The organism is Streptomyces sp. NPDC090499 (assembly GCF_044769305.1).
Lineage (GTDB): Bacteria > Actinomycetota > Actinomycetes > Streptomycetales > Streptomycetaceae > Streptomyces.
The window spans coordinates 203,024-316,661 of record NZ_JBIVXP010000007.1 but is presented as its reverse complement, the minus strand read 5'-3'; the positions used below and the strand labels follow the sequence as shown (position 1 = coordinate 316,661).

The window sequence follows — 113,638 nt, the reverse complement described above, 5'->3', positions numbered from 1 at the left end:
GGCAGCTGCTCGACTGGGCCGACCGGGTCGGGGCCCGGGTGCACCCGGTGCATCCGACCCGGCCTTCGGTGTTCGGCATCGCCTGCGTGCCCTCCGTCGCCGACCTGCCCGAGCAGGTCGACCTCGCCGTGCTGCTGGTCGCCGACCCGCTGCCGGTGATCGAGGAACTGGCCGAGGCGAAGGTGAGGTTCGCCGTCGCCTTCGCCTCCGGGTTCGCGGAGACCGGCGAGGAGGGGGCCGCGGCCCAGACCCGCCTCGCGGCGGCCGTACGGCGCTCCGGACTCCGGCTGCTCGGCCCGAACACCAACCTGAACGCCTTCGAGCGGTTCCGCGACGACCTGGACGGCCCGGCGATCGCGCTGATCACCCAGTCGGGACACCAGGGCCGCCCGGTCTTCGCCGCCCAGGAACTCGGCGTCCGGCTCTCGCACTGGGCGCCGACCGGCAACGAGGCCGACCTGGAGACCGCCGACTTCATCTCCTACTTCGCCGAGCGCCCCGAGGTCGGCGCCATCGCCTGCTACGTGGAGGGCCTCAAGGACGGCCGCGCCTTTCTGCTGGCCGCCGACCGCGCGGCCCGCCGCGGGGTGCCGGTGGTCGCCGTGAAGGTCGGCCGCACCGAGGCCGGTGCCCGCACCGCCGCCTCCCACACCGGCAAGCTGACCGGCGCGGACGACGTGGTGGACGCGGCGCTGCGCCAGTACGGCGTGATCCGCGTCGACGGCCTCGACGAACTCCAGGACACCGCCGCCCTGCTGGCCCGGGCGCGGGCGCCGCGCGCCGACGGGGTGGTCGTCTACTCGATCTCGGGCGGTACCGGCGCGCACGTCGCCGACCTGGCCGCCGGTCTGGGACTGAAGCTGCCGGTGCTGTCGGCGGACCGGCAGGCCGAGCTGCACCAGTGGATACCGGAGTACCTGAGCGTGGCCAACCCGGTCGACAACGGCGGGCACCCGGTGGGCGACTGGCGCGGCCGGAAGATCATCGACGCGATCCTCGCCGACCCGGAGGTCGGGGTGCTGGTCTGCCCGATCACCGGCCCCTTCCCGCCGCTCAGCGACAAGCTCGTCCAGGACCTGGTGGACGCGGCCGAGGCGACCGACAAGCTGGTGTGCGTGGTGTGGGGCTCGCCGGTCGGCACCGAGGCCGCCTACCGCGAGGTCCTGCTCGGCTCCTCCCGGGTGGCCACCTTCCGCACGGTCGGCAACTGCCTCACCGCCGTCCGCGCCTACCTCGACCACCACCGCTTCGTGAGCGAGTACCGCTCCCCCTTCGACGAGGCCCCGCGCACCTCCTCCCCCTCCTACCGCAAGGCGCTCGCGCTGATGCGGCCCGGACAGCAGCTGAGCGAGCACGCGGCGAAGCAGCTGCTGCGCGCGTACGGCATCCGGGTGCCGCGCGAGCAGCTGGTGACCAGCGCGGCGGCGGCGGTGCGCGCGGCCGGGCTGGTCGGCTACCCGGTGGTGATGAAGGCGTCCGGCGGCCGGCTCGCCCACAAGACGGAGCTGGGCCTGGTGAAGATCGGCCTGACCTCGGCCAGCCAGGTCCGGGACGCGTACCGCGACCTGACGGGCATCGCCCGCTACGAGGGGGTCGCCCTGGACGGCGTACTGGTCTGCCAGATGGTGGAGCGGGGCGTCGAGATGGTCGTCGGGGTCACCCACGACGACCTGTTCGGGCCGACGGTGACCGTGGGGCTCGGCGGGGTCCTGGTGGAGGTCCTGCACGACGCGGCCGTGCGCGTACCGCCGTTCGGCGAGGAGCAGGCCCGGGACATGCTCGCGGAGCTGCGCGGACGGACCCTGCTGGACGGGGTCCGGGGCCGGCCGCCGGCCGACCTCGAAGCCCTCGTCGAGGTGGTCCTGCGGGTCCAGCGGATGGCCCTGGAGCTCGGCGGCCAGCTCGCCGAGCTCGACATCAACCCGCTGATGGTGCTGGAGCAGGGCCAGGGCGCGGTGGCGCTGGACGCGCTGGCGGTGTGCCGCTGATGGACACCGTCCGGTACGTGACCGCGGAGCGGGTCGCCCACCTCACCCTCGACCGCCCCGACGCGCTCAACGCCCTCACCCCCGACCAGCGCGACCACGTCATCCAGCTGCTCGGCGAGGCGTCCGCGGACCCGGGGATCGGTGCGGTGGTCGTCACCGGCACCGGCCGCGGCTTCTGCGCGGGCGCCGACCTCCGCGGCGGCAGCGGCGCTACGGCCGAACGCGTGCCGGGGGACGTGGCCCGCACCATCCGGCTCGGCGCCCAGCAGCTGGTCGCCGCCGTCCTCGACTGCGAGAAGCCGGTGATCGCGGCGGTCAACGGCACCGCCGCCGGTCTCGGCGCCCACCTCGCGCTCGCCTGCGACCTGGTGCTGGCCGCCGAATCGGCCCGTTTCATCGAGGTGTTCGTGCGGCGCGGCCTGGTCCCCGACGGCGGCGGCGCCTACCTGCTCCCCCGCCTGATCGGCCCGCACCGCGCGAAGGAGCTGATGTTCTTCGGCGACGCCCTCTCCGCGCCGGACGCCGAACGCCTGGGCCTGGTCAACCGGGTCGTCCCGGACGCCGACCTGGCCAAGACGGCCCGCGACTGGGCCACCCGCCTGGCCGCCGGCCCCACCCGCGCCCTGGCCCTCACCAAGCAGCTGGTCAACGCGTCCCTGGACACCGACCGGGCGGCCGCCTTCGCCGCCGAGGCAGCCGCCCAGGAGATCAACATGACGACGCGGGACGCCCAGGACGGGGTGCGGGCCTTCGTGGAGCGCAGGCCCCCGGAGTTCCGGGGCCGGTGAAGCCGGCCGGCGGCGGCCGGTCAGCCGGTCGTCGTGCGCCTGAGGATCCGCAGGGTGCCCGCGTCGGGGTCGCCGAAGACCACGAACAGCTGGGGCGCGTCCGCGCTGCCGCCGATCGACCACTGGGTGTCGTCGCCGCAGTCACCGTCCAGTTCGAGCAGCACGCCGTCGCGCCACGACTTCCTGGGCGCCCAGGTGCCGGGCCCCTCGCACACGGCGTACACGGACGAGCCGTCGGCGGAGGGCGCCGGTTCGGCGGGCAGTGCGACGGCCTCGGCGCTGCCGTCGGCGCGCAGCCGCAGCTCGGCACCGTGGCCGTCCCGCCAGACACCGGTCAGCTGGGCGGCGGTCAGCGCGACCGCCGCGGTCAGATCGCCGGGCGACCGGACCGGCGGTCGGTCGCCGTGCCGTTCAAGCGCTGTTGTCCACCCCATGGGCGCAGCGTACGAAGCGGTCGTACGGGGTCCCGCACCACCCTTCCCATCTGACGTTCCGTCAGCTTCAATGAACGGGTGATGGGACACGCAGGGGCGGCCGCGGCTGCCGTCCGTTATCTGAGGTCGGTCCCCGCGGCGGGGCCCGTGGAGGCGCTGCCGCGCCCGGAGTTGCGGTGCGTGCGCGCGGACGAGCGGGCGCCGGTCGACCAGGCGGAGTTCCGGCGCGTGCTCGGCACCTTCGCGACCGGCGTGACCGTGATCACCGCACCGGCCGCCGAGGGCGAGTCCTCCCCGGCCGGCTTCGCCTGCCAGTCGTTCTCCTCCCTCTCCCTCGACCCGCCCCTGGTCTGCTTCATGGTCGGCCGCACGTCGGCCACCTGGCCGCGGATCGCCCGCGCCGGCGTCTTCTGCGTCAACGTCCTCGGCGCGGGCCAGGGCGAGCTGTGCCGCGCCTTCGCGGTGAGCGGCGCGGACAAGTTCGCCGGCGTCACCCACGACGCGGCCCCGGTCTCCGGCTCCCCCCGGCTGACCGGCGCCGCCGCCTGGATCGACTGCACGGTGCATGCCGTGCACACGGGCGGCGACCACCTGATCGTGGTGGGCCGGGTGACCGCGCTGGGCACGGACACCGGCCCCGACCGCCCCCCGCTCCTGTTCCACCGGGGACGATTCCTGTAACCGCCCGGCCGAGGTCGCGACGGGTCGCACCTGTCGAGTTCCCTCCCGGGGTTCGCCATCGGCAGCTCCCCGAAGGGGCGACTTGTCAGGGATACGCCCCTTAGGAGTACGTTCCTTACCGAGCTTCGCGGCGCAGGTGGCCGGTCCGCGCTTCGAGGCGATGCGCCGTGAGTACGCCCTCGGGCCCGGCCGGACCCTGCTGAGTGCCGCCTCGAACGCCTCGCACGCGCACGGGACCTGTCGGCCGGGCGCGGCATGGACACCGCGCGGTGCGCGCCGGCCTGCTTCAGCGCGGCGGGCTTCAGCGAAGCCCTGCGCGCCGAGGCGGTCCGGAGCGGCGTGCTGCTGATCGGCCTGGACGAGCTGTACGGCCGGTCCGTGCCGGGCGGGTCACCGCTCTAGGCGGAGAGCGGGCCGCCTGCGATCCCCGGCTCCCCCACCATGGTCACCGGCCGCCGCCGGATCACCAGGGCCATCAGGGCCGCCGCCGCGCACAGTGTGCCGGAGGCGTACCAGACCATGTCGTAGGTGCCGAAGACGTCGCGGGCGACGCCGCCCAGCCAGGCGACGAGGGCCGCGCCGATCTGGTGGGAGGCGAGGACCCAGCCGAAGACGATGGCGCTGTCGTCGCCGTACCGCTCCCGGCACAGGGCCAGGGTGGGCGGGACGGTGGCGACCCAGTCGAGGCCGTAGAAGACGATGAAGAAGATCATCGAGGGGTGGACCGCCGGGCCCAGCAGCATCGGCAGGAAGAGCAGGGAGACGCCGCGCAGGGCGTAGTAGACGGCGAGCAGGCGGCGCGGTTCGAAGCGGTCGGTGAACCAGCCGGAGGCGATGGTGCCGACGACGTCGAAGACGCCGATGACCGCGAGCAGCGAGGCCGCCGTGGTGACCGGCAGGCCGTGGTCGTGGGCGGCGGGCACGAAGTGGGTCTGGATCAGGCCGTTGGTGGACGCCCCGCAGATCGCGAAGGTCCCGGCGAGCAGCCAGAAGGGTCCGGTGCGGACGGCGGAGGCCAGCACGCCGAGGGCCCTGCGGGCCGCCCCGGTGACCGGCGCCGGCTTCGGCACGAACTCGGTGGCGCCGTACGGCTTCTGCCCCACGTCGGCCGGGTGGTCGCGCAGCAGCAGCCAGACGAAGGGGACGACCGCGAGGGCGGCGAGGGCGACGGTGACGGCGGCCGGGCGCCAGTCGTACGTCTCGACCATCCAGGACAGCAGCGGCAGGAAGATCAGCTGGCCCGAGGCGGAGGCGGCGGTGAGGATGCCGCTGACCAGGCCGCGCCGGGTGGTGAACCAGCGGTTGGTGACCGTGGCCGCGAAGGCGAGCGCCATCGAGCCGGAGCCGAGGCCGACCAGCAGGCCCCAGCAGAGCATCAGCTGCCAGGCCGCCGTCATCCACACGGTCAGACCCGAGCCGACCGCGATGACGGTCAGGGCGACGGCCACCACCCGCCGTATGCCGAAACGGTCCATCAGCGCGGCGGCGAACGGCGCGGTGAGCCCGTACAGCGCGAGGTTGACGGAGACCGCCGCGCCGATCGTGCCGCGCGACCAGCCGAACTCCGTGTGCAGGGGGTCGATGAGCAGGCCGGGCAGGGAGCGGAAGGCGGCCGCACCGATGATCGTGACGAAGGTGACGGCGGCGACGAACCAGGCACGGTGGATGCGCGGTGAACGGGTCGGCTTCGAGCCCTCCGAGTCCTCGGCAGGGGCGGCTGCGGCTGCGCTTGTCTGGGTCACGCCACAAATATCCGGCCGGCCGGTTCACCCCATCGAGTGGCCCGGAGGACAGCATTCGCTAGGATCGGGCCATGAGCAGCGACCCCGGCTTCCGCCCGCACCGTGTCGTCGTCCTCGCCCTGGACGGCCTGCTCCCCTTCGAGCTGGGCATCCCGCACCGCATCTTCGGCCGCCCCAAGGACACCCGAGGGCGCCACCTCTACGAGGTCGTGACCTGCTCGGTCCGGCCGCCCGGTCCGGTCGACACCGACGCCGACTTCTCGATCCACGTGCCCAACGGCCCCGAGACGCTGGCCACCGCCGACACGGTGATCATCCCGGCCTCGTACGAGCTGGGCCCGGTCTTCGAACAGGGCGTCCTCACCCCCGAACTGGCCGCCGCCCTCGCCCACATCCGCCCCGGCACCCGGCTCGCCTCCATCTGCACCGGCGTCTACGTGCTGGCCGCCGCCGGCTACCTCGACGGCCGCCCGGCGACCACGCACTGGGCCGAGGCGGACCACCTCCAGCGGCTCTTCCCGCAGCTCGACGTCGACGCGGACGTCCTCTTCATCGACGACGGCGACATCCTCACCTCCGCCGGGGTGGCCGCCGGCATCGACCTGTGCCTGCACATGGTCCGCCGCGACCACGGCACGGCCGTCGCCAACGAGGTGGCCCGCCGCACCGTCGTCCCCCCGCACCGGGACGGCGGCCAGGCCCAGTACATCCACCGCCCGCTCCCCGACCCCCAGGTCGCCACCACCACCGCGGCCCGCGCCTGGGCGCTGGGCCGCCTCCACGAGCCCATCCAGCTGCGCGACATGGCCGAGCAGGAGGCCATGTCGGTACGGACCTTCACCCGCCGCTTCCGCGAGGAGACCGGCGTCAGCCCCGGCCAGTGGCTCACCCAGCAGCGCGTCGAACGCGCCCGCCACCTCCTGGAGTCCACCGGCCTCTCCGTCGACCAGGTGGCCCGCGACGCCGGCTTCGGCACCGCCCAGTCGATGCGCCAGCACCTACAGACGGCCCTCGGTGTCACCCCGACCGCCTACCGCCGTACCTTCCGCACCGGAACGGGCGACAGCGACAGCGACAGCCCCGGCGTCATCGGCGCCCCGGGCTGACCTCCGGGCCCGCCACACCTCGCCCCACCAGCCGACCGCACTGAGCACCAGGGTCACGCCGATCCCGGCCAGGACGGCCGTGGACGGCGCGACCACCCGCAGCAGCGCCCCGGCGAGGGAGCCGGTCACCGCGTAACCGGCGCTCGCGGCCGCGTACATGACCGCGTACCCGGCGGCCAGGGCACTCGGCGGGAGCACCTCGCGCAGCGACAGGTTGCGGGTGAGCATCGCGGCCGACTGGAGCATGCCCGCGGCGACGAGCGCGGCCGCGATCCCCGCGGTGCGCGGTATCAGCGCCGCGAGCGTCACGCAGAGCGCCGTGCCGGCCATCAGCAGCACGCTGCGGGTACGCAGCCGCCCCGGCCAGGCGCGCAGGCCGTACAGGAACGCGCCGAACCCGCCGCCGACCGCCATTGCGGTCAGCAGCGGACCCGACCAGCCGACGTCGATCCCGCGCTGTTCGAGCAGGGCGGGCAGCACGAGTTCGGACAGGCCGAGCAGGGTCAGGCTGGCCGCGCCCGTGACGTACACCGGCCAGGCGCCGGCCAGGACGCGCACGAGGGGTGCGGCCGTCCGCCCGGCCGAGCCCCAGGCCGCCGGCAGGAGCCACAGGCCGGCCACCGACGCGGCCATGAGGGCGGCCGCGAGCCGGAGCGGGACGGCGGGGGCGACGCCGAGGGCCAGACCGGCCACCGCGGCCGGGGAGACGGCCCACACGGCGGCCGTCAGCATCGACTCCACGGACAGCGCCTGCGCCGCCGCCCGCTCCGGGACCAGCGCGGTGAGGAGCGTGCGCAGCCCCCCGGTGGCGGCGGCCGGCGCGGCACCGGCGACCCATGCGAAGGCGGCGAGGACGGCCGGGGGCGCGTCCGGGAGCCCACCGAGCCCCGCGAACCCGGCGGCCCCGACCGCGAGTCCGACGGCCAGCTGGGCCCGCGCCCGCTCCGGCCGCAGCCGCATCCCCAGCACCGGCGCGCCCACGATCTCGCCGAGCACGTAGGCCGCGGCGAGCAGCGCGCCCAGCGAGTAGCCGCCGGGCCGCTCGCGCGCCAGGAACACCAGGGCCAACGGCGCCATGGCGACCGGCATCCGGGCGCCCACGGCGGTCCCGGCCCAGACCAGGACCTGCTTGGACGCGACGTCACGGTAGGTCATGGGACGACGGTAGGGGGCGGGGCCGACAACGCCGAGAGGTTTTCCCGGGGCTGTGGAAAACTCCGTGCGGGCTCCCTAGAACGTGAGCACCCCCCGTGCCACGCGCCCCGCCTCCGCGTCGGCGCGGGCCTTCTCGAAGTCCTCCACCGGGTACGTCTCGGTCACCAACTCGTCGAGCAGCAGGCTGCCCTGGCGGTACAGGCCGGCGTAGAGGGCGATGTCGTGCTGCGGGCGTGAGGAGCCGTACCGGCAGCCCAGGATGGACTTGTCGAGGAACATGGAGGCGACCGCGAAGGACGCCTCGGCGGTGGGGGCGGGCATGCCGAGGAGGACGGCCTGGCCGTGCCGGTCGAGGAGGTCGACGGCCTGCCGGACCAGCTCGACCCGGCCGACGCACTCGAAAGCGTGGTCCACTCCCGTCGGCAGCAGGTCCTTCACGCCGTCCGTCGAGGTCAGGAAGTCGGTCGCGCCGAACTGCCGGGCCGCCTCTTCCTTGGCCGGGTTGGCGTCCACGGCCACGATCCGCAGCGCACCGGCGATCCGCGCGCCCTGGATGACGTTCAGGCCGATCCCGCCGGTGCCGATGACCAGGACGGTGTCGCCGCGGTCGACACGGGCGCGGTTCAGGACGGCGCCCACCCCGGTCAGCACCCCGCATCCGATGAGGGCGGCCGACGTCAGGGGGATGTCCTTCGGGATCCGTACCGCCTGCACGGCCTTGACGACCGTCCGTTCCGCGAAGGCCGAGTTGCACGCGAACTGGTACACGGCCCGCCCACCGCGCAGGAACGGCTGCTGCGGGCGCCCTATGGCCTTGCGGCACATGGTGGGCCGCCCCCGGTCGCAGTCGGCGCAGGCACCGCAGTTGGCGAGCGTGGACAGGGCGACATGGTCCCCCGGCGCCACATGGGTGACGCCCACACCGACCGCCTCCACCACTCCCGCGCCCTCATGCCCGAGCACCACGGGAACGGGGAAGGGTATGGTCCCGTCCACCACGGACAGATCGCTGTGGCACAGCCCGGCCGCGGACACCGCGACCAGCACCTCACCCGCCCCCGGCTCCCGCACGTCCAGATCGTCGACGACCTGCACCTGTTTCCCGTCGAACACGACTCCGCGCATCACGACTCGACCCCCTTCGGTTCCCTCGGCAGACCGAGCACCCGCTCGGCGATGATCGTGCGCTGGACCTGGTCCGAGCCGCCGTAGATGGTGTCGGCCCGGGAGAAGAGGAACAGGTGCTGGGCGGCGTCCAGTTCGTACGGCGCGGCGGCGGACCAGCCGGCCGGGCCGACGCTCGCGGCCGCGCCCCGCACCAGCACGGCGAGTTCACCGAGCCGCTGGTGCCAGCCGGCCCACAGCAGCTTGGCCACACTGGGCGCGCCGGGTTCGGCGGCCGAGTTCCCGAGCGTCCGCAGGGCGTTCCACCGCATCACCCGCAACTCGGCCCACAGCCGCACCAGCCGCTCCCGTACGACGGGATCGTCGACGGCCCCGCTCCGCACGGCGTCCCGCACCACCCGCCCCAGCTCCTGCGCGAACCCGATCTGCTGGGCGAGCGTGGACACCCCGCGCTCGAACCCGAGCAGGCTCATCGCGACGCGCCATCCGTTGCCCTCACCGCCGACGACGTGCTCCACGCGCGCGTGCGCACCGTCGAAGAAGACCTCGTTGAAGTCGCTGGTGCCGGTCAGCTGCCGGATCGGGCGGACCTCGATGCGGCCCGGCTGGTCCATGGGCACGAGCAGGAAGCTGAGCCCGTGATGGCGCCGCGAGCCCGCCTCGGTGCGCGCCAGCACGAAGCACCAGTCGGCCTCGTGGGCGAGCGAGGTCCAGATCTTCTGCCCGCTGATGCGGTACCCGCCCGCCTCCCGCACCGCCGCCGTCCGCACCCCGGCCAGATCGGATCCCGCGCCGGGTTCGCTGTACCCCTGGCACCAGAGCTCCGCACCGGCGGCGACGGCCGGCAGGAACCGCGCCTTCTGCTCCGCACTGCCGTGCGCGATGAGCGTCGGAGCGAGCAGGTTCTCCCCGATGTGCCCGGACCGCGGCGGCGCGGCCGACCGCGCGTACTCCTCGGCCCAGGCGACCTGCTGCGTGAGCGTCGCGGTCCGGTTCCCGTACCCGCCCTCCGCCCACCCGATCCCGATCCACCCGTCGGCCCCCAGGGTGCGCTCCCAACCGCGCCGGTCCACGCCGACTCCGGCATGCGCACCGAGCCAGTCCCGGACCTCACTGCGAAACACCTCATCCTCCGGCGCTACGCCGAAATCCACGGTGACCTCCAGAGATGCGTGGGGGGGAGTTGGGGCCGTACGAAACCCGCCGGCCACCACCGCCGTGGCTGATCGCCGTCGCGGCGGAAAGAAGAGAGGGCCGACAAGGTGCCCAAACCAGCACCCCAACGGCCGGAAACCGCAAACACCAACGCAAACAGCCGCCCCAAGCGCGCAAACAACCACGGCACCGCCGCACCCGAGCACCCATCGCAACCCGCCGAGGGGCGCGGGGAACTGCGCGAACAACCACGGCGATGCCGCAGTCGCCCGCCCACCGCACTCCCCCAAGGGCCGCAAGGGACCGCACGAACAACCACAGCGACGCCACACCCACACACCCACCGCACCCCCCAAAGCGGCGCGAGGAACCACGCAAACCACCACAGCACCGCCGCACCCGCCCACCCACCGCAACCCCCCAAAGGGGCGCGAGGAACCACGCAAACCACCACAGCGACGCCACACCCACCCACCCACCGCACCCCCCAAAGCGGCGCGAGGAACCACGCAAACCACCACAGCACCGCCGCACCCGCCCACCCACCGCAACCCCCCAAAGGGGCGCGAGGAACCACGCAAACCACCACAGCGACGCCAACCCACCCACCCACCGCACCCCCCAAAGCGGCGCGAGGAACCGCGCAAACCACCACAGCGACGCCGCACCCACCCACCCACCGCAACCCCCCAAAGGGGCGCGAGGAACTGCGCAAACCACCACGGCGACGCCGCAGTCGCCCGCTCGCCGCAACCCCCAACGGCGGGTGGGCGTCCGGCCCTCACCCGTCCGCGATCGCCGGACCACACACGGCCCACCCCCCTTACGCGTTCGGCCGGCTTCCCGTTCGCGCGGCCGACTCCATCGCCGCCAGCCGCGCCAGCATCGGCATCGGATCAGTCCCCACGCTCCCCGGCAGCGCCTCGGCGATCCGTTCCGGTGTCCAGGAGCCCCCGTCGGCGTACGCGGCGCGCAGCTCCCTCGGCTGGGCCCAGACCGCGATCTTCGGGCCGGCCACGGTGTAGACCTGCCCGGTGATCCCCGCGTCCCGCGCCGCGTCCGACAGCAGGTAGACCACGAACGCGGCCACGTCCTCCGGTTCGCCGATCTCGGTCAGTTCCGTCGGGACGCCCGCCGACATCCGGGTCCGGGCCACCGGCGCCACCGCGTTCGCGGTCACCCCGTACTTGTGGAGGCCGAGCGCCGCGCTCCGGACCAGGGAGATGATCCCGCCCTTGGCCGCGCTGTAGTTGGCCTGCGAGACCGAGCCCTGGTGGTTGCCGCTGGTGAAGCCGATCAGCGTGCCGGCCCGCTGGGCGCGCATCACCGCCGACGCCGCCCGGAACACCGTGAACGTGCCCTTGAGATGGGTGGCGACCACCGGGTCCCACTCCTCCTCGGCCATGTTGAACAGCATCCGCTCGCGCAGGATCCCCGCCACGCACACGACCCCGTCGAGTCGGCCGTACGACGACAGCGCCGTGTCCACGACCCGCTGCCCGCCGGCCATCGTGGAGATGTCGTCGGCCACGGCGACCGCGTCCCCGCCCGCCGCCTCGATCTCCTTGACGACGGCCTCGGCGACCTCGCTGGTGGGCGAGGCTCCGTCGACCGAGACGCCGTAGTCGTTGACGACGACCTTCGCCCCCTCGGCCGCCGCGGCCAGCGCGACCGCCCGTCCGATACCGCGGCCCGCGCCGGTCACGGCGACGACCTTGCCTGCCAAGAAGTTCCCCACGCCCGGCCCCTTCCCGCGTTTTCTGACGGACCGTTAGATTTTATGACCCGTCAGATGTGCGGACACAAGGCCTGGGGAGGACCCAGATGTCACTGCCGGCGCTTCATCCCGCGTTCCACGACATCGCCAAGCGCGTCAACAACTGGGGGCGCTGGGGCACCGACGACGAGATCGGCACGCTGAACCTGATCACGGACGAAGTGGTGCGGGAAGCCGCGGCGACCGTCCGCAGCGGGCGGCGCGTGCCGCTCGCCCTTCCCCTGCGGGAGGACGGGGTGCAGACCGGGATGATCCCCGGGCGGGTCAACCCGCTGCACGCCATGGTGCAGATCAACCAGGAGCTCTTCGGTCCCGGGACGGTCGCGTGCAGCGACGACGCCGTGACCATGGGCCTGCAGGCCGGCACCCACTGGGACGCGCTCACCCATGTCTCGCACTCGGGGAAGCTCTACAACGGCCGCCCGGCGGGCACAGTGACCGCGCACGGGGGTGCCGAGTTCTCCGGGATCGACAAGGCGCGGCACATCGTCTCGCGCGGGGTGCTGCTGGACGTGGCACGCGCGCGTGGCGTGGACCGGCTGGCGGGCGGGCACGCGGTCACCCCGGAGGACCTGGACGCGGCCGAGGAGCTCGCGGGGACGCGCGTCCGGGGCGGTGACATCGTCCTCGTGCGGACCGGGCAGGTGCAGGTCTACCTCGCCGGGGACAGGCACGGGTACGGCTACCCGTCGCCGGGCCTCTCGGTGCACACCCCGGAGTGGTTCCACGCGCGCGACGTGGCCGCCGTCGCGAACGACACCCTCACGTTCGAGATCTTCCCGCCCGAGATCGAGGACCTGTGGCTGCCCGTGCACGCCCTGGACCTGGTCGAGATGGGGATGCTGCAGGGGCAGAACTGGAACCTCGAAGAGTTGTCCACAGCCTGTGGAGAAACCGGCCGGTACGCGTTCCTGCTGTCGGCGATGCCCGAGCCGTTCGTCGGGGCGACGGGTACTCCGGTCGCCCCCGTGGCCGTCCTGTGAACGGCACCCCGCGGGAAGCCGGTGTCACGCCCGAGGGGGCGTGACACCGGCCCTCCCCCATTCCCCCCACACCCGGACGACTGCGCGCACCGGCCCGCCCCGAGCCCGGTCCCGCGCGCCGCCGTCCGGCTCGACCCACACTCGACGAGGGCGTCCGTCAGCCGGACCCTCGCCGTCCCCTCGCGGCGAATCGCAGACCTCAAGCGTGAGCAAATGGTCACAAGGCGTCAACACCCGTGCGGAGTTATGCGACTTATGCCCCGGTTCACCATGGGCGCGCACGGATGCAAACCCCGGCGCATGACCGCACACCGGGATCACACCGCCTCGAAGGCCAGCCCTTCGTACGAGGCCAGCCCGCCCCCGTACGCCACCGCGGCGCCCTGCCTGGTCTCCGAACAGCGGTCGAGTTCGCACCAGATGCGCTTGCCGGCACCTTCGGGGCTCCAGCCCCAGCGGTCGGCGAGCCCGTCGACGAGGGCGAGGCCACGGCCACCGGTCGCGTCGCCGTCGGCGCACCGCGGCACCGGCGCGCGGTCGCTGGCGTCGGCGACCTCCAGCCGTACGGTGGCCGACGCGTCCGCGCCGACGCGGTCCGCGCCCGGCAGCGAGAGCCGCAGCACGGCCGGACAGCCGGTGTGCACCACGGCGTTGGTGACCAGCTCCGAGACGAGCAGGATCAGCGTCTCGGCCAGCGGCTCGTCCGCCGCTATACCGGACCCGGCGAGGCGCGAGCGAGCCCACCTTCTCGCCCGCCCCACCTCCGTGGGGTCGGGCCGGATCTCCAGCTGCACTTGAAGCACCTGCACCGCTCACACCATCCGAACCGGCGGACACATGAACCCGCGCCGAACCCGGGCCACGACGGGGGTCGCGACCGCGAGGACGGCGAGGGCCACGATCGTAGCCATTTTCTGCATGGCCAGAACAACAGCCAGAGCAAGGGTCACGGAACGTGATTCCCTTACGCGACAGCATGGTTGACGTACAGTCACCCCAACAAGCGCTTCGGGCATATTCCAGCGCGAAGGAGTACGCCTGCGGCATACTGTGCGACGCTCGCGGCGGGGAGTCGAACAAGCGGGGGCGCAAGCCCTTACCGCCCTGCGAGCGGCGGTACGCACCCCGAGCGGCGGGGCCGCCTCGACGGCACCGCCGGCATGGCTCGTCCTCGGAACCACTCGCATCCCACAGAAGGTACCCGAGCGGACAGCCGACTCCAGGCCGTGACGAGTCACGCGTTGGACACAACCCGGTATCAACGCTCAGTGATTCCGGTATGCCACAATCCGCGACATCCCGGCCGCCCGAACCCATGATTCCGCAGGCCAGAGGCGTTTCGAACGCTCAGCCGAGCAGCTCCGCGGCAAGCATTTCCTCACTCTCCGCATTCACTCCACCACGCTGCGCCCGCACCCATGTCCGTTTCAGATGCAGATGCACCTCGGACTCCCACGTGAAGCCCATCCCGCCGTGCACCTGGAGGCAGTCCCGGGCACCGCGCCCCGCGGCCTCGTCGGCGAGCAGCCGGGCCGCCGCGATGTCCACGGGGTCGGCGGTGACGGCGGCGGCGTAGACGGCGGCCCGCGCGGTCTCGGCGCGCACCAGCATCTCCGCGCACAGGTGCTTGACCGCCTGGAACGCCCCGACGGGCCGGCCGAACTGCACACGCGTGCGGGCGTGTTGCACGGCCAGCTCGCACGCGCGCGTGGCCGTGCCGAGCTGCTCGGCGGCGGTGAGCAGCACGGCGACCGGGTCGGGCGGCCCGGAGACCGGTGCCAGAACCCGGTGCAGGGGTGTCAACGGGTCCACCGAGCGCACCGGCACGGCCCCCGACGCGTCCCCGGTCACCGCGTCCGCCTCGGCCAGCCACTCCACCAGGCCGCCGTCCACGCGGGCCACCACGGTCTCCCCGGTGGCCGCGCCGGGCACGTCGGCCGCCGCCAGGTGGGTGGCCACCAGCGGGCCGGGCAGCAGCGCCCGCCCCGCCTCCTCGAACACCAACACGGCTTCCGGCAGCCCGAGTCCGACCCCGCCGTCGGCCTCCGGCAGCCGCAGCGCGAAGAACCCGGCGGCCCCCAGCTCCCGCCACAGACCCCGGTCGAGACCTCCCGGCCCGTCGGCGGCCGCCCGCAGTGCCGCGCCGTCGAACCGGCGCCCGAGCAGCTCCCGCATGCCCTCCCGCACCGCCTCCTGGTCACGGGTCAGTCGAAAGCGCACGTCCGCTCACCGCCCCTTCGGCAGCCCGAGGATCCGCTCGGCCACGATGTTCCGCTGGATCTGCGAGGTCCCGGCCGCGATGGTGTACGAGAGCGAGGAGAGCCGGTCGAGGACCCACGGCCGGTCCAGGTCGAGCGCGTCGGGCCCGAGCACGGCGGCCGCCGCGTCGTACAGCTCCTGGCGCGCGTGCGAGTAGCGCAGCTTGAAGACGGAGCCTCCGACGCCCGGCACGCCCCTGCCCTCCGCCTCGCTGACGTTCCACTGGGTGAGCCGCCACAGCGCCCGGAACTCGGCGTGCAGGCGGCCGAGGCGGCGGCGCAGCTCGGGGTCGTCCCAGGTGCCGTTGGCGTGCGCCGCGCGCGCGAGGTCGCCGAGCACCCGGCGGCAGGCGACGACCTCGCCGACGAAGGCGGTGCCGCGCTCGAAGGAGAGGGTCACCATGGTGACGCGCCAGCCGTCGTTCTCGGCGCCGACCCGGTTGGCCGCCGGTACCCGCACCTCGTCGAGGAACACCTCGGCGAACTCGTGGGACCCGGCGAGCGTGCGCAGCGGCCGTACGGTGATGCCCCGCGCGGCCATGGGCATGGCCAGCCAGGTGATGCCCCGGTGCCTGGGCGCCGCCGGGTCCGTGCGCACCAGCAGCTCGCACCAGTCGGCGACCTCCGCGTGCGAGGTCCAGATCTTGGAGCCGCTCACCACGTAGTCGTCGCCGTCCCGCCACGCGCGCGTGCGCAGCGCGGCCAGGTCGGAGCCGGCGTCCGGTTCGCTGAAGCCCTGGCACCACACCTCGTCGCCGCGCAGGATCGGCGCCAGCCAGCGGGCCCGCTGCGCCTCGGTGCCCTCGGCGGCGATGGTGGGACCCGCGTGCAGCAGGCCGACGAAGTTGGCGCCCACATAGGGCGCGCCGGCCTTCTCGGTCTCCTCCAGGAAGATCAGCCGCGTGGTGGGGGACGCGTCCCAGTGGACGTCGGCGTACCCGGCGTCGTACAGCGTGCGCTGCCAGCCGAGGTCGTAGGCGCGGCGGCCCGGCCAGTCCGCCGGGCCCGGCTTCGGCGGGAGACCGGGCAGCACCTTGGCGAGCCACTCCCGCAGCCGGGCCCGGAAGTCCTCCTCCTCGGGCGTGTAGGACAGGTCCACCGGCAGACACCCCCACGGAACTGATGGCTCGTCAGATCTCGCAGGCTAGCCCCGCACCCCTGGACCGGCAAGGCACCAGGACCTACGATCTGACGCCTCGTCAGTTCCGTGGTCCGCTGGGCAGGGGGACGCCATGAACACCACCGCACACGAGCTGAGTACCTCCCGCACCCTCTGGGACCTGGTCGCCCGCCGTGCCGAACTCACCCCCGGCCGGCCGGTGTTCCTCCAGGGCGACCGCGTCCTCTCCTTCGGCGGCCTGCGCGCGCGTGCCGAACGCGTCGCGGCCGGGCTGTACGGCATGGGCATGCGCCCCGGCACGGTCGTCGCCTGGCAGCTGCCGACCCGGATCGAGACGGCCGTGCTGTCCTTCGCGCTGGCCAGGCTCGGCGCCGTGCAGTCCCCCGTCATCCCCTTCTACCGGGACCGCGAGGTCGGCTTCGCGCTGCGCGAGTCCAGGGCCGAGTTCTTCGCGGTGCCGGGCGTGTGGCGCGGCTTCGACCACACGGAGCTGGCGCGGCGGCTCGGCGCCAAGGGGATCTTCGAGGCGTACGACGAGCTGCCCGACGGCGATCCGGCCGTGCTGCCCGCCCCGCCCGCCGAGGGCACCTCGGTGCGGTGGATCTACTGGACCTCGGGAACCACCTCGGACCCCAAGGGCGTGCTGCACACGGACCGTTCGCTCATCGCGGGCGGTTCGTGCCTCGCCCACGCGCTGCGGCTCACGGCGGACGACGTGGGCTCGATGGCGTTCCCGTACGCGCACATCGCCGGCCCCGACTACACGGTGATGCTGCTGCTGTACGGCTTCCCCGCTGTGATGTTCGAGCAGTTCGCGCTGCCGGACGCGCTGCCCGAGTACCGCAGGCACGGGGTGACGGTGGCCGGCGGGTCGACGGCGTTCTACTCGATGTTCCTGGCCGAGCAGCGCAAGCAGCCCGGGGTGCCGGTGATCCCCTCGCTGCGGCTGCTGGCCGGCGGCGGGGCGCCCAAGCCGCCGGAGGTGTACCACGCGGTGGTGCGCGAGATGGGGGTGCAGCTGACGCACGGGTACGGCATGACCGAGGTGCCGATGATCACGATGGGGGCGCCGGACGACACCGCGGAGAACCTGGCGACGACCGAGGGCAGGCCGCCGGAGGGCATGGAGATCCGGATCGCGGAGGGCGGCGAGGTGCGGCTGCGCGGGGAGGCGGTGTGCCAGGGGTACCTGGACCCGGCGCAGTCGGCCGCGGCCTTCGACGAGGAGGGCTTCCTGCGCACCGGCGACCTGGGCCGGGTGACCGGGACCGGCCATCTCGTCCTCACCGGGCGGCTCAAGGACGTGATCATCCGCAAGGGCGAGAACATCTCCGCGAAGGAGATCGAGGACCTGCTCGCCGCGCACCCGGCGGTGGCCGACGCGGCGGTGGTCGGACTGCCGGACGCGGAGCGCGGGGAGCTGGTCTGCGCCGTGGTCGAACAGCGGCCGGGGACGGTCGCGCTGACGCTCCCGGCGGTGGTGTCGTACCTGCGGGCGGAAGGGCTGTCGGTGCACAAGCTGCCGGAGCGGCTGGAGGTGGTGGACGCCCTTCCGCGCAACGAGACGCTGCGCAAGGTGCTCAAGTACAGGCTGCGCGAGCGCTTCTCCGAGACTCCGGACCCGGCCCCCGCTCCGGCTCCGGCCCCGGCCCCGGCCCCCGCTCCGGCTCCGGCTCCGGCCCCGGCCCCGGCTCCGGGGAGCCCTACTCCGGGATCGTGAAGTAGCGGGCGAACGCCGGGACGATCTCGGCCTCCGCCACGTTCCCGTCGCCGTCGGTGTCGAGGCCCGACGCGATCGCCTGCGCGAGTTCGGGAGCGACCCCGAGGACGCGCAGCACGCGCGCGGTGTCGGCGACGGTCGCCGTGCCGGTGCCCGCGGTGTCCGCGAGGGCGAGGGCGGCGTGCAGGAAGGGGCGGGCGATCTCGCCGAACCGCTCCGGGTTGTCGTGCAGCCGCTTGACCGCGCCGCTCACGAACTCCTGGCGGGTGATGCGCTGGTCGCCGTCCCGGTCCGCCATGCCGGCCATGCCCTGCCAGAAGGCCTCCGCGCCCGCGTACAGGGCCTGGCCCTTGTCGGAGCGGGCGGGGGCGTCGAACTCGGCGAGCAGTGCCTTGGCCGCCGAGTTGAAGTCCTCGCGGTCGATCCAGCCGTTGCCGTCCTGGTCGAAGGTTGCGAACCGGGCGGCGATCCGTCGCTCGTACTCGGTGCTGACCATGTGTGTTCGGGCCGCCTTACGTGACGTGGGGGTTCATCTCGCATGGGAGCGTACGACGCGGCGGCGGCCGGAGAGCGGGAAAACGACGGTTGTGCCAAGACCGGGGGAATTCCGCGACAACAACGTGGCACGGTCGTAATCGTCGGCTATGGGCGTGCGACAGGCGGCTAGGCCGACAGCGGGTCCTCCTCGTCGGTGGTCGCGCTGTCGATGTCGGCGTAGACGTCGAAGAGCCGTCGTACACCGAGGGCGCCGAGGACCCGGTTGACGTGAGAACCGTCACTCGCGCCCTGGGCGGGCAGTATCAGCCGCAGCCGGCCCCGGCAGGAGCGGATCAGACGGCGGGCGGCGATGAGGACGCCGACCCCGCTGGAGTCGCAGAAGAAGACGTCGGACAGGTCGAGGACCAGACTGTGGTGCCCGTCGGCGACCACGTCGTGCACCCGCTGGCGCAGCGCCGGCGAGGTCACCAGGTCCAGTTCGCCCGACACCTCGAGCACGGCCCACTCGCCCTGTTCGTCGCCGGTCACCTTGAAAGCCACGGCTCAGCCCTCCGCTCGCCGGATCTCCGGAACCGCCCGGAAACGGAGCGCGTTCCTACGCTTCTTCTCGCGCGGCTGCCCAGCGGCCGTTCCCCGAAACCCCCGATGACAAACGAGCACCGATCGCGGAAGGTCTTGTTTCGGTCATGGTCAGTCCTGTTCGATCAGGAACGGAAGGTTTGACCGGAGACGAGGGTGAGAGCCGAGAAGTACCGGGAGCGGACCGGAAGCGGACCGGGGGCGTCCGGGAGTGCCCACTACCACCCGCGGCCCGTCAGGGGGCGTGCATTGCCATAAAGGGGCGTGCGTCCTCCGACGTGCCGACTACATTCGAGGTGACGGTGCAGACACGCTGGACACGGACACGGGGAGGGGGCCGCATGGCGAAGAAGGACGCACCGCCCCGCTGGGACCGCAAGATGCAGCAGCGGCTCGCCCGCGGCGAGGCGGCCGCCCTCGGTGAGCTGTACGACCGCTTCGCCTCGCTCGTGCACGGTCTCGCGCACCGCGTCCTCGGGGACGAACGGGCCGCCGACGGCATAACCCGCGAGGTCTTCGCCCAGGTCTGGGAGCACCCCGACGCCTACGACCCCCGGCAGGGGCCGTTGCGCTCCTGGCTCGCCGCACTGGCCCACCGGCTCGCCGTGCAGCGCCTGCGGGCCACCGAGACCGCCGCGCTCGCCCCCGGCGACAGCGGCTCCCCGGAGGCCGCCGAGGAGCTGGAGCACAAGGTGCGGCGGGCGTCCGTCGCGGCCCGCGCGGACTACATCGTGCACTCCATGCCGGCCCCGTTGCGCGCCGCCCTGGAGCTCGCCTACTTCCAGCGCCGCGACTACCGGCAGACCGCGGTGGACCTCGGCGTCACCGAGGACGAGGCCCGCCGCCGGCTGCGCCTGGGCCTGCAACTGCTGTCCACCGCGCACGATGCCGGGACGCCACCGGGATACGGAGGTGGGCGGTGACCGGCGCCGAGTTCTCCGGGGCGCACGACGGCAGCGGCTCCGGGGACGGTGACGTGCCGCGGGACGGCGACGGCACCTTCGGCCGGCAGCCGCGCATACCGCTGCCCCGGGCCTCCGTCGAGGACGGCGGGCAGCCGCTGCCCGAGCCGGCCGGCCCGCCGCCCGTACCGCTGGAGCTGTCGCACGACGTCCTGAAGTCGCTGCTCGGGGCGTGGGCGCTGGCCGCGTGCTCGGCGGCGGAGTCCCTCACCGTCGAGGCCCACCTCGGGGACTGCGGGGCCTGCGCGGACGAGGCGCGGCGGCTGCGCGAGGCGGTCGGCCTGCTGCACCAGCCGGAGAGCCTGGACCTCGACCCGGGCCTGCGCACCCGGGTCCTGGAGGCCTGCCTGGACCGCCGCCCGGCCAGGATCCCGGTCCCCGCCTGGGCGGCGCCCTACGACGCGGAGACCGCCCGCCTGGACGCCCTGCTCCAGGACATCGGCGACGCGGAGTGGCACGCGCCGGTGCGGCTGCGCTGGTTCGACGGCGAGGCGGCGGCGACCCGGCGTACGACGGTCGCCGGAGTGATCGCGCACCTGCTGACCGTCGACGGGCTGGTGGCGACCGCGCTGGGCCTTGAGGACCCGCTCGGAGAGGCCCGCGTACAGGGCCCGGCCGCCCGCACCGAGGCGTTCTGGCAGGCCTCGCACTTCCCGCCGACGCGTGGGGTGCGGGTGCCCTGGCGGGAGCAGAGCCACCGGCTCGTGCAGACCGTCTCCTTCACCGGCGGCGGCGCCGGGCGCCTCGGGGTGTCGTACAGCGACTTCGAACTGCCCCTGCACGACGCGATGCTGGACCGCGCCTTCGAGTGCTGGGTGCACGCGGAGGACATCGCGGACGCGGTGGACTACCCCTACGCGCCGCCGGCCCCCAGGCACCTGTACCGGATGATCGACCTCGCGGCCCGGATGCTGCCCGCTGCGCTGGCCGAGCGCCGGCGAGCGGGGCTGGCGTCGCCCGGCCAGACTCCCCACCTGGTCCCTGCGGGACGGCCCGGCCGCAGCCTGCGGCTGGAGATCGAGGGCAACGGCGGCGGCCAGTGGCTGATCCCGCTGGACTCGCCGGGGGCGGTGGGCTCGGCGGAGTTCGAGGTGGCCCACGTGGCGCTGGACGACGTGGAGTTCTGCCGGCTGGCCGCGGGGCATGTTCCGCCGGAGGAGGCGGCCGCGGGGCAACTGGGCGACCGGGCCGCGATCAGGGACGTACTGTTCGCCGCCGCGAGCCTGAGCCGGATGTAGGAGCGTGCGCCCGAGGGGCGGGGTGGTCCTGTCGTACGGCGGCTGCGGGTGGTTCGTGGCTGGTCGCGCAGTTCCCCGCGCCCCTGAAGGGGCGCACCGCAGCACCCATTTCTTTCAGGGGCGCGGGGAACTGCGCGAACGGCCCCCACGCGCCCGCAGCCGCCGTCGCACGGGAACCGGCCCGCCCCTCGCGCGCACTGCCGTCAGGCGAAGACGACCGTCCGTCGGCCGTTGAGGAGGATGCGGCGCTCCGCATGCCACTTCACCGCCCGCGCCAGCGCCTGGCACTCCACGTCGCGGCCGATCGCGACCAGTTGGTCGGGGGTGACGTCGTGGCCGACCCGCTCGACCTCCTGCTCGATGATCGGGCCCTCGTCCAGGTCCGCCGTGACGTAGTGCGCCGTCGCACCGATCAGCTTCACGCCCCGCGCGTGCGCCTGGTGGTACGGCTTCGCACCCTTGAAGCTCGGCAGGAACGAATGGTGGATGTTGATGATCCGGCCGCTCAGCTGCTTGCACAGGTCGTCCGAGAGGACCTGCATGTAGCGGGCCAGGACGACCAGCTCGACGTCCTGCTCGCGGACGAGGGCGAGCAGTTGGGCCTCGGCGTCGGCCTTCGTCTCCTTCGTCACCGGGATGTGGTGGAAGGGGACGTGGTACGACTCCACCAGCTCCGCGAAGTCGGTGTGGTTGGAGACCACGGCCGCGATGTCCACCGGGAGCGCGCCGATGCGGGCGCGGAAGAGCAGGTCGTTCAGGCAGTGGCCGAACTTGCTGACCATGAGGACGATGCGCATCCGCTCGTCGGCCCGGTTGATCTGCCAGTCCATGTGGAAGGAGTCACCGATCGCCGCGAAGCTCGCCCGCAGCTTGTCGACCGTCACCGGCGCGTCCGCCGAGAAGTGCACCCGCATGAAGAACAGACCCGTGTCGTGGTCCCCGAACTGCTGGCTGTCCTCGATGTTGCAGCCGGTCATGAACAGGTAGCTCGACACGGCGTGCACGATGCCCTTTTTGTCCGGGCACGAGAGCGTGAGGACGTACTGGTCGGCCGGGGCGGCCTGGACTCGGGTGGACTGATCGGTCATGCACCACAGAATCTCATGCCCCGCCCGCCCCGGCGGTTCCTGTCCGCGACGCGGACCGGCGGCTCAGGCGGCCCGCGTCATGATCCGCAGCACGTCGAGACTGCGCGGCGGGATGTCCGGGTCGTCGCCGTCGCTCGCCGCCAGGCGTATGTGCGCGTCCCGGGCGGCGCGGACCGCCTCCGGCCACCCCTGGTGGTCGAGGTACGCGGAGACCGGCGCGTCCGGCCCCACCTGGTGCATGATGCGCAGCACCCGCAGCACGGCGGTGTCGACGAGCGCCGCCTCCTGCGAGTCGCGGAATATCGTCCCGACGTACTTCTCCGCCGACCAGTTGTCCAGCCAGGTGTCCTCGACCAGCCGGTAGACCGCGTCGGTCACGTCGCCGTACCCCTCCTGCCCGGCCAGCCAGACGTTCCGCTGGAAGTCCGGGTCGGAGAGCATGTGCAGCGCGGAGCGCACATTGCTGCGCCAGCGCCACCATGGCATGTCGTTGAGTGGCATGCCGCCCATGGTGGAGGAGCGACGGCCGCGACGGGAAGAGTTCTCCGAACCTTGCACGGTCGTCGATCGTACGTTCCTCGTCACACACCCTTAACCGGCCCCCCGTAATTCACCTGCACGTCGCCCCTCGTTGACCATGGGTCACTTCCAGGTTAGCGATGTGGCGGAATCGTGCGTGTCCATGACCGGCAGGCGCCCCACCCCCAGCACCACCCCCAGCAGCATCCTTCCCGCGACCCACCGGCGCGTCAGAGCAACCGCTCTGTCCGCCGTGGCCATGACGGCCTGTGCCACGCTCGCGGCCGGCTGCGGTGTCATCCCAGGACTGTCCACCTCGACGGACGACGCGATCAAGGTGATGACCTGGGCGCCGCAGGGAACCAGCGCCACCAACAAACCCGGCATGCCCGCCATGGCCGCCGCCTACGTCAAGTGGATCAACTCCGAGGGCGGCATCCACGGCCACAAGCTCAAGCTCCTCACCTGCAACGACCACAACACCAGCGTGGGCGCCGCCAACTGCGCGCAGCGCGCCGCCGACGAGAACGTCGTCGCCGTGGTCGGCTCCTACAGCCAGTTCGGCGACTCCTACTTCGCCCCGCTGGAGGGCGCGGCCATCCCCTACATAGGCGGCTACGGGGCGTCGAACGAGGAGTTCACCAGTCCCGTCTCCTACCCGGTCAACGGCGGCTCGCTCACCCTGCTCGCCGGACTCGGGGAGGCGCTGGCCGACTCCTGCGGCCCGGTCACCCTGGTCCGCCCGGACTCCATCGCCGGCGACCAGCTGCCCCAGCTGCTCGACTCGGGCCTGCACGCGGGCGGCCACGCCAAGGCGATCGACCAGCTCGCGGCCGAGGACCTCACCGAGTACGACCAGCAGTCGCAGAAGGCACTGGAGAGCGCCACCTCGGGCGAGGGGAAGACGGGCTGCGTGGTGCCCGAGCTCGGCGACCGCACCGCCACCTTCATGGACAACTTCCAGCGGGCCCGCCAGGACTACCCGAAGGTGAAGACGGCCGCCGAGGTCGGCAGCGTCGACCAGACGGTGATCAACTCCACCGGCGGCGCGGCCGGCCCGTACGAGGGGTCGTACATCACCGGCTGGTACCCGGTCGCCTCGGACCAGCGCTGGGACGAGATGAAGAAGGTCATCAGCAAGGAGGCCTTCGGCGACAACCGGATCGACCCGGCCGACGCCGGGGTGCAGACCACCTGGATCGCCTACAAGGTCCTCACCGCCACGCTGGAGAAGATCGGCGACGGCGAGGTCAGCACCGACAGTGTGCGGCACACCCTCAACGACGGCCTGAAGGTCTCCACCGGCGGCCTCACCCCGTCCCTGTCCTGGCCCTACCAGGGCAAGCTGGCCGCGGCCGGCTTCGCCCGGCTGGTCAACGCCGACGTGAACGTCCAGACCGTCAGGAGCGGCCTGCTGCAGTCGGCGAACAAGCAGGCCCTGGACATGACCAAGATCCTGGAGAACGCCGACCTCAGCTGACCGGCGCGCGCGCCCGCAGGCGCCGGCCGGCCGGCTGACGTCACAGCGTCACAGCTGGGTCGGCTGCCGCTGGGTCAGTCCGTACTTGCTCGCGATCGTGTTCCACAGCGCGGCCGCCTTCACCTTCTGGCTGCTGGCGGTGCCGCTCTCCCGGTTGCCGGCGGCGGTCTGGCCGGTGGTGCGGGCCTGGTCCTTGCGGCAGCCGTGCTTGCCCTTGGCCTGGTCGGCCCAGGCCGCGTAGTGGTTGTCGGCGTTCGCGGAGGCCTGCCAGGCCCGGGTGAGCGCGGTGGTCAGCTCGGCGTTGCCCGGCAGCTTGTCGACGGACAGCTTCGACAGGCGGGTGACCAGGGCGGCGCGCTGCTGGGCGGCGTTGCGCAGGTCGGAGGCGGAGCCGTCGAGGTTCTTGCACTGCTTGACCTGGGCGACCGCGTTGATCACCGAGGCCCGGCTGCTGCCGCTGTCGGCGAGCAGCTTGTCCAGGGCGACGGCCTGCGCCTTCGCGGGGTCGGTCGCGCCCGACGAGGAGCCGTCGGAGGCCGGGGCGGACGCGGCCACCGTCTTGCTGGCGTCGTCCGAGTCCCCGCCGCCCCCGCTGAACATGGCCCCGGCGCCGATGCCGAGCACGGCGATGCCGATCCCGACCGCCGCGATCAGCGGCACCTTCGATCTGCCGCGGCCGCCCCGGCCGCCACCGTCGTCGTCGCGGTCGTACGACGCCGGGGGCGGGGTGTACGCGGGCGGCTGCTGGTAGCCGCCCTGGGGCTGCTGCTGGAAGCGCGGCAGCTGGGCCGTGGACGCGGCCGGGTGCTCGCCGCCGGGCGCGCTGCGGAAGAGGTTGTCGAACTCGGCGGGCGGCTGGCGGTCGCCGCCGCCCTGCGCGCCGGCGGCCGGGTACGGCGCGATGTACTGCGTGGCCTCGGCGTCGGAGTGCGCGGCGGCGGGCCGACCGCCGAGGTAGGCGGTCTGCTCGTGGGACATCTCGGGCGGCAGCGCCCCTGGACCCACCGGCGGTATGAGCTGGGTGGCCCCCTCGGGACCCGCGGGCACCGGCGGTATGAACTGCGTGGCGCCCTCGTCCACCGGCGCGGCGGGCACCGGCGGTATGAACTGGGTCGCGCCCTCGTCGGCGGGCGGCAGCGCACCGCCGTAGCCGCCGTGGCCCCCCTGCGGGACGGCGGGCGGCAGCGCGGCGCCGGAAGCGCCGTAGGGGTCCTGGCCGGCGGCCGGGGGCAGCGGGGCGCCGTACGGCTGCTGGGGCTGGGAGGCGCCGTAGCCGTACGACTGCTCGTAGCCGCCGCCGTACGACGGGGTGGGCGCACCCTCCGGCGGGAGCGCACCGGTGCCGGGGGCCTGGGCCCGCACCGCCTGGTCGGTGTGGGCCTGGGCAGCGTGCGACTGGGCGCTCCAGGCGGCCGGGAGCTGCTCCGGGGCGGCCCACTCCTGGCCGGCCGCCTGCGGCCAGCCCTGGCCGGTCTGCTGGGGCTGCGGGTTCTGGTGGCCGGGACCCCACGGCTGACCCCAGGACTGGCCCTCGGGCGGCGCGGCGGCCGGGGCGGGCGGCTGCGCGGCAGGGACCGGGGTGCCCGTCATACCCGGCAGCAGCGGCTCGCCACCGTCGGAGGGCAGCACGATGCCTTCGCGCGCGGGCTCGCCCTGTCCACTCTGCGTCACCGGGACTCCTACTAATGGGGGACCTTGTGAATCGGGCTCACGCTACCGGGTCCCCTCAGCAAGGTGCCACGCAGCCAAGGGCGCGATCTTGATCCCTGTGACAGCAGTAACGGATCCGCCCCGCGGTGCGCTGTATATACCGCTTCCTGCACGGCAAGGTGTGGTTTCCCACACGTTCACGCGGCCGCGGGGCAGGAATTCATGCGGCCGCCTGCAGGTCCAGACGTGCTCCGAACTCCCTGACCACGGGTTCGTCCCGGAACGGCTCCAGCCGCTGCTGGAAGTCCTCCAGGTACTCGGCGCCCCGGTTGGAGCGGACCGTCTCCAGCAGCTCTACCGCCTTCGTCCCGGTGGCGCAGGCCTGTTCGATCTCGCGCTGCTGCACCTGCGCTGTGGCGAGGAGCACATAGCCGATCGCCCGGCGCCGCGCCCGGGTCTCCGGGTGCCCGTCCAGCGACTGCTGCGCACACCTGGCGGCCGCCTCGGCCTGGCCCAGGTCGCGGTGGCAGTGCGCCAACTCGTCGGCCAGATAGGCCTCGTCGAAGTGCCTGATCCACGCCGGGTCGTCGCCGGACGCCGGGTCGGCCGCCTCCATCGCCGACACCGCCCGCCCGGACGCCAGCTGCGCCGACCGCACATCGCCCAGCAGGGCGTGGCCGCGGGCCTCGGCCGCGAAGAACATCGCCTCCGCGCGCGGGGTCACGCGACCCCGCGCCCCCTCCTGCGCCGCCCGCGCCAACTGGGCGATCTCGCGCGGGTTTCCGAGCTGCGCGGCGAGGTGGCTCATGGAGGAGGCGAGCACGTAGCCGCCGTAGCCGCGGTCGCCCGCCGCCTGGGCGAGGCGCAGCGACTGGATGTAGTACCGCTGGGCGAGCCCGGGTTGGCCGGTGTCGACGGCCATGTACCCGGCCAGCTCGGTGAGCCGGGCGACCGCCGCGAACAACTCCCGCCCCACGGACTCCCGGTAGGAGCCGGCCAGCAGCCCGGAGACGACACTGTTGAGGTAGTGCACGACGACCGGGCGCACATGCCCGCTGCCGAACTGGTGGTCGAGGTCGGTGAGCGCCTGCGTCATCGCCTTCACAGCTGCGACGTCCGACTGCCCGACCCGCGGCCCCGCCTGCCGCGCCACCTGCGCGTCCGGCGCCGAGATCAGCCAGTCCCGGCTGGGCTCCACCAGCGCGGACGCGGCGACCGACGAACCGGACAGGAAGTCCCGGCGGCCCACGTCACTGCGCCACAGCTCGCAGACCTGCTCGATGGCTCCCAGCACGGTCGGCGAGAACTGCAGGCCGACGCCCGAGGCGAGGTTCTTGCCGTTGGCCATGCCGATCTCGTCGATCGTGACCGTGCGGCCCAGCTTGCGCCCCAGCGCCTCGGCGATGATCGCGGGCGCCCGGCCCCGCGGCTGCTGGCCGCGCAGCCAGCGCGCCACGGACGTCTTGTCGTACCGCAGGTCGAGACCGTGCTCGGCGCCGCACATGTTGACCCGGCGGGCCAGCCCGGCGTTCGAGCACCCCGCCTCCTGGATGAGCGCCTGCAACCGTTCGTTCGGCTGCCGCGCGACAAGCGGCCTTGCGGCCATGGCGTACCCCCTGCGAACTCCCTGTAGGGAAAAGATCCGGCCTTTGCGATCACTGCCCAGCGGACATACCGAAAATGCGGGACATGCGAGGATTGCCGGGTAACAGCAGCGGAATCACGGGTACGGCCGCCGCCAACCCCCCACATGTGACTACCCGCTCACGCCCCGGTTCCTCCTGCGCGCCCCCACACATGCATCCATGCGCCCCAGTTGCGGAAAAGATGCTCCTCCCCCGCGCGCGTTACGCCCGTAACTCCAGGTGGGTGCGGGAGTTGTGTTGAGCGTGGAAGAGACGATCGCCGGCGCCGAAGCCGCTCAGATTCCGAAGCAGCGCGGGGAATCGCTGCTGGAGACCGCCGTACGCTACGCCGAGGAGCGCCACTGGGACGTCTTTCCCGGCACCTGGCTGGAAGCGGTCGAGGGGGTGCAACGCTGCTCCTGCGGGGAGGTCGCGTGCGGCGCGCCCGGCGCGCACGCAGCGCGCCCGGACTGGGCGACGCAGGCGACCGGTAGTGCGACGGTGGCGCGCCGGATGTGGCAGAAGCAGCCGACGGCGTCGATCCTGCTGCCGACGGGACGTACCTTCGACGCGCTGTCCGTCCCGGAGACGGCGGGGTTTCTCGCGCTGGCGCGCATGGAGCGGATGGAGCTGACGCTGGGTCCGGTGACGCTGACGCCCGACCGCCGGATGCAGTTCTTCGTTCTTCCCGGGGCGTCGGTGAAGGTGCCGGACCTGGTCCGGAAGATCGGCTGGTCACCGGCGTCGCTGGACCTCACGGCGCTCGGGGAGGGGGCCTACGTCCCTGCTCCGCCGACGCGGTACGGGTCGCGGGGGGCCGTGCAGTGGGCCTGCCGGCCGACGGCCGCGAACCGGTGGCTGCCGGATGCGGAGGAGCTGATCTCGCCGTTGGCGTATGCGTGCGGGAGGGATCGGTAGGGCGCCTGCCGGGCTGCCGGGTGCCTGTTTCGTCGGCGACTGCGGGTGCGTCGTGGCTGATCGCGCAGTTCCTCCCCCAGCCTTCGGCCGGAGGGACCCCCAGCCGCTCCTCTCAAGCCGCGGGCAGTCGTACCTCCCCAGTGCCCCCAGAGCGGCACGGGTGGGCGCTGGGGGTCCCCCGGCCGAAGGCTCGGGGAGGCACCCTGCCGGCGCCGGTGAGCGTCCTCCCCCCAACGTCGGCTCCCACCCACCGTAGGGTTCATCCATGACCGATGCCGTACGTGTTCGTGGGCTCTGGAAACGGTTTGGGCAGCAGGTGGCCGTCGGCGGGATCGACCTGTCGCTGCCCGCCGGGAAGTTCGTCGGGCTGGTCGGGCCCAACGGTGCCGGCAAGACCACCACTCTCTCCATGGTGACCGGGCTGCTCCGCCCGGACCAGGGCTCCGTCGAGGTCGTCGGCCACGACGTGTGGCGGGACCCGGTGGCCGTGAAGGCCCGTATCGGCGTCCTCCCCGAAGGCCTCCGTCTCTTCGAGCGGCTCTCCGGCCGCGAACTGCTCGGCTACTCCGGCCGGCTGCGCGGCCTCCCCGGCGCCGAGGTCGACAAGCGGGCCACCCAGCTCCTCGACGTCCTCGACCTGGCCGGCGCCCAGCACAAACTCGTCGTCGACTACTCGACCGGCATGCGCAAGAAGATCGGGCTCGCCGCCGCTCTCCTCCACAACCCCGAAGTCCTCTTCCTGGACGAGCCGTTCGAGGGCGTCGACCCGGTGTCCGCGCAGACCATCCGGGGCGTCCTGGAGCGGTACACCGGCTCCGGCGCGACCGTCGTCTTCTCCTCCCACGTGATGGAGCTCGTCGAGTCGCTGTGCGACTGGGTCGCGGTGCTGGCGGCCGGGCGGATCCGCGCGACGGGGACGCTGGAGGAGGTACGCGGGGCGCATCCCAACCTCCAGGCCGCGTTCCTCGAACTCGTCGGGGCGAGCGGGCGGGACACGGCCTCCGACCTGGACTGGCTGGGCGGCGGGGCGGCCCGATGACGGACGTGACCGCCACCGTCGTACGGCTGAAGCTGTCGCTGCTGCGCAACGGGCTGCGGCAGTCCGGCGGCCGGCGGGCCGCGTTCGTCGCGTCGGCGGTCGTCGCGCTGCTGTTCGCGGCCCTGCAGCTGCTGGGCCTGGTCCTGCTGCGCGGGCACGCGCACGCTGACGCGGTGGCCGTCCTGGGGGCCGCCGTACTGGCCCTGGGGTGGGCGTTCATGCCGCTGTTCTTCCCGGGCGGCGACGAGACCCTGGACCCGACCCGGCTGGTGATGCTCCCGCTGCGGCCCAGGGCCCTGGTGCGGGCCCTGCTGGCCGCCTCACTGGTCGGCATCGGCCCGCTGTTCAGCCTGTTGCTGCTGGTGGGGTGCGCGGTGGCGGTGGCGCACGGTGCGGCCGGCTACGGCGTCGCGGTCGTCGCCGTGGTCCTCGCGCTGCTGGTCTGCGTGGCCCTCGCACGCGCCGTGGCCACCGCGAACGTCCGGCTGCTCAGCAGCCGCAAGGGACGCGACCTGGCCGTCCTGAGCGGCCTGGTCATCGCCGTCGGGGCACAGCTCGTCAACTTCGGCGCCCAGAGCCTAGGTTCGGCCGGACTCGGCAGGCTCGCGCCGGTGGCCGACGTGGTGCGGTGGCTGCCGCCCGCGTCGGCGATCGGCGCGGTGCATTCGGCGAGCGAGGGGTCGTACGGCACGGCGGTCCTCCAGCTCGGCCTGTCCCTCGCCGCGCTGGCGCTGCTCGTCGGCGCCTGGGCGCGGACGCTGGACCGGCTGATGACCTCGCCGGACGGTTCCACGCTGCAGGCGCCCGACGCGGCCGCCCGGAGCCGTTCACCGGAAGGGGGCGGTCTGGGGCGGCTGCTGCCCGGCGGACGCACCGGTACGGTCATGGCGCGCAGCCTGCGCTACGTCTGGCGCGACCCCAAGACCAAGGCCGCCTGGGTGACCTCGCTGGCCATCGGCCTGATCGTGCCCGTCTTCAACGCCCTGCAGGGCACCGGGTCGATCTACTTCGCGTGCTTCGCCGCCGGGATGCTCGGCATCCAGATGTACAACCAGTTCGGGCAGGACACCTCCGCCTTCTGGATGGTGGCGACGACGATCTCGTCCGCGCGGGACGCCTACGCGGAACTGCGCGGCCGGGCGCTGGCCCTGCTGGTGATCACCCTGCCGTACGCCACCCTGGTGACCGTCCTGACCACGGCCATGCTGGGCGACTGGCCCCGGCTGCCCGAGGTGCTCGGCCTCTCCTTCGCCCTGCTCGGCGCGATGCTGGCGACCGGCGCCTGGACCTCCGCCCGCTTCCCGTACTCCATCCCCCAGGAGGGCCACAAGAACGTCGCCCCCGGCCAGGCCGGCCTCGCCTGGATCGCGATCTTCGGCGGCATGGTCGCGGCGGCCCTGCTCTGCTCCCCCGTCATCGCCCTCACCATCGCGCTGAACGTGAGCGCGGGGGGCGACGAGTGGACCTGGCTGCTGCTGCCGGTGGGGGCCGGTTACGGCGCGGCGATCACCTGGGCGGGGCTGCGCGCGGCGGCCCCGCGCACTTCGGCCCACCTACCGGAAATCCTGACGGCCGTCAGCAGGGGTTAGCCGGGGCACCCCGTCAGGGGGCGGGGGGGGCAGCACCCCGTCAGGGGGCGGGGGGGCAGCACCCCGTCAGGGGGCCGGGAGGCAGCACCCCGTCAGAGGGCCGGGAGGCAGCACCCCGTCAGAGGGCCGGGAGGCAGCACCCCGTCAGAGGGCCGGGAGGCAGCACCCCGTCAGGGCGCGAGGGCAGCCCCCCGTCAGGGGCGCTGGGGGTCCCCCCGGCCGAAGGCTGGGGGAGGAACTGCGCGACCAACCACAACGGACCCGCAGCCGCCTGCATCGCGCGGCACCTGCCCCGTGGGCGCTCTTCACTCCCCCACCCGGTCAAGAAACGGCTCCACAGCCGCCCTCCAGGCCTCAGGCCGGTCATACGGCAACAAGTGACCGGCGTCCGCCACCTCGGCGTACTCCCCCCGGGGGAGCACCCGCACCATCTCCTGCGCCTCCGCGCGCCCCAGCTCCCCGTCCACCCCGCGCACGACCAGCGCGGGGCACGGCACCTGGGCCAGCTCCTCCCAGTGCGCGTCGTACACCCAGGTCTCCCGGGACCTCAGCATCCGCTCGGGGTCGAAGACCGGCCGCCAGCCGTCGGCGCACTCGTGCATCACCTCGGCGTAGAACTCGCCGCGCGCGGGGTTCGGGCGCTCCACCCAGGGATCGTCCTCGCCGAACCACTTGCGTACGTCGGCGAGCGTCGCGAAGGGAACGGGCCAGGCCCTGAACCAGTCGGCCCACTCGCGCTGGGAGGCCGCGCCGAGCGCGGAGGCCCGCATGTCGCAGATGATCAGGCCCCGCACCAGTTCGGGGCGCTTCGCGGCGAGCTGCCAGGCGGTCAGCGCGCCCATGGCGTGGCCGATGAGCACGGCCGGGGCGAGTCCCAGCTGCTCCACGGCGGCCGCCGCGTCCTCGACGTACGCCTCGCGGGTGTAGGCGGCCTGCGGGGGCTTGTCGCTCTGGCCGTGGCCGCGCTGGTCGAGGGCGACGGCACGGTGCCGCCCGGAGAGCCAGCGGGCGGTGGACGCCCAGTGCGAGGCGCGGCCCATCAGGCCGTGCAGTAACAGCACGCCGGGAGACGAGTGGTTCGGATCCTCCGTCTTGGGCGGGTCCGCGAACTCCCAGGCGGCGAGGTGTACGCCGCCGGCTCCTGTCACGTCGATGCGCCGTGCCATGGGCCTGGCACCCCCCTAGCTCCGCGTGCCTAGTGTCGCCTCGTATCGCTTCGTGGTGCTCCGGTACCGCTGCAGACTATCGAACCCCTATTCGAAAATCGGGTTCCTGCGGGCAACACCCCTCATTCGAGTGACCCCTCCCCAGGCATGATCGGCGGCACCGGGGGGATTTGTTCTGCGGGGGGCGGGCCGCTCGGGGAAAACGGTCCGCGGGGATGACCCTGGGAGCTCGGGGCTCCGGGTCAGCACTGGGGAGGACAGGCCCCGGCACCGAAGGGTGCCGGGGCCAATCCCATGTCTACGGCACATCCTCCCCGCCCCCTCAGGTCATATGCCTCTCGCGACAGCCTTGCACGCGAAACGTTCCGGCGCTGCGATTCGGCGCACTGAATCTCGGATTCGACGCGTTCGACACACCAGGAGGAGAGGCCCGACGTCAAACGTCAACTTCCTCACATCCAGAGGAAGTTGAACGACGCGCCGCGACGCTTCGGGTGCTCAGCGCTTGGCGACGAACACGTGGGAGGCGACGTCCGCCTCCAGCTCGGCCGCCTCGCCGCCGCTGCCCACCAGCACCCCGCCGGCCGCCTCCGTCACACTCACCACCGAACCGGGCTGCACACCCGCCCGCCGCAGCGTGTACATCAGCTGCGCGTCGGTCTGGATGGGCTCGCCGATCCGGCGCACGACCACCGTCTTGCCGTCCACGCCCGGGTCCAGGTCGGCCAGCGAGACCATGCTCTCGTCCAGGAACGGATCCGCACCGTCCTTCTCGCCCAGCTCCTCCAGGCCCGGGATCGGGTTGCCGTACGGCGACTCGGTCGGGTGCCGCAGCAGCTCCAGGACGCGCCGCTCCACGGCCTCGCTCATCACGTGCTCCCAGCGACACGCCTCGGCGTGCACCTGCTCCCACTCCAGACCGATCACGTCGACCAGCAGGCACTCGGCGAGCCGGTGCTTGCGCATCACACGCGTCGCCAGCCTGCGTCCCTCGTCGGTCAGCTCCAGGTGCCGGTCGGTGGCGACGGACACCAGACCGTCCCGCTCCATCCGTGCCACCGTCTGGCTCACCGTCGGCCCGCTCTGGTCGAGCCGCTCCGCGATGCGGGCGCGCATGGGGACCACGCCTTCCTCTTCGAGCTCGAGGATGGTGCGGAGATACATCTCCGTGGTGTCGATCAGTCCGGACATTCGTGCCCCTCGATTACCTCTGCCGGAAGCCCCGGCGGCGTGCGCTGGCCCTGCCACCAATTCTGCCGGATCCCACTGACAAGCGGGGGACACCGGAAAAACGGGGGTACGGGCCATCCTGCACCCGCGGGCCTGCGGGGCGCCGCAGCCGCCGTGGCTTCGCAGCGGCACCCCGTCGGCGCCGGTGAGCGAAGCCCCCGCCCCCGGCCCCAGCGCCCTTCGGCAGAGGCCGTATTGACACCACCATGGTCCAGACCTGAGGGTGATCCGCGACACAGACGCTGACGCCGCGAAGGGGCACCGCATGAGCGACGGCACACCCGCCGACCTGTTCTTCGACGCCGCCATCGGCCTCCTGCAACGGGTCCGCGACGAGGAGGCCGAGACCATCGCGGCCGCCGGCACCCTCCTCGCCGACACCGTCGCCGCAGGCGGCCGCCTCTTCGCCTTCGGCGCCGGGCACTCCTCCCTCGCCGCCCAGGACGTCGTCTACCGCGCCGGCGGCCTCGCCCTGATGAACCTCCTCGCCGCCCCCGGCCTCGTCGGCGTCGACGTCATGCCCGCCACCCTCGGCTCCCGCCTCGAACGCGTCGACGGACTCGCCACCGCCGTCCTCGACACCTCGCCCCTGCGCGCCGGCGACGCCCTCGTGATCATCTCCCTCTCCGGCCGCAACGCCCTGCCCGTCGAGATGGCCGTCAGCGCCCGCGAACGCGGCGCCAAGGTCATCGGCGTGACATCGGTCGCGTACGCCACCGAGACCACCTCCCGGCACGTCTCCGGCACCTACCTCAAGGACCACTGCGACGTCGTCCTCGACTCGAAGATCGCCGTCGGCGACGCCGAGCTCACCCTGGACACCATCCCGGCGCCCTTCGCGCCCGCCTCCACCGTCGTCACCAGCGCCCTGCTCCAGGCGGTCCTGGCCACCACCGCCGCCACGCTCGCCGACCGCGGCACCGAACCCCCGCTGCTGCGCTCCGGCAACGTCGACGGCGGCCACGAGTGGAACGCCCGCGTCTTCGCGCAGTACCACGACCGGATCTTCTACCAGCACTGAAGTCCGCGAACGGCAGCCGCTGCGCCCGGCGCCTCGGTACGGTGACTTCGCATGACCGGCACCGAGATCGAGATCACCGCGGACCTGGTCCGCGGCCTGCTGCAGGAGCAGCATCCGGACCTTGCGGGGCTGGCCGTCCGGGAGGTGGCGGGCGGCTGGGGCAACCAGATGTGGCGGCTCGGGGACGAGTTGGCCGTGCGCATGCAGCGCATGGACCCCACCCCGGAACTCCAGCTCAAGGAGCGGCGGTGGCTGCCCGTGCTGGCCCCGCGGCTGCCGCTCCCGGTGCGGTTCGGCGAACCGTCCGAGCGCTTCCCCAAGCACTGGACGGTGATGACATGGGTTCCCGGCGAGCCGCTGGACCACGGCTCGATCAGCCGCGGCACCCACGCGGCCGACACACTGGCGGGTTTCCTCCGGGCGCTCCACGTGGAGGCGCCCGCCGAGGCGCCGGCCGCCACGGACTTCGGTGCCCACCCCAGGGACTGCACGGACGGCTTCGAGAACTTCTTCCGGGCCGTCGGCCCCGACGACATCGCCGCCGACGTCCGGACCGTCTGGGACGACGCCGTCGCGGCCCCCGCGTGGCAGGGCCCGCCGGTGTGGGTGCACGGCGACCTCCATCCCGCGAACGTCGTCGTCACGGACGGAACGCTCTCGGGCATCGTCGACTTCGGCGCCGTGTTCGCCGGCGATCCGGCGTGGGACCTCGCCGCCGCCTGGGTGCTGCTGCCCGCGGGCACGGCCGCACGGTTCTTCGACACGTACGGGCGGGCGGACGAGGCGGCGGTCCGGCGGGCCCGCGGGCTGGCCGCGATGAAGAGCCTCTTCCTGATGCTCATGGGCCGGAACGGAGACCGGGGCCTGCCCGGCGGCAAACCGCACTGGGGACCGGTGGGCCGGGCGGCACTCGACCGCGTCCTGAAGGGCGTCTGACGACCGCCTCAGCCCGCGGGACGGTCCTTCGCGAGGTGGGCGAGATCCAGCGCGGTGGCGATGCGTACGGCCACGTCCTCGGCGTACGTCGCGTCCGCGCGCTCGAAGCGGTTGCGGCCCGCCCCGCGCAGGAACGTCACGACACCCAGCGTCCGCCCCCGGCTGCGCAGCACCGCGCACAACGCGTGCACCGCGTCCCCGGGCCACTGCCGGTCCAGCGCCCAGGCCCGCGCCCGGTCCAGCGGCACCGAACCCGCGTCCGCCCGCACACTCCCCGCCCGCGCCACGCACTGCAACGCCGGATGCCCCTCCTCGTAGCGCACCGGCAGCCCTGCCGCGCCCGTCAGCATGCTCGGCCCCGGCGTCCCCGACGGCGTGGCCGCGATCCGCACCAGCCGCACCGGCCCCACCTCCCCGTCGGCCCGGGAACCGCCCACCACCCGGTCGATCACCGCATGGTCGGCGAACCCGGCCAGCGCGAAGTCCAGATGGACGGTGGCCGCCTCCGCCGGGTCCTCGCACTCCGCGGCCGCACGGGCCGCACGGTGCAGCTGGTTGGCCCGGAAGCGCAGCATCGCCGCTTCCTGCTCGGCCTGCTTGGCCTCCGTGACATCCATGAACAGCCAGCCGACCCCGAGCGGCACCGGCTCCTCCGCGAGCGGTGACGCCAGCCGCAGGAACCCCGACCGCCAGCAGCGCCGCTGCTCGCCCTCCGCCGTCCGCACGCTCACCCACATGTCGGCCGGCGCGGGCGGCGCCCCCTCGGCCAGCACATGCGTCAGCGCGCCCTCCAGATCCTCCACACCGAGCGCCAGCAGCTCCCCCAGCGGCCGCCCCAGCGCCGACGTACGCCCGATACCGAGCGCCCGCGCGGCATACGCGTTGACGACGGCCGGCCGCAGATCCGCGTCCACGACCACCACACCCCAGGCCGCGTCCTCGAACAGCGCCTCGCTCAGCGCGATCGACCGCTCCAGGTCGATCTGCGCGTGCACCTCGCTGAACGCGCAGTACACCCCGGCGGGCTTGCCGTCCGGACCCCGCACGGCCGCCGACTGCGTCCGTACGAGCACCCGCCCGCCGTCCTTCGTGAGCAGCGCGAACTCGTGCACCTGGCGCCCCGGAGCATGCATGGCGGACAGCAGCCGCCCCTCGACCTCGTCCGCGTCCGCCTCACGCACCGCCCACCCGGCGAACCCCTGCCGACCCACCGCCTCGGCCGCCGTCCACCCCAGGATCCGCTCGGCCTCGCGGTTCCAGTGGGTGACGAAACCGTCCGCGTCGAAGGCACACAGTGCCGCGTCCATGCCGTCGAGCAGCGCCGCGAGCAGGTCGGAACCGCCCGAGTCCTCCGGAACATCCCGCTCCGGCTCCGGCTCGGGCTCGTCGGGCCCCAGCTCGTCCGTGGCCCCACTACGCCGGGAAGCACTCACCTGGACCCCCATCAGGCTCACTCGCTGCCCTTCATTCAACTCGAACGTGACGCAGCCCACACTGTGTTCCCGCAAGATTGAGGGAATCGTTGCAACCCGCCGCCCGCCACCGCCTCACAACACGAGCCGCAGATCCACCCACTCGTCGCTCTCCCCGTCGAGCACATACCGCTCGACCTCGGCGAATCCGCACCGCGCGGCGAACCGCAGCCCGTCCTCGTTGACGCCCAGCACACATGTCTCGACGACCTCGGCCCCCTGCCCGCGCACGTACGTGAGCACATGCTCGTACAGCGCCGCCCCGAACCCCCGCCGCCGGAACTCCGGCAGCACCCGGGCGATCACCGTCCCCACCCCACCGACGACAGGCCGCACGGTCGAGCACCCCACGAGCACGTCCCCGTCGTAGGCGTTCTCCAGCCGATACCCCCGTCCCAGCCGCTCCCGCGCCTCCTCCACCGACATCGCCGCAGGCGGCACCACCACGTTGTGCACGTGCCGCCACTCCTCCAGCGCCTCGCCGTCCCCGTCCACGAGCCCGATCCGGAACCCACTCACGCGGCACGTCACCTCCGAATAAATCCCTTGAGCACCTTCGGTCAGCTTCGTAGGGTGTGACGTACACGAGAAGGGAGGTGGTTCGGCAGATGTATGAGAACCGGACGCGTGAGGTGGCTGCGGGCTAGCGGCCCGTCACCACAGCGAGTGCGGTGCCGGACCAGCGTGTGACAGACACGTGCAGTCGGCCCAATCCCAAGCAGTCACCCGACCCGCGAGCTCGCCGGTACGTCCGGCCGGCTTCTCCGCCACGGCGGAGGGACCCGAGCTCGCGGGTCGTCTGCGTTTCCGGGCGGCGTGGGGACCTCGGGGGTCAGGGGCTGAGGCGTTCCACGTGCCAGGTGCCGGCGGGGTCGGCGACGTAGCGGAGGCGGTCGTGGAGGCGGTTCTGGCGGCCCTGCCAGAACTCGACGGTCTGGGGAGCGATGCGGAAGCCGCCCCAGTGCGGGGGGACCGGGACCTGTTCGCCCTCGGGGTAGCGGGCGCTGAGCTCCGCGTAGGAGGCGTCGAGTTCGGCGCGGGAGTAGATGACCGTGGACTGGGTGCTGGCCCAGGCGCCGAGCTGTGAGCCGTGCGGGCGGGTGCGGAAGTAGGCGGCGGTCTCGTCGCGGCCGGTGCGGCGGGCGGTGCCGGTGACGACGACCTGGCGGGCGATGGCGTGCCAGGGGAAGACCAGCGAGACGTACGGGTTCGCGGCGAGGTCCTGGGCCTTGCGGGAGTCGTAGTTGGTGTAGAAGACGAAGCCGCGGGTGTCGTACTGCTTCATCAGGACCGTGCGGGAGCTGGGACGGCCCTCGGCGTCGGCGGTGGCGACGACCATCGCGTTGGGTTCGTAGATCATCCCGTCGGCGGCGGCCCGCGCGGCCTGTTCGAACCAGCGGGTGAACTGGTCCATGGGGTGGGCGGCCAGGTCGTGCTCTTCGAATCCCTCGGCCCGGTAGTGCTTGCGCATCGCGGCGGGGTCGAGGACGGGTTCGTCGGAGGCAGCGGCGTCGCGATCGGTCACGCGGTCATCCTGCCGTATGCACATATGGGTCCGGGGCACATGTGACGCATACCTATGGTGGCACTGAGTGCCGCTGGGGTCCCCAACTCTGGCACTCGGAGTTATGGTGCAGTTGCCTCCGCCTACACCCATGAGGAGCCGCCCCATGTCCGACTTCGTGCCTGGGCTCGAAGGAGTCGTCGCGTTCGAGACGGAGATCGCCGAACCGGACAAGGAGGGAGGCGCCCTGCGGTACCGGGGCGTCGACATCGAGGATCTGGTCGGGCACGTCTCGTTCGGGAACGTGTGGGGGCTGCTGGTGGACGGGGCCTTCAACCCGGGGCTGCCGCCGGCCGAACCGTTCCCGATCCCCGTCCATTCGGGTGACATCCGGGTGGACGTGCAGTCGGCGCTCGCGATGCTGGCACCGGTGTGGGGGCTGAAGCCGCTCCTGGACATCGACGCCGAACAGGCCCGGGAGGACCTGGCGCGGGCCGCGGTCATGGCGCTGTCGTACGTCGCCCAGTCGGCGCGCGGGCAGGGGCTGGCGATGGTGCCGCAGCGGGAGATCGACAAGGCGCACTCGGTGGTCGAGCGGTTCATGATCCGGTGGCGTGGCGAACCGGACCCGAAGCACGTGGCGGCCGTGGACGCCTACTGGACCTCGGCCGCCGAGCACGGGATGAACGCGTCCACGTTCACGGCGCGCGTGATCGCCTCGACCGGTGCCGATGTCGCCGCGGCGCTGTCGGGTGCGGTGGGGGCCATGTCGGGTCCGCTGCACGGGGGTGCGCCGTCGCGGGTGCTCGGGATGATCGAGGAGATCGAGCGGACCGGGGACGCGGTGGGGTACGTCAAGCGGGCGCTGGACCGGGGTGAGCGGCTGATGGGGTTCGGGCACCGGGTGTACCGGGCGGAGGATCCGCGGGCGCGGGTGCTGCGGCGGACGGCGCGGGAGCTGGGGGCGCCGCGGTTCGAGATCGCGGAGGCGTTGGAGAAGGCGGCGCTGGAGGAACTCCACAACCGGCGGCCGGATCGTGTGCTCGCCACCAACGTGGAGTTCTGGGCCGCGATCATGCTGGACTTCGCCCAGGTGCCGGCGCACATGTTCACGTCGATGTTCACGTGTGCGCGGACCGCCGGGTGGTCGGCGCACATTCTTGAGCAGAAGCGGACGGGGCGGTTGGTGCGGCCGTCGGCGGAGTACGTGGGGCCGGGGGTGCGGAAGCCGCAGGACATCGCGGGGTTTGCGGATATCGCCCACTAGAGGGGGTGCGGCGGTGTGTGGGCGGCTGCGGGTTGTGGGTGGTTGCTCGCGCAGTTCCTCCCCCAGCCTTCGGCCGGGGGTACCCCCGGCGCCCCTGAAAGGGCGCTTCAGCCCAGGGTCTCGTCCAGCAGTGCCGCCCACTGGGCCACCACCCGTTCCCGCCGTGCCCTGTCGTCCGTCAGGAGGTTGGCCAGGCCCAGGCCCCGGGCCATGTCCAGGAGCCCTTGGACCGTCTCGCGGGTGCCGGGGCGGGATTCGTCGGCGCCGAGCAGATCCACGGCGATGCGGTGGGTCTCGCGGCCGACGCGGGCCTCCAGTTCCGTCACCCGGGGGCGGAGCTGGTCCTCGTTGGAGGCGGCGACCCAGAGGTGGAGGGCGGCGCGGAAGAGGGGGCCGGTGAAGAGGTCGACGACGGCGGTGACGGCTGCGCGGCGGTCGCCGGTGATGCCTTCGGGGAACAGGGCGCGCAGGGCCGTGGAGCGTTCCTCGGCGACGTATTCGACGGCGGCCGTGAAGAGGTCCTCGCGGGTCGGGAAGTGGTGCTGGGCGGCGCCCCGGGAGACGCCGGCCCGTTCGGCGACGACGGCGACCGTGGAGCCCGTCCAGCCGTGTTCGGCGAGGCAGGACACGGCGGCTTCCAGGAGCCGCTGCCGGGTGGCCCGGCTGCGGTCCTGTTTCGGCGCGCGTTCCGGCGTACTGACCCCCGTGCTCACACCCGTACCCGCACCTGTGCTCACACCCGTGTTCACACTCGTGTTCACACCACCCACGCCGCGTCCCGTCGTTCGAGGAAGGCCGTCATCCCCTCGCGGGCCTGGTCGGAGGAGAACAGCCGGGCCGAGAGCGCGGTGAGGGTGGCCGCGTCCCGGTCGAATGTCTCCAGCACCCTAGCCGTGAGCAGCTGTTTCGTCTCGGCCAGGGCTTGGGGGGAGGAGCGGCGGAGACCGTCGAGGATGGGTTCGAGGGCGGTGTCGACGTCGTCGCCGGTGGTGGTGAGGAGGCCCAGGCGGACGGCCTCGGCCGGGGCGAAGCGTTCGCCGGTGAGGTAGTAGCGGGCGAGGGCGCGGGGGTCGGTGCGCGGGAGGAGCGGCAGGGAGATCACCGCGGGGGCGACGCCGATGCGTACCTCGGTGAAGGCGAAGGTGGAGTCGGTGGTGGCGGCGGCGATGTCGCAGGCGGCGAGGAGGCCGAGGCCGCCGGCGCGGACGTGGCCGGTGACGCGGGCGACGACGGGTCTGGGCAGTTCGACGATCTGCCGCAGGAGGCCGACGAGGGCGTCGGGGTCGGGCGGGTCGCGCAGGTCGGCGCCGGCGCTGAAGGTCGTACCGGTGTGGGTGAGGACGACGGCGCGTACGTCGGGGTCCTTGGCGCAGTCGGTGAGGGCCTCGGCGAGTCCGGCGACGAGGGCGGCGGACAGGGCGTTGCGGGTGGCGGTGGCGTCGAGGCTGAGGGTGGTGACGGCACGGGCGTGGGTGCGCCCGATCAGCGTTCCGGCGGACGTCATGGGCGCTCCTCGGGTTCCGCGGTCTTCGCGAGGGCGCGCAGTTCGCGGCGGAGTATCTTCCCGGAGGCCGCGCGGGGCACTCCGGCGATGAAGGTGACCTTGCGGACGCGCTTGTAGGGCGCGACGTGTTCGGCGACGTACAGCATGGTCTCGTTCTCGGTGAGGTCGACGGCGGTGGGCTGGCGGACGACGAAGGCGTGCGGGATCTCGTTTCCGTCCTCGTTGTAGGCGCCGACGACGGCGGCGTCGGCGATGCCCGGGTGGGTGAGCAGGAGGGCCTCCAGTTCGGCGGGGGCCACCTGGAAGCCCTTGTACTTGATGAGTTCCTTGACCCGGTCGACGACGAACAGCCAGCCGTCGGCGTCGACGTGGCCGACGTCCCCGGTGTGCAGCCAGCCGTCGGTGTCGATCATGTCGGCGGTGGCGTCGGGGCGCCCGAGGTAGCCCTTCATGACCTGGGGGCCGCGGATGAGGATCTCGCCGGGTTCGCCGGTGGTGACGTCCTTGTGCGGGTCGTCGAGGGAGACGATCCGCATCTCGGTGCCGGCGATGAGCTTGCCGACGGTGCCGGGCGGTGCCTGGTCCAGGGCGTCGAGCGGGGTGACGTGGGTGCCGGGCGAGAGTTCCGTCATGCCGTAGGCCTGGGCGACCGGCGGCAGGCCGAGGCGCTGCGAGCAGGCGGCGGCGAGGCGGGCGTCCAGGGGGGCGGCGGCGCTCATGACGTACTTCAGGGACGAGAGGTCGTAGTCGGCGACCTTGGGGTGCTTGGCGAGGGCGAGGACGATCGGCGGAGCGACGTACAGGCCGGTGATGCGGTGGTTCTGGATGGCCGCGAGGAAGGTGTCCAGGTCGAAGCGGGGCAGGACGACGACGGTGGCGCCCTTGCGCAGCGGCGCGTTCATGAGGGCGGTGAGGCCGTAGATGTGGAAGAGCGGGAGGACGGCGAGGATGCGGTCGCCGGGGCCGGCCGGGACGGCGGGTTCGAGCTGGGCGAGGTTGGTGGCGATCTGCCGGTGGGTGAGCATGACGCCCTTGGGGACGCCGGTGGTGCCGGAGGAGTACGGCAGGGCGGCGACGTCCTCGACGGGGTCGATGTCGACCTCGGGCTCGGGGGCCTCACTGGCCGTCATGTCGAGCAGGGAGCGGTGTCCGGGGGCGCTGTCGCAGACGAATATCTCCGCTATGCCGCCCGCGAGTTCGGCGGCCCGGCGGGCGGCTGCCAGGAGCGGTGAGACGGTGACGATCCAGCGGGCCGCGGAGTCCCTGAGCTGTTTGGCGAACTCCTCGGGCGTGGCGAGCGGGTGCACGGTGGTGACGGCGGCACCCGCGCGCGTGGCCGCGTAGAACGCGGTGGGGAAAGCGACCGTGTTGGGGCTGTGCAGGGCGAGCACGTCGCCCTTGCGGACGCCGGCGTCGGCGAACGCGGCCGCGATCCGCCGGTGGAACCGGTCCAGCTGTGCGTACGTGAGGGTGGTGCCGTCGGTGCCGTCGATCAGGGCGGGCGCGTCGCCGAACTCGGCGGCCCGGCCCAGCACGGCCTCGTGGATGGGGAGTTCTACGGGCGCAACGTCTGCGTACTCACTGCGGAACACGGTTCCTCCAAGGCGGCCTTGGGCCTCGGTACGGCCTCGGTTCGGCCTGAGGGCGGCCTCAGTACGACTTGGGCAGGCCGAGGGTCTGGTGGGAGACGTAGTTGAGAATCATCTCCCTGCTCACCGGAGCAATACGAGCCACGCGCGCGGCCGTTATCAACGAGGCGAGGCCGAATTCCCGGGTGAGTCCGTTGCCGCCGAGGGTGTGCACGGCCTGGTCGACAGCCCTCACGCACGCCTCGCCCGCCGCGTACTTCGCCATGTTGGCGGCTTCACCTGCGCCGATGTCGTCGCCCGCGTCGTACAGGTGGGCTGCCTTCTGCATCATCAGGCGGGCGAGTTCGAGGTCGATGTGCGCCTGGGCGAGGGGGTGCGCGATGGCCTGGTGGGCGCCGATGGGGGCCTTCCAGACGGTGCGGTCGCGCGCGTACTCGATCGCCTTGGAGAGCGCGTAGCGGCCCATGCCGATCGCGAACGCGGCCGTCATGATCCGCTCGGGGTTGAGCCCGGCGAACAGCTGCAGCAGGCCCGCGTCCTCGTCGCCGACGAGCGCGTCGGCGGGCAGCCGTACGTCGTCGAGAGTGAGCTCGAACTGCTTCTCGGCGGCGTTGAGTTCCATGTCGATGGGCTGCCTGTGGAAGCCCTCGGCGTCCGTCGGGACGATGAACAGGCAGGGCTTGAGGCGGCCGGTGCGGGCGTCCTCGGTGCGGCCCACGATGAGGACGGCGTCGGCCATGTCGACGCCGGAGATGAAGACCTTGCGGCCGGTGAGCAGCCAGTCGCCGCCGGCCGGGTCGCGGCGGGCGGTGGTGGTGATGCGGTGCGAGTTGGAGCCGGCGTCGGGTTCGGTGATGCCGAAGGCCATCAGGCGGGAGCCGTCGGAGAGGCCGGGGAGCCAGGTCCGCTTCTGTTCCTCGGTGCCGAAGCGGGCGATCACGGTGCCGCAGATCGCGGGTGAGACGACGAGCATGAGGAGGGGGGAGCCTGCCGCGCCCAGCTCTTCGAGGACGATGGAGAGTTCGGCGATGCCGCTGCCTCCGCCGCCGTACTCCTCCGGGAGGTTGACGCCGAGGTAGCCGAGCTTGCCCGCCTCCTGCCAGAGCTCGGTGGGGTGGCGGCCCTCGGCGATGGTGCGGGTGATGTAGTCGCGGCCGTACTTGGCGCCGAGGGTGGCCACCGCTGCGCGGAGTGCCTTGTGTTCGTCGGTTTCGATCTGGGGGCTCATGGTGGCTCCTTCGGGTGCGGGTTGTATGTGGTTGCTCGCGCAGTTCCCCGCGCCCCTAAGTTGCTTGCACTACTGCCAGGAGAGAGCCGGGCTCCACCTGTTGGCCGACCACGACCCGCAGCTCGCTCAGCGTGCCCGTGACCGGTGCTGTGATCTGGTGCTGCATCTTCATCGCCTCCAGCCAGAGGAGGGGCTGGCCTGCCTCCACCGCTGCCCCTGCCTCCAGCCCCTCCGCCATCCGTACGACCGTCCCCGGCATCGGTGCCAGCAGCGAACCCGGTGCCAACTGAGCCTTGGCATCGGGGAAGCGGGGCAGGGCGGTGAGGGTCGTGTTGTTGACGTGGACCTGGTCGCCGTATCCGGCGACCTCGAACCTGCGGTGTACGCCGTCGATGTCGAGTACGACCAGTCGCGCGCCGGCGTGCACGACCCGTACGCCGTCCGCCGTGAGGCCCTCGCGGGTGTGCCGGTAGCGGGCCTCGTGCTCCTCACCTGCCATCAGGTAGCGCTTGGTCTGGGGCTGGGAGGCAAGGTTGCGCCAGCCGCCGAACCGGGAGCGGCCGTGGGCGTCGGCCAGGGCCGCGGCGAGGGGGGCGTGCGGGTCGGGGGCGGGCGCCGTCAGTTCGGCGAGGTGGCGGTCGTAGAAGCCGGTGTCCATGCGGGCCGTCGTGAACTCCTCGTGGCGCAGGGAGCGGACGAGGAGGTCACGGTTGGTGGCCGGGCCGTGCAGGGTGGCCTGTTCGAGGGCGTGGGCCAGTTTGCGGAGGGCCTCGGCGCGGGTGGGGGCGTGGGCGACGGCTTTCGCGAGCATGGCGTCGTAGTGGACGCCGATCTCGTCGCCGTCGGTGTAGCCGGTGTCCAGGCGGACGCTGTCCGGTACGGCGAGGCGGTGCAGGGTGCCGGTCTGCGGGGCCCAGTCGCGGGCGGGGTCCTCGGCGTAGAGGCGGGCCTCGATCGCGTGACCGCGCGCGGGTGGCGGGTCGAGGGTGAGGGTGTGCCCCTCGGCGACGCGGATCTGTTCGGCGACGAGGTCGAGGCCGAAGACGGCTTCGGTGACGGGGTGTTCGACCTGGAGGCGGGTGTTCATCTCCAGGAAGTGCGCCTTGCCGTCGGCGACGAGGAACTCGACGGTGCCCGCGCCGACGTAGGCGACGGAGCGCGCGGCGCGCACGGCCAGCGCGTGCAGCTCCTTCACCAGCCCCTCGGGGAGGCCGGGTGCCGGTGCTTCCTCGATCACCTTCTGGTGCCTGCGCTGGAGCGAGCAGTCGCGGGTGCCGAGCGGCCAGACCGTGCCGTGCGTGTCGGCGAGGATCTGCACCTCGACGTGGCGGCCGCGTTCGATGTAGGGCTCGACGAAGACCTCGCCGTCGCCGAAGGCGCTGGTGGCCTCGGCGCGTGCGCCCTCCAGCGCGGCGGCCAGTTCGTCGAGGCGGCGCACGACGCGCATGCCGCGCCCGCCGCCGCCCGCGGCCGCCTTGACCAGCACCGGCAGGTCGGACTCGGTCACCTCGCCGAGCGGGGCGATGCCCATGAGCTCCTTGGCGCGGGTCTTGGACGCCATCGCCTCGATGGCCGCCGGGGGCGGCCCGATCCAGACCAGGCCGGCATCGAGGACGGCGCGCGCGAAGTCGGCGTTCTCGGAGAGGAAGCCGTACCCGGGGTGCACGGCGTCCGCGCCCGCGCTCACGGCGGCCTTCACCACCAGGTCGCCGCGCAGGTAGGTGTCGGCGGGGGTGGCGCCCGGCAGCCGTACGGCGGTGTCGGCCACGCGCGCGTGGAGCGCGTTCTCGTCGGCGTCGGAGTGCACGGCGACGGTCCTGATGCCGAGGTCGGCGCAGGTGCGGAAGATCCGGCAGGCGATCTCGCCGCGGTTGGCGACGAGCAGGGTCGAGATCACGTGGTCCCTCACATCCGGAAGACGCCGAAGCCGCCGCGTGCGCCTTCGTAGGGGGCGGTGTGGATGGCGGACAGGCACAGGCCGAGGACGGTGCGGGTGTCGCGCGGGTCGATGACGCCGTCGTCGTACAGCCGCCCGGACAGGAACGTGGGCAGCGACTCGGACTCGATCTGCTGCTCGACCATGGCGCGCAGGGCCGCGTCGCCGTCCTCGTCGTACGGCTGGCCCTTCGCGGCGGCCGACTGGCGGGCGACGATCGAGAGCACGCCGGCGAGCTGCTGCGGGCCCATGACGGCCGACTTGGCGCTGGGCCAGGCGAACAGGAAGCGGGGGTCGTAGGCGCGGCCGCACATGCCGTAGTGCCCGGCGCCGTAGGAGGCGCCCATGAGGACGGAGAGATGCGGGACGCGGCTGTTGCTGACCGCGTTGATCATCATCGCGCCGTGCTTGATGATGCCGCCCTGCTCGTACTCCTTGCCGACCATGTAGCCGGTGGTGTTGTGCAGGAAGAGGAGGGGGATGTCGCGCTGGTTGGCGAGCTGGATGAACTGGGCGGCCTTCTGGGACTCCTGGCTGAACAGCACGCCCTGGGCGTTGGCCAGGATGCCGACCGGGTAGCCGTGCAGGCTCGCCCAGCCGGTCGCGAGACTCGTCCCGTACAGCGGCTTGAACTCGTCGAAGTCGGAGGCGTCGACCAGGCGGGCGATCACCTCGCGCGGGTCGAACGGGATCTTCAGGTCGCCGGGGACGATGCCGAGCAGTTCGTCGGCCGCGTACTTGGGCGGTTCGGCGGGGCCGGGGTCGGGGTACGCCTTGCGGTGGTTGAGGCGGGCCACCACGCGCCGGGCCTGCCGGAGCGCGTCCGGTTCGTCGACGGCGAAGTAGTCGGCGAGACCCGACACGCGCGCGTGCATCTCGGCGCCGCCCAGCGACTCGTCGTCGCTCTCCTCGCCGGTGGCCATCTTCACCAGGGGCGGTCCGCCGAGGAAGACCTTCGCGCGCTCCTTGACCATGATCACGTGGTCGGACATGCCGGGGATGTAGGCGCCGCCGGCGGTGGAGTTGCCGAAGACGACGGCGACGGTCGGGATGCCGGCGGCCGAGAGCCGGGTGAGGTCGCGGAAGATGGCGCCGCCCGGGATGAAGATCTCCTTCTGCGAGGGCAGGTCGGCGCCGCCGGACTCGACCAGGCTGATGCAGGGCAGCCGGTTGGCGAGGGCGATGTCGTTGGCGCGCAGCGCCTTCTTCAGCGACCAGGGGTTGCTGGCGCCACCGCGCACCGTCGGGTCGTTGGCGGTGATCAGGCACTCCACGCCCTCGACGATCCCGATCCCGGTGACCAGCGAGGCGCCGACGGCGTAGTCGCTGCCCCAGGCGGCCAGCGGGGACAGCTCCAGGAAGGGGGTGTCGGGGTCGAGGAGGAGTTCGATGCGCTCGCGGGCGAGGAGCTTGCCGCGCCCCCGGTGCCGCTCGACGTACTTCGGGCCGCCGCCCGCGAGGGCCTTGGCGTGTTCGGCCTCCAGGTCGGTGAGCTTGGCGAGCATCGCGTCGCGGTTCGCTCGGTAGTCGGGGCTCGCGACGTCCAGTGTGGAGGAAAGGATCGTCACCACCTACCTCCGAGAATGTCCCGGTTCTCAGGCCTGGCTGGAAGGGGACTCCTGTGGAGCAGAGCGAGCATGGGCATATCGCCCTCCTGTGTTACGACACGGAACGTGGGCCTGTCCGGCTCTTCAGAGCGCAGAGGGTCCGCGCGACATCCTCGACAAAACCCGAAAAAGTCAACACCCGCACAAGAGTTCACCAGTTGGAGTGATTGCCGCGGATTGGCAATACGGGCGCGCGTGTCTCGCACGTACGGTCTAACCACTGAGTCCGAGTGAGCAGGGCGGGCAGCGACTGCGCGTACGGGGGTGACGTCATGACGGTGGGAGAGGCAAGCGACACAAGGCCTGTTCGGTTTGTGTACCGACTGCGGGTGTCGACCACTGCCCATGCGGCCCTGCTGGCGGAGTGGGGCCGATGCCGGTGGATCTGGAACGAGTGCGTGACCCGCTCGAAGAAGGCCCACGCGGCGGGGGAAGAGTGCGGTCCAGCGCGGCTGGACCGGATGCTGACTGAGGCTCGTGCCATCACACCTTGGCTGGCTGAGGGAGCGTCGGTTCCTCAACAGCAGCTGATCCGAGACTTCGGCAAGTCCCGTGCAAAGGCGCTGAAGGACATCAAGGACCGGCTGCCAGTGCGACTGCGTGCCAGGATGCCTGGCTACAAGAAAAAGCACGAGGCCGATCCAAGCCTGAATTACACCCGGCGAGGCTTCCGACTCAAAAACGGTCAATTGCATCTGGCCGGTAGAACCGTACTCACAGTGGTGTGGTCGCGCGAGCTTCCTACCGAGCCCTCGTCGGTGCGCGTGTACCGGGATTGCCTCGGTGACTGGTACGCGTCGTTTGTTGTCCCCGCCCGGGTTGAGCCGCTGCCTGAGACCGGGCGGACCCTCGGTGTGGACTGGGGCGTGAAAGAGATCGCAACCACTACCTCGGACGCTCACGACCTGCCCCATCCCGGGCACGGCAGGAAGGCGAAGGCAAAGCTGTCCCGGTACGACCGGATGATGGCGCGTCGCAAACCCGCCAGAGGGCAGACCGCGTCGAAGGGCTACCGCAAAGCGAAGAGATGGCGGGCGAAGGCATGTCAGAAGATCGCTCGGCAGCGGCAGGACTCGGCCCGTAAATGGGCAAAGAAGGTCGTGCGAGACCACGACGCGATCGCAGTGGAGGATTTCCGGCCGAAGTTCCTCGCCAAGACGAACATGGCACGTAAGGCAGCGGACGCCGCGATCGGTGCCACAAAGAAAGCCCTGACCGAGATGGGCCGCAAGCACGGACGGGACATCCGCCTCGTTCACCCTGCGCACACCACCATGGACTGCGCATCGTGCGGAGCGAGAACCAAGCACGCACTTCCCCTCGCGGAACGCACCTACACCTGCACCGCGTGCGGAGTGGTGTCCCCCAGGGACAAGAACTCTGCCCGCGTGATGCTGGTCCGGGCTGGTCTGACCCCCGCTGGCGTCGAGGGCATAAGACCTCTTGGAGCACTGCTCCAAGAGGCCGCCTGAGCCAGAAATTCTCTTGCGATTCGCAAGGGGAGCAGTCAAAGCAGGGCCTCCGGGATGTCCAGGTGGCGGGAGCGGAGCCATTCGCCGAGCGCCTTGGCCTGGGGGTCGAAACGGTGTTGGGCGGCCACGCCCTCGCCGAGAATGCCCTCGACGGTGAAGTTGAGGGCGCGGAGGTTCCGGAGGACGTGCCGGGTGACCGTCAACCCGGCGGTCTCCGGGAGGAGACGGCGGAAGGTGTCGACGGTCAGGGTGTGCGCGAGCCAGCGCCACGCCTCCTCCGAGCGCACCCAGACGCCGACGTTGGCGTTCCCGCCCTTGTCCCCGCTGCGGGCCCCGGCGACGAGCCCGAGCGGCGCCCGCCGGGTGGCACCGCCGGCCGGGTACGGCTCAGGCAGAGCTGGTTCGGGCAGGTCCTGGAGTACGAGGGTGTCCTGGACCGGCGGCACGGGGATCCGTCGTCCGTCATGGAGGACGGCCACATGGGGCACCTCACCATGTGGGACGTACACATCCTCGAAGACCCCATAGGGCGTGCCCTTTCCCGGTGGGGCGAGCACGTGGAAGCCGGGGTAGCTGGCGAGGGCGAGTTCCACGGCGGCGCCGGTCAGCGCCCGGCCCACGGTCTCCTGGTCCCGGTCCCGTACGACGAGCCGGAGCAGCGCGCTGGCCGTCTCCTCGGTGTCCGCGTCGGGCCGGTCGGTGCGGACCAGCTCCCAGCCGACGCCGGACGGCGGGGACTTGGCGAGCGCGTCGGCCATCTGCTCGCGCACCAGCGCGGCCTTCGCCTCGATGTCGAGCCCGGTGAGCACGAAGACGACCTCGTTGCGGAAGCCGCCCAGCCGGTTGCGGCCGACCTTGAGGGTCGGGGGCGGGGCCTCGCCCCGGACGCCCTCGATCCGCACCCGGTCCGGGCCGTCCTGGCTCAGTCGGACGCTGTCCAGGCGGGCGGTGACGTCGGGGCCCGCGTAGCGGGCACCGCCGGTCTCGTAGAGGAGCTGGGCGGTCACCGTGCCGACGTCGACGAAGCCGCCGGTGCCGGGGTGCTTGGTGATGACGCAGCTGCCGTCCTCGTGGAGTTCGGCGAGCGGGAAACCGGGGCGGCACAGATCCCGGCCGGCCCCGGCGCCGTTTCCCGCGTCGGCGAAGAAGGCGTAGTTGCCGCCGGTGGCCTGGGTGCCGCACTCCAGGACGTGCCCGGCGACGACGGCGCCGGCGAGCCGGTCGAAATCCTCTGGCCGCCAGCCGAAGTGGGCGGCGGCGGGCCCGGTGACCAGGGCCGCGTCGGTGACCCGGCCGGTGACCACGATGTCGGCGCCGGCCCGCAGGCACTCGGCGATCCCGAAGCCGCCGAGGTAGGCGTGGGCGGCGAGGCTGCCGGGGTGGGCGACCGTGAGGTCGTCGCCCTCCACATGTGCGACGCGCACAGGTATGCCGAGCCGGTCGGCCAGCCGCCGTACGGCGTCGGCGAGTCCGGCCGGGTTGAGGCCGCCGGCGTTGGTGACGATCCGTACACCCTGCTCCTGTGCCAGGCCCAGGCAGTCCTCCAGCTGGCGCAGGAAGGTGCGGGCGTATCCGGCGCCGGGATCCTTGAGCCGGTCGCGGCCCAGGATGAGCATGGTCAGCTCGGCGAGGTAGTCGCCGGTGAGGACGTCGAGTTCGCCGCCGGTGAGCATCTCGCGCAGCGCGTCGAAGCGGTCGCCGTAGAAGCCGGAGGCGTTGCCTATGCGCAGGGTCACGGGGTGCCGTCCTTCGGGGTGCGGCCGGTGCCGGGCGGGCCCGCGAAGGCCTGCGCGATGTCCAGCCAGCGGTCGGCGTCCGGGCCGGCGGCTTCGAGGGCGAGGTCGGCGCGGTGGGCGCGCTGGGTGACCAGGAGGCAGAAGTCGAGGGCCGGGCCGGTGACGCGGTCGTCGGCGTCCTCGGGGCCGTACGTCCACAGCTCGCCGGACGGGGCGGTCAGTTCGACGCGGAACTCCTCGAACGGCACGGGCAGTCCGTGCACGCCGAAGGCGAAGTCACGGGTGCGGACGCCGAGCCGGGCGATGTGCCGGAGCCGGTCGGAGGGGGTGCGGGTCACGCCCAGCGCGTCGGCGATGTCCAGGCCGTGCGCCCAGGTCTCCATCAGCCGGGCGGTGGCCATGGAGGCGACCGACATAGGGGGGCCGTACCAGGGGAAACGTGCCCGCGCGGGCGCCGCGCGCAGCGCCAGGTCCAGGGCCTCGCGCCCGGCCCGCCAGTCCGCCAGCAACTCGCCGGGGGGCTTGGCGGCGCCCTCCTCGGCCCCGTTGTCCACGAAGTCCCCGGGCTGGGCCAGCGCCTTCTCGACCTCGCGGGAGAAGGCGTCCTGGTCGGTCACGGCGAGCACCGAGGAGTGGTCGGTCCAGGCGAGGTGGGCGATCTGGTGGGCGACGGTCCAGCGGGGTGCGGGGGTGGCGAGAGCCCACTGCTCGGTACCCAACTCGGCTACCAGCCGGTCGAGTTCCGTGCTCTCCTCACGCAGGTCGTCGATGACGGGCGTCGGATCGGACATGGGGGGAGCATGGCAGCGGCCCCGGAAACAATCAAGCACGCTTGCATGAATTTGGCAGAGCCATGGCCGGGTGCACAGGGCGGCCGAGGCGCTGTGGCGGTGGTCCTTGGCGACATCCGGAGTCAGGCCGGGGCAAACCTTGGCACAACCCGTCGCGGCAGGGGGACCGTCATGCCCTATGTTCGATGCGAACATCCGGCGATGGAGTGATGTGCGAGGCGTGCGGGGCGTGCGGAGGACAGATGAACTCGCCGTGGGGGCCGAGACGACTGCCGTCTTGACACCCCCGGCAGGCGGGCCAGGCGGCTACCCGGTGGACGCGGGCGCCGAGGACCCGCCCCCGCGCGAACCACCCCGCTTCTGGCCCCTCCTCCTCGTGGCCGCCGCCGTCCTGCCCGGTACCGCGCTCTTCCTCGTGGGCCAGGGCGTCAGCAAGGCCGCGCTGCAGGCCTGGCAGACGGTGTGTCTCGCCGTGATCGTGCAGGCGACGCCGTTTCTGCTGCTCGGCACCGCACTCTCGGGGGCGATCAACGCGTTCGTGCCGGAGCGGGTGTTCACCCGGCTGCTGCCCAAGCGGCCCGCGCTCGCCGTGCCGGTCGCCGGGGTCGCCGGGGTCGTGCTGCCGGGGTGCGAGTGCGCGTCGGTGCCGGTGGCGAGCAGCCTGATCGGGCGCGGGGTCACCCCGGCCGCCGCCTTCGCGTTCCTGCTCTCCGCGCCCGCCATCAACCCGGTCGTGCTGACCGCCACCGCCATCGCCTTCCCCGGCACCCCCCTCATGGTGCTGGCCCGGCTGCTCGCCTCGCTGGTCACCGCGGCCGTGATGGGCTGGCTGTGGCTCTGGCTGGGGCGGGAGGAGTGGCTGCGGCCCGCCGTACGGCACACCGGGCACCAGCCGGGCCACAACCGCTGGACGGAGTTCCGGCGCGGCTTCCAGCACGACTTCCTCCAGGCCGGCGGTTTCCTGGTGGTCGGCGCCATGGCCGCGGCCACCTTCAACGTGGCCGTACCGCGGTCGGTCCTCGACACCTTCTCCGGTTCGCCCTGGCTGTCGGTGCTGTTCCTGGCCGCGCTGGCGATCATCCTCGCGGTGTGCTCGGAGGCGGACGCGTTCGTGGCGTCGTCGCTCACGGGTTTCTCGCCCACCGCCCGGCTGGCGTTCATGGTGGTCGGGCCCATGGTGGACCTCAAACTGATCGCGTTGCAGGCGGGCACGTTCGGCCGGGCCTTCGCGGCCCGCTTCTCGGCCGCCACGACAGTGGTCGCGGTCCTGTGCAGTGTGCTGGTCGGAGGGGTGCTGCTGTGAGACGTCCGCTTCAGGTGACCCTGCTGGTCCTCAGCGGCCTCGGCCTGCTGCACGCCTCCCTCTTCACCGACCTGTGCCTGCGCTACGTCAAGCCCGGGATGCGGCCGCTGCTGATCGCGTCCGGGTTCGTGCTGCTGGTGCTGGGCATCGTGGAAGCGGCGGCGCGGGAAGGACGGGACCCGCGGAAGGGGCACGGCAGGCATGGTGGCCACGCACATGGCGCCCCGGCACATGTCGCCCACGCACACGTCGCCGGATCACACGAGGAGCCGGAAGAGCACCACGGTCACGACCACTCGACGGTCCCCCGGGTCGCCTGGCTGCTCCTGCTCCCCGCGCTGAGTCTGCTCTTCTACGCCCCGCCGGCCCTCGGCGCGTACACCGCGTCCCGGCAGCCCGCCAAGGTCATCGCGGAGCAGGACGGCTTCGATCCGCTGCCGAGGACCTCGCCGCTGCCCATCACGCTCACGGACTTCACCACGCGGGTGCAGCAGGACCGCTCGCTGGCCATCAAGGCGCGGACCGTGGAGATGAGCGGGCTGGTCACGCCCGTTCCGGGGGGCGGGAGCTGGGACCTGACCCGGATCATCATCTCCTGCTGCGCGGCCGACGCGCAGTCCGTGAAGGTGCGGATCTACAGCACCAGCATCCCGCCCGCCAACACCTGGGTGTCCGTCACCGGGAACTGGCATCCCGGCGGGAAGCTGGGCACGAAGTCCGCGCCGGTCGCGCTGGACGCCCAGACCGTGAAGAAGATCCAGCGGCCGTCGAACGGCTATCAGGACGCGCTGCCGTTCCCCTCCGGCTGAGCGACGACGACCGGCTGCGGCTCCGGCCGTGCGGTGACCACCGGCTCCGGCCGGGCGCCGCCCGCCGGATTCCGGCCGCGTCCCACCTGGGAGCGGACCGCGCCGACGCTCGCCGCGATGACGAGGGCGACGGCGGCCGCCTGGGGGGCCGACAGGGCCTGGCCGAGGACGAGGAAGCCGGCGGTGGCGGCGATGGCCGGTTCCAGGCTCATGAGGACGGCGAAGGTGTGGGCCGGGAGGCGGCGCAGGGCGAGGAGTTCGAGGGTGTAGGGCAGGACGGAGGAGAGGACCGCGACCGACGAGCCCAGGGCGACGGTGGTCGGGTCCAGGAGCCTGCTCCCGGCGCCGACGATGCCCAGCGGCAGGAACAGCAGGGCCGCGACCGCCATGGCCAGGGCGAGGCCGTCGGCCTGTGGGAAACGGCGGCCGGTGCGGGCGCTGAAGATGATGTAGGTGGCCCACATGGCGCCGGCACCCAGGGCCAGGCCGACACCCACGGGGTCGAGGCCGCTGAAGTCCCCGCCGCCGAGCAGGAAGACGCCGCCCAGCGCGAGTCCCGCCCAGAGGGCGTTGATCAGGCGCCGGGAGGCCAGCACGGACAGGGCGAGCGGCCCGAGCACTTCGAGGGTGACGGCGAGGCCCAGCGGGATGCGGTCGACGGCCTCGTAGAAGAGGCCGTTCATCGCGCCCATGGTGATGCCGAAGACGATCACCGTGCCCCAGTCGGTGCGGGAGTGGCCGCGCAGCCGTGGCCGGCAGACCACGAGCAGGATCACCGCGGCCGCGAGGAGCCGCAGCGTCACCACGCCGAGCGCACCCGCCCGCGGCATCAGGGTCACCGCGAGGGCCCCGCCGAACTGCACGGAGATCCCGCCGGCCAGCACCAGCCCGACGGGCCCGAGCGAGCCGAGCCGGCCCGGGACACCGGTGGCGGCGGGCGTGGACGTCGACGTCGGCTGCGAGGAGCTGGAGCTGGTCACGGGCTGTCCAGGAGAGTTGTTGTTCATTACGATGCACTTCTCAGTCCAGGGTAATGGACTTCGACAGGCGCGTGAACCCTTTACGGGGCTGTCCTGGATGGTGAGATGCCGAGCCGCGCCAAAGCGCAGGGGCCCCGGAACGGCTGGTTGCCGTTCCGGGGCCCCGGGTCGCAGGGTGGCCTGCTCACCACCTGCCGTGCCGCGGGCTGTGCCTAGGGCACAGCCGGGACGGGCAGCGACGTCAGGTGGTGACCTCCTCGCCGCTCGCGTTCCAGGCCCGCGTGAACCCTGGTACGTCCGAGGAGGCGAACACGGTCACCATGCCCGGCACGTACTCGACATGGCCGGCGACCTGGTCATCGGGCGCAGGCGGGAACAGGACGTCGATGTGGTCTCCCGAGGACAGCTCGTACTCCATGCCCGAAGGCTCGAACTGTACGGTGAGCGGCCCCTCGTAGGCGTTGATTCGGATACGCATCGGCTACCAGTTCTCCAGGATGTACCGCATCAGGTCGGCGCGCGGTCCGGCGCTGGGGTTCTGCGGGGTCACGGTACGGACCTTGTCGTAGTAGTTGTACACGGTCTGGATCTCGTCCTTGGTCCAGCCGGCCGCCTTGAGTTTGGCGATGTGCTCAGACGTCATCAGGGCGTAGTTCTCGGTCTTGTTCGCCCACAGGACGCCCTTGCCGAGGCCTCCGACCGTAGTGCCTCGTGCCTTGGCTATGGCGTCCACCGCCTCGAACTCCGTACGGACCGCCGCCGCGGTCTTCGCCGTGCGCTCCACGCCTGCCGCCGCGTCCGCAGCCATGCCCGCGTCGCGGGCGGCGGAGACCGCCTCTTCGAGGCCGGAGCCGATGACCGCCGCCGCCCGGATGGACCGGACGAACTTCGCCGCCACCCCGATCACGGTCGGCGCGACGACCGCCGCTGCCCACGCGCAGCCCGAGACCTTCCCCGCCCAGCAGTCCGTGAAGTCCTTCACCATGCCCTTGGCGAAGGCCTTGAGGACCTCCGTGGTCAGCTCGCGGCCGGAGACGTGCACGGTCCGGGTCTCGTGCAGGTCGATCGGCGCCTGGTCGATGTAGTCCACCGAGATGTCGCCCACGCAGTCGGCGAGTGCGGTGTCCGGAAAGTCACAGGACAGGACGAAGTACAGCATCGTCCCGGTGATGTGGTGGTCGACCTGGAAGTCGCAGCCGTTGGTGCCGGTGCAGAACCCGTCCGAGGACGCGGTCGAGGTGACGTCGTACGGCACGCCGACCACGTCCTGGGCCCCGCCGATCCCGGCCGTCGTGGCCTGGTTCACCTGACCCTTGTCGTTGGCCTCCTCCTCGGCCTCCGTGGCCGCCTGCTGGGCGGATTCGGCGTACTTCTGGGCGTCCTTGGCGGCTTCCTCGGCGGCGGTGGCCTGGGCGTCGGCGTCCTTGGCGGCGGCCCGTGCGTCCGTGGCCGCCTGTTCCGCCCGGCCGGCGGCGTCGCGGGCGGCCTGGGCGTCGAGGGCGGCGGCGTCGGCGGAGTCGCGGGCCTGGGTGGCGTAGCCGTCGGCGCGGCCGGCGGCGTCGCCGGCGGCCTTGGCGTCGTCGGTGGCCTGCTTGTCGTAGGCGATGGTGCGGGCGAGGGACTGGGCGGCCTGGGAGGCGTATCCGGCGGCTTCGGCGGAGTAGTCCAGGGCCTGCTTCGCGGAGGCACGGGCGTCGGCCGCGTATCCGGCGGCCTCGGCGGCGAGGGTGTAGGCGGCCTTTGCGTCGCCGGTGGCCGCGTTGGCGGTGCTCGCCGCCTGGGCGGCGGCCTCCTGGGCGTTCTGGGCGTGGGCCTCGGCGACGGCCTGCTGCTGCTCGGCGATCGTCTTGCTGGACTGCCCGGTCAGGACGGCGAGGCCGGCGGCGGAGTCGGTGGTGACATAGGGGGCACCGAGTTGGACGGCGTCGTTGGCGGGAGCGGCCACCTGGCGGGCGGCGTTGCCGGCGTCGACGGCGGCCTGGGAGGCGGCGTAGGCGTGCCCGGAGGCGACGTTGGCGCCGGCGATCGCGGTCTGGGCGGCGGTGTTGGCCGCGTCGGCCTGTGACTTGGCGTCGGCGGCGTGCGCCTCCGCCTCGTCGGCGAGTTTCACCGCGGCGCTCGCCGCGGTGGCGGCCGTCTTGGACGCGGCGATGGCGTCGGCGGCGGCGCTGGTCGCGGTGGCGACGGCGGCGTCCGCGTCCTCCTTGGCGGACCGGGCGGCGTCGGCGTCGGCGTGGGCCCGCTTGGCCGCGGCCTCCGCGCGGGTGGCGGCCGCGTCGGCGTCGGCCGCGGCCTGGGTGGCCGCGTCCGCCTCCGAGCGGGCCGAGGCCGCGGCGCTCTCCGCGTCGTCGGCCGCGGCGTCCGCCTGGTCTGCCGCCTGGCGAGCCGCTTGAGCCTCGGAGTCGGATGTGTGCGCCTGGGCGTAGGCGTCCTTGGCGTCGGCCTTGGCGCGCGCCGCGTCCGCCTTCTGCTTGGCGTCCCAGGCGTCGTCGCGCAGGTCCTTCGCGTTGTCCGAGGCGGTCTCGGCCGCCTGCCGCTTGTCGGTGGCGGTGGCGTCGGCCGCTTCGGCCCTGTCCTTGGCGTCCTCCGCCTGGCTCGCGTAGCCCTGGGCTTTGGTCTTGTGCTCGGCGGCCTCCGCCTGCTTCTGGGCGGCGGTCTCCTTCTCCGCCTTCGCGGTGGCCTCCTCGGCCTCCGCGTCGAGGCGGCGGGCGTGCGCGGTGGCCGCGGCGGCCTTCGCGTCCGTCTCCGCCTGTACGGCCACGGCCAGCTTGGCCTTGGCGGTGTCGCGGGCGGCCTTGGCGTTGCCGGCCTGGACCGCGGCGGCGTCGGCGGCGGCCTTCGCCTGCTCCCTCGCCGCCTCGGCGGCCGCGTTGCGGAACGCCGCCGTCGAGGCCGCGCCCTGGGTCACGGCGCGGGCGGCGATGGTCGCGCTGTCGGCCGCGGACGCCTTGGTCGCCGAGAGCGCGGTCTGGGCGGCGGCCTGCATCGCGTTGATCGCGGCCGACGACGCCTTGGTCACCTGTGCCTTCTGCAGACCGACCAGCAGACCCCGGCCCCGTGGCGCGCCCGCCTGGTCGGCGATCGCGTAGGCGGCGTTGAGAGAGGTGTCGGTGCTGGTGGCGGCGGAGGTGGCGGTCTGCGCCTGCTTCTGGATCAGCGTCAGCTGGGTCTGCGCGGCGGACTGGGCGGCCGTGATGCCCTTGGTGGCCTGGAGGAACTGGGCCGAGGTCGGGTAGCCGAGGTCGTCGGTGCCGTTGTGCCCGGCAGGGACGACGTCCAGCTTCTGGGGGTTGCCGCCGGTGCAGGCCGCCAGGGTGGCGTCCTGGCTGTTGGTGTAGGACGGCAGGTTCAGGCACTTGCCGTTGGCGAGGTTCGTGAGCGGCGTGGTGGCGTGCGGGTTGTACTTCCAACGGTTGGCGCTGGTGCTGGTGACGGTGCAGGAGCCTTGCACCATCGCCGTGCCGTCCGCGCTCGCGGAGGCCTTGGGTACCAGGCACTTGCCGGAGTTGACGTTGACCAGCGTGTTGCCGGAGATCCGCCACTGCTGGTTCGCGTTGCCGTTGCAGGTGTAGATCTGCACGATGGCGGCGTTGGCGGTCGAATTCCCCCCGACCTCGAGGCACTTGTCGGAGGACCCGTGGACGTGGATGGCCATCGGGCTGTCCCCGATCCAACCGGCGCCGCCCGCGGACCAGTAGTCCTGCCAGCGGGCCAGGTGGTCGGCGATCCAGGACTGGCCGAGCATCTCACCGAGCGCCTGCGCGGTCGTGGTGAGCGCCTTGGTGGCGGCGGTGCCGGCGTCGAGGATCTGGTTGCGCTGGGCGGCCTGGGCGGCCAGTTCCTGCTGCCACTCCGCCGACGCGGTGGCGACCTCCTGCCCCAGGACCTTGTTCGGGTCGATCGGGTTGCGCCAGGCGCAGGCCGCGAACCGGGACTTCAGGTCCTCGACGGCGATCCGGAACTCCAGGCTGCCCGGTTCGGCTGCAGTACGCGGGAAACCACCGGAGGACAGGAACATCCGGGCGTCGTCGGCACCGGTCCCGTTGTGGTCGCTGACCAGCTGCTCGAACGCCTGGTGCTCGGCGTAGGCCTGCTGCCACTGCTGCGTGGGCAGCGACGGGTCGACGGTCCCGTACAGCGGCGTGCCCAGGTCCTTCACAGCCTGGACGGTGGCGTCGTCGGCCTGCGCGGTGGGGTCCTTGTAGAGGTCGCCCTCGGTCTTCCACCACTGCTGGCCGAGCCACTTCGAGTAGCCCACCTGGTTGAAGAAGTCGTCGCCCGTGCCGGACACGCCCGGTGGCCAGTAGAACTCGGCGTCGGTGGCGAAGTTGCCGGGAACGGACAGGCCCTTGAGCGTTGTCTGCCAGGCCGCGAGCCGGGTGGGCAGCACGTCGCTCGCGGCGTCGATGGTGTCCCGGTCCTGCTGGAACGCGGTCGACAGCGGTGTGTCGTTCCAGTACTCGCGGTTGGCGGCGGTGTGCAGTTGACCGGCGGTCTGGTTCAGCGCGTTCTGCGCCAGCGGCACCGTGGAGGTGCCGCCGATCCGCAGCGCGTCGCCCATCAGGCACTGGTCCTGGCGGAGTTGTTCGGCCGCCGCGGCGTCGAAGCCGTCGTAGCTGTCCGCCACGTTCGTCATGGCGGGCCCCGTAGGTGCGGGGCTGCCGCCCAGCAGTCCCCCGAGAACTGCGGTGGCGACGACCAGCGGGACGAGCGAGCCGTTGACGCGGTGTCGCCGTGCGAGCCGGCCACCGGACAAGGCACCCGCCGGGCGCTCGGCCGCGGGAGGGCGGTGGAAGGGTCTGTACAGACGTCTGAAGCGCAAAGGACCGTCCTTCTCCGTGACGGAGGCGGACAGAAGGCCCGTTCAGGCGCGGAGAACCTTTCCCGTCACCCACCGGCCTCCAGGGCGCGCGAGACCGACACGTGTCACGGCATGACCACATCCCCCGCCTGCGGCAACCGGCCCCCCGTCGCCCACTTGGCAGCCCAGGAGGGTCCGGCCGAAGCCGAACCCCGAACCAGGGCATTGATCATGGTCACGACACGATGTGCAGCTCAGGTGAACGCAGGTGAAAAAATGGCAACCAGAGCAAGGCCGAGAGGCGACCCGCCACGGTAAAGGTTCCGTCTTCTCAGATGCCGGGCCAGGGCTCCTCGTCGCGGAAGAGCGGGCGACCGTCAGGGAGGGTGGTGGGCACATCCGCCCCGTAGCCGACGTCCATGTAGCCGATGTCCATGTGGGCGGCCTCCATGTGGGCCCCCGCATGGGACTCGTACATGGGCTGGGGCCATAGCCCCGCGGCCGCGTACACGTTGTGGTCGTACATGTTCCCGTACGGCTGCTGGTAGGCGTAGCCGTCGCCCTGGGGCGCCCCCACTCCCACCCCCACGGCCTCTGCCGCCGGTGCCGGGGCCGCGCCGCCCTGTTCCACGAACAGCGGCAGTCGCAGTTCGCCGGTGTCCATCAGCGCGTTGTTCTGGGAGCGGTGGAGGCGGGAGTAGGCGCCGCCGCGGGCGAGGAGTTCGTCGTGGCGGCCGGTTTCGACGATGTGGCCTCGGTCGACGACGAGGATGCGGTCGGCGTCGGGGGCGAGGTTGAGGTCGTGGGTGATCATGATGGTGGTGCGGCCGGTCATCAGGCGCCGCAGCGGTTTGACGACCCGGCGGGCGGCCATCGCGTCCAGGCCGGTGGTCGGCTCGTCGAGGACGAGGACGGGGGCGTCGCGCAGGATGGCGCGGGCGATGGCCAGGCGCTGGAGCTGGCCGCCGGAGAGCCGGGCGGAGTTGGGGTCGACCCTGGTGTCGTAGCCGTCGGGGAGCCGGACGATGAAGTCGTGGGCGTCGGCGGCCTTCGCGGCGTCCTCGATGGCCTGCTCGCTGGCGCCGGGACGGCCGCAGGCGATGTTGGCGCGGACGGTGTCGTGCAGGACGAGGGTCTCCTGGGGCAGGAGGGTGATGTATTCGCGCAGCCGGGCCAGCGGGAAGTCGCGGATCGGGACGCCGTCGAGGAGGACCTCGCCGCTGTCCGGGTCGTAGAAGCGGAGCAGCATCTTGGAGACGGTGGACTTGCCGGCACCGCTGGGGCCGGTGATGATCACGAGTTCGCCGGGGCTGACCGCGAAGGAGAGGCCCTCCAGGGCGGTCCGGTCGGCGCCGGGGTAGCGGAAGCCGACGTCGCGGACCTCGACGGCGCCGTCCGGGCGTCCGGCGTCGGTGCCGGTGCCGCGGCGCGGGTCGGTGACCGAGGGCCGCACGTCCAGGATCTCGATCAGCCGCTCCGCGCCCGCCGTGGCCGCGGTGACGGTGAGGCCGAGCTGGGCCAGGCCGCGCACGGGCGGGTAGAGGTAGCCGAGGAAGGCGGAGAAGGCGAGGAGCTGGCCGAGGGTCATGCGGCCGGTGGAGATCTCCCAGGCGCCGATGCCGATGACGGCGAGGACGCAGACGGTCTCGATGACCGCGACGAGCTGTTCGTAGGCCTCGTTGAGGCGGGTGGAGCGCACGGAGGCGCGGAACCAGGCGGTCGCCTCCTCGTTCAGCCGGCGGCGTTCGGCGTCGCGGCGGTCGTACGCCTGCGTCAGCACGATGTTGCCGAGGGACTCCTCGACGACGGAGGTGATCGCGCCGTCGGCGACCCGGCCCGCCCGGGACACGTCCTTGATGGAGCCGGAGAAGCGGCGGGCGGCCAGCCAGAACAGGGGCGCGAGGACGAAGGTCGCGGCGGCCAGGTCCCAGCGCAGCCAGAACGCGGCGGCCGCGTAGAAGATCGCGCTGAACAGGGCGGACGCGGCCCCGACGAGTCCGGAGACGACCATGGTCTCGATGGCGTCGACGTCGCTGGTCAGGCGGGAGAGCAGGTCGCCCTGGCGGTGGCGCTGGAAGAAGTGCGGGGGCAGCTGCTGGACGTGGTCGAAGACGTGTTCGCGCAGCCGCATGACGAAGCGTTCGGTGACCCAGGCGGCCAGGGAGTTGCCGGCGTACGCGACGATCGCGCCGACGATCGCGATGCCCAGCCATTTGGCCGCCGGGCTCCAGAAGGCGCTCAGCGAGCCCTTCTGCAGGGCGTGGTCGGTGAGGTCGCTGAAGAGCAGGATGGCCTCGGTCTCGGCGACCGCGGCGATCACCGTGCACACCCAGACGATCACCAGCCAGCCGCGCAGGCCCCTGGTCAGCGGCCAGAAACGGCGGAAGGCGACGCGGGCCGGGATGGTGGGCGTGTACTCGTCCTCGTCCTCGTCCTCGTCCTCGTACTCCTCGTCATCGACCCCGTAATTCGAGTCGGCGACTTCGTATTCGTATTCCGCGTCTTCGCTCCCTTGCACGCGCATTTCACACTACCTCCATTCACCGACGCCGGAACCACCGAAATCAACGAGCGAAAAAGGACCGACGGCGAACCGTCGGTCCTTTTTACGGCCGGCTCAGTTGTCCTGGCCGCCGGGGATCGGCTTCGGAGCCGGCTTCGGAGCCTTCTTCTTGGGCTTCGGCGGCGGCGGGGGAGGCAGCTGCTTCTTGGGCTTGGGGGGCAGCGGGGCGAGCTTCTTGAGGCTCATTCCGACTCCTTGAGAGTTCGAAGTGCAAGTGGTGCAGGATGGTACGAGAATTCTCTTGGGGCAACGTCCGGGGATTTTGGATCGTCATCCTCGGCAATCCCCGCCGCCCGACATCGAGAAACCTACACGGCCCAGCTCCCAAGCAACGGCAAAGTCGGCTTCCGAACGGCAAACAGGTGCTGTGAATACCTGGGTAACAGCTGTATAACGACCCCGAACCTGAGAGTTCTCTTATGAACCTGAGAGCCAGCTTATGAAGCCGGGCCGGACGAGCCCCCGGACACCCCCCGACACCCCCCGACAGGCCTCAGCGGCGGGCCATGTACAGGTCGAACGCCTTGTGGAGCAGCTTGTTGAGCGGGAAGTCCCACTCCCCGACGTACTCGACGGCCTCACCGCCTGCCCCCACCTTGAAGCGGAGCAGCCCCAGCAGGTGGTTGGACTCCTCCAGGGTGTCGGTGATGCCCCGGAAGTCGTATACGGCGGCCCCGAGTTCGTGGGCGTCGCACAACATCCGCCACTGCATGGCGTTGTTGGGCTGGACCTCACGCCGGCGGCCGGTCGAGGCACCGTAGGAGTACCAGACGTGGTCGCCGACGGTGAGCATGGTGGCCGCGGCGAGGACGTCGCCGTCGTGGTGGGCGAGGTAGAGGCGCATGCGGTCGGGGTGTTCGGCGGTGAGCGCAGTCCACATGCGCTGGAAGTAGGAGAGGGGGCGCGCGATGAAGCGGTCGCGTTCGGCGGTCTCCATGTACAGGGCGTAGAAGGCGGGCAGGTCCTCGTACCCGCCCCGGACCACCTTGACGCCGGCCTTCTCCGCCTTCTTCACGTTGCGCCGCCACTGCTGGTTGAGCCCGCGCTGGATGTCCTCCAACGACCGGCCCGCGAACGGCACCTGGAACACGTACCGGGGCTGCCCGGCCGCGAACCCCTCCTCGCCGCCCGCCTCGGCCTGCCGCCACCCCGTCCGGCGCAGCCGCTCGGCGAGGCCGGTGCCGAGGGCGTCGTACGACGTCGGCTCGGTGTCCCCCAGCCGCCGGGCGGCCGGATCGGCGATGGCCTCCTTCACCGCCTCCGCGCTCCACCGCCGTACGGCGACCGGCGGCCCCATCTTCACCGCGAACGCCCCGCGCCCCTTCAGGTACGCCAGCAGCGGGTCGAGCCACCGCTCCAGCTCCGGGTCGTGCCAGTCGATGGCGGGCCCCTCCGGCAGGTACGCCAGATACCGCTTCACCCGGGGCACCGCCCGCAGCAGCACCAGCCCGGCCCCGACGATCCGTCCCTCCCCGTCGAACCATCCCAGGCTCTCGGCCGTCCAGTCGGGCTTCACGTCCCCCCAGGACGGCAGCTGCATATGGCTGACGGAGGGACGGGACCCGGCGAAGGCGAGGTGCTCGGCACGGGAGATGGGCTGGAGGCGGAGGGCTGCGGTCATGGGCGGTGCTCCTCGCGGGTCGGCGACAGGTCCGGTGGCGTCGGCTTCAAGAACAACAGACGCGCACCCGTCTGGAATCGTTTCGGCGCGCGGGCGGGCGAGGGCGTGTCGGCGGGGTCCGGGCGGCCCCGGCGGCGGTACCGCCCGATCCGGCGCGGACACGGCAGGCACCACGCCGGCGCCTGTCATCGTGGAGTCATGGACGAACTGGTCGATCAGGTGGACGAGCTGGACCGAGTGGTGGGCGTGGTGGAGCGGGGCGAGGCCGTCCGGCGCCGGCTGCTGCACCGGATAGCGACGACCGTGTGCCGGGACGCCGACGGGAGGTTCCTCGTGCACCGCAGAGCCGAGACGATGCCCCGCTTCCCCGGACAGTTCGACTGGATGCTGGGCGGGGCCGCGGAAACAGGTGAGTCGTACGAGGAGGCCGCCGCGCGGGAACTGGCCGAGGAGCTGGGGGTCCTGGCCCGGCCGCGCTTCGTGCTCAAGTTCCTGTGCCGGGGCGTGATCTCCCCCTACTGGCTGGGCCTGCACGAGGTCGTCGTCACGGGACCGCTTCGGCCCGATCCCGAGGAGATCGCCTGGCACGCGTGGGTGACGGAGCCCGAGCTCTCAGCCCTGGCCGCCCGCGACTCCTTCGTCCCCGACGCCCGCGAGGCCCTGGCCCGCTATCGCGGTCTCACCCCGAACACCCCGAACAGCCCGAACGCCCCGAGCGCCTCACCGTCCGACGCCCGGACCCACGGGAAGTAGCCGGCCCGTTCCCCGGTGCCGGGGTGGGCGCACTCGGCCACGGGACGGGCGACGGCCGCCACCTCCGGCTCCGCCGGCACCGGAGGCACCCCGTCGACGTCGGAGAGCACCGCCACGCAACCCGACCCGGCCTCCCCGCCCGTCACTCCCCCTCCTCGTCCAGCGCCTGGGCCAGCACCTCCGCCAGATGTCTCCCCCGCACCCCGGCCAGCTGTTCCAGCTGCGTCCGGCACGAGAAGCCGTCGGCCAGGATCACCGTGCCGGGCTCCGCCTCCCGTACGGCCGGCAGGAGCTGTTCTTCCGCGCACGTCCTCGACACCTCGAAGTGCCCCTTCTCGAAGCCGAAGTTGCCGGCCAGGCCGCAGCAGCCGCCGGCCAGGTCGCCGGTGAGGGCGGCGGCCTCGCGGAGGCGGCGGTCGGGGGCGTCGCCGAGGACCGCGTGCTGGTGGCAGTGGGTCTGGCCGGTGACCGGCCGGTCCAGGCGGGGCGGGGTCCAGTCGGGGGCCAGGCGTTCCAGCGCCTCCGCGAAGGTGAGGACGTTCGCGGCGAGGCGGGCGGCCCTGGGGTCGTCGGGGAGCAGCTCCGGCAGGTCGGCGCGGAGGGCGGCGGCACAGCTGGGTTCCAGGACGACGATCGGCGGTGGGTGCGGGAAATCATCGTCCGGGTCCGGGTCCGGATCCGGATCCGGACCCCTGTCCCCACCCCAGTCCGACTCCGGGTCCGGCACCGACTCCGGGTCCGCATCCAACTCCACGTCGACGTCCACGCCCACGTCCGGGTCCCCGTCCACGTCCGACGGCAGCAGCAGCAACGGCTCCAGCAGATCCAGCGTCTGGCGCAGCACCTCGCGGGCGCGGTCCAGTTGGCCCGTCGAGAGGTAGGTGAGGCCGCAGCAGGCGCGGGTGCGGCGGGGGTTCAGTACGGACATGCCGTAGCCCTCCAGCCGGCCGTCGGCCGTTCGCCGCGCCTTCCACCGTTGTGCCGGAAGCTGCACCACCCCTACTCCCGCCGCTTCCAGTACCCGCACGGCGGCCCGGCCCACCTGCGGTGACAGGTACTCCGTGAAGGTGTCCGGCCAGAGGAAGGCCGTCCGCGCCGGGAAGTCCGGTCGGCGTCCTGCCCTCGCTTCGGTCGCCCAGTCCCGCAGCCGCGCCCGCTGCCGGCGCCGCTCCCACCGGCTGAACGGCTCCGCCGCGAGCCGCGGGAGCCCACGCTCCGGGGCGATCCCGCCCAGCCGCTTGGCGAGCGCCGCCAACGGCCGTACGGAGGCGAGGGCGTTGACGAGTCCCGCCGTGCGCGTGCGGGCCACCAGGCGCAGCCATCTCGGCAGCCACCCCATGCTGTAGTGCGCGGCCGGGCGCCTCCGGCCCGCGTAGTGGTGGTGCAGGAACTCCGCCTTGTACGTCGCCATGTCCACCCCGACCGGGCAGTCCGACCGGCAGCCCTTGCAGGACAGGCAGAGGTCGAGGGCGTCGCGGACCTCCGTCGAGCGCCAGCCGTCCGTCACCAGTTCGCCCGCCAGCATCTCGTGCAGCAGCCGGGCCCGGCCGCGCGTGGAGTGCGCCTCCTCGCCCGTGGCCCGGAAGGACGGGCACATGACGGACGCGCCGGACGGCCCGGTCGTACGGCACTTCGCCACGCCGACGCAGCGGCGGACCGCCGCGGCGAAGTCGCCACCGTCGGACGGGTAGCCGAAGGCCACGGGCACCGGTTCGCGCGGGAGGACGGCGAAGCGGAGGTTCGTGTCCAGGGGGGCGGGCCGGACCAGCATGCCCGGGTTCAGGAGGTCGTCCGGGTCCCAGATGCCCTTGGCCCGCTCGAACAGGGTCACCAGCTCGGCGCCGTACATCTTCGGGAGCAGTTCCGCCCGCGCCTGGCCGTCCCCGTGCTCCCCGGACAGGGAGCCGCCGTGGGCCACCACCACGTCCGCCAGTTCCTCGGAGAACCGGCGGAAGCGGGCCACGCCCGCTTCGGTCAGCAGGTCGAAGTCGATGCGGACGTGGATGCAGCCGTCGCCGAAGTGGCCGTAGGGCGTGCCGCGCAGCTGATGGGCCGTGAGCAGGGTGCGGAAGTCGCGCAGGTAGGCGCCCAGCCGGGCCGGCGGTACCGCGCAGTCCTCCCAGCCCGGCCAGGCCTCGCTGCCGTCCGGCATCCGTGTCGCCGTACCGGAGGCGTCCTCGCGGACGCGCCACAGCGCGCGCTGTCCGGCCGTGTCGGTGACGACCAGGGCGTCGAGGACGTCTGCGGCCCGGACGATCGTCTCCGCACGCGCGCGTGCCTCCGCCGCCGTCTCGCCGCCCGTCTCGACGAAGAGCCAGGCGCCGCCCCGGGGCAGTCCGGCCGGGGACGGCACCAGGTCGGCCGCCATGCCCTCGACGGTGAGCGGGCCGTACGGCAGCAGCCCGGCCGCCGCCTCCGCCGCCGCGCTCTCGTCGGCGTAGCCGAGCACCGCCAGCGCACGCGCGCGTGGCGCCTCCACGAGCCGTACGGTCGCCTCCGTGAGGATCCCCAGCGTGCCCTCGCTGCCGCAGAAGGAGCGGGCGACGTCCGCGCCCTTCTCGGGGAGGAGGGCGTCCAGGGCGTAGCCGGAGATGCGGCGGGGGAGGTCGGGGAAGCCCGTGCGCAGCCGCGCCAGCTCCCCTTCGACGAACTGCCGCAGACCCTCCGGCGCCCCGGCCCAGTCCCGCCCCGGGCGCAGCCGCCGTCCTCGCGCGGTGAGCACGTCCAGCTCCCGGACGTTGTCCGCGGTCGTCCCCCAGGCCACGCTGTGCGAGCCGCAGGAGTTGTTGCCGATCATCCCGCCGAGCGTGCAGCGGCCGTGCGTGGAGGGGTCCGGGCCGAAGCGCAGGCCGTGCGGGGCGGCGGCCTCCTGGAGGCGGTCGAGGACCAGACCCGGCTGGACGACGGCCGTCCGGGTGGCGGGGTCGAGGCCGACCAGGCGGTTCATGTGGCGGGTGAAGTCCAGGACCACGCCGGTGCCCGTCGCCTGGCCCGCGATCGACGTGCCGCCGCCCCGCGCCACCACCGGCACGCCACGGGCCCGGCACACCTCCAGTACGGCCGCCACGTCGTCGGCGTCCCGCGGGGCCACCACCCCCGCCGGAACCCGCCGGTAGTTGGAGGCGTCCATGGTGACCAGCGCCCGGGACGTGACGTCGAAGCCGACCTCACCCCGGACCGCACCCCGCAGTTCCGTCTCAAGTCCCGCCAGATCCGTCATGCGTCCAGGATGCATCCGATCACGTACAGTCACCGACCCTTTTCCACAGCCACGCCAATATCGTCGTACAACCTCACAAGTCCAGGGCTTGGCGATCTCGTCTCATCGAACGGACACGGTTCCGTCCCGTTTCGCCCAACGGCTACCCTCCGACTCGTGGCTGACATCCAGATTCCTGCTGACATCAAGCCCGCTGACGGTCGGTTCGGCGCGGGTCCCTCCAAGGTGCGGGTGGAGGCGCTGGACGCGCTGGCCGCCACCGGTACGTCCCTGCTCGGCACCTCCCACCGCCAGGCCCCGGTCAAGAACCTGGTCGGCCGGGTCCGCGAGGGCATCAGCGCCCTGTTCTCCCTCCCGGACGGCTACGAGGTCGTCCTCGGCAACGGCGGCTCGACCGCGTTCTGGGACGTCGCCACCCACGGCCTGATCGACGCCAAGTCGCAGCACCTCAACTTCGGCGAGTTCTCGTCGAAGTTCGCCAAGGCGGCCAAGCTCGCCCCCTGGCTGGCCGAGCCCACCGTCATCGCCTCCGACCCGGGCACCCACCCGCAGCCGCGGGCCGAGGCCGGCGTCGACGTCTACGCGTTCACCCACAACGAGACCTCGACCGGTGTCGCCATGCCGATCAAGCGGGTCGCGGGCGCCGACGAGGGCGCGCTGGTCCTCGTGGACGCCACCTCCGGCGCCGGCGGTCTCCCGGTCGACGTCGCCGAGACCGACGTCTACTACTTCGCCCCGCAGAAGTCCTTCGCCTCCGACGGCGGCCTGTGGATCGGGATCTTCTCCCCGGCCGCGATCGAGCGCGCCGAGCGCATCCACGCGTCCGGCCGGCACGTCCCGGAGTTCTTCAGCCTCCCCACGGCGATCGACAACTCCCGCAAGAACCAGACGTACAACACCCCGGCCCTGGCCGCCCTGTTCCTGCTCGACCAGCAGCTGCAGTGGCTGAACGGCCAGGGCGGCCTCGCCTGGTCGACGGCCCGCACGAAGGACTCCTCGACCCGCCTGTACAGCTGGGCGGAGGAGTCCAAGTACGCCACCCCGTTCGTCACCGACCCGGCCCAGCGCTCGCAGGTCATCGGCACGGTCGACTTCGCCGACGAGATCGACGCGGCCGCCGTCGCCAAGGTGCTGCGCGCCAACGGCGTCGTCGACACCGAGCCCTACCGCAAGCTCGGCCGCAACCAGCTGCGCATCGCGATGTTCCCGGCGATCGACCCGGCGGACGTCGAGGCGCTGACGAAGTGCGTCGACTACGTGATCGAGAAGCTCTGACCGCGTTCACGGCCCGTACGACGAGGGGCGCCCGGTGCGAGTGCACCGGGCGCCCCTCGGGCTTTCACTCCCCGTCGACGAGCTTCTGGTACGCCTTGGCGTCGAGCAGCCCGTTGGACGCCTTCCCCTTGGTCTTGATCCTGAAGAGCCACGCCTCGTAGGGGCTGTCGTTGACCTCCTCGGGTGTCTCGACGACCTCCTCGTTGGTCGCGACGATCTCGCCGTCGAGCGGGCTGTAGATGTCGGACGCCGCCTTGACCGACTCGACCACCCCGACGGCCTCTCCCGCCCGGATCTCCATGCCGACCTGGGGCAGCTCGAAGAAGACGATGTCGCCGAGGTTCTTCTGGGCGTGGTCGGTGATGCCGACGGTCACGCTGCCGTCGGCCTCGGTGCGGATCCATTCGTGTTCGTTGGTGTAGCGGAGGTCGGCGGGCACGTTGGACATGTCAGCTCCATCAGCCGTCGTGGCGCGGTGTGGTCCGGCCGTCCCTGTCGACGACCGGCAGGAACAGCCTGCTGTACCGCCCCCCGAAGCGCCGCATTTCGGACATCGCGGTCCGCCGGCCGGGTGACGGCGGGCCGGGTCAGGGCGCGGGGTTGCCGACCGTGGCGGTGACGGCGCCGATCGCGCCGGTGCTGTCGACGGTGACCGAGACCGTGACCGGCCGGATCGGGTTCGGCGGCACCACCGGGTTGGGCGGCACGAGGGGGGAGAGCAGCAGGAAGAGCGGCCTGACCTTGAGCGTCGTGGTCCCCGCCGCCGAGAACGGCAGGCTGTCCCGGTGCGCGCCGACGAGGTCGTACGCGCCGCCGCTCGGGTCGCCGGTGCCGGAGGCGTCGTCCAGGCTGCTGATGATCTGGGCGGTGCCGCCGCCGGCCGCGTTCGGCACGGTGATGACGGAGACGTCGAGGGTGCCCGTGACGGCGATGTTCTCCCTCGGACCCTTGAAGGTGCCCCTGATCGGCAGGCTCACCGAGCGGACCCGGGGGACGGCGGCGGCAGCGGCCCGGACCGTCCGGGTGGGTCCGGTCGCGGCGGCGCCCGCAGCGGCGGGGACGGTCAGGGCCAGGGCGGCCGTGAGCAGGCCGACGTGTGCGGCCAGGCGCAGGGCGTTACGGCGCATGGGTGCTCCCGTTCCGTGCGGCGGGACCCGGTGCCGCCTCGTGCCGCCCCGTCCCGCGGGACGGTTCCCAGCCTGCACGGCCCGGTGCGGGGCCGCGCGGCCGGTGAGCCGGAAGGGTGAGAGCGGCCGTCCGGCGGGTCAGTGCCGACGGGCGGACGGACGCCGCAGCCGCCGCAGCCCGAAGAGGGCGAGCACGGCGACCCCGACGGCGACGGCACCGACCTTGGCACCGGCGCTCGGGGAACTCCCGCCGCCGTCCCCGGCGGCCGAACTGCTCCCGCCCGACGGCGAGGCCTTGCCGCCCGACCCGCCCGACCCGCCCGGCACGTCCTCGGCCTGCACCGGGCTGTCGGCGCCCTCGCTGCCGTACATCAGCTTGGTGCCGTCGGCGGAGTAGGTGACCGACTCGCCCTGCTTCTGGAGCGGCACGTCGAGCCGGCCCTCGCGCTTGATCTTCCCGCCGTTCCAGTCGTAGTAGATGCCGCCGAAGTAACCGCGCACGGCGAGCTGGGTGCCGTCGGGCGAGAAGGCGGCGTCGGTGGCCCACAGGTCGACGGAGGCGACGGGCCTGAAGACGTTCGTGCCCGTCGGGGAGAGGGTCGCCGGGCCCTCGTACAGGTGCCCGCCGTCCTCCTTCTTGTCGATGATGTACACCCGCCCGGTCTTGGGGTGCACGACCAGCGACTCGGCGTTGCGGGCGCCGTTCGCGTACTTGACGACGTACTGCGTGGCCCGGACGGTCTGGTCGACCAGCTTCTTCGGCTCGGGCAGCCGGTAGATCCAGACGTACGGCCAGCTGCCGTCGAGGTTGTCGCCGATGTCGCCGACGTAGATCTGGTTGTCGGGACCGATGGAGATGGCCTCGACGTCCCTGGGCGTGCCGACGCCGCTGAGCGTGATCCTGGCGACGGTCTTCCCGGTCGCGCTGTCGACGGCGTAGATGTACGGGCCGTCGCCGCTGTCGTTGTGCGTCCAGTAGATGCCGGGGTGCAGGTGGGAGGCGGCGAGACCGCTGGACTCGGCGATCCGCGGGTCCGTGATCGTGAACCCCTTGTCACCGGTGCCGTCGGCCGCGGAGGCGGGTGCGGCCGGTGCGGCGGCGAGGGCACCCGTGAGCAGGACACCGGCGAGGAGGGCGAGCGATCGTGGACGCATGGGCCCAAGCCTGCCATCCCGCGCTGTGTCCGGACGCGGCGGACGTGTCGGTCCTCACACCCCGACGCTCCCGCTGATCGTCCATCATGAGCGGATGCTCAGGTTCATGCCCGTCGGGGACTCGATGACGATCGGCAGCGCGGGCGAGCACACGTGGCGGTACCGCATGTGGCAGCACCTGTGCGCGACGTACGGCGGCCCGTTCACGCTGGTCGGCCCCCGCGAGACGCTGTACGACAAGCAGGCCGACGCGCCCACCTCGTACGCCTACGCCGACCCCGACTTCCCCCGCGCCCACCTGGCCGGCTGGGGCGAGGGCTGGCTGCACATGGCGCCGCTGATCGGGGAGGCGGCGCGCTCCTGCCGCGCCGACGTCCTCCTCGTCTCCCTCGGCCTGATCGACCTGGGCTTCTACACGAACGCGGAGCAGACGGCGGCGAACGCACGGACCTTCGTCGCGAACGCGCGGGCGGCCAGGGCGGGCATCCGCATCGTGCTGCTGCCGGTGATCCCGAACATCCGGGCGACCTCGGACGAGCCGTTCGCGGAACAGGTGGCCCGCTTCAACGAACTGCTGGCGAAGGCGGCGGCCGACCTCGACGAGCCCCGGTCCCCGATCCTCCTGGCCTCGCCGCCGGAGTCGTACGACATCCACACCGACACCTACGACGGCACCCACCCCAACGCGAACGGCGAGCACCGGATCGCGGAGGCGTTCGCGGCGGCGATGTGGCAGGGCTGGGACCTGGGCGAGGAGTACGCGGCCGGAACAGGTTGACCGAATTCGGCCGCTGCCCGGTCACCGTACGTATCGTTGAACCGCGCGGCTGCACTCGTGCGGAGAGCGGCCGGGGAGGAGCGCCCGGATGACCGTCCCCGAAGACAGGATCGCGATGGCCGAGAGCGACGACGAGATCACGCTCGACGAGCTGTTCGAACGGATCGAGAAGATGCCCGCCCCCGAGGGATACAAGGTCGAGATCGTCGAGGGGATCGTCTTCATGTCGCCGCAGCGGGACACCCACTGGGAGATCATCCTGGACATCGTCGAGCAGTTGCGGACCAAGTACCCCCGGAAGCGGATCAAGTCCGACGTCCGTGTCGACTACCCGGGACACCTCAACGGGTTCGCTTCGGACGTGACGCTGATGGCCGAGAGCGCCGTCAAGACGAAGAAGGGGCTCTGGCGCCACCAGGACGTCGAGTTCGTCGCCGAGGTCATCTCCAAGGGCACCGCGGCCAACGACTACGGCCTCAAGAAGGCCGCGTACGCGGTGGCCGAGGTCGCCCTCTACCTGGTCGCCGACCCCTACCAGCGCCGCTGCCATGTCTACAGCAACCCCAAGGGCGACGACTACACGACCGAGACGAGGGTCGACTTCGGCACCGACATCGATCTGACCGGCACGGTGGTGGACCTCGTCCTCAGGACGGACGAGTTTCCCACCGAGTGAGGCGTCCAGGCCTTGCCTAGAGCGCACTCCACGCCGTTGGCTGGGTGACCATGAAGTACACGCAGCTCGGACGTACCGGACTCAAGGTCAGCCGACTCGTCCTCGGCACCATGAACTTCGGCCCGCAGACCGACGAGGCCGACAGCCACGCGATCATGGACGCGGCGCTCGCCGCCGGCATCAACTTCTTCGACACCGCCAACGTGTACGGGTGGGGTGAGAACAAGGGGCGGACCGAGGAGATCATCGGCAACTGGTTCGCCAAGAACCCCGTCCACCGCGACAAGGTCGTGCTCGCCACCAAGGTGTACGGCAACATGGCGGCCGACGGCGACGCCTGGCCCAACCACGACAAGCTCTCCGCGCTGAACATCCGGCGCGCGGTCGACGCCAGCCTCAAGCGGCTGCAGACCGACTACATCGACGTCTACCAGTTCCACCACGTCGACCGCCGGACCCCCTTCGAGGAGATCTGGCAGGCGATCGACACCCTCGTCACGCAGGGCAAGATCCTCTACGTCGGTTCCTCGAACTTCCCCGGCTACAAGATCGCCCAGGCCAACGAGATCGCCGCCCGGCGCGGCGGGACCATCGGGCTGGTCAGCGAGCAGTGCCTCTACAACCTCGCCGAGCGCCGTGCCGAGATGGAGGTCATCCCGGCCGCGCAGGAGTACGGCCTCGGGGTCATCCCCTGGTCGCCGCTGCAGGGCGGACTGCTCGGCGGTGTGCTCAAGAAGGAGGTCGAGGGCGGGCGCCGGGCCAGTGGCCGGGCCGCCGACACCCTCGCCAACCCGACCTCACGCGCCCAGATCCAGGCCTACGAGGACCTGCTGGACAAGCACGGCTTGGAGCCGGGCGAGGCCGCCCTGGCGTGGCTGCTCACGCGTCCGGGCGTCACCGGCCCGATCGTCGGTCCCCGGACCGCGGAGCAGCTGGAGTCGGCGCTGCGGGCCGTGGAGCTCGAACTGAGCACGGAACTCCTGGAAGGCCTCGACGAGATCTTCCCGGGTCCGGGCCCCTCCCCGGAGGCCTTCGCCTGGTAGTCCCGTCAGGGAGAGCGTCCCGTCAGGGCCGCGGGGAACTGCGCGACCGGCCACCGGCTGCCCGCAGCCGACAACGGCGGCCGCAGTTCCCCAGCCGGCCCTCACCTCATGGCAGAGGCCATGGCAACCACCACGAACAACAACACAAGCGCACCGGCCATGATCCGGTTCCGGGTCTTCGGGTCCACGCACCGAGCCTAACCGGCCGCCCCGAGCCCCCAGCGCTCGACCACCTCGTACCGCGGCTGCTCCCCCGGCACCCCCGACGTCGGCAGGCTGCTCCGCACCAGCGCCAGCTCCCCGACCGTCCAGCTCCGGCTGGTGAACTCCGCGAGCAGCGCGACGTACGGCCGTACCTGCACGGCGTCCCGGCTGCGGGCCACCGTCAGGTGGGCCTTGTAGCGCCGGTGCTCCCCCATGTCCACGCCCGCCTTCCGGGCCGCCGCCTCCGCACGGTCGGCCAGCAGCCGGAGGGTGTCCAGGTCGCCGTGGGCGCCCGCCCACAGCGCCCTGCCGTGCCCGAACTGCCCGCCGCCGGCGACGGCCAGCGTGAACGGCGGGGTGCGGTGGGCGGCGCGGGCGAGGCGCTCCGACAGGCCGGGTACGACGTCGTCCTCGACCTCGCCGTAGAACGCGAGGGTGTAGTGCCAGCCGGGCCGGCCGGTCCAGCGCAGCGCGTCCGCCCCCGGCAGCCGCTTCAACCTGTCGATCTCGGCGCCGAGTTCGGCGGCCACCTCCGGCGGGGGCAGCACGGCTGCGAAGAGTCTCATGGGGCAACCCTGCCAAAAAAGCGCTTGCGCGCAGGGCGTACGACGGCGTGAATCGCTGCATGGAGAGCACGGAGAGCAACGGGAAGATCAGGATCCGGGACGGCCGCGCCGACGACATCCCGGTGGTTCTCGGCATGTTCGACAGCGCCGTGGCGTGGCTGGTGTCCCAGGGCCGGACCCGGCAGTGGGGGACCACACCCTGGTCGGAGAATCCGAAGGCCGTGGAGATGATCAGCCGGTACTTCACCGAGGGCAGCCCGTACATCGCCGAGTACGACGGGGTCCCGGCCGCCACCCTCACCCTCACCGACTCGCCCGGCCCCTACCTCGCGCCCGTGGACGAGCCCGAGCGGTACATCCACATACTGGCCTCGGACCGCCGGTTCAAGGGCTCCGGTACCGGCGCCGCGCTGCTCGCCCACGCGGCCGCGGAGACGCGCCGGGCCGGCATCTCGCTGCTGCGGGTCGACTGCTACGCGGGCGACGACCGCAAGCTGGTCGCCTTCTACGAGAGCAACGGCTTCACCCCGACCGAGTCCTTCACCGTCGCCGTCGAGGGCGACGAAAGCTGGCCGGGACAGGTACTGGCCCGGAGGCTGTAGCCCGCCTCCGGGCCAGTCGCCGTCACACGTGTCTCATGCCGCCGGTGCGAGCTGTTCCTGCTGCTCGGCCGGCTCTCTCGGCACGAACCGCACCCGCGGGTGACCGCCGTGCCAGCCGACCGACAGCCGGAGGTTGCCGACCCGGGCCAGGACCAGGCCGATCACCACGGCGGCCGCGGCCGCGATGGCGCCGCCCACCGCCAGGCCCGCCCGGACGCCGTAGGTGTCCGTGATCCAGCCTGCGATGGGCGCGCCGATGGGCGAGCCGCCCATGAACACCATCATGTAGAGGGCCATCACCCGGCCCCGCATGGCCGGGTCGGTGCCCATCTGGACGGTGGTGTTGGCGGTGACGTTGACCGTCATGCCGAACATGCCGATCGGGACCATGAGCAGGGAGAACAGCCAGAGGGAGGGGGCGGTCGCGGCCACCAGCTCCAGGCCGCCGAAGGCGACCGCCGCCGCGAGCATCACGCGCATCTTCGCCGTACCGCGTCTGGCCGCGAGCAGGGCACCGGCCAGCGAGCCGGCCGCCATCAGGGTGTTGAAGAGGCTGTAGGAGCCGGCGCCGGCGTGGAAGACGTCGTCCGCGAAGGCGGAGAGGTAGACGGGGAAGTTGAAGCCGAAGGTGCCGATGAACCCGATCAGGATGATGGTCCAGGTCAGGTCCGGGCGTCCGGCGACATAGCGCAGGCCCTCCCGGAGCTGCCCCTTCCCCTTCGGCGTGCGCTGGACGGCGTGCAGGTCACGCGCCCGCATGAGCAGCAGGCCGACGAGCGGGGCGACGAAGGACAGGCCGTTGAACAGGAACGCCCAGCCGGTGCCCACGCCGGTGATCATGAGGCCGGCGACGGCCGGGCCGACCAGGCGGGCGGACTGGAAGTTCGCGGAGTTCAGGCTGACCGCGTTCTGCAGCTGGTCCGGGCCGACCATCTCGGAGACGAAGGACTGGCGGGCCGGGTTGTCGACGACCGTGGCGAGGCCGACGACGAAGGCGGCGAGGTAGACGTGCCAGACCTGGACGTGGCCGGAGAGGGTCAGCAGCGCCAGCGCGATGCCGGTGAGGGCCATCGAGGTCTGCGTGACGAGGAGGGCGCGCCGCTTGTTGAGGCGGTCGACCAGGACCCCGCCGTAGAGGCCGAAGAGGAGCATCGGCAGGAACTGCAGGGCGGTGGTGACACCGACCGCGGTCGCGGAGCCGGTGAGGCTGAGCACCAGCCAGTCCTGCGCGATGCGCTGCATCCAGGTGCCTATGTTCGAGACGACCTGGCCGGCGAAGAACAGCCGGTAGTTCCTGACCTTCAGCGAGCTGAACATCGAGGACCTGCGGGCTGCGGGGGTAGTAGGGGCGGTCGGTGCGGGGGCGGAAGGTGTTCCGGGTCCCGTACTCAAACGGATTCGCCTCCTCCTTCTATCGGCTGTTACAGGTGTGCGAGCTTCTCCAGCACGGGGGCGGCGGCGCGGAGTTTCGCCCACTCGTCCTCGTCGAGGCCGTCGACCAGGCCGGCCAGGAACGCGTTGCGCTTGGCGCGGCTCTCTTCGAGCATCGCCTCGGCCTGTTCGGTCCTGGTGACGACCTTCTGGCGCCGGTCCTCGGGGTGCGGCTCCAGCCGGACCAGTCCCTTGGCCTCCAGCAGCGCGACGATGCGGGTCATCGAGGGCGGCTGCACGTGCTCCTTGCGGGCCAGCTCACCGGGGGTGGCCTGGCCGCAGTTGGAGAGGGTGCCCAGCACCGACATCTCGGTGGGGCTCAGTGACTCGTCGACCCGCTGGTGCTTGAGCCGTCGCGAGAGTCGCATCACGGCGGAGCGGAGGGAGTTCACGGCGGCCGCGTCGTCGCCATGGGTAAGGTCCGGCATGTTCTTTAGAGTAACTCATTACCCTACCTAAAGACCACCGGGACACGCCGATATGCCCGTGACCTCGGCCACTGAACCTCATCGTCACCCTTACGGGTGAGCTGGATCCGGAAAGTGACGCATCGGGCGCGCGGATGTGGCGCCCTCGTATGCATGGGGACCAGTGTGCTCAGCCTGCGGATAGACGGGGAGCTGCTCGAACGGCTCCGGTGTCATGCGGCGAAAAGAGGAATGAGCGTCCAGGACTACGTGGTCCGGACGCTCATTCGGGACGACTTCGACGAGCGGTTCTCGGCCGCCGTCGAGGAGACGGAGAGGTTCTACGGCGATCAGGTCAGGGTCACGTGAGACCCAGCGCCGGCATCAGGTAGTAGAAGGCGAACACCGCCGAGACCACGTACATCGCGACCGGGATCTCCCTGGCCCGCCCGGCGGCCAGGCGCAGCACCACGAAGGTGATGAAGCCCATGCCGATGCCGTTCGTGATCGAGTAGGTGAACGGCATCATCACCATGGTCACGAAGGCCGGGATGGCGATGGTGTGGTCGGCCCAGTCGATCTCCTTGATCGACCCGGCCAGGATCAGGAAACCGACCGCGAACAGCGCCGGGGTGGCCGCCTGGGACGGGACCATCGTGGCGACGGGGGTGAGGAACAGCGCCACGGTGAACAGCCCGCCGGTGACGACGTTGGCGAAGCCGGTGCGGGCGCCCTCGCCGACGCCGGCCGTCGACTCGACGAAGCAGGTGGTGGCGGAGGAGGAGCTGGCACCGCCGACCGCGACCGCGACACCGTCGATGAAGAGGACCTTGTTGATGCCCGGCATGTAGCCCTGGGCGTCGGTCAGCTTGGCCTCGTCGCTGACGCCCATGATCGTGCCCATGGCGTCGAAGAAGCAGGACAGCAGGACCGTGAAGACGAAGAGGATGCCGGTCAGCACGCCGACCTTGTCGAAGCCGCCGAAGAGGCTGACCTTGCCGAGCAGGCCGAAGTCCGGGGTGGCGGCCGGGCTGCCGGGCCACTTCGGGACGGTCAGGCCCCAGGTCGTCACGTGCGCCACGGCGTTGATGACCAGCGCCAGCACGGTCATCGCGACGATCGAGATCAGGATCGCGCCGGAGACCTTGCGGACGATCAGCGCGAGGGTGAGCAGCACGCCGAGCACGAAGACGAGCACCGGCCACCCGTTGAGGTGACCGTCGGCGCCGAGCTGGAGCGGGACGGTGGTCTGGGCGACGTCCGGGATGCGGGTGACGAAGCCGGAGTCGACCAGACCGATCAGCATGATGAACAGGCCGATACCGATCGAGATCGCCTTGCGCAGGCTGTAGGGGACGGCGTTCATCACGCGCTCGCGCAGACCGCTGGCGACCAGCAGCATCACGACGATGCCGGCCAGCACCACCATGCCCATGGCGTCCGGCCAGGACATCCGGGGGGCCAGCTGGAGCGCGACGACGGAGTTCACGCCGAGGCCGGCGGCGAGCGCGATCGGGACGTTGCCGATGACGCCCATCAGCAGCGTCGTGAAGGCCGCGGTGACGACGGTGGCGGTGACCAGCTGACCGTGGTCGAGCTGGTGGCCGTACATGTCCTTCGCGCTGCCGAGGATGATCGGGTTCAGCACGATGATGTACGCCATCGCGAAGAACGTGGCGAAGCCGCCGCGTACCTCGCGGGCCAGGGTGCTGCCCCGCTCGGAGATCTTGAAGTAACGATCCAGCGCGCCGTACGCGGGGGTCGCACCCGGCTGTTCGGGGGCGGGGGCCTGGGTGGAAGCCGGGGTTGACATTGGAGGTTCCTACGATCGGAAGTGGTCAAACACAAACGGTTTCAGTATGAACATATGATGTCCAGATCGCTATCTCCGCGCGTAGACCGTGCGGGTGCGTAAGCTGAGCGTCATGGCGAAGTGGACCCCCCAGCACGAGGCACCGGAGCCCCTTGAGGGCCCTGTCGTCCCGACGATCATCGGCGGCACGATCATCTGGTTCGTCCTCTTCCTGGCCCAGCTCCCGTTCTACGGCTGGTACTCCGACCACGGCCACACCTGGTGGATCTGGACCTGCCTGGCCGGCGGGGGTCTCGGGCTGATCGGCGTCTACTACGTGAAGCGACGGGACGCGGCGATCAGGGCGCACCGAGCGGCGGCCGGGTAGGGACCGGTCGGTTTGCGGGTGCGGGTGCGTTGTGGCCGGTCGCGCAGTTCCCCGCGCCCCTTTCGGGGCGGACAGTGGACCCACTCTCTTGGGGGCGCGGGGAACTGCGCGACCAGCCCCCACCGGCCCGCAGCCGCCCACGGCCGGGGTCAGGGAGAGGTCGGGCGGATGGGTGGGCAAGAAGTCCCGGCGTCTACAACCTGCGCACGAGTTCGGTCCTCCCCAGGTCGGATCTTCCGGGCACTCGGCAGGTGAACGCGCAAATCCGCACGTACCGTCGAAGGCATGCAGCACATCGACGCGGGCACCGAGCTCGACCCTGTGCATCCGATACCCCTCCCGGCGCCGGCCAGGACAACCGGCCTGACGTCGGCCGAAGTCGCACAGCGGATCGCGCGCGGCGAGGTGAACGACGTACCGGTCCGCAGCAGCCGCTCGTTCGGCGAGATCGTGCGCGCGAACGTCTTCACCCGGTTCAACGCGATCATCGGCGTGCTGTGGCTGGTCATGCTGGTCGTGGCGCCGATCCAGGACAGCCTGTTCGGCTTCGTGATCCTCGCCAACACGGGCATCGGCATCGTGCAGGAGTGGCGGGCGAAGAAGACCCTGGACTCGCTCGCGGTGATAGGCGAGTCCCGGCCGACCGTGCGCCGGGACGGGGCCGCCGTCGAAGTGAGCACGAGTGAGATCGTGCTCGGTGATCTCATCGAGATCGGGCCCGGCGACAAGATCGTCGTGGACGGGGTGTGCGCCGAGGCCGACGGCCTGGAGATCGACGAGTCGCTGCTCACCGGCGAGGCCGACCCGGTCGTCAAACGCCCCGGCGACCAGGTGATGTCGGGCTCGTTCGTGGTGGCCGGCGGCGGCGCGTTCGCGGCGACGAAGGTCGGCCGGGAGGCGTACGCGGCCCAGCTCGCCGAGGAGGCGTCCCGCTTCACGCTCGTCCACTCCGAGCTGCGCTCCGGTATCTCGACCATCCTCAAGTACGTGACCTGGATGATGGTCCCGGCCGCGATCGGCCTGGTCGCCACCCAGCTCGTCGTGAAGAACGACGGCTTCAAGGACGCCGTCGCCCGCACGGTCGGCGGCATCGTCCCGATGGTCCCCGAGGGCCTGGTCCTGCTCACCTCCGTCGCCTTCGCGATCGGCGTGATCCGGCTGGGCCGCCAGCAGTGCCTGGTCCAGGAACTCCCCGCGATCGAGGGCCTCGCCCGCATCGACACCGTCTGCCTCGACAAGACCGGCACCCTCACCGAGGGCGGCATGGACGTCACCGAGCTGCGCGCGCTGGACGGGGTCGACGAGACGTACGTACGCAAGGTGCTGGGCTCGCTCGGCGAGTCCGACCCGCGCCCCAACGCCTCTCTCCAGGCGATCATCGACGCCTACCCGGACAGCGAGGACTGGCGGTGCGTGGAGTCGCTGCCCTTCTCCTCCGCCCGCAAGTACAGCGGGGCGACCTTCAGCGAGGGCGACGGGGAGCTGAGCACCTGGCTGCTGGGGGCGCCGGACGTGCTCCTCGGCGCCGACGACCCGGCACTGGCCGAAACCGTACGCCTCAACGAGCAGGGACTGCGGGTGCTGCTGCTCGCCCGCGCCAGGCGGGACCTCGACGACCCGAAGGTGGCACAGGGGGCCGGTGCCACCGCGCTGGTGGTCCTGGAGCAGCGGCTCCGCCCGGACGCCGCCGACACCCTCCGCTACTTCGCCGACCAGGACGTCCGGGCCAAGGTCATCTCCGGTGACAACGCGGTGTCGGTGGGAGCGGTGGCGGCCAAGCTCGGCCTCACCGGTACGACGGTGGACGCGCGCCGGCTGCCGGCCGAGCAGGACGGGATGGCCGAGGCGCTCGACGCGGGCACCGTCTTCGGGCGGGTCACCCCGCAGCAGAAGCGCGACATGGTGGGGGCGTTGCAGTCGCGCGGGCACACGGTCGCGATGACCGGCGACGGCGTGAACGACGTACTCGCCCTCAAGGACGCCGACATCGGCGTCTCGATGGGCTCGGGCTCCGAGGCGACCCGGGCGGTCGCCCAGATCGTGCTGCTCAACAACAGCTTCGCCACGCTGCCCTCGGTGGTGGCCGAGGGGCGCCGGGTGATCGGCAACATCACCCGGGTCGCCACGCTGTTCCTGGTCAAGACGGTGTACTCGGTGCTGCTCGCGGTGCTGGTGGTCTGCTGGCAGGTCGAGTACCCGTTCCTGCCGAGGCATCTGACGCTCCTGTCGACCCTGACGATCGGCATCCCGGCCTTCTTCCTCGCCCTGGCGCCGAACAGGGAACGGGCCCAGCCGCACTTCGTCCGCCGGGTGATGCGGTACTCGATCCCGGGGGGCGTGGTGGCCGGCGTCGCGACCTTCGTGACGTACCTGCTCGCCCGCCACTACTACACGGGGACCGGCTCCCTGGACGCCGAGACCAGTGCGGCGACCCTCACGCTGTTCCTGATCTCGATGTGGGTGCTGGCGATCATCGCGCGGCCCTACACCTGGTGGCGCGTCGCCCTGGTGGCGTCGATGGGCGTGACCTTCGTGTTCGTGCTCGCCGTGCCCGCGCTGCAGAGCTTCTTCGCGTTGAAGCTGGTGGGGGTGGTGATGCCGTGGACTGCCGTCGGCGTGGCCGTGGTGGGGTCGGCTGTGCTGGAGTTTCTTTGGAAGTGGGTGGAGCGTCGCTATCCGGTGTGATGCGGTCTGTGGGAACTGCGCGGGCCCGGTGGGGGCTGGTCGCGCAGTTCCCCGCGCCCCTTACGGGGCGCTGCCCCTAGGGGCGCTCACTACTGCACGTCGACGTAGTCGCCCGTGGCGCTGACCGCCGGGCTCGTGGTGGAGCCGGCGAAGGAGTAGCGGTAGTAGCCGTCGACCGTCGCGGTGGTGGTCGTCTTCAGGGCGCCCGTGGAGGAGGCCTTGACGGTCTTCAGGGTGGTGTAGGTGGTGGAGCTCTTCTTGCGGAACTGGAGCTTGACCGACTGGCTGCCGTAGGCGCCGTACTTGTGGGTGTCCCAGTTGGCGCGGGTCAGGGAGCCGGTGACCGTGACGGTCTTGCCCTTCTTGACCGGCTCGGGGGTGGCGTTGACCGTCAGCTTCGTGGCGCGCAGGACCTTGGTGGTGCCCAGGCCGCCGACCCACTTCGCGCCGCCGTCGCCGATGGCGACCGCGCCGACGCTCCAGGAGCCGGCCTCGGAGTTGGTCAGATCCTCGTCCCCGTTGACCGTGAAGACCAGGGCGGCCTTGCAGTTGAGGACGGTGGTGGAGGCGGCGGTGCAGGTGCCCGGCTCGTCGGAGACGAACAGGTCGCTCGGCTTCGTGATCGAGGTACCCCGGTAGATGGCCGGGCCGGTGGCGAAGTCGCTCGCCTTCAGGCTCGCCGCGTGCGTCACGGTGTACGTGACGGAGAAGGACGCCTTGGCGGTGCCGACGACCATGCTGCTGCCCTTGTTGACCTTCACGGCGGAGAAGGTGACGTCCGGCGCACTGCCGGCGGCGTGCGCGGCCGGGGCGACGAACGCGGAGAGGGCCAGGGCGCCGGATACGGCGGCCACGGTGGCACGAATGCGCATGAATTCCCCAGTGGGAACAGTGGGCGCGAGGCCCAAGTGATCTGGAGAGTCTGTTGACTCAGGTGATCAGATCCACGAGGGGCGAGCAAGGTTGTACGAGTGAGACGCAATCCGGCCAGAATTTGTTTCTTTGCGACCGGATTACGTCTCCTTGGGGTTACTCCCGGTGCCGCTACTTCACGTCGACGTAGTCGCCCGTCGCGTTGACCGCCGGGGTGCTGGCGGTGCCGGCGAAGGAGAAGCGGTAGTAGCCGTCCTTCGTCGCCTTGGTCGTCGTCTTCAGGGTGCCGGTCGAGGACGACTTGACGGTCTTCAGCGTGGTGTAGGTGCTGGAGCCCTTCTTGCGGAACTGCAGCTTCACCGACTGGCCGGCGTAGCCGTGGTACTTGCCGTCGTCCCAGTTGGCCCGGGACAGCTTGCCGGTGACCGTGACGGTCTTGCCCTTCTTCACCGGCTCCGGGGCGGCGTTCACCGTCAGCTTCGACAGGCGCTGGAGCCTGGTGGTGGCCAGGTTGTCCTGCTCGGCGTAGCCGATCTTGCTCCAGTCGTCGCCGGTCGGGTCCTGGCCGTTGAGGGCGATCGCGAAACCGAGCGCCTTCCAGGTGGTGGCGTCGGCGTTGGAGAGCTGCTCGTCCGCGTAGACGTCGATGGTGCCCTTGCAGCTGGCGGTGGTGGCCGAGGTGTCCGTGCAGGTCGGCCAGTCGACGCCGAAGAGCTCGTTCGTGGGGTCGAGGGGGTCGCCGCGGTAGATCTCGACGTCCATCAGGAAGTCGTCGGCGTGGATGTCGACGTCCGCCCCGTGCGTCACCGTGTACGTGACCGGGAACGTCCCGTGGGTGGTGGTGCCCGCGACGAGCGGCTTGCCCTTGTTGACCTTCACGGCGGAGAAGGTCAGGTCCAGCGGGTAGGGGTCGCCGGCGTCGTCCGCGGTCGACGCGGTGTACGCCGACCGGCCGACGGTGCCCTGGTGGTCCTGGACGAGCTTCGCCAGGCCGGCCGGGCTGTACGAGGTACCGCCGGCGGCCAGTGCGGCCGGCACGGCGAGGGCGGAGAGGGCCAGGGCGCCGGAGACGGCGGCCACGGTGACGCGCATACGCATGTGCTTCCTCGGAGGTAAGGGGTGGGAAAGAGGAGGCGTGGGGGGTTGGGACGACGAGCGCTGCCCGGCGGGCAGGAGGAGCGCGGGGCCTGAGGGCCGTCGGCTACTTCACGTCTACTTCACGTCGACGAAGTCGCCCGTGGCGCTGACCGAGCCCGTGCTCCCGTTGCCCGCGAAGACGTAGCGGTAGTAGCCGTCCACGGTCGCCTTGGTCGTCGTCTTCAGGGCGCCCGCCGAGGTGGCCTTGACGGTCTTCAGCGTGGTGTAGGTGCTGGAGCTCTTCTTGCGGAACTGCAGCTGCACCGACTGGCTGCCGTACGCCGAGTACTTGAGCGACTCCCAGTTGGCGCGGGTCAGGCTGCCGGTGACCGTGATGGTCTTGCCCTTCTTGACCGGCTCGGGCGTGGCGTTGGCCGTGAGCTTGGCGGCGCGCTGGAACTTGAAGGAGCCCGCCTTCTCGACCCAGATGAAGTCCCCGTCCTTGGCGTCGACCCACGCGTCGACGTACCAGGTGCCGGCGCTCGCGTTGCTGAGGTAGTCGACCTTCGGGTCGATCTTCACGGTGCCGGTGCACGTCGAGGTGGTCGAACTGGCCGCCACGCAGGTCGGCTTGGAGGTGGTGAAGAAGCCGTAGTCCGGTCCCGACAGCGCGAAGTTGTCGGCGCTCTTGATCCCGGAGTTGTCCTTGGCCGTCACCGCGACCTTGACGGTCACCGCGCCGGACGTGCCCACGACCACCTTGTTGTCGCCGTCGACGACGACCTTGGTGATCATGGTGTCACCGGATCCCCCGTCGGCCTGGGCCACCGGCACCGCGACCGCGCAGAGGGCCAGGGCTCCCGTGACGGCCGCCCCGAAGACTCGTGTACGCATGAGTTCCCCACGTTGAGTTGATCAGCGAGTCTTGCTGACTCGCTGATCAGACTCCGGGGACGGAGGGACGGTTGTACGAATCTTGAAACTTGTGTGCGACCCGTGAAGCTCAGTCGAACCAGCGGTCCCGGGCCAGCTCCTCCGTCCGGGACGGGTCCTCCAGCAGGGCCGCCACCTCGAAGCGGCGCGGCCACTGGCCCGCGGCCCAGGCGAGGCCGGCGGCCACTCCCTCCAGGGTCGCGGCGTGCAGGACGCCGTCGCCGGTCAGCCGCCAGTCGATCTCGACGCCGTCGACGACCAGTTCCTCGTGCTCGACGTACGTCCGCGGGGTGCGCGGGCCGAGCAGGACGTGCACCGGCTCGGGTACGTCGTGCTCCGTGCCCTCCGAGTCGACCGAGCCCGTCACCGACTCGCTCAGCCGCCGTACCTGGAACAGCTCGGCCAGCTCGGCGGCCCGGGACGGCCGTACCGGCAGCAGCGGGACACCGGCCGTGAACGGCAGCAGGTCGGGCGAGTCGACGACCACCGCGTCCGCCGCGTCCACGACCTCCACCCGGCCGTCGGTCACCGCCCGCACCTCGTCGGGGAGGGTCACCTGGTCCGGGTCCAGGTCCGCCAGCGCGCCGTACAGCGCGTGCAGCTGGGCGCCGGTGACGGAACGGTCCGGGTCGGCGAGGCGGTCGAGCAGTTCGGCGGCGCCGCCGGGCTCGTCGAGCAGGGCGGCCACCGAGGTCCGTACGCCGAGCGCCCGCAGCACCTGCTCGTCCTCGAAGCCGGTCGCGTCGGCCTCCTCGTAGAGGCCGCGCAGCAGCGGGTCGCCGCCGGCCGCCAGCAGGCCGGCCGGACGGCGGCCGTCGAGGACCGGGTGCCCGCGCAGCCACCACGCGGTGTACGGCCGTACGACCTCGTGCGTGCCGTCGGGCAGCAGGATGCGGACCGGCTGGGTGAGGGCGTCGCGCAGCGGCGGCCGGGCGAGCAGGGCGAGGGCCTCGGGCCAGTGGTCCTCGTCGACGAGGTCGAGGTCGCGGACGGCGATCAGCTCGGTGGCGACCGGCGGGACGGGGGTGTCCGGGAAGCGGTCGAGGATGTCCTCGCACCAGACGTCGACGGCGTCGAGCAGGCCCGCGTCGTCGGGTTCGGCGAAGTCACCCTCGCGGGGCTCCAGTTCGTCCGGGTCCAGCACGACGTCGGTGGCGCGGACGAGCGCGAAGTCCGCGAGCACCCCGCAGGCGGCGAGCGGACCCTCGCCCCACTTCTCGGCCAACTCGGCGTCCACCGACGCCAGTTCGCCCTCCCTGATCACGCGGGCGAAGGCGCTGCCGGGGAAGACCAGTTCACCGGCCGGGGCCAGCTCGCCGTCCTCGTCGGGAAGGGCCAGCGCGCCCAGCCAGGGTTCGTCACCGGGCTCGAGTCCGGCGTCCCGGACCAGTGCGAGCACGGTGTCCGCCAGCTCCTCGGCGTCCGGGGCGTCCTCCTCCCAGAGCGCGCCTCCCTCGTCGTCCAGCGAGGCCGCGACCGCGGCCCGGACCTGCGGGGTGGTGAGGACCGCGCGGGGGCTCGCGGGCAGGGCGCCGAGCTTCTCCAGGAGGGGGTGGGCGGCGTCCTGGTGGGCGACCTTGAGACCGAGCCGGGCCAGCATCTCGGGGTCGATGGCGGCCGCGTCCGCGGTGGGGAGCAGAACCTGGCGGGGACCGATCGTGGTCCGGCCTCCGCCAGTGCCGAAAGCCTGGGAGGTACTCCCGGCCAAGGGCACCGGCAGCCCGGACAGCCGCTCCGGGTCGACGCCCGCGAGGCTGTCGTAGAGCCGCCACCACCAGTCCGGGTCCTTCTCCAGACCGGCCAGCCGGTCGACGGCGTCGGCCAGCGGCAGCCGGGCGACGGCCAACGTCCGCAGTTCGACACGGCGTTCGAGACCGGCGGGCAGCAGCGTGGGCAGCACCTCGGCGAGGACCCGGACGGTCTCCGCCCCCGCCCCCTCCACGATCTCGGCGTCACGCGGCCGCAGCGCCTCCGGAAGGTCGGCGTCCTCGCTCTCCACGGCGGGCGGCAGGAACGCGGTGCGCGGCAGCCGCTCCAGGATCGCCTGGCGCAGCGCGCCGTCCAGTTCGCCCTTGCCGAGCGGGCCGGGCACCAGGTGGATGATCCCCTCCCCCACCGGCCGCCAGTCGGCGAGGAGTTCGGCGTACGCGTCGGCCGCGCGCTGCACGAGGAAGTCGGTGAGCGGGCCGGGGGCGGCGTGCCGGCGGGTGGTGTCGAGGGGGAAGGAGGCGATGAGCAGGGCGGGCACGCCGAGGGGCTCGTCGCTGGGGGTCGGGGCGTGCACGACGGCGGCGGTGCGCGGCCGGTCGGGGGCGCCGTCGCCGTCCGTGGGCACGGCCCAGGTCAGCGACCAGTGCGGCCGCAGCCGCTCCTCGACCGGCCGGTCGGCGAGCAGGTCGGGGGTGAGCGAGCCGTGCGCGGCGACGGTACGCCAGCGGGTGGTGCCCTCCCGGGAGTCCTCCACGACGGTGAGCGCGCCGTCGGTGCGGCGGCGCAGGGTACGCACGGTGTCCTTCTCGACCACGACCTCTTCCAGGCCCGGCAGGGCGAGCAGGAGTGCGTCGTCGACGGCGTCGAGGAGGCGCTCGGCGAGATCGGCGGCCGCGGCGTCCCTGAGCGGCAGGATCACGACCGTGTCGTACGGGTCCGGGGCGGTGCCCTCGGCGGCGAACGGCAGCCGGAGCAGCGGCACATGGCCGTCCCGGCGGCGGATCTCGTCCCCCAGCCCCGGGCCGTGCGCCGCGGTCTCCTCGGCCAGCTCCCGGGCCTCGGCGAGGGACCAGCGGACCCCGCCGTGCCGCCCCACGACCGCGGGTTCGTCGGTCACGGCCAGCACGGCGGCGAACCCGACGCCGAACCGCCCCACCGCCCCTTCGCTGTCCCCGCGCTTCGCGGAGGCGCGCAGGGTGGAGAGGGACTCGACACCGGTCGCGTCCAGCGGGGCGCCGGTGTTGGCGGCGAACAGGACGCCGTCGCGGAGGGTGAGCCGGAGCCGGCCGGGCACCCCGGCGCGGGCGGCCGCGTCGGCCGCGTTCTGCGCGAGTTCCACGACGAGCCGGTCCCGGTACCCCCCGAGGACCAGGTCCTCCTCGGCGTTGGCGTCCTCACGGAACCGGGCGGGGCTGGTGGCCCAGGCGTCGAGGACACCGCGGCGCAGGCGGGCGGTGCCGAAGGGGTCGGCGCCCTCGGCGGCGGGCCGCACGAACTTGCTCACGTTCACTCTCCTCGTCTACGTGAGCACGAAGGTACCGCCTCGGCCGGGGGTCTTCGTCTAGAGGCCGCCGACCTTGACCGGGAGCTTCTGGAGCGTGGCGACCGTGACGTCGGGCCGCTCCGGGTCCACCAGCTCGACCGGGCTCTGCAGCTGGTACAGATCGCCTCGCGGCGGGTACTGGGTGAGCTGGGCGACGATCATCGCCGGGTCCCTGGTCGTCAGGACCTGGGTACCGCCGTTGCCCGGCCGTTCGATGGTCATGGTGAAGGGGAGCACCCACACGTTCTCGAACCTGGGCGGGAACTGCTGGGTCTGCCTGAGCAGGCTCTTGGCGTCGACGTCGACGTCGTCCTGCTCGATGGTGACGGTCCCGCCGTCACCGTTGCCGTTGCCGTCCGCCGGCAGCTCCGCCGTGATCCGGAAGCCGATCGTCCGCATCCGGACACTGTTGATCGGGTCGTCGGGGTTGACGTCGACCCGGTGCTTGATACCCCCTCGGAAGTCGACGCTGACCAGCGAGTCCTTGAGCATGAGCGGGGTGTTGATCCCGAGCATGCTGCACGGGATCTCCGCACCGATGGGCGGCAGCATGGGCATGACTTCTCCTTCACGAGTGGGCCGCTGGCATATGCGACACCCCCACTCTCGAAGCACCGCACACCCACACGAAACACCCACGCCGCGCAGCCGGGTCCACTCACACGGACGGGGCCCGCCCGGCACTCCCTGCCCCTTTGCCCGGCCGGGGGCCCTGTCGTAGCTTGGCGTCAGAATCGGGCTCTGTCGGCGCGTTGGTGGCTGGGTGGCGCGTCTCCTCGACGTGCCCGATGGAGACTTCAGTGCCCTACCGCGCCCTGCTGCGCACCGCCGGCGTCGGCTTCTTCCTGCTGGGATTCCTCGCCCGCCTGCCGTACGCGTCCTCCGCCCTGTCCACCCTGGTCCTGCTCCAGGCGTCCACCCACAGCTACGCCTTCGCCGGACTCGCCAGTGCGGGGCAGAGCCTCGCGACCGGCGCGGGCGGCCCGGTCGTCGGGCTCCTCGCCGACCGGCACGGCCACCGGCGCGTCGGCGTCCTCGCCGCGCTCGCCAACATCGCCGCCTGGGCGGCCCTGCTCGCCGCGAGCCACGGCGGCCGGGCGGGCATGCTCGGTGCCGCCGTGCTCGTGGGACTCACCCAGCCGCAGGTCGGCCCGCTGGTACGGGTCCACTGGGCGCACCTCGTCCGTGACCGTGGCGATCTGCTCCCCGTGGCGCTCTCGTACGAGGCCGCCGCCGACGAACTGTGCTTCGTCGTGGGCCCGGCGGTGGTGGGCGTACTGGCGGCCCTGAGCCCCCTGGCCCCCGCCGCGACGACCCTGCTCCTGCTCGCGACCACCGCCCTCCCCTTCGCCCTGCGCCTCGCCGGCGGCGACACCCCGGGTGCCCGCGCCGCGGGCCGGCCGCTGCCCCGGCGCCCGCTGGCCGCGCTGTTCCTCGCGATGGCGGCGATGGGGGCGGTCTTCGGCGGCGTCCAGACCACGGTCACCGTGTACGCCGACACCCTCGGCGAGCCCGGCGCAGCGGGGCTCCTGTACGCCGAGTTCGGCGTCGGCAGCGCGCTGGCCGGGGCCGCCTGTGCCTGGCTGCCGCGCGGGTTCTCCCTGCGGGCGCGGTACGTGTGCTTCGCCGGGGCCCTGTGTGCGGGCATGGTGACGCTCTTCGCCGGCGTGCGCGTGCTGCCGCTGCCCGTCGTGGTGCCGGTCGCGAGCGTCACCGTCGCGCCCTACATGATCACCCTCTACGCCCTCACCGAACGCCTCGCCCCGCCCGAGCGGGCCGCCGTCGCGATGACCGTCCTGTGCGCGGGCGGCCCTCTGGGTACGGCCGCCGGTCAGGCCCTGGCCGGGAGCCTCGCCGAGGGGCAGGGGACCGAGGGAGGCCTGCTGGTGGCGCTCTGGGCGGCGACCGGTGCGTTCCTGCTGGCGGCCGGGGTCGGTGTCCCGAGGCGCAGGTGACAAAAGCGGACCAGGAGGCGGGGCCGAGGGTGAGCAGCGGGGAGGTCTCGCCGTATCCGAGCGCCCTGCCGGGGTCGGCCGCGCGCATGCCTACCGCTCCGTGCCGCAGCTGCACCTGCCGCGCCACGGTCGCGATGGCCGCGAGGGCCGGGAGGCCCCGGTCGTCGTCCGGGCCGACCGGCCAACCCGGCTTGTCCGCCTCTGTCTTGATCCGTCCGGCGTCCGCGTCCACCGGCGTTCCCGCACCCCTCCGGCGGACGGCCTGTCGCTCTCCAAGGACACGGGCGTCACGGGGGGTCCGGGCGGCTACGAGTGGCCGAGCTCGGCCGACGTCTCGTCCTCCGCCGCCGGTACCGAACCGGAGTCGGAGGCCGGGCGGAGGGGGAAGGGGTCGACCCTCGTCTCGTCGATGACCGGCGGGGCCGGCTGGGGGGTCTTCGGCATGACCGCGGCCTCCGAGTGGCCGCCGCAGCCGTAGGAGAGGGAGACGACCCGGCCGTCGGCCGGGGAGAACTCGTTGGCGCAGACGCCGAAGGCCTGGCCGAGGGAGCCGCCGATGGGGCTGAGGAAGCCGCAGCTCACGCAGGTCGCGGGGGCCGCCTGCGCCATGGGGGTCTTGGCGCCGTACGCCTCCTCCCAGCGGTCGGCCGCGACGTGCAGGCCGTAGCGGGACAGGACCCGGGCGCGGCGCATGCCGAGTTCCTCGGCGACCGAGGCGATCGTGCCCCTGGAGGGGACCGTGGGGAGGTGTGCGGGGGTGCCCGCGGTGACGTCGGCGTCCTCCGCCTCCGCCAGCTCCTCCATCTCCTCCGAGATCGGGGAGTTCGGCTCCGGTCCGTCCTCACCGGTGTAGCCGGGCTCCAGGCGGAGGTCCTCGGCCTCGGTGGGCAGCAGGTCGCCGGGGCCCATGTCGCCGGGGCGCAGCCGCTCGCTCCACGGCACCCACTCGGGGGCGAGGAGGGCGTCGGAGCCGGGGAGGAGGACGACCTCGTCCAGGGTGACGACCTTGGCGCGGGAGGCACGGGCCACCGTCACCGCCCAGCGCCAGCCGCGGTATCCCAGCTCCTTGCACTCGAAGAAGTGCGTGACCACGCGATCGCCCTCGGCCACCGCGCCGGCGTGCTCGCCTACCACCCCTGGTGCGGCGGCCTCCTCGGCTGCTCCACGGGCGAGGTCGACGGCCTCGGCGCACAGACGGTCGGGGGTGCGGCTTCGCGTTGTCGCTGCGCTCACAGGTATCGCTTCTCTCCTACGCCGTCTCACGAGTGCGGTTGCCTCCGGCGGTGGGGCGGACGGAGCGGACCTGTGGGCCGCATCGACGTCCGCGTCCGATCGCGCTCGGGCGCACCTATGCCATCCATTCTGCTTTATGGCTGAGATACGCACGCTACCCCGTCGTCGGTGCATGGGGACAGTCCGGCGTGCGCGCGGGGAGGAGGAGAGCCGACGGGGGTGGGGTGCGGGCCGGTTTCGAGGCGGGGTGGGGGTGGGCTCGGGGGTGGGTTTCGGGGTGGGCTCGGGGGGTGTTCTGAAGGCGAGGGGGTGGCCTTTTTTGGGGTGGTGGCGGGTTGTGGGGCGTGTGCGGGTGGGCGGGGGCTGGTCGCGCAGTTCCCCGCGCCCCTGGCGGGGCGCTGCCCGGCCGGCGCCGGTGAGCGTCCCCGCCCCCGGCCCCACCCCACGGCGCCCCTACGACTCGCTTGGCCACAAAGTGCACTAGGGACTGCACTCTCAGGGCACTATGAAGCACGTGGCAACCGCGAGGTCACCCCAACGGGCTGTAGGGGTCGGTAGCGGTGCGGGCCGGATGCGCGGTGCCGTCCGCTCGGTCGGGCGTGCCCTGCACCTTCCGGTGACCGGTACCGCCCGCTCCATCCGCAAGGCCACCCACGCGCACGGCGCCGGCGAATCCGGGCTGGGGAAGCTGATCGAGCTGCACGCGGTCAACGGTGCGGGTGATGTCATGATCACCGTCGCGCTCGCCTCCACCGTGTTCTTCTCCGTGCCCACCGACGAGGCCCGCGGCCGCGTCGCGCTCTACCTCGCCATCACCATGGCGCCCTTCACCGTCCTCGCCCCGGTCATCGGCCCCCTGCTCGACCGGCTGCCGCACGGGCGGCGCGCCGCGATGGCCGGTGCGATGCTCGCCCGGGCGCTGCTCGCGCTGATCATCGCGGGCGCGGTGGCCGGCGGCGGCCTTGAGCTGTACCCGGCCGCGCTCGGCGTGCTGGTCGCGTCGAAGGCGTACGGCGTGGTGCGCAGTGCCGTCGTGCCCAGACTCCTGCCGCCCCGGTTCTCGCTGGTGAAGGCCAACTCGCGGGTCACCCTGGCCGGGTTGCTCGCCACCGGCATCGCCGCCCCGATCGGGGCCGGGCTGCATGCGATCGGCGACCCGTGGCCGCTCTACGGCGCCTTCGTGATCTTCGTGGCGGGAACCTTTCTCTCCTTCTCGCTGCCGCCCAAGGTCGACTCCGCCAAGGGCGAGGACGTGGCGCTGCTCGCCGCCGACGAGGAGCATCTGCACGGCCCGCTGCGGAAGGGGACGAAGCGGCCGGGGCTGCGCACGGTCGGGCCGGCCGTCACCCATGCCCTGGGCGCCAATGCCGCCCTGCGCTGCCTCTCCGGCTTCCTGATCTTCTTCCTGGCGTTCCTGCTCCGCGAGCACCCGCTGACCGGCGAGAGCGCCGCCGTGTCGCTCGGGATAGTCGGGGTCGCGGCGGGCGCCGGCAACGCGCTCGGTACCGCGATGGGGTCCTGGCTGCGCTCCCGGGCACCGGAGATCATCATCGTGGCGGCGGTGGCCCTGGTGCTGGGTACGGCGATCGTCGCGGCGCTGTTCTTCGGTGCCCTGCTGGTGGCGGTGCTGGCGGCGGCGGCCGGTTTCGGGCAGGCGCTGGCCAAGCTCTCCCTGGACGCGCTGATCCAGCGGGACGTGCCGGAACTGGTGCGCACGTCCGCGTTCGCCCGCTCGGAGACGCTGCTCCAGGTGGCCTGGGTGTTCGGCGGCGCGGTGGGCATCGTGATGCCGCTGAACGGCACCCTGGGGCTGGTGGTGGCCGCCGCGATCGTGGCGGCCGGCTGGCTGGCCACCCTGCGCGGCCTGCTCAGCTCCGCCCGGCACGGCACCCACCCCCGCCCGCGAGTGGCGTAACGAACCGGGCACGCCGTACCCCACATGGGGAGACGGCCCGGACCGCCCGATAGCCTTCGGCCATGACCACGCTGCACTCCCGCTCGCGACGCCGCCGCGTCGTCGCCGCCGCCGGCGCCGTTTCCGCCGGACTGCTCGTCCTGTCTGCCTGTGACAAGCCGACGCCGATCGCCACGATCACCGTCGGCACGAACTCGGTCAACTCCGAGGCCGCCTGCTACAACGACGGCAAGGCCCTGGACACCGAATCCCTCACGAAGTGCCTGAAGGACACCGGGATCAAGTCCATCAAGGTGGACCCCGACGACACGGTCCGTTTCGGCGTCGACCCGAAGATCGCGGACAACGGCTGGACGATCCTGATGAACGGTCAGGCGCTCACCGACTCCAGCACCAAGACCTACCGCACCATCCCGGGCAGCGTGTTCTTCAACGCCCAGTACGGCGCCTCCGGCAACTCGACCCTCGTCTCCCTCAAGGAGGGCGACAAGTCGGTGCTGGGCCTGTGGTCCTTCAAGCTCAAGAAGGACGCCTGACCACGTCCGCCGCGCGGATCCTGGTAGCCACCGCGGTCCCGGCCGAACGGGACGCGGTGGCACTGGCGTTCCCGGACGGTACGCCGGAGGAGGTACGGCTGCCGGGCTCGGCCCTGCTGCTGCGCACCGCCGTCGGGTACGACCTGCTCGCCGCCGGGGTCGGTCCGGCCCTCGCCGCCGCCGGCACCGCGACCGCCCTCACCGCCGCCGCGCTGGCCGGCCGGCCCTACGCACTGGTCGTCTCGGCCGGGATCGCCGGCGGTTTCCAGCCGGAGGCCCCGGTCGGCTCCCTGGTCGTCGCCGACGGGATCACCGCGGCCGATCTGGGCGCCGAGACGGCCGACGGATTCCTTCCGGTCACCGAACTGGGCTTCGGAACCGTCAGCCACCACCCGCCAAATTCACTCGTACGAGTGACAGCCCAGGCCACCGGAGCCCGCCCGGGAGCGGTACTCACCGTCTCCACGGTGACCGGAACCGCCGCCCGCGCGGCCCAGCTGCGCACCCGGCACCCGGGCGCCCTCGCCGAGGCCATGGAGGGCTTCGGCGTCGCCGAGGCGGCCGCCGCGCACGGCGTGCCCGTGCTGGAGCTGCGCGCGGTCTCCAACCCCGTCGGCCCCCGCGACCGCGCCGCCTGGCGCATCGGCGACGCCCTGGCCGCCCTGACCGAGGCCTTCGGGAAGCTCGTGCCCGCCCTGGAGAGTTGGAACCCACATGACCACCGCTGACTCCTTGCGCATCGCGTACTCGCCCTGCCCGAACGACACCTTCGTCTTCGACGCCCTCGCCCACGGCCGGATCCCGGACGCGCCCGCGCTCGACGTGACCTTCGCGGACATCGACATCACCAACGGCATGGCCGAGCGCGGCGAGTCGGACGCGCTGAAGGTGTCGTACGCCGTGCTGCCCTACGTCCTCGACGAGTACGCGCTGCTGCCCTGCGGGGGCGCGCTGGGGCGGGGCTGCGGGCCGCTGGTGCTGACGCGGGAGGCGGGGACGGACCTCACCGGCCGTACCGTCGCCGTGCCGAGCGAGAGGTCGACCGCGTACCTGCTGTTCCGGCTCTGGGCCGCGGACACGCTGACGGGCGGTGGCGTGGGCGAGATCGTCGTCATGCCCTTCCACGAGATCATGCCGGCCGTGCGGGACGGGAAGGTCGACGCCGGGCTGGTCATCCACGAGGCACGCTTCACGTACCAGAACTACGGCCTGCACAAGCTCGCCGACATGGGCGAGCACTGGGAGAAGACGACGGGCCTGCCGATCCCGCTCGGCGCGATCATCGCGAAGCGCTCGCTGGGCGCCGAGGCCCTCACCCGCCTCGCCGGCTCGATCCGCGCCTCGGTCCACGCGGCCTGGGACGATCCCGAGGTCTCCCGGCCGTACGTCATGGCGCACGCCCAGGAGATGGACCCGGCCGTCGCCGACCAGCACATCGGGCTCTACGTCAACGAGTTCACCTCGGAACTCGGCGAGGACGGTTACGCGGCGGTGCGCGGACTGCTCACCCGTGCGGCGGCCGAGGGACTCGTCCCGCCCCTCGGCCCGCACGCACTCGATTTCCCCTGAAAAAACGCACGGGACTTACCCGCTTCCGAGAGGCATATGCCTCTTGCACGGCTACCCGGCTACCCGGCTACACGTCCAGCTGGTCCGCGACCGCGCGCAGCAGCCCGGCGATCTTCGATCCGGCGGCCTTGTCCGGGTAACGGCCGCGCTCCAGCATCGGCGTGATGTTTTCGAGCAGGGTCGTCAGGTCCTGCACGATCGAGGCCAGCTCGTCCGGCTTCTTGCGCTGGGCGGCGGCGACCGACGGGGTGGGGTCGAGCAGGACCACGGACAACGCCTGGTCACCGCGCTGACCGGCGACGACACCGAACTCCACGCGCTGGCCCGGCTTGAGAGCGTCGACCCCGTCGGGGAGAACCGAGGAATGGACGAAGACGTCACCGCCGTCGTCGCGGGAGAGAAAGCCGAAGCCCTTCTCGCTGTTGAACCACTTGACCTTGCCGGTAGGCACGTCTGTCCTCGTCCTCGTATCTCGTCGGAAACTGCTCGGAAAACTTCTGAATGCAACAGCTCTGGAACGGGCCTTGATAGCACTCGGGCGGGTCGACCACGACCCGCCGGTACCAAGGCTAATGGTCTTCGGGCGCGTGACAAGACGTCGCCCGGTTGTTCCTTCGGGCAGGGAACTACCCTGGTCGAGTGCGTGACAAAACCCAAGCGAATTCCGCCGGGCCCGGTGACCGACTGGTCCGTGCCGGAGCCGTGGTCTTCTTCATCGGTACGGTGGCCACACTCGTCACCGTGATACCGCTGTTCCTCGGTGCGAAGCCTTTTCCGACGTACATGTACCTGCTGAGCATGCTGATGGGCGTCGGCTTCCTGGTCGCGGCCGCCGGAGTGCTCCAGTCGGTCGCGGCCGGCCGCCGTCAGGCGCGGGAGGCGTCCTCCCGGTAGCCGGCCAGCCACTCGGGCAGCTCGGTGAGGTCGGCGAGCACCACGTCGGCGCCGGCCGCGCGCAGCTCCTCCGCGTCGCAGGGCCCGGTGGCCACCGCCACCGACAGGGCTCCCGCCTTGCGTGCCCCGCGTACGTCTCCGACGTGGTCGCCGACGTACGCACCCGCGGCGTGCTCGCGCAGCGCCACCGCCTTCTGCTCGGCCCACAGGTCGCCGACCACCGCGTCCGGGACTATGCCGAGGTGGCTGAGGTGCAGCTTCGCGTTGGGCTCGTACTTCGCGGTGACCACCACGCTCTTGCCGCCGGCCGCCCGCACCGCCGCGATCGCCTCCCGCGCACCCGGCATGGCGGGCGTCGCCGCGATGGCGATCTCCGGGTACATCGCCCGGTACAGATCACTCACCTCCGCGATCCGCTCGGCCGGGAACCAGTTCACCAGCTCCTCCGCGAGCGGCGGCCCCAGCCGGGTCACCGCCAGATCTGCATCGATGTACGTCCCGGTCCGCTCGGCGAGCGCCACGTAGGTGGCGTGGATGCCGGGCCGGGAGTCGATGAGCGTCATGTCGAGATCGAAACCGACGGTGCCGAGGGGGCGGGGGCGAGAAGTCATACGGGCCATTTTGCAGGGTGGGAGGTGCCGGATGGAGGGTGCCGTGAGTGGGGGCCGGGGCCAGGGTGGGGACGCTCACCGGCGCTGGCCGGGTGCCTCCCCCAGCCTTCGGCCGGGGGGACCCCCAGCGCCCACCCGTGCCGCCCCAGCGGCACGACTGCCCGCGGCTGGGTGTGTAGGACGCGGCTGGGGAGCGCCCCGTAAGGGGCGCGGGGAACTGCGCGACCAGCCCCCACCGGCCCCCGGTGGAGCGCCTGCCCGCGGCCATGTCTTTGTCTTTCAGGGGCGCGGGGAACTGCGCGACCAGCCCCCACCGGCCCCCGGTGGAGCGCCTGCCCGCGGCTATGTCTTTGTCTTTCAGGGGCGCGGGGAACTGCGCGACCAGCCCCCACCGGCCCCCGGTGGAGCGCCTGCCCGCAGCTATGTCTTTGTCTTTCAGGGGCGCGGGGAACTGCGCGGGCGCCCCCCACGCACCTGCAGCCGCCCGGCGACCGAGCGCCCCGCCCCCTACCGCGTCCTCTGTGACCGCCACACCACAAAAACGGCCGAGGCCAGCGCAGCGCCCCGTACCACCCACGGCCAGGTCTCCCCCACCGCCCCGCTCATCTGCCCCTGGGCGATCGGCGCGCCCCAGCGCCCCGCGCTGCGACCCCACAGCCACACCAGCCCGGCCGCGACGGACAGCCCCGGTATCCACATCACCGCCAGCTTCGTCTCCGTCGGCGTGAGCCGCCGGGAGCCGTAGGCGATGGCCCAGCCGAGGACGAGCGCGAACCAGTTGCCGAGGACCGCGCCGACCACGAGCGCGGCGGCGGCCAGCAGGAGGAGCGGGTTGCTCCAGCCGTCGGCGACGCGGGGGACGACGCGGATCCGGCGGCGTCCGGACGGTGCGGCCTCCTCCACCGCAGGCACCACAGGGGGCGCCTCCGGCTTGCCCGGCTCCTCCTCCGCCGGCTCCGCCTTCCGCAGCCGCGGCCTGCTGAGCAGCTCCGGGATCTCCACCCCGCCGACGAACCCCGGCACCCCGTCGCCGTCTCCGAACGGGCTGCTGTCCACCCGCCACCAGTCCGGCGGCGGAGCCTCCGCACCGTCCGGCTCGGCGGGCCGGGGGCGCGGCACGACGCGCCGCAGGTCCTCGGCCGGTAGCGAAGGCCCCGCGTCGCGCTGGACGGGGACCGTGCCCGACGGCGGCTGCGGCGACCCGGCCGCCGACGTACCGCCCGCCGCCTCGACGACCTCGTCGGGCGTGCCCAGCCGGTCCAGGATGCGCCGTACCGCGGCCGGACTGTCGACGGTCGCCTTCGACCGCTGCCGGTCGATGTCGTTGCGCAGCCCGGAGACCAGCCGCATCCGCTCGGCCGACGACAACTGGCGCTGGTGCGCGATGTCCCCGACGCGGCTCAGATACTCGTAGACGACCTGGTCGCTCTCGATACCCACGAAGTCCCCTCCGGGGCCGGTGCGTTGTCTTGGCTTACCCCGTCGGAACGACGGTAGCGCAGGCCACGGCTCATGTCGGCCTGCACACCAGCGGGTAGCGGGTCTCGGAGCAGGGGCGGTTGCCGTACTCGCGCAGGATGTCCTTGCCGCCCTGGTCGGTGAGGTAGCGCAGGAAGGCGGCGGCGATGGAGCCGGCGGGCGGTTCGCCGTAGGTGTAGGCGTACTCGGTCTGCCAGTACGGGTACGTGCCCTGCTCGACGCCTTCGAGGGTGGGCGGCATGCCGCCGACGTCCAGCTTGACGAGGTTGCCGGCCGGCACGCTGCTGACCTCGCTGTAGCCGAGGCCGCCGGGGTCGGCGCTCACGGCGTCCAGCAGGCTGTCGGTGGTGTTGACCTCGCAGACGCCGTACTTGTCGGTGCCGAGCGCCGCGCAGTCGTTGACGTCGGCCTCCGGGACCGACCTGCCCGCGAGGACCCGCTGTTCGAGGGCGTTGCGGGTGCCGGAGCCACGGTGGCGGTTGATGAGGTGGACGGGGACGTCGTGGCCGCCGACCTGGGACCAGTTCCTGACCTTGCCCGCGTAGATGTCGCGGATCTGCGCCAGGGAGAGGTTGTGGACGTCGGCGGCGTCGTTCACGACGAGGGTGAACAGGGAGTAGACGACCGGCCGGGGCAGCAGCTGGGCGTGGTTGCCCTCGGCCGGGCCGTCGGTGAAGGTGACGTGGTCGCCGAGTCCCTTGTCGCCCTTGATCCCGGCGGCCTTGCCGGCCTGCTGGAGCGTGGTGAGGCCGTCGGTGCTGCTCTGGAAGGTGCCGTCGTCGATGGGGATGTCCGCCCCCTTGGCCGCGCACAGCTTCGTGTACTGCCTGGCCGCCGCCGTCACCGCGGGCGCGAACGCGGTCGAGCCCGACAGGTGCAGGGTGCCGCCTACGCAGTCCAGCGGGGCGGGCTTGGCCGGGAAGAACAGGGTGAGGCTCGCCTGGACGAGGACCGCCGCCGCCAGCAGGGCCAGACCGCCCACGGCCGGCCGGGAGGCGAAGGTGTGGCTCTCGGTGTGGGCCAGCTTGAGCCGGGCCAGCCAGCGGACCCAGGCGAAGGAGTGGTCCATGCCGCCGGTCACCGCGGCCTGGAACTCCGGCGGCGGGAAGGGCGCGTGCTCGCTGCCGCCGCGCCGCTCCAGCACCGCCAGGATCTTGTAGTGGGCGCCCGGGTTCAGCGTCACCTTGGGCAGCCGGATGACGCCGACGCCGTCCTCCCAGTCCTTCCCGAAGCCGTCGGTCTCCTGGGTCCTGCCCTCACGGGTGGTGACGAAGAAGTGCCGGAGGGTGGGCTGGCTGAGTTCGGTCACCGCCATGCCGACGACCCGGCGGTCCCGGAACAGCACCCGGATGCCGGTCTTGTCGTCGGGCGGGGTCAGGTAGTCGCCGGGGACGATCTCCCGCCAGCCGGCGTTCTCGATCCGCACCAGCACGAAGGAGGGTTCCACCAGCTCGTGGCCGTCGTCCCGCATCCGCGCCAGCACGTCGGCGCTGGGCGCGTGCGCGGTGTCCGTGGCCAGGGTGTCCATCTGGAGGCGGTAGCCGAGCCGTTTGCGCCGGATGACGACGAACTCCCAGAAGAACGCCAGCACCGGGATCACGACACTGAAGATCGCGACGACGTTGTTGAAGTTGAGTTCGACGCCGAGCGTTCGCACGACCGCATCCCCCGAATCGCCGTGTCCCACCGCGTTGTTGACATCGCGCGGTTGCCAGGGAGCCCAGGGTGACGACCGGGTGCCGAGTGTTGCCAGAGGTGCCGCGATCCTCCCGCTGAAATTCATTCGCCGGACATCTGCGCAACGCTCTGTTCGCCCGGTGGCTGCCCCTTACACAGAAACGGCCGCGGGACGAGTGATCCCGGCGCCCGCCCCGCACCCGCTACCGTGGGTCGGATGAGCAACCCGGCCACCCCGCCGCGTTCCCTCGCGGAGGCGCTCCGGGCCAGGGACGACGCCTCCCTGGCCGTACTGCTGCGTGCCCGCCCCGACCTCATCACCCCCGTCCCCACCGACCTGACCCAGCTGGCGACCCGGGCCGGCACCCGCGCCTCGGTGCTGCGCGCCCTGGAACGCCTCGACCGCTTCGCCCTGCAGACCGCGGAGGCGCTGGCGGTGGCCGGCGACCCGGCGTCCTGCCAGGAGCTGCTGGGCCTGATGGCCGGGGACGCCGGGGACCCGGCGGTCGCCGGTGAGCTGCCGCGGGCCGTCGCCGCGCTCCGCGACCAGGCGCTGGTGTGGGGCGACGACGACCGGCTGCGGCTGGTGCGGACCGCCCGCGAGGTGCTCGCCCCGTCCCCGCAGCACCCGTCGCCGACCGGGCTGGGCCCGAGCGTGCGGGAGGCCACCTCGGGGATGTCGCCGGGCCGGATCCAGGAGATCGTGGCCGCCGCCGGGCTGCCCTCCACCCACGACTCGGTCTCCGCGGTGGACGCGCTCACCAAGCTGTTCGGGCACCGGAAGAAGATGGCGAAGCTGCTCGCCGCGGCGCCCGCCGAGTCCCGCGAGGTCCTCTCCCGGCTGGTCTGGGGGCCGCCGTACGGGCAGATCACCCCCGAGCCGGCCGCCCATCTGCGCTGGCTCCTCGACCGCGGCCTGCTGCTGCCGACCGCCCCCGGCACCGTGGTGCTGCCCCGCGAGGTCGCCCTGCACCTGCGCGAGGGCCGCGCCCACCGCGAACCGGAGCCCGCCCCGCCCGCCGTCGAGCCGGCCGCCGTGCACCGTCCACAGGTTGTGGACGCGACCGCGGCCGGGCAGGCCTACACCACCCTCGCGACCGTCGAGGAGCTGCTGAAGGACTGGGACGAGGGCGGTCCCGCGGTGCTGCGGGCGGGCGGCCTGAGCGTCCGGGACCTCAAGCGGACCGCCGTCGCCCTGGACCTGCCCGAGCCGATCGCCGCGTTCTGGGTCGAGCTGGCCTACGCGGCCGGGCTGCTCGCCTCCGACGGCGAGGCCGACGAACGCTACGCGGCCACCCCCGCCTACGACGAGTGGCTGGAGCGGCCGCCCGCCGAACGCTGGGCCCAGCTGGCCGAGGCCTGGCTCACCGGCACCCGCGCCTCGGGTCTGGTCGGCGGCCGGGACGCCAAGGACCGCGCCCTGTCCGCGCTCGGCCCCGGCCTCGACCGCTCCGCGGCGCCCGAGGTACGGCACCGGGTGCTCTCCCTCCTCGCCGCGCTCCCGGAGGGCGCCGCCCCGGCCCCCGACTCGGTGCTGGCCCGGCTGCGCTGGGAACGCCCGCTGCGCGGCCCGCAGCAGCACGGCGACGACCTGCGCACCCGGCTGACCCGCTGGACCCTGTCCGAGGCCGAGCTGCTGGGCGTGACCGGGCGCGGGGCGCTGTCGGCACACGGCCGTGCGCTGCTCGGCGCACCAGCCGTGGAGAAGACGCCCGAGCAGGCCGCGGAGCCGTCCGGACCGGGCGACAAGCTCCCGGTGCGCCACCACCACCTCGCCCTCGCCCTCGAACCCCTCTCCGCGCCCGAGCAGGCCGTCGCCACCGCCACCGCCGGCCGGCTGCTCGCCCCGCTCCTGCCCGAGCCCCTCGACCACGTCCTGCTCCAGGCCGACCTGACCGCGGTCGCCCCGGGCCCGCTGCGCCGCCCGCTCGCCGACGCGCTGGGCGTCCTCGCCGACGTCGAGTCGAAGGGCGGCGCCACGGTCTACCGCTTCACGCCAGCCTCCGTCCGCCGCGCCCTGGACGCCGGGCAGACCGCCGCCGACCTGCACGCCTTCCTCACCACGCACTCCCGCACGCCGGTCCCGCAGCCGCTCGCCTACCTGATCGACGACGTGGCCCGCAGGCACGGGCACCTGCGGGTGGGCGCGGCCTCGGCGTACGTCCGCTGCGACGACGACACCGTCCTCAACGAGATCATGGCCGACAAGCGGGCCTCGGGCCTGCGCCTGCGCCGCCTGGCCCCGACGGTCCTCGCCACCCAGGCCGATCCGGCCGCCCTCCTGGAGGGCCTGCGCGCGATGGGCTACGCGCCGGCCGCCGAGTCCGCCGAGGGCGACGTCCTGATCACCCGCGCCCACGCCCACCGCACCCCGCCCCGCACGGCCCCCGAGCCGGTGCCGGACGGCCCGCCGCCGCCGGACGCCACCCTCCTCGCGGCGGCGATCCGCGCGATCCGCGCGGGCGACCTCGCGGCCACCACCCCGCGCAAGTCCGCCGGTGCCGCCGTCAGGGGCGGCGAACTCCCGCGCACCACCCCCGCCGAGACCCTCGCCACCATGCAGGCCGCCGTCCTCACCGGCGACACCCTGTGGATCGGCTACGTCAACGCCGAGGGCACCGCCAGCCAGCGGGTCATCGCCCCGATCCGGGTGGAGGGCGGCTTCGTCACGGCGTACGACCACACGGCGGACGAGGTACGGACCTATCCGCTGCACCGGGTGACGGGCGTGGCCGAACTCGCGGAGGACTGAACCGCTGCGCCGGTGCCCTCGTCCGGCTGCGGCGCCGTCGTGGCCGGTCGCGCAGTTCCTCCCCCAGCCTTCGGCCGGGGACCCCGAGCGCGCCCTTCGGGGCGCTGGGGCCTGGCGCTGTCAGCAGTCCCGTACCGGTGCACCGGCCGGCAGGCCGAAGTGGGTGCGGGCTGCGGCCTCGAGGGAGGTGGACGCCATCGGGTGGTCGAGGCGGGAGGCGGCGTGGTGGGTGAAGTGGGTTTGCTCCCACTCTCCGTAGCCCTCGCCGTCCGGGGGCTCCTGGGCGGAGAGAATGCGGAAACCGCCGGCCGCCGGATCCCGTGCCAGCCGTACCACCTGCGGTGTCTGACCGCCGCTGCACTCGACCAGGGTGCCGCCGTCGGCGCCGTACTCCAGGCACAGCGTGTTGATGCCGGCCCGCACCCGGCCCGCGGTCTCCTCCAGTTCCAGGGCCTCCGCCCGGCAGAACCACCGCGCCCTGAGTGCGGGCTCGTCGGTCTCCGCGTACCCGGACCCGGTCATCTCCGTCACCAGCCGCGCCTCGATCGCGGGACGCACCTGGGCCCACAGCCCGGCGTCCACCGCGCTCGACCCACGCGCCCACACCCCGGTCGCCACCAGTATCGCCACGGCCCCCGCGCCGGTACCCCAGATGCGTACGGACGTCACCCCAGCCTCCCCACCGAGCCGCGGTCATCCGCGCCTCCCTCGGACATGACAGCCGAAACGGGCTCAAGGTTGCACAGGACGATCAGATGCCCGCCGAAGCCGGTCACGGGCGGTGCACGTTCCGTCGAACGGCGAAGGTGATCGCTCGCCCATGAGGCACACTGGAACTTTGGCCCGTGACGATGGCCGCCATGGCGATGGCCCACGGTCCGAACGGAAAGGGTGCAGCGCGTGAATGGTCCGTTGATCGTCCAGTCCGACAAGACCCTGCTCCTGGAAGTCGACCACGAGCGGGCCGACGACTGCCGCCGGGCGATCGCGCCCTTCGCCGAGCTGGAGCGGGCGCCGGAGCACATCCACACCTACCGGGTGACCCCCCTGGGCCTGTGGAACGCGCGGGCGGCCGGGCACGACGCCGAGCAGGTCGTGGACGCGCTGGTCGAGTACAGCCGCTATCCGGTGCCGCACGCGCTGCTGGTCGACATCGCCGAGACGATGGACCGGTACGGGCGGCTGACGCTCAGCAAGCACCCGGCGCACGGGCTGGTGCTCACCACCACCGACCGTCCGGTCCTGGAGGAGATCCTGCGCTCCAAGCGGATCGCCCCGCTGGTCGGGGCCCGGATCGACCCCGACACCGTCGCCGTGCACCCCTCCGAGCGCGGGCAGATCAAGCAGACCCTGCTGAAGCTGGGCTGGCCCGCGGAGGACCTCGCCGGGTACGTGGACGGGGAGGCCCATCCGATCGAGCTCGCCGAGGACGGCTGGGCGCTGCGGCCCTACCAGAAGCAGGCCGTGGAGAACTTCTGGCACGGCGGCAGCGGTGTCGTGGTGCTGCCCTGCGGGGCCGGGAAGACGCTGGTCGGGGCCGGGTCCATGGCGCAGGCGAAGTCGACCACCCTGATCCTCGTCACGAACACCGTCTCCGCGCGGCAGTGGAAGCACGAACTGGTGAAGCGGACGAGTCTCACCGAGGACGAGATCGGGGAGTACAGCGGGACCCGGAAGGAGATCCGGCCCGTCACGATCGCCACGTACCAGGTCCTCACCACCAGGCGGAAGGGTGTCTACCCGCACCTGGAGCTCTTCGACTCCCGGGACTGGGGTCTGATCGTCTACGACGAGGTCCATCTGCTGCCGGCTCCTGTCTTCAAGTTCACCGCCGACCTGCAGGCGCGCCGGCGGCTGGGGCTGACGGCCACCCTCGTGCGCGAGGACGGCCGGGAATCGGACGTGTTCTCCCTCATCGGGCCCAAGCGGTTCGACGCCCCGTGGAAGGAGATCGAGGCGCAGGGCTACATCGCACCCGCCGACTGCGTGGAGGTGCGGGTGAACCTGACGGACTCGGAGCGGCTGGCGTACGCCACCGCCGAGACCGAGGAGAAGTACCGCTTCTGTGCGACCACCGCGACCAAGCGGAAGGTCACGGAGGCGATCGTGAAGCGCTTCGCCGGGCAGCAGATCCTCGTCATCGGCCAGTACATCGACCAGCTCGACGAACTGGGCGAGCACCTGAACGCCCCGGTCATCAAGGGCGAGACCTCCAACGCCCAGCGCGAGAAGCTCTTCGACGCCTTCCGCGAGGGCGAGATCAGCGTGCTGGTCGTCTCGAAGGTCGCCAACTTCTCCATCGACCTGCCGGAGGCGACGGTCGCCATCCAGGTGTCGGGCACCTTCGGGTCGAGACAGGAGGAGGCCCAGCGGCTGGGACGTGTGCTGCGGCCCAAGGCCGACGGCCACCAGGCCCACTTCTACTCCGTCGTCGCCCGCGACACGATCGACCAGGACTTCGCCGCCCACCGGCAGCGGTTCCTGGCGGAGCAGGGGTATGCCTACCGGATCATGGACGCGGACGAGCTGCTGACGGAGGGCTGAGAGCCGTCCGGCAGGGCGCCGCCGGGCCGCCGGTCCGGCAGGCTGCCGCTGCGCCGCCGCAGGGCGAGTGCGGCGCCCGCCAGCAGCGCCAGCCCCAGCAGCGGGTACGGCGCTGCGCCCGCCTGCTGCCACCACGGCAGGTGCAGGTCCAGGTCGCCCTGGTGGGGCACCAGCCACATCGTGCGGGCCGTGAAGAGCAGGGTCGCCGTGGCCGCGAGGAGGGTGCGGCCCTCGGCCAGCAGGACGGCCAGCAACGGGACGCACCACACCCAGTGGTGGGACCAGCTGATCGGGCAGACCAGCAGGGCCGTGAACGCGGTGAGCAGGATGCCCCAGTGGTCGGAGCCGTGGCCGCGGCGGGCGCGGGCCGCCAGGAACAGGCCCGCCGCCGCCAGCGCTGCCGCCGGAAGCATCCAGGCCGGGCCCGGTGCCGCCGTGCCCGCCGCCCTGGCGACCAGGCCCTGGAGGGACTGGTTGTCGACGATCCAGGCCTTGCCGACCCGGCCGGTGTCGAACAGGCGTCGCGTCCAGAAGTCCACGGTGGCCGCGGGGAGGAGAAGGGCGCCGAGCAGGGCCGTGCCCGCGAAGAACGCCGTCGCGGTGGCCGCCTCCTTTCTGCGTGCCGTGAGGAACAGGTAGGCGATGAAGATGGCCGGGGTGAGTTTGACGCCCGCCGCGATGCCCAGGGCCAGGCCCTTGGCGCGGGCGCCGGGCGGGCGGGTGAGGTCCCAGAGGACCAGGCCGGTGACGGCCAGGTTGACCTGGCCGAAGAGCAGTGTCTGGAAGACCGGCTCCAGCCAGAGCGCGAGCGCGGTCGCCGCGCACAGCAGCGGAAGGGGTGCGGTGCGGCCGGCCAGGCGGGCGGAGAGGGCGATGAGCCAGGCGAGCAGGAGCGCGTTGCCCGCGAGGAACACGGCCTTCAGGGCCGGGACGGGGATCCAGGTCGCCGGGACGAACAGGACCGCCGCGAAGGGCGGATACGTCGCCGGCAGCCGCCACTCGGTGACCGTGAAGCCGTACAGGTCACCGCCGTGGACCACGGCTTCGCCCTCGGCCCGGTAGACGAGCAGGTCGGCCATCGGGGCGTGGAGCAGGATGCCGAGGGCGGCGAAGGAGCAGAGGGAGGCCGTCAGTAAGGAGAGGGACAGGGGGAGGGGGATGGAGGCGGGCGGGGCAGGGGGTGACGTCACCGTCCGGTTCGGCACGGGGGCGACCCTATGCCGTTACTTGCGGTGTATGCCCGCTTCCTCGCCGTATTCACCGAGTATCGCGACGCTGAACGCCGCGCTGACGAAGACCTTGACGGCGCGCAGGGCGTCGCCCAGACGGTGGTGGGGCTGAGGGACTCCGTCGAGGGCCGTGGCGCCCGGGGGACGGCTGGGGGCTGGGTGAATGGTTGCTGCGCTCATGTCTCCATGGTGGAACTTCGGGTGCCGGTACGGCATCGGTCCACGGGTCCAATTTCCGGCATACCGCCGTCCACCCCCCGATGGACCCCGCCCCTCATCTCGGCCCCACCCTCCGGGTGACGCTCCCCCTAGGGGTTGCGGGACAGGTGTGGGCCGGTGGGGGCTGGTCGCGCAGTTCCCCGCGCCCCTACGGGGCGCTGCCCCCCCAGGAAATCCATTCGCTTCCCCCACCCCACCTCACTAGAATTCTCGCTCTTGCCCGCCTCCGCCCACCCCGGAGTGCCGCCCACCCGTCTCCCACCACCACCCTCAGCCGAGGCCCTACGGGCCGCCCTTACGTTGCCGGACGGAAACCGGTCGGCTGATCGCCACCTGTGCGCCATCCACACCTGAGCGCCATCGACCCGCAGGCCTTCGGAGGCACCCCCTTGTCCACGCCCGCCCACGACCCGCTGGCGGAACCCCACCCCGCCCCCCTCTCCGACCCTCTCTCCCGGGAACGCTCCCACCTCGCCGAGTCCCGTGCCGCCCTGCGCGCCATGCGCGAGGACGTCGAGTCGCTGGACATCAGCGACGTCACCGCGAACTGGGTCAACGCCGAGGTCCTGGCCCGCCAGATGCAGGAGCGCATCAAGGCGCTGGCCGACCTCAGCGACACCCCGCTGTTCTTCGGCCGCCTCGACTACCTGCACGCCCCCGGCGCCGACCAGGCCGAGGGCGCGTACGAATCAAAGGGGCGCGAAGCGCCTTCCTTGCAAGGGCGGCGGTCGGAGACGGGCGGGCGCTTCTACATCGGGCGCCGGCACGTCCACGACCACGACGGCGACCCGATGGTGATCGACTGGCGGGCGCCGGTCTCGCAGCCGTTCTACCGGGCCTCCAAGAAGGACCCGATGGACATCGCGCTGCGCCGCCGCTTCGGGTACACCCGCGGCGACATCACGGCGTACGAGGACGAGCACCTCTCCGACCCAGCCGAGGCGGCCCGCACCAGCAAGCTGCTCCAGCAGGAGATCGAGCGCCCGCGCGTCGGCCCGATGCGCGACATCGTGGCGACGATCCAGCCCGAGCAGGACGAGATCGTGCGCAGCGGGCTCGGCGGAACGGTGTGTGTGCAGGGTGGCCCGGGGACCGGGAAGACCGCCGTCGGCCTGCACCGGGTCGCGTACCTCCTCTACGCGCACCGGGAGCGGCTGGCGCGCACCGGCACCCTGGTCATCGGACCGAACCGCTCCTTCCTGCACTACATCGAGCAGGTGCTGCCCGCGCTGGGCGAGCTGACCGTGCAGCAGGCGACGGTGGACGACCTGGTGGCGCGTGACGTCGAGATCCGCGGCACCGACGACGCCCGCGCGGCGGTCATCAAGGGCGACGCCCGGATGGCGGAGGTCCTGCGCAGGGCCGTCTACGCGCACGTCACGCCGCCCGCCGAACCGGTCGTGGTGGTGCGCGGCTCCCGGCGCTGGCGGGTCCCGGCGTACGAACTGGAGGCCATCGTGCGGGAGTTGCTGGACCGGGGCATCCGGTACGGCGCCGCGCGCGAGGCCCTGCCGCAGCGCATCGCGCATGCCGTGCTGGTCCAGATGGAGCGCTCGGGAGAGGCGCCCGACGACCGCGTGCAGGACTCGGTGGCGCGCAACGCGGCGGTGAAGGCGGCGATCAAGCAGGTCTGGCCGCCGGTCGACCCGGCGAAGCTCGTGCTGCGCCTGCTCACGGACGCGGACTTCCTCGCCGTACACGCGGAGGGGATCCTCACCGGCGAGGAGCAGAAGACGATCGGGTGGGCGAAGCCGGTGCGCAGTGTCAGGGCGGCGAAGTGGTCGGCCGCGGACGCGGTGCTGATCGACGAGGCGACGGACCTCGTGCAGCGCACGCACTCGCTCGGCCATGTCGTCCTCGACGAGGCGCAGGACCTCTCCCCCATGCAGTACCGCGCGGTCGGTCGCCGCTGCACCACCGGTTCGGCGACCGTCCTCGGCGACCTGGCGCAGGGCACCACGCCGTGGGCGACCCGGAGCTGGGACGAGGCGCTGGCCCACCTCGGCAAGGCCGACGGGGTGATCGAGGAGCTGACGGCGGGTTTCCGCGTCCCGACCGACGTCATCACCTACGCCTCCCGGCTCCTCCCGCACATCGCCCCCGGTCTCGCCCCGGTCGCCTCGGTCCGTGAGAACCCCGGTTTCTTCGCGCTCCGGCCCGTCGCGGACACCGCGGACGTGGTCGCCGCGTGCGAGGAGCTGCTCCGCAACGAGGGTTCGACGGGCCTGATCGCGGCGGACGCGCGCGTGCCCGCGCTCACGGCGGCGCTGACGGCGGCGGGCATCGGTCACCTGGCGCCCGGCGAGGAGACCACGGCCGAGACCCGTCTCACCCTGGTCCCGGCGTCGCTGGCCAAGGGCCTGGAGTACGACTACGTGGTCCTGGACGAGCCGCAGGCCGTCGTCGACGGCGAACCGGACGAACGCACCGGGCTGCGCCGCCTGTACGTCGCCCTCACCCGAGCGGTCTCCGGGCTGATCGTGACCCACACGGCCGCGCTGCCGCCGCAGTTGGCCTGAACCGCCGACCGGAAGCCGACTGCGGCGCCGTCGTGGCTGGTCGCGCAGTTCCTCCCCCAGCCTTCGGCCGGGGGGACCCCCAGCGCCCCTTACGGGGCGCTCTCAGGCCGACTCCGCGCGGGACCCGCCCGTCACATCGGTGTCTCCCTGCGCCTGCGTGTCGTCGTGCGCCGCGGCGAGCGGGCCCAGGTGCTGTGCGGCGCTGTCCAGCAGTTCGAGGTCGGCCTTGGTGTGGGCGACGGCGGCGTCGATCAGGACGGCGACCAGCGGCTCGTCGGCGTGGGCCCTGCGCTGCCGGGCCAGGCCGGCGAGTTCGGAGAGGTACGTCTGCCGCTGCGACTCGATCAGCGTGGCGAGGGCCTGCGTGCCCAGGGCGGAGGCGCCGAGGAGCTTCAGGAAGAGTTCGTCGCGGAAGCCGCCGACCCGCACCCAGGCGGTGGTCGCCCAGGAGCGCAGTTCGGCCTCGCCCGCCTCGGTGAGCGTGTAGAGGTTCTTGTCGGGCCGGTCGGTCTGCGTGACCTGGGAGCGCGAGACATAGCCGTCCCGGACCAGCCGTTCGAGGATCTGGTAGAGGTGACCGATGTTCAGGCCACCCCACTGCGGGCCGATGGCCTCCTCGAACCGGGCCTTGAGTTCGTATCCGTGATTCGGTCGCCGGGTCAGCAGCGCGAGCACGGCGTGGTGGAGCGGCATATACGTCCCTTCTACATTGTGACAACATACCCCTGAATTGCCGCAATGTAGGTGCCGCGACGTGGGTGCGGCGACGTACGAGGGCGAGGCTGCATCGATGGCTGTGAGCGTGGCGTTGCGCGGGGTGAGCCGCCGGTATCCCGGGCTGACCGCGCTGGACGGGGTCGACCTGGAGGTCGCGGCGGGCGAGGTGGTGATGCTGACCGGGCCGTCCGGTGCCGGCAAGTCCACCGTGCTGCACGTGACGGGTGGCATGGACCGGCCCGACGAGGGACACGTCGAGATCGACGGCACGGAACTCGTGCGCCGGGACCTGGACCGGCACCGCAGGCGGATCGGCTTCGTCTTCCAGCGCTTCCACCTGCTGCCCGCGCTGACCGCGCTGGACAACGTACTGGCCCCCGTCCTGCCGCGCAGAGTGGACTTCGACCGCCGTGCGCGCGGCATGGAACTGCTCGAAGCGGTCGGCCTGGACGACCGGGCCGACGCCCTGCCCGCGCAGTTGTCGGGCGGCCAGCAGCAACGCGTCGCCGTCGCCCGCGCGTTGGTCAACCGGCCGGGGCTGCTGCTGGCGGACGAGCCCACCGGCAACCTGGACAGCGTCATCGGGCGGGAGATCATCGACCTGCTGATGTCGCTGCGCGAGCGGTACGGGATGACGATGCTGATCGCCACCCACGACGCGGAGGTCGCGGCCAACGGCGACCGGGTGGTGCGCCTGCAGGACGGCAGGACCACCTCGGACCAGCGGGTCACGCCGTTCGGCGACGTACTGCACCGGCTGGGGGGCCTGCGCCCGTGATCACGATGATCCTCGACCAGCTCCGGCGGCGGCGCGGGCGCGCGCTGGCCCTGGCCGCCGGGATCCTGGTGGCGGCGACCAGCTTCACCCTGCTGACCTCGACGGTGAGCACGAGCCAGGCGACCACCGTGGGCACGGTACGGAAGAACGCCCGGTCCGCGTACGACGTCCTGGTGCGCCCGCCCGACTCGCAGACGGCCGTGGAGCGGCAGAACGGCCTGGTCGCGCCGAACTTCCTGTCCGGCACGTTCGGCGGCATCACCATGGACCAGTACCGGCGCATCCGCGGCCTGGCCGGGGTCGACGTGGCCGCGCCGGTCGCCAACATCGGCTACCTGATGGTGTCGAGCACCGTCACCGTGGACGTGTCCCGCTTCCTGGACTCCAGGGCGTCCCGGCAGATCCTGCGCATCAGCCCGACGCTCACCTCCGGACTGGGCGCCTACCGCACCTCCGACGAGTACGTCTACCTCACCCGCTCCCCCCTGACCTCGGCGGGGAAGCAGGAGGACCTGTTCCAGTCCGACACCCTGGAGCAGGGCGCGGTCGACAAGAGCACCCAGCGGTACCGGCTGAAGGGGAAGTACGACGTCTGCTTCTACTTCAACTGGGACAAGACCGAGCAGACCGAGTTCAACCTGAACCTGCCGATGCGGCCGAACTTCATCGCCGAGGACCTCAGGGAGAAGTCGCCGTTCGACCCGGACCTGAGTTCACGGATGAACTGCCAGTCCGGCCGGGACAAGGCCACCGTCGACGTCCCGGTCAGTTACCCCGTGCTGCTGTCCGCCGTCGACCCGGCGGCCGAGGACGAGCTGGTGGGCCTCGGCTCCACCGTCACCTCGGGCCGGATGCTCACCGAGCGGGACAAGCCGTGGACGGTGTCGTCCGCCAAGAGCGTCCACGGACAGCACGACTCCTACATCCCGGCGCTGCTCAGCGACGACCCGCTGACCACCGGCACGCTCGACGCCACCGTCCAGCGCCTCGACGTCGGCGACCCGGCCGAGCTGCCCTCGAAGCTGGGCAACCCGACGGCTGACAGCTTCGTACGGGGCCTGCACGGCACCACGGTGGGCACGACCCGGGTCGACCTGGGCAAGGGCTACCGGAAGGCGCTGACCGAGGATTCGTTCGACACCGGGAACTACTGGACGGTCGGCCCGGTCACCTACCGCCGGACCTCCGACGGCAACCTCGCCGCGCAGCCGCAGCCGCCCCAGAAGCGCAGCCTGTGGGTCACCGCCGCGGACCAGCAGCCGTTCCGCAACGTCCCCGAGGAGAACCACCAGGGCACCCAGTACCGGAAGGTGACCAGCCACGCCGCCACGAACTGCGTCGGCCTGGGTACCTGTGACGGCGTCGACTCCGGGCGCCTGCCCAACCCCTTCGTCCGCCTGGTCGGCCGCTACGACACCGGCAGGCTGCGCGGCTTCTCGGCACTCTCCGACACCCCGCTGGAGACCTACCAGTCGCCGCAGGTCACCGGCGCGGACGCCGCGACCCGGGCGAAGCTCCAGGGCAGGCCGCTGCGGCCCGACCGCAACCTGGGCGGCTATCTCAGCCCGCCGCCCACCATGCTGACGACGATGGACTCCATCACCGCGCTCACCAAGAGCCGCCGGGTCGCGGGCCTCCAGGACAGGGCGCCGGTGAGCGCGATCAGGATCCGGGTGGCCGGGGTGACCGGCGTCGACACCGCCTCCCGGGCGCGGGTGAACGCCGTGGCCGGGGCGATCCGGGCCGCCTACCCCCGGCTCCAGGTCGACGTCACCGTCGGTAGCTCGCCCGCCCCGCGGACGGTGGCGCTGAGCGGGTCGGCGCGGGTGACGGAGCGCTGGGTCGCCAAGGGCGTGGCACTGCGCATCCTCCGGGCGGTGGACACCAAGAGCGCGGTGCTCTTCGTCCTGGTCCTCGTCGTGTGCGCGCTCTTCCTCGGCCAGGCGGCACTGGCCTCGGTGCGCTCCCGCCGCACCGAGATCGGCACGCTGCGCTGCCTGGGCTGGAGCGGCGGCGAGGTACTCCGCCTGGTCCTCGGCGAACTGGCGGTGATCGGCCTCGCCGCCGGGGCCGCGGGCGCGCTGCTCGCGTACGCGCTGGGCCGGCTGCTGGGACAGCCCGCGGCCGGGGCCAAGGCGCTCCTCGTGCTCCCGGTGGCACTTCTGCTTGCCACCACTGCGGGCCTGATCCCCGCCTGGCTCGCCACCCGGCTGGGCCCGATGGAAGCCGTCCGGCCCCCGGTGACGGCGGCCCGTCGCGCCGCCCGCCCGGTGCGTTCGGTGGCCGGGCTGGCCGTGCTCAACCTGCTGCGGGTGCGGGGCCGCACGCTGCTGGGCGCGGCGGGGCTGGCGCTGGGCGTGGCCGCCTTCACGGTGCTGCTCGCCCTGACGCTGGCCTTCCGGGGCGAGGTGGCCGGGTCGCTGCTCGGCAGCGCCGTGGTGGCGCAGGCGCGCGAGGCCGACTACCTCAGCGTCGCCCTGTCCCTGCTGCTGGGCGCCGCCGGCGCCATCGACGTCCTGGTCATCTCGCAGCGCGAACGCGCCGCCGACCTCGCGGTGCTGCGGGCGACCGGCTGGACCGACCGCGAGCTGGCGAGGCTGACCCTCTACGAGGGGATCGGGCTGGCCCTGCTGGGCGGCCTGTCCGGCGCGGTGGCCGGTCTGGCCGGGGTGCTGGCCCTGGGCCGGGGCGTGCTGCACGGACACCTGTTCACGGTCACCGGCGCCGCACTGCTGGCCACGCTCGCCGCGACCGCCCTGGTGGTGGCGGCCCTGACGGTGCCGATCCGGCGACTGTCCCGGATCGCCCCGGCCCACCTGCTCGCCGCCGAGTGAGCCGCCCACCGAGCCGCCGAGTGAGCCGCCCACCGAGCCGCGGACCGATCCACCGACCGAGCCACCCACTGATCCAGCGACCGATCCACCGACCGAGCCACCCACTGATCCAGCGACCGATCCACCGACCGAGCCACCCACTGATCCAGCGACCGATCCACCGACCGAGCCACCCACTGATCCAGC

Annotated in this window: 95 protein-coding genes (1 of these 95 only partly in view); 39 read left to right on the top strand and 56 right to left on the bottom strand. The window is 72.4% G+C overall.

Going from position 1 to position 113,638, the window contains the following annotated elements; translation table 11 throughout:
- Together ACIQVL_RS26740 and ACIQVL_RS26735 are read left to right on the top strand one after the other, a co-directional pair.
- On the top strand, window positions 1-1,988 hold the 3' portion of the coding sequence (locus ACIQVL_RS26740; RefSeq protein ID WP_403476535.1) for an acetate--CoA ligase family protein. Its footprint begins 250 nt before the window's first position; only the last 1,988 of its 2,238 coding nucleotides appear in the window; the start codon falls outside the window, past its left edge; it ends in the stop codon at window positions 1,986-1,988.
- Window positions 1,988-2,776 carry an enoyl-CoA hydratase/isomerase family protein gene (locus ACIQVL_RS26735; protein ID WP_403476534.1) on the top strand — a complete coding sequence of 263 codons (789 nt, stop codon included), beginning with the start codon at window positions 1,988-1,990 and terminating at the stop codon, window positions 2,774-2,776. The genes ACIQVL_RS26740 and ACIQVL_RS26735 overlap by 1 nt, the downstream gene beginning before the upstream one ends.
- A gap of 20 nt (window positions 2,777-2,796) precedes the next feature.
- Here the strand turns inward: ACIQVL_RS26735 and ACIQVL_RS26730 are convergent, their stop codons facing one another.
- On the bottom strand, window positions 2,797-3,210 hold the full coding sequence (locus ACIQVL_RS26730; protein ID WP_403426860.1) for a hypothetical protein: 414 nt from the start codon (window positions 3,208-3,210) through the stop codon (window positions 2,797-2,799).
- A gap of 81 nt (window positions 3,211-3,291) precedes the next feature.
- Here ACIQVL_RS26730 and ACIQVL_RS26725 point away from each other — a divergent pair, with 81 nt between their 5' ends.
- Both ACIQVL_RS26725 and ACIQVL_RS26720 read left to right on the top strand, forming a co-directional pair.
- Window positions 3,292-3,891 carry a flavin reductase family protein gene (locus ACIQVL_RS26725; protein ID WP_403426859.1) on the top strand — a complete coding sequence of 200 codons (600 nt, stop codon included), beginning with the start codon at window positions 3,292-3,294 and terminating at the stop codon, window positions 3,889-3,891.
- A 255-nt stretch (window positions 3,892-4,146) separates the two neighbouring features.
- Window positions 4,147-4,293 carry a hypothetical protein gene (locus tag ACIQVL_RS26720; protein WP_403426857.1) on the top strand — a complete coding sequence of 49 codons (147 nt, stop codon included), beginning with the start codon at window positions 4,147-4,149 and terminating at the stop codon, window positions 4,291-4,293.
- On the opposite strand, the gene ACIQVL_RS26715 is transcribed toward ACIQVL_RS26720, so the two are convergent.
- Window positions 4,290-5,633, bottom strand: a complete 1,344-nt coding sequence (locus ACIQVL_RS26715; RefSeq protein ID WP_403476533.1) for an MFS transporter — start codon at window positions 5,631-5,633, stop codon at window positions 4,290-4,292. The two genes, ACIQVL_RS26720 and ACIQVL_RS26715, sit on opposite strands and share 4 nt — an antisense overlap.
- A gap of 71 nt (window positions 5,634-5,704) precedes the next feature.
- Here ACIQVL_RS26715 and ACIQVL_RS26710 point away from each other — a divergent pair, with 71 nt between their 5' ends.
- A complete protein-coding gene (locus ACIQVL_RS26710) occupies window positions 5,705-6,739 on the top strand; it encodes a GlxA family transcriptional regulator (RefSeq protein ID WP_403476532.1) in 1,035 nt (344 codons plus the stop codon).
- Here the strand turns inward: ACIQVL_RS26710 and ACIQVL_RS26705 are convergent.
- The 4 genes from ACIQVL_RS26705 to ACIQVL_RS26690 all read right to left on the bottom strand — a co-directional run bounded on the left by ACIQVL_RS26705 (window position 6,632) and on the right by ACIQVL_RS26690 (window position 11,912).
- Entirely contained in the window at window positions 6,632-7,894 is a 1,263-nt protein-coding gene (locus ACIQVL_RS26705; RefSeq protein ID WP_403476531.1) for an MFS transporter, read from the bottom strand. The genes ACIQVL_RS26710 and ACIQVL_RS26705 overlap by 108 nt on opposite strands.
- Before the next feature lie 75 nt (window positions 7,895-7,969).
- Window positions 7,970-9,019 (bottom strand): Zn-dependent alcohol dehydrogenase, encoded by a 1,050-nt coding sequence (locus ACIQVL_RS26700; protein WP_403426851.1) that lies wholly within the window; start codon window positions 9,017-9,019, stop codon window positions 7,970-7,972.
- A complete protein-coding gene (locus ACIQVL_RS26695; RefSeq protein ID WP_403426850.1) occupies window positions 9,019-10,173 on the bottom strand; it encodes an acyl-CoA dehydrogenase family protein in 1,155 nt (384 codons plus the stop codon). Before ACIQVL_RS26695 ends, ACIQVL_RS26700 begins: the two co-directional genes overlap by 1 nt.
- 824 nt (window positions 10,174-10,997) lie before the next feature.
- On the bottom strand, window positions 10,998-11,912 hold the full coding sequence (locus tag ACIQVL_RS26690) for an SDR family NAD(P)-dependent oxidoreductase (protein ID WP_403426849.1): 915 nt from the start codon (window positions 11,910-11,912) through the stop codon (window positions 10,998-11,000).
- A gap of 86 nt (window positions 11,913-11,998) precedes the next feature.
- Here ACIQVL_RS26690 and ACIQVL_RS26685 point away from each other — a divergent pair, with 86 nt between their 5' ends.
- Window positions 11,999-12,934 (top strand): cyclase family protein, encoded by a 936-nt coding sequence (locus ACIQVL_RS26685; RefSeq protein ID WP_403426847.1) that lies wholly within the window; start codon window positions 11,999-12,001, stop codon window positions 12,932-12,934.
- 317 nt (window positions 12,935-13,251) lie between these two features.
- Here the strand turns inward: ACIQVL_RS26685 and ACIQVL_RS26680 are convergent, their stop codons facing one another.
- The 3 genes from ACIQVL_RS26680 to ACIQVL_RS26670 form a co-directional block, all read right to left on the bottom strand.
- On the bottom strand, window positions 13,252-13,728 hold the full coding sequence (locus ACIQVL_RS26680; protein WP_403427249.1) for an ATP-binding protein: 477 nt from the start codon (window positions 13,726-13,728) through the stop codon (window positions 13,252-13,254).
- Between the two features lie 553 nt (window positions 13,729-14,281).
- A complete protein-coding gene (locus ACIQVL_RS26675) occupies window positions 14,282-15,154 on the bottom strand; it encodes an acyl-CoA dehydrogenase family protein (protein ID WP_403476530.1) in 873 nt (290 codons plus the stop codon).
- 6 nt (window positions 15,155-15,160) lie between these two features.
- Window positions 15,161-16,291 carry an acyl-CoA dehydrogenase family protein gene (locus ACIQVL_RS26670; RefSeq protein WP_403476529.1) on the bottom strand — a complete coding sequence of 377 codons (1,131 nt, stop codon included), beginning with the start codon at window positions 16,289-16,291 and terminating at the stop codon, window positions 15,161-15,163.
- A 133-nt stretch (window positions 16,292-16,424) separates the two neighbouring features.
- Here ACIQVL_RS26670 and ACIQVL_RS26665 point away from each other — a divergent pair, with 133 nt between their 5' ends.
- Complete coding sequence (locus tag ACIQVL_RS26665; protein ID WP_403476528.1) at window positions 16,425-18,032, top strand: class I adenylate-forming enzyme family protein; 1,608 nt, start codon at window positions 16,425-16,427, stop codon at window positions 18,030-18,032.
- Here the strand turns inward: ACIQVL_RS26665 and ACIQVL_RS26660 are convergent.
- Both ACIQVL_RS26660 and ACIQVL_RS26655 read right to left on the bottom strand, forming a co-directional pair.
- On the bottom strand, window positions 18,016-18,528 hold the full coding sequence (locus tag ACIQVL_RS26660; protein ID WP_403426839.1) for an EF-hand domain-containing protein: 513 nt from the start codon (window positions 18,526-18,528) through the stop codon (window positions 18,016-18,018). The genes ACIQVL_RS26665 and ACIQVL_RS26660 overlap by 17 nt on opposite strands.
- Before the next feature lie 167 nt (window positions 18,529-18,695).
- Window positions 18,696-19,070: an STAS domain-containing protein gene (locus ACIQVL_RS26655; protein ID WP_403426838.1), complete on the bottom strand. Its 375-nt coding sequence runs from the start codon at window positions 19,068-19,070 to the stop codon at window positions 18,696-18,698.
- Window positions 19,071-19,450: 380 nt separating this feature from the next.
- On the opposite strand from ACIQVL_RS26655, the gene ACIQVL_RS26650 reads away from it, so the two are divergent.
- Window positions 19,451-20,032, top strand: coding sequence for a sigma-70 family RNA polymerase sigma factor (locus ACIQVL_RS26650; RefSeq protein ID WP_352356103.1), 582 nt, complete (start codon window positions 19,451-19,453; stop codon window positions 20,030-20,032).
- Entirely contained in the window at window positions 20,029-21,309 is a 1,281-nt protein-coding gene (locus tag ACIQVL_RS26645; protein WP_403476527.1) for an MDMPI N domain containing protein, read from the top strand. The genes ACIQVL_RS26650 and ACIQVL_RS26645 overlap by 4 nt, the downstream gene beginning before the upstream one ends.
- A gap of 203 nt (window positions 21,310-21,512) precedes the next feature.
- Here ACIQVL_RS26645 and purU read toward each other — a convergent pair whose 3' ends face one another.
- Together purU and ACIQVL_RS26635 are read right to left on the bottom strand one after the other, a co-directional pair.
- Complete coding sequence (gene purU / locus ACIQVL_RS26640) at window positions 21,513-22,397, bottom strand: formyltetrahydrofolate deformylase (RefSeq protein WP_403426834.1); 885 nt, start codon at window positions 22,395-22,397, stop codon at window positions 21,513-21,515.
- Window positions 22,398-22,460: 63 nt separating this feature from the next.
- Window positions 22,461-22,907: a hypothetical protein gene (locus tag ACIQVL_RS26635; protein ID WP_403426832.1), complete on the bottom strand. Its 447-nt coding sequence runs from the start codon at window positions 22,905-22,907 to the stop codon at window positions 22,461-22,463.
- Window positions 22,908-23,079: 172 nt separating this feature from the next.
- Here ACIQVL_RS26635 and ACIQVL_RS26630 point away from each other — a divergent pair, with 172 nt between their 5' ends.
- The gene (locus ACIQVL_RS26630; protein WP_403426830.1) at window positions 23,080-24,396 is read left to right on the top strand and encodes an ABC transporter substrate-binding protein; all 1,317 of its coding nucleotides are present in this window, start codon (window positions 23,080-23,082) and stop codon (window positions 24,394-24,396) included.
- Window positions 24,397-24,444: 48 nt separating this feature from the next.
- Here the strand turns inward: ACIQVL_RS26630 and ACIQVL_RS26625 are convergent, their stop codons facing one another.
- Together ACIQVL_RS26625 and ACIQVL_RS26620 are read right to left on the bottom strand one after the other, a co-directional pair.
- Window positions 24,445-26,067, bottom strand: coding sequence for a hypothetical protein (locus ACIQVL_RS26625; protein ID WP_403476526.1), 1,623 nt, complete (start codon window positions 26,065-26,067; stop codon window positions 24,445-24,447).
- A gap of 199 nt (window positions 26,068-26,266) precedes the next feature.
- Window positions 26,267-27,652, bottom strand: a complete 1,386-nt coding sequence (locus ACIQVL_RS26620) for a transcriptional regulator (protein ID WP_351484207.1) — start codon at window positions 27,650-27,652, stop codon at window positions 26,267-26,269.
- Window positions 27,653-27,926: 274 nt separating this feature from the next.
- On the opposite strand from ACIQVL_RS26620, the gene ACIQVL_RS26615 reads away from it, so the two are divergent.
- From ACIQVL_RS26615 to ACIQVL_RS26605, 3 genes are all read left to right on the top strand, one after another.
- Entirely contained in the window at window positions 27,927-28,589 is a 663-nt protein-coding gene (locus ACIQVL_RS26615) for a bifunctional DNA primase/polymerase (RefSeq protein ID WP_403426826.1), read from the top strand.
- Window positions 28,590-28,854: 265 nt separating this feature from the next.
- Window positions 28,855-29,628 carry an ABC transporter ATP-binding protein gene (locus tag ACIQVL_RS26610; RefSeq protein ID WP_393811329.1) on the top strand — a complete coding sequence of 258 codons (774 nt, stop codon included), beginning with the start codon at window positions 28,855-28,857 and terminating at the stop codon, window positions 29,626-29,628.
- Complete coding sequence (locus ACIQVL_RS26605; protein ID WP_403426825.1) at window positions 29,625-31,217, top strand: transporter; 1,593 nt, start codon at window positions 29,625-29,627, stop codon at window positions 31,215-31,217. Before ACIQVL_RS26610 ends, ACIQVL_RS26605 begins: the two co-directional genes overlap by 4 nt.
- A gap of 305 nt (window positions 31,218-31,522) precedes the next feature.
- On the opposite strand, the gene ACIQVL_RS26600 is transcribed toward ACIQVL_RS26605, so the two are convergent.
- Together ACIQVL_RS26600 and ACIQVL_RS26595 are read right to left on the bottom strand one after the other, a co-directional pair.
- Complete coding sequence (locus tag ACIQVL_RS26600) at window positions 31,523-32,383, bottom strand: alpha/beta fold hydrolase (RefSeq protein ID WP_403476525.1); 861 nt, start codon at window positions 32,381-32,383, stop codon at window positions 31,523-31,525.
- A gap of 498 nt (window positions 32,384-32,881) precedes the next feature.
- Complete coding sequence (locus tag ACIQVL_RS26595) at window positions 32,882-33,574, bottom strand: metal-dependent transcriptional regulator (protein WP_403426821.1); 693 nt, start codon at window positions 33,572-33,574, stop codon at window positions 32,882-32,884.
- A 304-nt stretch (window positions 33,575-33,878) separates the two neighbouring features.
- On the opposite strand from ACIQVL_RS26595, the gene ACIQVL_RS26590 reads away from it, so the two are divergent.
- Window positions 33,879-34,634: an SIS domain-containing protein gene (locus tag ACIQVL_RS26590; protein WP_403426819.1), complete on the top strand. Its 756-nt coding sequence runs from the start codon at window positions 33,879-33,881 to the stop codon at window positions 34,632-34,634.
- Between the two features lie 51 nt (window positions 34,635-34,685).
- Window positions 34,686-35,570 carry an aminoglycoside phosphotransferase family protein gene (locus ACIQVL_RS26585; RefSeq protein ID WP_403476524.1) on the top strand — a complete coding sequence of 295 codons (885 nt, stop codon included), beginning with the start codon at window positions 34,686-34,688 and terminating at the stop codon, window positions 35,568-35,570.
- A gap of 8 nt (window positions 35,571-35,578) precedes the next feature.
- Here the strand turns inward: ACIQVL_RS26585 and ACIQVL_RS26580 are convergent, their stop codons facing one another.
- The 3 genes from ACIQVL_RS26580 to pdxH all read right to left on the bottom strand — a co-directional run bounded on the left by ACIQVL_RS26580 (window position 35,579) and on the right by pdxH (window position 38,567).
- The gene (locus ACIQVL_RS26580) at window positions 35,579-37,003 is read right to left on the bottom strand and encodes a PAS domain-containing protein (protein WP_403426816.1); all 1,425 of its coding nucleotides are present in this window, start codon (window positions 37,001-37,003) and stop codon (window positions 35,579-35,581) included.
- A 114-nt stretch (window positions 37,004-37,117) separates the two neighbouring features.
- A complete protein-coding gene (locus ACIQVL_RS26575; protein WP_403476523.1) occupies window positions 37,118-37,561 on the bottom strand; it encodes a GNAT family N-acetyltransferase in 444 nt (147 codons plus the stop codon).
- 313 nt (window positions 37,562-37,874) lie between these two features.
- Window positions 37,875-38,567 carry a pyridoxamine 5'-phosphate oxidase gene (gene pdxH / locus ACIQVL_RS26570; protein ID WP_403426812.1) on the bottom strand — a complete coding sequence of 231 codons (693 nt, stop codon included), beginning with the start codon at window positions 38,565-38,567 and terminating at the stop codon, window positions 37,875-37,877.
- Between the two features lie 145 nt (window positions 38,568-38,712).
- Here pdxH and ACIQVL_RS26565 point away from each other — a divergent pair, with 145 nt between their 5' ends.
- Window positions 38,713-39,813, top strand: a complete 1,101-nt coding sequence (locus ACIQVL_RS26565) for a citrate synthase 2 (RefSeq protein ID WP_403426811.1) — start codon at window positions 38,713-38,715, stop codon at window positions 39,811-39,813.
- Between the two features lie 107 nt (window positions 39,814-39,920).
- On the opposite strand, the gene ACIQVL_RS26560 is transcribed toward ACIQVL_RS26565, so the two are convergent.
- The 6 genes from ACIQVL_RS26560 to ACIQVL_RS26535 are packed head-to-tail and all read right to left on the bottom strand — an operon-like array spanning window position 39,921 to window position 47,638.
- Window positions 39,921-40,526 carry a TetR/AcrR family transcriptional regulator gene (locus tag ACIQVL_RS26560; protein WP_403426809.1) on the bottom strand — a complete coding sequence of 202 codons (606 nt, stop codon included), beginning with the start codon at window positions 40,524-40,526 and terminating at the stop codon, window positions 39,921-39,923.
- Window positions 40,527-40,570: 44 nt separating this feature from the next.
- Window positions 40,571-41,317 carry an enoyl-CoA hydratase family protein gene (locus tag ACIQVL_RS26555; RefSeq protein WP_403426808.1) on the bottom strand — a complete coding sequence of 249 codons (747 nt, stop codon included), beginning with the start codon at window positions 41,315-41,317 and terminating at the stop codon, window positions 40,571-40,573.
- Window positions 41,314-42,909, bottom strand: a complete 1,596-nt coding sequence (locus tag ACIQVL_RS26550) for a 4-coumarate--CoA ligase family protein (RefSeq protein WP_403476522.1) — start codon at window positions 42,907-42,909, stop codon at window positions 41,314-41,316. The genes ACIQVL_RS26555 and ACIQVL_RS26550 overlap by 4 nt, the downstream gene beginning before the upstream one ends.
- Window positions 42,910-42,967: 58 nt before the next feature.
- Complete coding sequence (locus tag ACIQVL_RS26545) at window positions 42,968-44,134, bottom strand: acyl-CoA dehydrogenase family protein (RefSeq protein WP_403426803.1); 1,167 nt, start codon at window positions 44,132-44,134, stop codon at window positions 42,968-42,970.
- Between the two features lie 55 nt (window positions 44,135-44,189).
- Window positions 44,190-46,031 carry an acetyl/propionyl/methylcrotonyl-CoA carboxylase subunit alpha gene (locus ACIQVL_RS26540; RefSeq protein WP_403476521.1) on the bottom strand — a complete coding sequence of 614 codons (1,842 nt, stop codon included), beginning with the start codon at window positions 46,029-46,031 and terminating at the stop codon, window positions 44,190-44,192.
- A gap of 8 nt (window positions 46,032-46,039) precedes the next feature.
- A complete protein-coding gene (locus tag ACIQVL_RS26535) occupies window positions 46,040-47,638 on the bottom strand; it encodes an acyl-CoA carboxylase subunit beta (RefSeq protein WP_403426799.1) in 1,599 nt (532 codons plus the stop codon).
- Between the two features lie 311 nt (window positions 47,639-47,949).
- Here ACIQVL_RS26535 and ACIQVL_RS26530 point away from each other — a divergent pair, with 311 nt between their 5' ends.
- Window positions 47,950-49,149, top strand: a complete 1,200-nt coding sequence (locus ACIQVL_RS26530; RefSeq protein ID WP_403426798.1) for an RNA-guided endonuclease InsQ/TnpB family protein — start codon at window positions 47,950-47,952, stop codon at window positions 49,147-49,149.
- A gap of 35 nt (window positions 49,150-49,184) precedes the next feature.
- Here the strand turns inward: ACIQVL_RS26530 and ACIQVL_RS26525 are convergent, their stop codons facing one another.
- On the bottom strand, window positions 49,185-50,885 hold the full coding sequence (locus tag ACIQVL_RS26525; RefSeq protein ID WP_403476520.1) for an acyclic terpene utilization AtuA family protein: 1,701 nt from the start codon (window positions 50,883-50,885) through the stop codon (window positions 49,185-49,187).
- Window positions 50,882-51,676 carry a TIGR03084 family metal-binding protein gene (locus ACIQVL_RS26520; RefSeq protein ID WP_403476519.1) on the bottom strand — a complete coding sequence of 265 codons (795 nt, stop codon included), beginning with the start codon at window positions 51,674-51,676 and terminating at the stop codon, window positions 50,882-50,884. Before ACIQVL_RS26520 ends, ACIQVL_RS26525 begins: the two co-directional genes overlap by 4 nt.
- Before the next feature lie 178 nt (window positions 51,677-51,854).
- On the opposite strand from ACIQVL_RS26520, the gene ACIQVL_RS26515 reads away from it, so the two are divergent.
- Window positions 51,855-52,979 carry a permease gene (locus tag ACIQVL_RS26515; RefSeq protein WP_403426792.1) on the top strand — a complete coding sequence of 375 codons (1,125 nt, stop codon included), beginning with the start codon at window positions 51,855-51,857 and terminating at the stop codon, window positions 52,977-52,979.
- A complete protein-coding gene (locus ACIQVL_RS26510; RefSeq protein ID WP_403476518.1) occupies window positions 52,976-53,788 on the top strand; it encodes a TIGR03943 family putative permease subunit in 813 nt (270 codons plus the stop codon). Before ACIQVL_RS26515 ends, ACIQVL_RS26510 begins: the two co-directional genes overlap by 4 nt.
- Here ACIQVL_RS26510 and ACIQVL_RS26505 read toward each other — a convergent pair.
- The 6 genes from ACIQVL_RS26505 to ACIQVL_RS26480 all read right to left on the bottom strand — a co-directional run bounded on the left by ACIQVL_RS26505 (window position 53,758) and on the right by ACIQVL_RS26480 (window position 63,753).
- Complete coding sequence (locus tag ACIQVL_RS26505; RefSeq protein WP_403476517.1) at window positions 53,758-54,795, bottom strand: EamA family transporter; 1,038 nt, start codon at window positions 54,793-54,795, stop codon at window positions 53,758-53,760. The two genes, ACIQVL_RS26510 and ACIQVL_RS26505, sit on opposite strands and share 31 nt — an antisense overlap.
- Before the next feature lie 214 nt (window positions 54,796-55,009).
- Window positions 55,010-55,246: a hypothetical protein gene (locus tag ACIQVL_RS26500; RefSeq protein WP_403369509.1), complete on the bottom strand. Its 237-nt coding sequence runs from the start codon at window positions 55,244-55,246 to the stop codon at window positions 55,010-55,012.
- Between the two features lie 3 nt (window positions 55,247-55,249).
- Entirely contained in the window at window positions 55,250-59,404 is a 4,155-nt protein-coding gene (locus ACIQVL_RS26495) for an RICIN domain-containing protein (RefSeq protein WP_403476516.1), read from the bottom strand.
- A gap of 496 nt (window positions 59,405-59,900) precedes the next feature.
- Entirely contained in the window at window positions 59,901-62,093 is a 2,193-nt protein-coding gene (locus tag ACIQVL_RS26490) for an ABC transporter ATP-binding protein (protein ID WP_403476515.1), read from the bottom strand.
- 93 nt (window positions 62,094-62,186) lie between these two features.
- A complete protein-coding gene (locus tag ACIQVL_RS26485; protein ID WP_352356046.1) occupies window positions 62,187-62,318 on the bottom strand; it encodes a hypothetical protein in 132 nt (43 codons plus the stop codon).
- A gap of 307 nt (window positions 62,319-62,625) precedes the next feature.
- Window positions 62,626-63,753, bottom strand: coding sequence for a lipid II:glycine glycyltransferase FemX (locus ACIQVL_RS26480; protein WP_403476514.1), 1,128 nt, complete (start codon window positions 63,751-63,753; stop codon window positions 62,626-62,628).
- A 198-nt stretch (window positions 63,754-63,951) separates the two neighbouring features.
- Between ACIQVL_RS26480 and ACIQVL_RS26475 the strand changes: the two genes are divergently transcribed.
- Window positions 63,952-64,506, top strand: coding sequence for an NUDIX hydrolase (locus ACIQVL_RS26475; RefSeq protein ID WP_403426783.1), 555 nt, complete (start codon window positions 63,952-63,954; stop codon window positions 64,504-64,506).
- A 142-nt stretch (window positions 64,507-64,648) separates the two neighbouring features.
- Here the strand turns inward: ACIQVL_RS26475 and ACIQVL_RS26470 are convergent, their stop codons facing one another.
- Window positions 64,649-67,726: an FAD-binding and (Fe-S)-binding domain-containing protein gene (locus tag ACIQVL_RS26470; protein ID WP_403476513.1), complete on the bottom strand. Its 3,078-nt coding sequence runs from the start codon at window positions 67,724-67,726 to the stop codon at window positions 64,649-64,651.
- A gap of 156 nt (window positions 67,727-67,882) precedes the next feature.
- On the opposite strand from ACIQVL_RS26470, the gene serC reads away from it, so the two are divergent.
- Entirely contained in the window at window positions 67,883-69,001 is a 1,119-nt protein-coding gene (serC, locus tag ACIQVL_RS26465; RefSeq protein WP_403476512.1) for a phosphoserine transaminase, read from the top strand.
- A gap of 64 nt (window positions 69,002-69,065) precedes the next feature.
- On the opposite strand, the gene gcvH is transcribed toward serC, so the two are convergent.
- The 3 genes from gcvH to ACIQVL_RS26450 all read right to left on the bottom strand — a co-directional run bounded on the left by gcvH (window position 69,066) and on the right by ACIQVL_RS26450 (window position 71,283).
- On the bottom strand, window positions 69,066-69,449 hold the full coding sequence (gene gcvH / locus ACIQVL_RS26460; RefSeq protein WP_403426778.1) for a glycine cleavage system protein GcvH: 384 nt from the start codon (window positions 69,447-69,449) through the stop codon (window positions 69,066-69,068).
- A 139-nt stretch (window positions 69,450-69,588) separates the two neighbouring features.
- Entirely contained in the window at window positions 69,589-70,128 is a 540-nt protein-coding gene (locus tag ACIQVL_RS26455) for a hypothetical protein (RefSeq protein WP_403476511.1), read from the bottom strand.
- 138 nt (window positions 70,129-70,266) lie between these two features.
- Complete coding sequence (locus tag ACIQVL_RS26450; RefSeq protein ID WP_403426775.1) at window positions 70,267-71,283, bottom strand: WD40 repeat domain-containing protein; 1,017 nt, start codon at window positions 71,281-71,283, stop codon at window positions 70,267-70,269.
- A gap of 94 nt (window positions 71,284-71,377) precedes the next feature.
- Here ACIQVL_RS26450 and ACIQVL_RS26445 point away from each other — a divergent pair, with 94 nt between their 5' ends.
- The 3 genes from ACIQVL_RS26445 (at window position 71,378) to ACIQVL_RS26435 (ending at window position 73,780) form a co-directional block, all read left to right on the top strand.
- Window positions 71,378-72,061 carry a GDSL-type esterase/lipase family protein gene (locus ACIQVL_RS26445; RefSeq protein WP_403426773.1) on the top strand — a complete coding sequence of 228 codons (684 nt, stop codon included), beginning with the start codon at window positions 71,378-71,380 and terminating at the stop codon, window positions 72,059-72,061.
- Window positions 72,062-72,149: 88 nt separating this feature from the next.
- Window positions 72,150-72,737, top strand: a complete 588-nt coding sequence (locus ACIQVL_RS26440; protein ID WP_403426771.1) for a Uma2 family endonuclease — start codon at window positions 72,150-72,152, stop codon at window positions 72,735-72,737.
- Window positions 72,738-72,787: 50 nt separating this feature from the next.
- A complete protein-coding gene (locus ACIQVL_RS26435) occupies window positions 72,788-73,780 on the top strand; it encodes an aldo/keto reductase (protein WP_403426770.1) in 993 nt (330 codons plus the stop codon).
- Window positions 73,781-73,977: 197 nt separating this feature from the next.
- Here ACIQVL_RS26435 and thpR read toward each other — a convergent pair whose 3' ends face one another.
- On the bottom strand, window positions 73,978-74,550 hold the full coding sequence (gene thpR, locus ACIQVL_RS26430) for an RNA 2',3'-cyclic phosphodiesterase (RefSeq protein ID WP_403426769.1): 573 nt from the start codon (window positions 74,548-74,550) through the stop codon (window positions 73,978-73,980).
- A gap of 59 nt (window positions 74,551-74,609) precedes the next feature.
- Here thpR and ACIQVL_RS26425 point away from each other — a divergent pair, with 59 nt between their 5' ends.
- Complete coding sequence (locus tag ACIQVL_RS26425; protein WP_403426767.1) at window positions 74,610-75,152, top strand: GNAT family N-acetyltransferase; 543 nt, start codon at window positions 74,610-74,612, stop codon at window positions 75,150-75,152.
- 33 nt (window positions 75,153-75,185) lie between these two features.
- Here ACIQVL_RS26425 and ACIQVL_RS26420 read toward each other — a convergent pair whose 3' ends face one another.
- Entirely contained in the window at window positions 75,186-76,544 is a 1,359-nt protein-coding gene (locus ACIQVL_RS26420; RefSeq protein ID WP_403426765.1) for an MFS transporter, read from the bottom strand.
- Window positions 76,545-76,573: 29 nt separating this feature from the next.
- Entirely contained in the window at window positions 76,574-77,011 is a 438-nt protein-coding gene (locus ACIQVL_RS26415) for a MarR family winged helix-turn-helix transcriptional regulator (protein WP_189264283.1), read from the bottom strand.
- A gap of 153 nt (window positions 77,012-77,164) precedes the next feature.
- On the opposite strand from ACIQVL_RS26415, the gene ACIQVL_RS26410 reads away from it, so the two are divergent.
- Window positions 77,165-77,359, top strand: a complete 195-nt coding sequence (locus ACIQVL_RS26410) for a ribbon-helix-helix protein, CopG family (RefSeq protein WP_362591441.1) — start codon at window positions 77,165-77,167, stop codon at window positions 77,357-77,359.
- Here the strand turns inward: ACIQVL_RS26410 and ACIQVL_RS26405 are convergent.
- Window positions 77,352-78,803: an NCS2 family permease gene (locus ACIQVL_RS26405; protein WP_403476510.1), complete on the bottom strand. Its 1,452-nt coding sequence runs from the start codon at window positions 78,801-78,803 to the stop codon at window positions 77,352-77,354. The genes ACIQVL_RS26410 and ACIQVL_RS26405 overlap by 8 nt on opposite strands.
- Window positions 78,804-78,915: 112 nt before the next feature.
- On the opposite strand from ACIQVL_RS26405, the gene ACIQVL_RS26400 reads away from it, so the two are divergent.
- Window positions 78,916-79,170: a DUF2530 domain-containing protein gene (locus tag ACIQVL_RS26400; protein ID WP_403476509.1), complete on the top strand. Its 255-nt coding sequence runs from the start codon at window positions 78,916-78,918 to the stop codon at window positions 79,168-79,170.
- Between the two features lie 285 nt (window positions 79,171-79,455).
- Entirely contained in the window at window positions 79,456-81,855 is a 2,400-nt protein-coding gene (locus ACIQVL_RS26395; RefSeq protein ID WP_403476508.1) for an HAD-IC family P-type ATPase, read from the top strand.
- An 89-nt stretch (window positions 81,856-81,944) separates the two neighbouring features.
- On the opposite strand, the gene ACIQVL_RS26390 is transcribed toward ACIQVL_RS26395, so the two are convergent.
- From ACIQVL_RS26390 to ACIQVL_RS26370, 5 genes are all read right to left on the bottom strand, one after another.
- Window positions 81,945-82,727, bottom strand: a complete 783-nt coding sequence (locus ACIQVL_RS26390; RefSeq protein ID WP_403426757.1) for a hypothetical protein — start codon at window positions 82,725-82,727, stop codon at window positions 81,945-81,947.
- Window positions 82,728-82,899: 172 nt separating this feature from the next.
- Entirely contained in the window at window positions 82,900-83,826 is a 927-nt protein-coding gene (locus ACIQVL_RS26385) for a hypothetical protein (protein WP_403426754.1), read from the bottom strand.
- Window positions 83,827-83,940: 114 nt separating this feature from the next.
- On the bottom strand, window positions 83,941-84,699 hold the full coding sequence (locus ACIQVL_RS26380) for a calcium-binding protein (RefSeq protein WP_403426753.1): 759 nt from the start codon (window positions 84,697-84,699) through the stop codon (window positions 83,941-83,943).
- A 109-nt stretch (window positions 84,700-84,808) separates the two neighbouring features.
- Complete coding sequence (locus tag ACIQVL_RS26375) at window positions 84,809-87,952, bottom strand: sacsin N-terminal ATP-binding-like domain-containing protein (protein ID WP_403476507.1); 3,144 nt, start codon at window positions 87,950-87,952, stop codon at window positions 84,809-84,811.
- Window positions 87,953-88,009: 57 nt separating this feature from the next.
- The gene (locus ACIQVL_RS26370; protein WP_403426749.1) at window positions 88,010-88,549 is read right to left on the bottom strand and encodes a hypothetical protein; all 540 of its coding nucleotides are present in this window, start codon (window positions 88,547-88,549) and stop codon (window positions 88,010-88,012) included.
- Between the two features lie 242 nt (window positions 88,550-88,791).
- Here ACIQVL_RS26370 and ACIQVL_RS26365 point away from each other — a divergent pair, with 242 nt between their 5' ends.
- Window positions 88,792-89,946, top strand: a complete 1,155-nt coding sequence (locus tag ACIQVL_RS26365) for an MFS transporter (RefSeq protein WP_403476506.1) — start codon at window positions 88,792-88,794, stop codon at window positions 89,944-89,946.
- Between the two features lie 306 nt (window positions 89,947-90,252).
- Here ACIQVL_RS26365 and ACIQVL_RS26360 read toward each other — a convergent pair whose 3' ends face one another.
- Window positions 90,253-91,179 (bottom strand): DUF3027 domain-containing protein, encoded by a 927-nt coding sequence (locus ACIQVL_RS26360; RefSeq protein ID WP_403426746.1) that lies wholly within the window; start codon window positions 91,177-91,179, stop codon window positions 90,253-90,255.
- Between the two features lie 571 nt (window positions 91,180-91,750).
- Here ACIQVL_RS26360 and ACIQVL_RS26355 point away from each other — a divergent pair.
- The 4 genes from ACIQVL_RS26355 (at window position 91,751) to ACIQVL_RS26340 (ending at window position 95,199) form a co-directional block, all read left to right on the top strand.
- Window positions 91,751-93,094 carry an MFS transporter gene (locus ACIQVL_RS26355; RefSeq protein WP_403476505.1) on the top strand — a complete coding sequence of 448 codons (1,344 nt, stop codon included), beginning with the start codon at window positions 91,751-91,753 and terminating at the stop codon, window positions 93,092-93,094.
- 62 nt (window positions 93,095-93,156) lie between these two features.
- A complete protein-coding gene (locus ACIQVL_RS26350; protein WP_403426743.1) occupies window positions 93,157-93,630 on the top strand; it encodes a DUF2771 domain-containing protein in 474 nt (157 codons plus the stop codon).
- On the top strand, window positions 93,600-94,358 hold the full coding sequence (locus tag ACIQVL_RS26345; RefSeq protein ID WP_403476504.1) for a futalosine hydrolase: 759 nt from the start codon (window positions 93,600-93,602) through the stop codon (window positions 94,356-94,358). The genes ACIQVL_RS26350 and ACIQVL_RS26345 overlap by 31 nt, the downstream gene beginning before the upstream one ends.
- Window positions 94,345-95,199, top strand: coding sequence for a 1,4-dihydroxy-6-naphthoate synthase (locus tag ACIQVL_RS26340; RefSeq protein WP_403426741.1), 855 nt, complete (start codon window positions 94,345-94,347; stop codon window positions 95,197-95,199). Before ACIQVL_RS26345 ends, ACIQVL_RS26340 begins: the two co-directional genes overlap by 14 nt.
- 67 nt (window positions 95,200-95,266) lie before the next feature.
- On the opposite strand, the gene ACIQVL_RS26335 is transcribed toward ACIQVL_RS26340, so the two are convergent.
- Entirely contained in the window at window positions 95,267-95,650 is a 384-nt protein-coding gene (locus tag ACIQVL_RS26335; RefSeq protein WP_089101875.1) for a cold-shock protein, read from the bottom strand.
- A gap of 188 nt (window positions 95,651-95,838) precedes the next feature.
- On the opposite strand from ACIQVL_RS26335, the gene ACIQVL_RS26330 reads away from it, so the two are divergent.
- A complete protein-coding gene (locus ACIQVL_RS26330) occupies window positions 95,839-96,093 on the top strand; it encodes a hypothetical protein (RefSeq protein ID WP_093501502.1) in 255 nt (84 codons plus the stop codon).
- Here the strand turns inward: ACIQVL_RS26330 and ACIQVL_RS26325 are convergent.
- The 3 genes from ACIQVL_RS26325 to ACIQVL_RS26315 form a co-directional block, all read right to left on the bottom strand.
- Complete coding sequence (locus ACIQVL_RS26325; RefSeq protein WP_403476503.1) at window positions 96,066-96,704, bottom strand: HAD family hydrolase; 639 nt, start codon at window positions 96,702-96,704, stop codon at window positions 96,066-96,068. The genes ACIQVL_RS26330 and ACIQVL_RS26325 overlap by 28 nt on opposite strands.
- 507 nt (window positions 96,705-97,211) lie before the next feature.
- Window positions 97,212-98,144, bottom strand: coding sequence for a hypothetical protein (locus tag ACIQVL_RS26320; RefSeq protein ID WP_403476502.1), 933 nt, complete (start codon window positions 98,142-98,144; stop codon window positions 97,212-97,214).
- 70 nt (window positions 98,145-98,214) lie between these two features.
- The gene (locus ACIQVL_RS26315) at window positions 98,215-99,840 is read right to left on the bottom strand and encodes a PstS family phosphate ABC transporter substrate-binding protein (protein WP_403426737.1); all 1,626 of its coding nucleotides are present in this window, start codon (window positions 99,838-99,840) and stop codon (window positions 98,215-98,217) included.
- A gap of 237 nt (window positions 99,841-100,077) precedes the next feature.
- Here ACIQVL_RS26315 and ACIQVL_RS26310 point away from each other — a divergent pair, with 237 nt between their 5' ends.
- A complete protein-coding gene (locus tag ACIQVL_RS26310) occupies window positions 100,078-102,612 on the top strand; it encodes a helicase-associated domain-containing protein (protein ID WP_403476501.1) in 2,535 nt (844 codons plus the stop codon).
- A 120-nt stretch (window positions 102,613-102,732) separates the two neighbouring features.
- On the opposite strand, the gene ACIQVL_RS26305 is transcribed toward ACIQVL_RS26310, so the two are convergent.
- Window positions 102,733-103,281, bottom strand: coding sequence for a hypothetical protein (locus tag ACIQVL_RS26305; protein ID WP_403476500.1), 549 nt, complete (start codon window positions 103,279-103,281; stop codon window positions 102,733-102,735).
- A gap of 231 nt (window positions 103,282-103,512) precedes the next feature.
- On the opposite strand from ACIQVL_RS26305, the gene ACIQVL_RS26300 reads away from it, so the two are divergent.
- A complete protein-coding gene (locus tag ACIQVL_RS26300) occupies window positions 103,513-105,156 on the top strand; it encodes a DNA repair helicase XPB (protein WP_403426732.1) in 1,644 nt (547 codons plus the stop codon).
- Here the strand turns inward: ACIQVL_RS26300 and ACIQVL_RS26295 are convergent.
- Together ACIQVL_RS26295 and ACIQVL_RS26290 are read right to left on the bottom strand one after the other, a co-directional pair.
- A complete protein-coding gene (locus ACIQVL_RS26295; RefSeq protein ID WP_403476499.1) occupies window positions 105,114-106,361 on the bottom strand; it encodes a glycosyltransferase 87 family protein in 1,248 nt (415 codons plus the stop codon). The two genes, ACIQVL_RS26300 and ACIQVL_RS26295, sit on opposite strands and share 43 nt — an antisense overlap.
- An 18-nt stretch (window positions 106,362-106,379) precedes the next feature.
- On the bottom strand, window positions 106,380-106,565 hold the full coding sequence (locus ACIQVL_RS26290; protein WP_403426729.1) for a hypothetical protein: 186 nt from the start codon (window positions 106,563-106,565) through the stop codon (window positions 106,380-106,382).
- 428 nt (window positions 106,566-106,993) lie between these two features.
- Between ACIQVL_RS26290 and ACIQVL_RS26285 the strand changes: the two genes are divergently transcribed.
- Window positions 106,994-109,123 (top strand): HelD family protein, encoded by a 2,130-nt coding sequence (locus ACIQVL_RS26285; RefSeq protein WP_403476498.1) that lies wholly within the window; start codon window positions 106,994-106,996, stop codon window positions 109,121-109,123.
- 102 nt (window positions 109,124-109,225) lie between these two features.
- On the opposite strand, the gene ACIQVL_RS26280 is transcribed toward ACIQVL_RS26285, so the two are convergent.
- Window positions 109,226-109,816, bottom strand: coding sequence for a helix-turn-helix transcriptional regulator (locus ACIQVL_RS26280; RefSeq protein ID WP_403426726.1), 591 nt, complete (start codon window positions 109,814-109,816; stop codon window positions 109,226-109,228).
- A 97-nt stretch (window positions 109,817-109,913) separates the two neighbouring features.
- Between ACIQVL_RS26280 and ACIQVL_RS26275 the strand changes: the two genes are divergently transcribed.
- Both ACIQVL_RS26275 and ACIQVL_RS26270 read left to right on the top strand, forming a co-directional pair.
- A complete protein-coding gene (locus ACIQVL_RS26275) occupies window positions 109,914-110,618 on the top strand; it encodes an ABC transporter ATP-binding protein (RefSeq protein ID WP_403476497.1) in 705 nt (234 codons plus the stop codon).
- A 5-nt stretch (window positions 110,619-110,623) separates the two neighbouring features.
- Window positions 110,624-113,452 carry an FtsX-like permease family protein gene (locus ACIQVL_RS26270; protein WP_403476624.1) on the top strand — a complete coding sequence of 943 codons (2,829 nt, stop codon included), beginning with the start codon at window positions 110,624-110,626 and terminating at the stop codon, window positions 113,450-113,452.
- The last annotated feature ends 186 nt before the right edge of the window (window positions 113,453-113,638 follow it).

Excerpts from the sequence above, each read along its gene's own strand:
- ACIQVL_RS26735 (WP_403476534.1), top strand. The coding sequence starts at position 1,988 with ATGGACACCGTCCGGTACGTGACCGCGGAGCGGGTCGCCCACCTCACC.
- ACIQVL_RS26730 (WP_403426860.1), bottom strand. The coding sequence starts at position 3,210 with ATGGGGTGGACAACAGCGCTTGAACGGCACGGCGACCGACCGCCGGTC.
- ACIQVL_RS26725 (WP_403426859.1), top strand. The coding sequence starts at position 3,292 with ATGGGACACGCAGGGGCGGCCGCGGCTGCCGTCCGTTATCTGAGGTCG.
- ACIQVL_RS26720 (WP_403426857.1), top strand. The coding sequence starts at position 4,147 with ATGGACACCGCGCGGTGCGCGCCGGCCTGCTTCAGCGCGGCGGGCTTC.
- ACIQVL_RS26710 (WP_403476532.1), top strand. The coding sequence starts at position 5,705 with ATGAGCAGCGACCCCGGCTTCCGCCCGCACCGTGTCGTCGTCCTCGCC.
- ACIQVL_RS26705 (WP_403476531.1), bottom strand. The coding sequence starts at position 7,894 with ATGACCTACCGTGACGTCGCGTCCAAGCAGGTCCTGGTCTGGGCCGGG.
- ACIQVL_RS26700 (WP_403426851.1), bottom strand. The coding sequence starts at position 9,019 with ATGCGCGGAGTCGTGTTCGACGGGAAACAGGTGCAGGTCGTCGACGAT.
- ACIQVL_RS26685 (WP_403426847.1), top strand. The coding sequence starts at position 11,999 with ATGTCACTGCCGGCGCTTCATCCCGCGTTCCACGACATCGCCAAGCGC.
- ACIQVL_RS26665 (WP_403476528.1), top strand. The coding sequence starts at position 16,425 with ATGAACACCACCGCACACGAGCTGAGTACCTCCCGCACCCTCTGGGAC.
- ACIQVL_RS26660 (WP_403426839.1), bottom strand. The coding sequence starts at position 18,528 with ATGGTCAGCACCGAGTACGAGCGACGGATCGCCGCCCGGTTCGCAACC.
- ACIQVL_RS26650 (WP_352356103.1), top strand. The coding sequence starts at position 19,451 with ATGGCGAAGAAGGACGCACCGCCCCGCTGGGACCGCAAGATGCAGCAG.
- purU (WP_403426834.1), bottom strand. The coding sequence starts at position 22,397 with ATGACCGATCAGTCCACCCGAGTCCAGGCCGCCCCGGCCGACCAGTAC.
- ACIQVL_RS26635 (WP_403426832.1), bottom strand. The coding sequence starts at position 22,907 with ATGGGCGGCATGCCACTCAACGACATGCCATGGTGGCGCTGGCGCAGC.
- ACIQVL_RS26630 (WP_403426830.1), top strand. The coding sequence starts at position 23,080 with ATGACCGGCAGGCGCCCCACCCCCAGCACCACCCCCAGCAGCATCCTT.
- ACIQVL_RS26620 (WP_351484207.1), bottom strand. The coding sequence starts at position 27,652 with ATGGCCGCAAGGCCGCTTGTCGCGCGGCAGCCGAACGAACGGTTGCAG.
- ACIQVL_RS26610 (WP_393811329.1), top strand. The coding sequence starts at position 28,855 with ATGACCGATGCCGTACGTGTTCGTGGGCTCTGGAAACGGTTTGGGCAG.
- ACIQVL_RS26605 (WP_403426825.1), top strand. The coding sequence starts at position 29,625 with ATGACGGACGTGACCGCCACCGTCGTACGGCTGAAGCTGTCGCTGCTG.
- ACIQVL_RS26600 (WP_403476525.1), bottom strand. The coding sequence starts at position 32,383 with ATGGCACGGCGCATCGACGTGACAGGAGCCGGCGGCGTACACCTCGCC.
- ACIQVL_RS26595 (WP_403426821.1), bottom strand. The coding sequence starts at position 33,574 with ATGTCCGGACTGATCGACACCACGGAGATGTATCTCCGCACCATCCTC.
- ACIQVL_RS26590 (WP_403426819.1), top strand. The coding sequence starts at position 33,879 with ATGAGCGACGGCACACCCGCCGACCTGTTCTTCGACGCCGCCATCGGC.
- ACIQVL_RS26585 (WP_403476524.1), top strand. The coding sequence starts at position 34,686 with ATGACCGGCACCGAGATCGAGATCACCGCGGACCTGGTCCGCGGCCTG.
- ACIQVL_RS26565 (WP_403426811.1), top strand. The coding sequence starts at position 38,713 with ATGTCCGACTTCGTGCCTGGGCTCGAAGGAGTCGTCGCGTTCGAGACG.
- ACIQVL_RS26555 (WP_403426808.1), bottom strand. The coding sequence starts at position 41,317 with ATGACGTCCGCCGGAACGCTGATCGGGCGCACCCACGCCCGTGCCGTC.
- ACIQVL_RS26545 (WP_403426803.1), bottom strand. The coding sequence starts at position 44,134 with ATGAGCCCCCAGATCGAAACCGACGAACACAAGGCACTCCGCGCAGCG.
- ACIQVL_RS26530 (WP_403426798.1), top strand. The coding sequence starts at position 47,950 with ATGACGGTGGGAGAGGCAAGCGACACAAGGCCTGTTCGGTTTGTGTAC.
- ACIQVL_RS26520 (WP_403476519.1), bottom strand. The coding sequence starts at position 51,676 with ATGTCCGATCCGACGCCCGTCATCGACGACCTGCGTGAGGAGAGCACG.
- ACIQVL_RS26515 (WP_403426792.1), top strand. The coding sequence starts at position 51,855 with ATGTTCGATGCGAACATCCGGCGATGGAGTGATGTGCGAGGCGTGCGG.
- ACIQVL_RS26505 (WP_403476517.1), bottom strand. The coding sequence starts at position 54,795 with ATGAACAACAACTCTCCTGGACAGCCCGTGACCAGCTCCAGCTCCTCG.
- ACIQVL_RS26500 (WP_403369509.1), bottom strand. The coding sequence starts at position 55,246 with ATGCGTATCCGAATCAACGCCTACGAGGGGCCGCTCACCGTACAGTTC.
- ACIQVL_RS26495 (WP_403476516.1), bottom strand. The coding sequence starts at position 59,404 with ATGACGAACGTGGCGGACAGCTACGACGGCTTCGACGCCGCGGCGGCC.
- ACIQVL_RS26490 (WP_403476515.1), bottom strand. The coding sequence starts at position 62,093 with ATGCGCGTGCAAGGGAGCGAAGACGCGGAATACGAATACGAAGTCGCC.
- ACIQVL_RS26485 (WP_352356046.1), bottom strand. The coding sequence starts at position 62,318 with ATGAGCCTCAAGAAGCTCGCCCCGCTGCCCCCCAAGCCCAAGAAGCAG.
- ACIQVL_RS26480 (WP_403476514.1), bottom strand. The coding sequence starts at position 63,753 with ATGACCGCAGCCCTCCGCCTCCAGCCCATCTCCCGTGCCGAGCACCTC.
- ACIQVL_RS26475 (WP_403426783.1), top strand. The coding sequence starts at position 63,952 with ATGGACGAACTGGTCGATCAGGTGGACGAGCTGGACCGAGTGGTGGGC.
- ACIQVL_RS26470 (WP_403476513.1), bottom strand. The coding sequence starts at position 67,726 with ATGACGGATCTGGCGGGACTTGAGACGGAACTGCGGGGTGCGGTCCGG.
- gcvH (WP_403426778.1), bottom strand. The coding sequence starts at position 69,449 with ATGTCCAACGTGCCCGCCGACCTCCGCTACACCAACGAACACGAATGG.
- ACIQVL_RS26455 (WP_403476511.1), bottom strand. The coding sequence starts at position 70,128 with ATGCGCCGTAACGCCCTGCGCCTGGCCGCACACGTCGGCCTGCTCACG.
- ACIQVL_RS26450 (WP_403426775.1), bottom strand. The coding sequence starts at position 71,283 with ATGCGTCCACGATCGCTCGCCCTCCTCGCCGGTGTCCTGCTCACGGGT.
- ACIQVL_RS26445 (WP_403426773.1), top strand. The coding sequence starts at position 71,378 with ATGCTCAGGTTCATGCCCGTCGGGGACTCGATGACGATCGGCAGCGCG.
- ACIQVL_RS26440 (WP_403426771.1), top strand. The coding sequence starts at position 72,150 with ATGACCGTCCCCGAAGACAGGATCGCGATGGCCGAGAGCGACGACGAG.
- ACIQVL_RS26435 (WP_403426770.1), top strand. The coding sequence starts at position 72,788 with ATGAAGTACACGCAGCTCGGACGTACCGGACTCAAGGTCAGCCGACTC.
- thpR (WP_403426769.1), bottom strand. The coding sequence starts at position 74,550 with ATGAGACTCTTCGCAGCCGTGCTGCCCCCGCCGGAGGTGGCCGCCGAA.
- ACIQVL_RS26425 (WP_403426767.1), top strand. The coding sequence starts at position 74,610 with ATGGAGAGCACGGAGAGCAACGGGAAGATCAGGATCCGGGACGGCCGC.
- ACIQVL_RS26415 (WP_189264283.1), bottom strand. The coding sequence starts at position 77,011 with ATGCCGGACCTTACCCATGGCGACGACGCGGCCGCCGTGAACTCCCTC.
- ACIQVL_RS26410 (WP_362591441.1), top strand. The coding sequence starts at position 77,165 with ATGGGGACCAGTGTGCTCAGCCTGCGGATAGACGGGGAGCTGCTCGAA.
- ACIQVL_RS26405 (WP_403476510.1), bottom strand. The coding sequence starts at position 78,803 with ATGTCAACCCCGGCTTCCACCCAGGCCCCCGCCCCCGAACAGCCGGGT.
- ACIQVL_RS26400 (WP_403476509.1), top strand. The coding sequence starts at position 78,916 with ATGGCGAAGTGGACCCCCCAGCACGAGGCACCGGAGCCCCTTGAGGGC.
- ACIQVL_RS26395 (WP_403476508.1), top strand. The coding sequence starts at position 79,456 with ATGCAGCACATCGACGCGGGCACCGAGCTCGACCCTGTGCATCCGATA.
- ACIQVL_RS26390 (WP_403426757.1), bottom strand. The coding sequence starts at position 82,727 with ATGCGCATTCGTGCCACCGTGGCCGCCGTATCCGGCGCCCTGGCCCTC.
- ACIQVL_RS26385 (WP_403426754.1), bottom strand. The coding sequence starts at position 83,826 with ATGCGTATGCGCGTCACCGTGGCCGCCGTCTCCGGCGCCCTGGCCCTC.
- ACIQVL_RS26380 (WP_403426753.1), bottom strand. The coding sequence starts at position 84,699 with ATGCGTACACGAGTCTTCGGGGCGGCCGTCACGGGAGCCCTGGCCCTC.
- ACIQVL_RS26370 (WP_403426749.1), bottom strand. The coding sequence starts at position 88,549 with ATGCCCATGCTGCCGCCCATCGGTGCGGAGATCCCGTGCAGCATGCTC.
- ACIQVL_RS26355 (WP_403476505.1), top strand. The coding sequence starts at position 91,751 with ATGCGCGGTGCCGTCCGCTCGGTCGGGCGTGCCCTGCACCTTCCGGTG.
- ACIQVL_RS26350 (WP_403426743.1), top strand. The coding sequence starts at position 93,157 with ATGACCACGCTGCACTCCCGCTCGCGACGCCGCCGCGTCGTCGCCGCC.
- ACIQVL_RS26340 (WP_403426741.1), top strand. The coding sequence starts at position 94,345 with ATGACCACCGCTGACTCCTTGCGCATCGCGTACTCGCCCTGCCCGAAC.
- ACIQVL_RS26325 (WP_403476503.1), bottom strand. The coding sequence starts at position 96,704 with ATGACTTCTCGCCCCCGCCCCCTCGGCACCGTCGGTTTCGATCTCGAC.
- ACIQVL_RS26310 (WP_403476501.1), top strand. The coding sequence starts at position 100,078 with ATGAGCAACCCGGCCACCCCGCCGCGTTCCCTCGCGGAGGCGCTCCGG.
- ACIQVL_RS26290 (WP_403426729.1), bottom strand. The coding sequence starts at position 106,565 with ATGAGCGCAGCAACCATTCACCCAGCCCCCAGCCGTCCCCCGGGCGCC.
- ACIQVL_RS26280 (WP_403426726.1), bottom strand. The coding sequence starts at position 109,816 with ATGCCGCTCCACCACGCCGTGCTCGCGCTGCTGACCCGGCGACCGAAT.
- ACIQVL_RS26275 (WP_403476497.1), top strand. The coding sequence starts at position 109,914 with ATGGCTGTGAGCGTGGCGTTGCGCGGGGTGAGCCGCCGGTATCCCGGG.
- ACIQVL_RS26270 (WP_403476624.1), top strand. The coding sequence starts at position 110,624 with ATGATCCTCGACCAGCTCCGGCGGCGGCGCGGGCGCGCGCTGGCCCTG.